Raw genomic sequence first — 91,701 nt, forward strand, 5'->3', positions numbered from 1 at the left:
CGGCGCACTGGACCTGCACAAGGGGCTGGGCCAGCTCGCCCTGAACAAGGCGGGGCTGCTGGCGGAGTTCCAGGCGCTGTCCCGTCCCGAGGGGCAGGCCATGCGCATCCTGGACACGGACGGGACCGTCCTGCGCGACTGGCGGCCAGGCCCGGACGACCGGGCCAATCCCGAGATCGACCGCGGGCAGCTTCGTGACCTGCTGCTCGGCCCCCTCGACGTTCGGTGGGGGCGAGGCGTGACAGAGGTGGTGCCGGGGACCCCGGGCGGGACACTGGTCCGTTTCGCGGACGGGCGGCAGGAGACGTTCGACCTCGTGGTCGGCGCGGACGGCGCCTGGTCCCGGGTCCGCCCCGCGGTCTCCCCCGCCACGCCGCACTACACCGGCGTCACCGCGATCGAGACCTCCCTGGACGACGTCGACACCCGCCACCCCGACCTCGCCCGGCTGGTCGGAGACGGTTCCGTGGCCGTGTACGGCGTGAACCGCTCTCTCGTCGCCCAGCGCAACAGCGGCGGCCACGTCAAGGTCTACGTTCAGACCCGCGCACCGCTGGACTGGCACACGAACCTGGATCCGGCCGACGTCGAAGCGGTGCGATCAACCCTGCTGGCCCTGTTCGACGGCTGGACCGCCCCCGTTCTCGACCTCCTCCGCCACGGCACCGCCTTCATCCCCCGCCCCCTCCACGTCCTGCCCGTGTCCCACACCTGGGACCACGTCCCCGGGGTGACGCTTCTGGGCGATGCCGCCCACCTGATGCCGCCCTTGGGGGCGGGTGCGAACCTCGCGATGCTGGAAGGCGCCGAGCTCGCCGAGTCCGTGGCCGCCGCCTCCGGAGATCTGGACGAGGTCGTCCGTGCCTTCGAGGATCAGATGTGGGAGCGGGCCGGCAGGTGGGCGAAGATCACGACGGCAGGGCTGGAACGTCTCGTGAGCCAGGACCCCACCCAGGCACTTGCCCTCTTCGACGAGGTCCAGCCGTCTTGAAGCCTCCGCCGTGGGCCCGCAACAGGCCCGTTGGCAAGGACCACTCCGCCAGCCGCCGGCCGGCTAGCTGAGCAGACCCCGCCGGTAGCCCTCACCGACGGCGGCGGCGCGGTCGCGGACGCCGAGTTTGTCGTAGATGTGCAGCAGGTGCGTCTTGATGCTGGCTTCGCTGATGAAGAGCCTGGCGGCCGCCTGGCGGTTGGAGGCGCCGTCGGCGACAAGGGCGAGGACCTGGAGCTCGCGGTCGGTGAGAGCGGCCTTGACCGGTTTGCGTACCTGGCCCATCAGGCGTCCGGTGACGGAGGGAGACAGGACCGGCTCACCGGCGGCCGCGGCGCGGACGGCGCGCAGGAGTTCGTCGGTGGGGGCGTCCTTGAGGAGGTAGCCGGTGGCGCCGGCTGCGATGGCGGGCAGGACGTCGGAGTCGGCGTCGAAGGTGGTCAGGACGAGGGTCTTGATGTGGGGGTGGGAGCGGCGCAGGGCGGCGATGGCGGTGACGCCGTCCATTTCGGGCATGCGCAGGTCCATGAGGACGATGTCGACCTCAAGCGCGGCGGCACGCTCCACACCTTCGCGGCCGTTTGCGGCTTCACCGGCGACGTGGATGTCGGGCTCGGCTTCGAAGGCGGCCCGCAGGCCGTCACGGACGATGGGGTGGTCGTCGACGATGAGGAGGCGGATCACCGGGGGGTTCCTTGGAGTGCGGGGACGGTGGCGCTGACGGCGGTGCCCTCGCCGGGCGTGCTCTCGATTTCGAGGGAGCCGCCGACGCCGCGCAGACGTTGCCGCATGCTGCTGAGGCCGAATCCTCTGCCGCCGGAGTCGCGGATGCCGGTGCCGTCATCGCGGATGTCGAGCAGGACGACGGCGCCGGCGTAGGAGAGGGTCAGGCCGGCGCGGGTGGCGCCCGCGTGCTTGGCGACGTTGGTGAGGGCCTCCTGTGCGACGCGGAAGAGGGTGACCTCGATGGCGGGGCTGAGCGGGATGCGGTCGCCTGTGACCTCGACGTGCAGGTCGACGCCGGTGGACCGCGCCCAGTTACGCGCCAGGGTGGTCATCGCCTCGGGCAGGTGGGCGTCGTCGAGTTGGTGGGGCTGGAGGGCGGCGACGGAACGGCGGGCCTCGGTGAGGCTCTCGCGGGCCAGGTCGAGGGCGAGCGCCACGTGGGTTTCCGCGTCCTCGACGCGCTGGGCGGCGCGCAGCTGGGTGATGATGCCGGTCAGGCCCTGGGCGAGGGTGTCGTGGATCTCGCGGGCCATGCGCTGGCGTTCGTCGAGGATGCCCGCCTCATGGGCCTGGGCGAGGAGTTGGGCGTGCAGGTCGGCGTTCTCCTCCAGGGCGGTCTGCAGGTCGCTGACCGCCTTCCGGTATGCGCGCTGGCGGTCCTCGATCTTGATTCCGGCGATGGAGCCGCCGCCGATGGCGACGGTCTGCACGACGATGATCGCCAGGTAGAAGGCGACGAGCTGGATGGTGGCCTGCGACCAGTCGAGCGTCGAGCCGTACAGGACGAAGGAGGTGGCCGCGACGGCGGCGAAGGTCCACTTGGAGGGAGCGAGGTGGGCGGCCAGGAAGAAGCCGGATGTGCAGTAGATGATGAAGATGGGGTCGTGGAAGGCCAGCAGTGCCGCGGTGGCCAGGACACCGAGGAAGTGCGCGGTGACCGCCACCCGTCGCCCGCGCACGGCGGCGGGCAGGAGGGTGCGGGAGCCGAGGATCCAGGCCAGGGCCAGGGCGGTGAGCGCGAGGGTGCGCAGGACACCGCCCGGGGGCTGCTCAGGGGAGGCCAGGCTGATGACCAGGGAGGTGGCGAGGGTGAGGTAAGGGACGATCTCGACGATGCGCTCGAAGCGCCGTTCCCAGACGGAAGGCGGGAAGGGATCGTTCATCCGGGGCCTACCCTCCCCTTCCGCCTGGTAGTCGACGTGGACGAGCTTAGACGCATCGGGATGAGGATGGCGTAACCGTACAGCAGCAGCCCAATCGCGATCATGAAGATGATGGTCGGCCACTGCCAGATCGGCGGGAGGTACAGGGCCAGGAACCAGACGCGCTCCTCGACACCCAGGATCTTCATGACCAGGGGGGCCAGGCCCTGCGGGAACAGGGGAAGCCAGGCGATGAGGTAGCTGATCGTGACGCCGATGCGGTGGTGGATGGGAAGGTCGGCGGTGGTGGGCTTGGCGGGTTCGGGGGGCGGGCCGTACTTCATGAGGTTGAGCAGTTCGATCCCGTGGCTCTCCAGTCTGCGGTAGGCGATCCTGCCCAGACCCCAGGCGCTGAGGACTCCTGTCAGCACGCCGGTGGCGACGCCGGCCCAGGGGTTGAGGAGGATGACACCGGCCGTGGGCAGGGCGGTGGCGGGGACCGCGAGGAGCACGAGCCAGGCGAGGCTGGTCTCGGCGGTCTCGTCGGCGCCGGTGCTGAGCGGGTTGCCGCCGCGCTTGTGCGGGTCGGTACCGGGGACGAGCGAGGTGACGGCGAGCAGGACGATGACCCCGGCGCCGCCGCCGAGCAGGGCGGGCAGCAGTCCCAGGACCCACGGCCAGGCCCAGGTCAGGCCGCTGACGAGGGCGCCTGCCAGGGAGAGAACGAGCGCGGCCGGGCCGACGATGACCAACCAGGCCAGCTGGCGGCCGCGGACGTCGGCGCGTTCGGCTCCGGGGGTCATGAGGGTGAGCCACAGGGCGGTGCCGTCGGAGCCGTACAGGTTGGCCGAGGTGGCGGCTCCCATCACGATCGCGACGAGACCCGTGAACGGGACCATGACCCAGGCGCCGATGGTCACGAGCAGCAGGGGCGTGACGACGGCGTAGGACAGGGCGGTGGCCAGGAGCTGGATGCGGACCAGGTCACGCCACCAGGCGCGCAGCTCCTTCGCGGCCGCGATCCGGGCGCCGGTCGCCATGGGAAGCGGACGCGGGGTGCCCCGGCGGGGTGGCACTCCGCCCCGCGCGGCCGAGACGACGCGGCGCGCGAGCAGGCCGGACCAGGCGGTCAGGAGGAGGGCGATCACGGCGGCGTCGGTCGCGAGGATGGCCAGGGCGAGAGGCCAGGGGGCCTCGACGGCGGCCACGCCCCATCCCGACGGCAGGGCGCGGACGAAGAGCCGCGACCACGCGGCGGTGTCGGCGCCGCCCAGCGCCGCCACCAGTGCCCAGCCGTTGCTGCACAGGGCGACGGCGGTTCCGGTCACCACGCCGACGGCTGCCGCGGTGACGCGGGATCTGACGAACAGGCCGATCAGGGCCACGATCACACGGGAGATCATCACCATCGTGACGAGCGTGCCGACCGCCGCCGCGAGGCCGATGAGCACACCTGCCGGGCCGAAGCGCCAGCCGTACACCGGCAGCGACATCAGGGCGACGAGATTGACCGCCGGTGCGGGGCCGGCGAAGGCTCCGGCGAGCAGCGCCGTCGCGATCCGGCCCGGCGGGGCCGGGAGCATGGAGAAGTACTCGGGGCGCAGGGCCTCACTGCCACCCCCGATGAAGATGGGGCCGAAGATCCAGCCGGACAGCCAGACCGCCAGCACGACCGGCAGGTGGACGGGCCACAGGACGGCGACGGCGATCGTCCCGAAGGCCAGGATCAGCCCGAGCGAGACGCCGGTGTAGAGGTTGGAGGCGTTGTCGCCGCGGAGGGAGTTGCGCATGATCGCCAGCCGCATGCGGATCATGTGCCGTGCCGACACGGCCGGGCCGGGGGTCAGGAGGTGAGCCACGTCAGCCCCTCCGTCCCTCCGGTGCGGGCGCCCACGAGGTCGACGAAGGCGTCCTCCAGGGATCCGGCGCCGCGGACGTCGGCCAGCGGCCCGGCGGCCACGACGCGGCCGTCGGAGATGACTCCCACGTGGTCGCAGAGCTGCTCGACGAGGGCCATGACGTGGCTGGAGATGATCACCGAGCCGCCGCTGTCCGCGAACCTGCGCAGGATGGCCCTGATCGTGGCCGCGGAGACGGGGTCGACGGCCTCGAAGGGCTCGTCCAGGACGAGCAGGCGGGGCGCGTGCAGGAGGGCGACGGCCAGGCCGATCTTCTTGCGCATGCCGGTGGAGTACTCGATGACCAGGGTCCGCTCGGCGGAGTCGAGTTCGAGGACCTGGAGGAGTTCGTCGGTGCGCTCGGCGACGACGGCGGGCGGCAGGCCGCGCAGCAGGCCGAGGTAGGTGAGGACTTCGCGGCCGGTGAGCCGTTCCGGCATGGCGTTGCCGTCGGGCAGCACGCCGATCAGTCCCTTGGCCCGGACGGTGTCACGCCAGACGTCGACGCCGAAGATCTCGGCGCTGCCGGAGTCGGGGCGGAGCAGGCCGACGGCCATGGCCAGGGTGGTGGTCTTGCCCGCTCCGTTGGGGCCGACCAGGCCGTAGAAGGATCCGGCGGGGACGGTGAGGTGGATGTCGTCGACGGCCAGGTGGCCACCGAAGGCTTTGCGGAGTCCGGTGGTGCGGAGGGCGGCATCCCGGTTCGTTGGCATGCCTTGAGAATCGCGCGGGGGCGGGAGCGGCGGATCGTCCGTACGGGGAGCGGGGTGGTGGATCACGGCATCAACCGATCGGTTGATACGGGCGGCCGGGGCCGTCGAACGATTCGGATTTGACCCTGACGCCGCGTCAGGCTCCACGATGAACGCATGGCCGACTACTACGACGCATTCGAGATCAGCCCTGTCCCTCCGCCCGGGCCCGACGCGACGCCACCTGAGATCTACCGGGGCATCTACGGCATGCCGATGTTCGTCACCGTGCCGACGTCGGATCTGGCCGCGTCCGTGGACTTCTGGACCCGCGGGCTCGGCTTCATCGACCTGTTCACGATTCCCGGCCAGGTCACGCACCTTCGGCGGTGGGCGTTCCAGGATGTCCTGCTTGTCCCGACCGGCGCCCCGCAGACCCCTTCGACAGTGAGCGTCAGCTTCTCCTGTGTGCTGAGCCAGCTCGACGGGATCGCGCAGGCGTGCACCACGCTGGTGCCCGGATGCACGACCGGACCACGACAGACACCGTGGAACACCGTGGATCTGGAGGTCGTCACGCCGGAGAACACCCGGGTGATCCTGACCGCGGCCCGTCTCCTCGAACTCGGCAGCGACGAGGCGCGCAACCTTGAGGCGATGGGCATCCCCCTCCCGAAGGAGGGAAATCGCGCAGGTCAGACGCGCATGACAGACTCGTCGGTGTGACCGACAGAGCGATGGGCGATGCCGCGGAGTCCGGCGGGCTGACCGTCGGGGCCGCGGCATCGCACGCGGGAGTCACCGTCCGCACCCTCCATCACTGGGACGCGATCGGGCTGGTCCGCCCGTCCGGACGGACCACAGGCGGTTACCGGCTCTACTCGGCGGCCGACGTCGCACGTGTGCACCGGGTGCTCATCTACCGCGAGCTCGGCCTGCCCCTCGACGACATCGGTGAGCTTCTCGACGCTCCGGCGGTCGACATGACCGTGCCGCTGAGACAACAGCGCGCCCAGCTCCTCGATCGCATCTCCCGTCTGCAGTCGATGGTCGACGCGGTCGATCGCATGATCGAAGCCGCGAACGCCGGCATCCTGCTCTCCGCGGAGGAACAGGTCGCGATCTTCGGGCAGCGCTGGGATCCGGCGTGGGCCGAGGGCGCGCGTGACCGGTGGGGCGAAACACCTCAATGGGCGCAGTACGCCGAGCGCGCCGCGGGCATGACCCCCGAGGACTGGCGGCGGATCGCCGACAGCGTCGCGACGCTCGAAAACGACCTGGCGGCGGCCAAGCGCGCCGGCGTCAGACCCGGCAGCGCCGAAGCCAACGCCCTGGCCGAACGGCACAGGGCGTCCATCGGCGCGTACTTCGACTGCACCCTTCCGATGCACGTCTGCCTGGGCAGGAGCCACGCCGCCGACCCTGGCTTCAGGGCCTACTACGACGCGATCGAGCCGGGCCTGACCTTCTGGCTCCGTGACATCATCGACGCCAACGCCCGCGATCGAGGCATCGACCCGGATTCGGCGACCTGGACCTGACACGTCATGCCTGCGGCGTGCCCGCCGGGCGTTCGGCGGGCGTCGTCGCGGCGGCGCCGTGCCGGTGCCGCGGGCCGAGAAGACGCAGCATGTCCAGCGCCTCGGAGCCGCCGGGTGTCGGGGTGAACACCCGCAGCCGCTGGTCCGCCGCGGGCGTCGCCAGCACCTCGCAGTCGAGCTCGATCACGCCGAGTTCGGGATGCATGATCCGGTACGGGTGCGACCTGCGCACCGCGACCTCGTGCCGGTCCCAGAGGGCCGTGAACTCGGTGCTGGCCGTACGGAGCCGTGTGACGAGCTCGCGGGACGCCACGTCGTCCCCGCGGCGGGTCACCGTGGCGCGCAGGTCGGCGACCAGTTGCCTGGCCTGTTCCTCGTGCTCCTCGGGTGCGAAGTAACCGCGCACGTCCGGCTCGGTGAACCAGCGCAGCACGATGTTGCGGTTCTCCGGGGCCACCGTGCACACGCATCCGAACAACGCCTGCGCCATGTCGTTCTGCGCCAGCAGGTCACCCAGGTCGCTCAGGACCTGGACCGGAACGCTGTCCAGCCGGTCGAGCAGGTACAGCAGGCTTGGCCGCAGGTACTCCCCCGCCCGTGCCCCCTCCGGCGGCCGGTGCCCGGCGAGCAGGTACAGATGGTCCCGCTCGTCGATGGTCAGCCGCAGCGCGCGCGTCAGCGCGGCCAGCATCTGGACCGAGGGCTGCGTGCTCCTGGCCTGCTCAAGCCGCATGTAGTAGTCGGCCGACATCCCGGCGAGCGCCGCGACCTCCTCACGGCGCAGCCCCGGCGTGCGCCGCCTCGGCCCCTCGACCAGCCCGACCTCCCCCGGGGTCAGCCGTCCCCGGGACCGGCGCAGGAAATCGGCGAGATCGTCGCGATGCATCCCCATGCCGGTAGTGATACCACCGTTCCGCCGAGGGCGGTCACACCGCCGGGAGCCCGACCGCGTTCGAGGCGTCGGCCTCGAAGTACTCGGTGGTGGCGAAGGGGCCGACGTGCTCTTCGAGGAAGCTTCTGACGCCGTCGACCGAGTCGTGGACGATGACGTTCACCGCCCTGTCGCCGTCGGCGCTCGCCACCGCCAGCGTCCATCCCGCCCCCCTGGGCAGCAGGCCGTACGCCTTCTTCAGGGAGTTCCAGAAGCCCTCGCTGTCGGAGATCGTGGAAACGGTCATGACGTGCACTGTGGCACTCTCCTTGTTCGTTCTCGGATGCACCCGGCAGTTGATGTGGAGGTACCGCGCGGCCCCGTCTTCGAAGTCGTAGATCGCGACGGTCTGCGGGTCCTCCAGCGGGTCGCCGGAAGGCATCAGGAAATGTGTCTCGCTGATCGGGAGAAGCTCGTATTCGAGCCGTTCCGGCCTGTTGAGGAGTTTCGCCTCCATGGGGTTCAGGGTGAGCCCGAGGTGGAGTCTCCCGTCTTCGGCCACCACCTCGTAGCGGGTGCCGGGCCGCCCGTAGGAGCCTTCGTACCTGGACAGGTCGAGGGCCGGGACCGGGGCGGGCTTCGGCAGGTCGGGGATCGTGACCATGCCGAGGTCGGCGAGGATCTCGTTGAACACCCTCCGGTAGAAGCTGTCGCGCGGCCCGGCGTTCGTCAGCATCGTGATGGCGATGTTCGACTCCGGCAGGATCCGCAGGCGGGCGCTCTGGCTGACCGCGCTGCCGTCGTGGGCGTAGACGGTTTGGCCGTGCCAGTCGCACACGATGAGACCGAGCGCCCATTCCGGCCCGAACATGTACGGGTCGGGTACGGCGACCCGGGATTCCGTCATCTCGCGGATGATCTCGGGTGAGACGATCCTGGTCCCGTCCGGTGCCTTTCCCTCGTTGAGGAAGACGGAGGCCATCATGAGCGTTTCCCTGGCCGTCGTGCTGATGTTGCCTCCGGGGCCGAAGGAGCGCGGCAGGTGGCCCAGCGGTGAGAGGACGGGGCCCTCGTCGAGGGACCGGATCAGATATCCGGTCGCGGCCCGGTTCCGGTCGACGTGCTCATGCCTGCTGCTCGTCGAGGTCAGCCCCAGGGGACCGAACAGGCGGTCCCTCATGATGTCGTCCCACCGCCTGCCGTCGACCACCTCCATGACGCGGGCGAGGATCGCGTAGCCGAGGGCCGCGCTGTAGCCGTGGGTGTGACCCAGGGGGTGGACCTGTGACGCGCCGGCGATGTTCTCCACCATGCGCTCGTACACGTCGTCCCCCTCCCCCGGATCTCCGTAGCTCTCCTCGATGCCGTTGGTGTGGTTGAGGAGGTGACGGGGGGTGACCCTGGCACCGACCTCGGGGTCGGCGACCCGGAAACCCGGGAGGTAGGTCCGCACCGGCTCGTCCAGGGAGACCCTTCCCTCGTCGACGAACCGCATGAAGGCGAGGGCGGTCCATGTCTTGGACACCGAGCCGCACCGGTAGACGGTGTCGGTCGTCGCGAGCTCTCCCGTGGAGACGTCCCTGACGCCGACCGCGAAGTCGGTGATCTCCCCGTCGCTGAGGACGCCGATCACGGCGCTCGGGATCCGGTACTCCGCGAGCAGTCCGGCGACGTGAGCCCGTATCCGGGGCACGTCCAACGCTCTCGTCACAAGGGGCTCCAATCTTTTCCAGATGCGGAAAGGCTACGTTGCGTTTCAAAACTCGTCAACGAATAAACCTTAACGATGCGCGTCTTCGCTGGGATTTCGTGAAAATCGTTGCAATGACATTGTTGATAAATGCAATCCATGCCGATCGTTCGTTGCAATGTATTGTTGGTGAACGCACCCGTGAACCCGAACCGACAGGGGCGAGCCGATGCCCGGAGACAGGCTGACCCACGAGGACCGCCGACGGATCGCGACCTGGCTGGCCGAGGGGCTGGGATACGCCGAGATCGCCAGACGGCTGGGCAGGCCCACCTCCACGATCAGCCGCGAGGTGGCACGCAACAGCGCGCCCGGTGGCTATCTGGCCGACCGTGCGCAGCAGGCCACCGGACAGCGGGCCCGCCGTCGCAGACCGGTCCAGGCCGCGTGTCCACCGGCCGGCGAGCGGTCGGCCGAGTCCGTGCACGGTTTCGTGGAGCGGCTCGCGGCCCCGCTGGTCGGGGTCGGCCTTCCCCGGATGGCCGCCCGCGTGTTCGCCTGCCTGCTCACCTCCGGCTCAGGAGACCTGACGTCCGCCGAACTCGTGCGCGGGCTGCGGGTCAGCCCCGCCTCGGTGTCCAAGGCCGTCGGTTACCTTGAGGCGATCGAGCTGGTCGGGCGCACCCGGGACTCGGGGCGCCGTGAACGGTACGTCGTCGACGACGACGTCTGGCTCCGGGTGTTCAGGGCCGACACCGGGGCGCACGCCGAGGTCGCGACGGAGGCTCGGCGCGGGATCGAGATCTTCGGCGCCGACACGCCCACCGGCGCCCGGCTGGGCCGGATGGCTCAGTTCTTCACCTGGATCAGCGAGCAGATGAACGGCAGTGATCTCACCGACGCCGACGTCCGTGACGCGCTGACGGTGGTCTCCGCGCTGGTGTACGCCGCCCGGCCACTCACCGTGAACGAACTCGCCGCAGCACTGGGCTGGCCCGTACGGCGGGCGGCCGGCGCCCTGGACGCGATCGGCCGCCGTCCGGTCCTCGCCGACCCGTTCGTCGTGGAACGGGCCGGGAGCGGCGCGTTCGCCGCCGCCCCCAGGCCGGACCGCCTGAGCCCGGCGCAACGCGACGCCCTGCTCGAAGGCGTGGCGGCACCTCGGAAAACGCCTCGGTAGGCTCGGGGGAATCCTGGTTCGGACACGGTGGTACGGAGGCCTTGAATGATGCGATCGGAGCGGGGTTCGAGGCGGCTGTACGGCATCATGCTCGCGCTGGCCGCGGTGGTCGCGCTCCTGGACCAGCTCACCAAGTCCTGGGCGGTCTCCGCACTGTCCGAGACCGAGCGTGTCCCCGTGTTCCCCCCGCTGATCCACTTCCGGCTGCTGTACAACCCCGGCGCCGCCTTCTCCCTGGGAGAGAACGCCACGTGGGTGTTCGCCCTGGTCGCGGCGGCCGCGGTGGGCGGCATCCTCTACACCGCCCGCCGTGTGGCCTCCCCGGGCTGGGCGCTCGTGCTGGGCGCGCTGCTCGGTGGCGCGGTGTCCCACCTGGGCGACCGGCTCCTCCGTGAGCCCGGCTTCGCCCGCGGGCACGTCGTGGACTTCATCGACTACGGCCCGTTCGTGGGCAACGTCGCCGACATCGCGCTCACCTGCGGGGGTGCCGCGCTGGTACTGCTCAGCCTTCGCGGCGTTCCCTTCGCCAAGGAGACGGGCGAAGAGCCCGCCTGACCCTCACCCGTGCCGCCGCGTCCCACCGTGGACGGCGCGCCGGTTCGCGGGACCGGGCTACGGCCCCGGCGGCGCCGGGGAGCGGATTCCGTCGAGGGCGAGCAGGAGCAGGCGGTCGGTCGCGGCGGGCGCGTCGGCGTGCCGCTCGGTCGCCGCCGAGATGGCGTTGACGAGGGTGAGCAGGTCGTCGATGGACACCTCAGGGCGTACGGCCCCCGCCAGCCGGGCCCGGGTCAGCAACTCCTCACCGGCGCCGCTGATCTTCCTGTGGCAGGTCACGTTCCGTTCCCGGTGTTCGAGCTCGTGGGCGCTCAGCAGCAGTGACGGGGCGAGCCCGCGCACGTTGGCGGCGTAGGTGCCGATGGCCCTGAGCCAGGTGACGAGCGCGGCCCCGGGGTCCGGCTCCGCGGCCAGCTCGCGAGCCTGGGAGCACAGCGTCTCGACGCGGTCGAGGAACACCGTCTCCAGCAGCGCCAGGCGGGAGGGGAAGTGCCGGTGCAGCGTCGCCGAACCGACCCCGGCCTGCCTGGCGATCTCCTCCAGCGAGGCGTCGACGCCGTCCCTGGCTATGGCGATCTGGGCCGCGGCCAGGATCCGGTCGCGGTTGCGCCGCGCGTCCGCACGCTTCGGCCGTTCTTCCCTGGTCTCCCGCACCGTGTCTCCTGCCGCTTGCCAAGTGGGGTGGTCCCCCATATCTTACCCTGAGAAGTGAAAACGGGGTGTCACCCCACTTATTGGTGGAGGCCTGTCATGCCTGATCCAGTGCTCGTCACCGGTGCGACCGGCAAGCAGGGCGGCGCGGTCGCGCGAGCCCTCCTCGCCGCGGGAACACCCGTGCGGGTCCTTCTCAGAGATCCGGAGTCCGAGCCGGCCAGGGCCGTCCTGGCGCTCGGCGCCGAACCGGTGCTCGGAGACCTCGACGATCCCGCGTCCCTGACGGCCGCGGTGACCGGTGTCCGCGGAGTGTTCTCGGTGCAGCTCCCGGACCTCACCAACCTCATGTCCGACGGCGAGGCCGTCCGTGGCCGCAACCTGGTCGAGGCCGCCAGAGCGGCCGGTGTGGCGCAGTTCGTGCACACCTCGGTCTCCGGAGCCGGAGACGAGGTCCGGGCCGTGCCCGGCTGGACGCCCGACGAGTGGAGCCGCCACTACTGGGCGAGCAAGGCCCACGTGGACGACCTCGTACGCACCGCGGGATTCCCCCGCTGGACGATCCTGAAGCCCGCGACCTTCATGGAGAACCTGCTCGGCCGGTCCTACATGTTCGGCGACTGGGCGGAACAGGGATTCGTGACGGCGTTCGCGAAGGACACGAGACTGTCACTGGTGGCGGTTCCGGACATCGGCGCGGCGGCCGCCGCCGCCTTCGCCGACCCGGCGAGGTTCACCGGCGCCGACGTCGAGCTCGCCGGCGACCTCCTGACGATGACCGAGATCGCCGAGATCCTGTCCGGGGTGCTGGGCCGTACGGTCGAGGCTCCCGTCCTGTCCGCCGAACAGGCCGTCGCGCGGGGGCTTCCGCCCATGATGGTCAACATGCAGCAACAGATGAACGTCCTCGGCCAGGCGGCCCACCCGGAGCACGCGCACGCGTTCGGGCTGACCATGACCGGCTTCGCCGCCTGGGCCCGCGACGCCTTCGGTGGGGCGCATTCGTCCTGACCCGGGGGTGATGAGGGTCTCGTCGGCACCTGAGGGCCCGCTGTATCGTCGTGATCGGGTTACACGTCTGGAGGTGATCGCGGTGCATCCGGTCTTGTGACGGCCCCATCCCGGGGCGTCGCGGAGCCGAAAGGTGACCGTATGAGCAAGACTGACAAGACCCGGCCCTGGTGGGTGCGGATGGCCGAGACACCGATGGTGACCTGCCTGCCCGTGCACGACCACCGGTTCGGGCCGTGCACGCTGCCGGATGAGATCACCGCCGACGGCGTCTCCCAGAGCGTCCGCACGACCGGCTGTTACTGGGGTGCCCCCGCCGGTCTCTGGTTCGGCCACACCGGCAGAGGCGGATACCGGGAGTGGCACTACTTCCTGCGCCAGGAGCGCCGGCGTGACCGCCGCCGGGCACGCCGCGAACTGCGCGCCTATCTCGACGACTGAAGGCCCTCCCGGCGCGGCGGAGCGGGATGCCTTCCCCCCCCGGAACCTCCAGGAGGCTGGGTATGAGCACGGGCACTCCCGAAGGACGCGCCGGCCGATGAGCCGGCCGGTGTGGCTGCTCGACGTCGACGGTGTGATCAACGTCGCCCGGCCCGGTTGGGGAGGTATCCCGCGCAGAGGGGTCGCCCACTCCGGTGGCCACGCCTATCGCATGCGCTGGGCGCCCGCTCTGATCGACCGTGTCCGCGCGTTGCACCGGACGGGCACGGTCGAGATCCGCTGGTGCAGCACCTGGTGCGCCGACGCCGATGAGGTGGAACGGTTGTTCGCCCTGCCCCGGTTGCCCCGTGCCTGGTCGGAGCACCTTTCCAGCACCGCCGCGGCGGAGGCCAAACTCGCCGCGGCACGCCAGGTCCTGGCGCGAGGGTGGCGGCTCGTCTGGACCGACGACGTCGAGATGCCCACCGGCGGTCCGGTGCATGACGAGTTGACCAAAGACGGCCGGGCCCTGTTGATCGCGCCGTCGCCCCGCGAGGGTCTGCGGCCCGACCACATGGACGCGATCGAGGGCTTCGTCGCCACTCGGGGTGCCGGCTCCGGAGGCGGGCGGCCCGGACCAGAGGGTGTCTGATAATTCGGCGTTTCGGAGCCAGAGCACGAGCGAGGCGATGGTGACGCCTGCCAGATAGCGGCTGGCCGGCTTGTCGAAGCGGGTGGCGATCGCGCGCCATTGCTTGAGTTCGCCGATGCAGCGTTCGACCAGGTTGCGCTGCTTGTGGGCCAGGGCGTCGAAGGCGTGCGGGCGGCCTCCCAGGTTGCCCCGGCGCTTGTGGTTGGCGATCTGATCGCGGCGTTCGGGGATGACCGCTTTGATGCCGCGCCGGCGTAGGTCGAGCCGGATCTTGCGGGTGGAGTGAGCCCTTGTCGCCGATCATCGTGTCCGGCCGGGTGAGGGGGCGGCCGCCGGCCGGGCGGAGGAGTCGGTGACGTTACGAGTTGACTGTGTCGGTGAGAAGCAGCAACGGATGTTCACGAGTTTCAGCAACACTCTGCGATCTTCGCGACGGCCGAATGTCGATGAGAACCGAGAACGCCTGACGCTGCGAGCTGACGTGTGTCCAGGCCGCCGCCCCCGCACCAGCTGTTGTCAGAACTCATCGACAAGAACATGTCGCCGGGGCGGGCGTTGTCGATTCTCATCGACAAACGTTGCAGCCTCTCACCGACAAAACCAACGAGTGCTTGCGGCTACTACCGCTCAGTACTCCCGAATCGAGATCAACGAACACGACTCATGACCACATGTCGGTACGCTGACCTGCCGGTTCGGCACTTAGCGCTAATACTGAAGAGCAGAGTCCCCGGCTTTCCAAGCAGTTCCTAGTCGGTTCCCACATCGGCCAGAAGCTTCGCCGTGCCCTCGGGCGCCTCCACTGGGAAGTGGTGGCTGCCCAGCTCGATGAGAACGATGTCGAGCCGGTCCCCGTAGCGGTCGATCGCTTCCTGCGTCACCAGGTCACGAATCGCGAACACGGTGATCGGCTGCTTCGTCTCGCGCAGTGCCGCGTCCATGTCCCAGCGCATGAGCCCTTCGATGGAACGCAGCCCCGCGGGCTGCCGTACGGCGACCATCTTCTCGAAATACGTTTCCTTGAGAGCCGGATCGGTCCCCGCCGGCGAGCCTCCCTCGACGAGGCCCCGCACCCCGGCGGCGAAGTCCTCCCGGAACAGGCGCAGCATCGCTTCGACCTGCTCGTCGCTCATCGCCGGGAACAGGGACAGGTAGTGCAGCGCGTCGAGCGCCACCACGCGCGAGACCGTATCGGGAAGCAGCTTGCCAACCTCGACAGCGACGGCCCCACCGAGGGAGTGCCCGGCCACGACCGCCTTGTTCACCGACTCGGCCTCCAGCACGGCCGCCACGTCGCGGGCGAACTCCTCCATCGTCCACAGCGCCCGCGTCGAGCGCGACTCGCCGTGCTCGGCAAGGTCGATCGCGAGGACACGGTGGTTCTTGGGCAGATGGTTGGTCACCGCGTCGAAGTCGCCGCGGTCGCACGCCCAGCCGTGGATGAGGGCCAGGGCCGGCCCTCCGGCCGGGCCGCTGGCCGTGTACCGGATGGTCGTATGGTCCCCTCGCTGGACCCCCAAATGCTTCTTGTTCCTGCTTGTCTCCGTCACGATGTCTCCTTATTACTTGTTACGCATTTGCTGAGTGGAGCAGGGCGGGCGCGCGTTCTCAGCCGCACGCGGCCATGACGGTGCGGCGGTTGGCCCGTAGCTGGTTCAGGCGCAGGGCGAAGGCGGAGAACGTGATCACCGCGATCGCCAGCGCGTAGATCACGGTGGCGGTCCTCAGTCCCAGGGCAGTGACAGCGATCCCGCCGAGTACGGCGGGCACGCTGTTGCCCAGATAGTTGATGGTGTTCGCCAGGGCGAAGACCGCGCTGCGCTCGTGCGGCCTGGCGATCCGGGCGAAGGTGCCGAACGTCGCCAGCACCGACGCGCCGAAGCCGAGACCCGCGACGACGGTGCCGGCGGCGGCGAGCCAGGCAAGGTTCTGCGCCACCCCGGCGAGCGAGATCAGGGTGCCCAGCCCGAGCATCGCGGACGAGGGAGCCAGCAGCCAGGAGGCGGATCGGGAGCGGAGCAGGAAGACCGCGAGTGCTCCGGTTCCGGCCAGGAGCGTCACGACGACGCCGCCGATCAGGTGGTTGTGCAGCCCCAGCAACTCGGCCGCGACGGACGGGCCGAGCGAGAGGTACATCCCGGCCAGGGCCCAGGTGGCGATCATCGCCGGCACCACCGGGACGATTTCGGCGTGCAGGTGCGCGGGCATCGCGACCCGGGGTCGCAGGGAGGCGACGGCTCCCGGCCGGCGCGGCGACGTCTCCGGGACGAAGGCGACGCCCACCGCCGCCAGCAGCATCCCGCCGAGCAGCAGCACATAGATCAGCCGGGTCGGGGAGGGGCCGAACTCCACCAGCGCGCCACTGCCGAGAGCACCGGCGGCGAGCCCGGTCAGGGGAGCCACCGAGGTGACGACGCCCGCCCGCCCCCGAGACGGCTCTAGATCCACCAGCGTGGCGCTCAGCGTTGTCGTCGCCGCCCCGGTCGCGATGCCCTGCAACACCCGAGCGGCTGACAGGACGAGTACGTTCCCTGCGACCAGGAACAGGACGAGTGCGATCACCTCCAGTGCGATCGCCGCGGCGAGCACCGGCCGGCGGCCGAGATGGTCCGACAGCGCTCCGACGACGAGCAACGAGCCGAGCAGGCCGAACACGTACAGGGCGAAGACGACCGTCAGCATCCACGCCGTGAACTGCCACTGCTGCTGGTAAATGACATAGATCGGGGACGGGGCGCTGGACGCGGCCAGAAAGAGGACGAGGACGGCGGCCACGGAGGGGAAGGCCCCCTTCCACGGCACGCGGCAGTGCGCACCGCCGACGGGCGGTGTGGGGAGGGCGGAGGACTCAACAGACATGAGCATCTCGCAGTGATCGTTGCGTTAGTAGCTTCAACGTACTACAAAAGCAGTGATCGTTGCGATTATAAAGCAGTGATCAATGCGATACTGATTGCATGCGTCCTGCGCCTTCCTCGCCTCGCGCCGAGAGCCGACCCGGCGGCCGCTCTGCCCGGGTCCGCGCCGCCGTCCATCAGGCCGTTCGCGAACTGCTCAGCGACGAAGCCGACGAACTCACGATCCCGGTGATAGCCGCCCGCGCAGGCGTGCACGCCACCACGGTCTACCGCCGCTGGGGCTCCGTCGGAGACCTGCTCGCCGACGTCGCGACCAGCCGCTTCTCCGGGGACATCGTGGTGCCGGACACCGGAAGCCTGCGCGAGGACCTCGAACGCTTCGCCTCCGACCTCGCCAGGGACCTCAGCGACCCGGACACGCTCAGCTTGGTACGAGCCATCGTCGGCACGGGCGGTGAGAACGCCGGCGTGTGCCGTGCGGAACGCCAGCGGCAGCTCGAAGCCATGCTCGAACGGGAACAGGCCCGGGGTAACGAGACCCCACCCGTCGAACGCGCCACGGACGCCCTGCTCGCCCCCCTCTACTACCGCGCCGTCTTCACCGACCAGGCCCCTACTCCCGAATGGGCACGCACCCTGGTGTCACACCTGCTGCCGGACTGACCACACCCACACCGTCACCCCCCGACCGGGCGAACATGTGCGGCAGGTCGCAGGCGCACACCGGCCTCCGGGGAGGATCGGACGACCGGATTTTGGCGCTACGCACGACGAGCACATCCGGTACAGGCGGCAACGCGCCGGACGACGCAGAACCAGTTCTCAGCGCCTGTGTCGCCGGGCCGCGGGGTCGTGCTTGATGTGGGCGGAGGTCTTCTCGCCCAGCTCCAGGTCCGACTTGGCCGGCGGCGCCTCGATCGTGCCCGTGGCCGGCCCCACTCCGGTGACCGACGCCCTTCACCTCGCACGACGCCTCCTGGGAGGCGAGGCCGCACCGCCTCCGTGAGTGACGAACCGCGGACCGCCACCGGAACGTGAGCGCGTGTCACCGTCCGGCCCGGGTGGCCTCGACCGGCTGATGGTCTACCCGATCAAGAACGAGACGTACGTCCCGGCCCCGGCCGGTGACGCCCGCTCTCATTAAATTGAACGTTTGTACTAGTTGTACTACTGTTCAATTTTATGAGAGCGAAGGGGGCGTGATGGCGGGGCAACGGTTCACGCGGGCAGGGGCGCGCCAGTGGGCGGGCCTGGGCCTGCTGGCCATGCCGACGGTGCTGCTGGGGCTGGACGTGACCGTGCTGTACCTGGTGGCGCCGAGCATGGCGGCCGATCTGTCCCCGTCGGCCACCCAGCTGCTATGGATCATGGACGCCTACGGGTTCCTCGTCGCCGGGTTCCTCGTCACCATGGGCACGCTGGGCGATCGGATCGGGCGACGCCGGTTGCTGAAGATCGGGATGATCGCCTTCGCGGCGGCCTCGGTGTTCGCCGCGTTCGCCCCCACGGCCGAACTGCTGATCCTCGCGCGCGCCCTGCTGGGGGTGGCCGGGGCGACGCTCATGCCCTCCACGCTGTCGCTGATCTCGAACATGTTCCCCGACCCACGTCAGCGCGCGGTCGCGATCGGGGTCTGGGCCACGATGTTCGCGCTCGGGATGGCCGCCGGGCCGATCGTGGGCGGAGCGCTGGTGGACTCCTTCTGGTGGGGAGCGCCGTTCCTGACGGCGGTGCCCGTCGCCCTCGTCGTCCTGGCCGGAGCACGCGCACTGCTCCCCGAGTACGCGGCCCCGGCCACCGGCCGGCCGGACCTGATCAGCGTGGGCCTGTCCCTGGCGGCGATCCTTCCGGTCGTCTACTCCGTCAAGCGCATCGCCTCCGACGGCCCCGGCGGCCCGGCCCTCGTCTGTGCCGTGGCGGGCGTTCTGGCCGGAGTCGTGTTCGTACGTCGTCAACGCCGCCTCACCGACCCCCTGCTGGACGTGACACTGTTCGGCAACCGGGCCTTCACCGTGGCGTTGAGCGTGCTGCTCATCGGCCTGGCCGGAGTCGGGGGCTCGATGTACCTGGTCACGCAGTACCTCCAGCTCGTCGTGGGGCTCACGCCCTTCGACGCGGGACTCTGGATGGGTCCACCGGCGCTGGCGATGTTCGCCGCCGCCATCGGTGCTCCCCTGGTCGCCCGGCGCTTGCGTCCCGGCTCGGTCATGGGTGCCGCCCTCGGGGTGTCCCTCGCCGGGTACGCGCTGCTCGCCACCGCGGGGCTCGACGACGAGATCCCTGTGACGGCCGGCTTCGCGTTCGTCTATCTCGGGCTGGGCGCCCTCGCCGCCCTGGGCACCGACATCGTGGTGGGTGCGGTGCCGGCGACGCGATCCGGGTCGGCGGCGTCGATGTCCGAGACGGTCCAGGAGCTCGGCATCGCCGTCGGCGTCGCCCTGCTCGGCAGCCTCACCACCGCCGTCTACCGTACTCAGGTGACGGTGCCCGAAGGCCTGGCGTCGGAGACCTCCGGTCCCCTCACCGACAGTCTGAACGCGACCGCGGCGATCACCGAGAACCTTCCGCCCGGGACCGTCGAGGCGGCCCGGCAGGCCTTCACCAGCGGACTCAACATCGCTTCCCTGGTCGCGGGGGTCGTCATCGCCGCCGCCACGGTGCTGTGCCTCAAGATGCTGCGTCACGTGCCCGCGCTCGGGGAGGCGCGGAGCCGCGACACGGACGGTTGAACGACGGCTCCACTACCCTGGGGTCGTGCCGAGGAGCAGCATGGACGACGCCACCGACGACGGCGAGCACATCGACGGACGCCGCGCGCGTGGTGAGAGACGACGCGCGGAGATCATCGAGGCCACCCTTGCCGTGGTCACTCGCGACGGCGCGGCAGGCGTCACCCATCGCACGGTCGCCAAGCAGGCCGGCACCACGACGTCCCTGAGCACCTACTACTTCGCGACCCTCGACGACCTGCTCGTCGCCGCCCTCACGAGCGTCGCCGACGCCTACACCGCCCGCATCCGCGACATCATCGACACCCCCGGCGACAAGCTCGCCGGCCTGGCCCGCCTCATCGCCGAGTCCGCCGGTTCCGGACGTGAACGCGCCCTGGCCGAACGCGAGCTGGCGACCCTGGCCGCCCGCCGCCCCCCACTGCGGCCCGTGGCACGCCGCTGGCGGGAGAACATCGCCGAACTCGCCGCCACGCTGACCGACGACCCCGCGGCCATCGCCGCCCTCGTCGCGGCCTCTGACGGGCTGTGCACCGCGATCCTCCTCGACAACGCCCCCGCCGACCCTGATCACATCCAGGCCGTCCTGCAACGAGCCGTCCGCGACTGAACCGGCCGGCCGGCGCGTCCCCGGTGAGCGGCGGCCGCGGGGCCACGCATTCATCGGCGACGCGAGGTTTTCGGCTCCGTGCTTCCGCCGGGCCGACAGGTGGAACGACCGGATTCGGCCTGTAAGAACTCCTCACGCGGGCTCGCCACTCGGGTCGCCACGGCCGGACGCGATGTGACTTTCCGCAGCGTTCGCGGCTTTTTGCGCTCTCAGAAATGGCCGATTGCGCGAAGCCGACGCCACGGACGTTCCGCGGACCGTTCGTTCAATTAATGTTCGCGAAACTCCTCCTGTGAACACGGATTCCGGGAGGTGATTCCGAAAATGCACCGAGCCGATCCGCTCTGTGGCCGGTGACACAGATCCGAGCGGAGGCCGGCGCAGGTGCGTCGAGGTACGGGCCTTTCCCGCCTCCCCTGCCACCGTCCGTGACCGGCCCCCGTCGCTCGTCGGCGGAACCGAACGCTGTTCTGCGACACGGCTTCAAAAGATATGAACAATCACCTTTGTGGAATCCCCTGCACACGCGGCGGGAAGGCCCGCCGCGAGCTTCGGGACGCCGGACGGCGTTACCCCGGTCCGCCATCAGGACTCAGCTCGATCAACCGAAAACCCCCCGCCTCGCCGGTACCTCCCCTTGACAGGATCTGGTGGGCAACATACTTTCCGCAAGAGTTCTTTAGCAGCACGCCGTGAACGTGAGAGCACATTCGAAGTCTCATCCCTCACGGACAACCGAAACATGGATTCACGCATCCGCCTGAACCAGGCGCGAGTCTTTCGGGAGGCGGAGCTGCGGCAGAGGTTCTTCGCGCACGCATTGGATCGTGAGGGCCCGGGATATATCCCGCGTTCACCTCCGGAGCAAAACCGCGCCATCCCGAAATAGCCGACGTGGAAAAGACGCTTCCCGGCTCCTCGCTGCGGGCCTGGCCGGCACCGCCGTACGTGAGATCGACGTCCACCCGCCCGACCGGAACGGAGACCGCGACATGACCAACCCGTTCGAGGAAGCCGAAGGCACCTACCTGGTCCTGGTCAACGACGGGAACCTGCACTCGCTGTGGCCCTTCGGCCCGAAGGTCCCCGCGGGCCGGCGGGTCGTGCTGGGAACCTCCCCGAGAGCCGAGTGCCTTGACCACGTCGAGGCCAACGGGCGCGGCATCCGGCCCGTGAGCGTAACCCGTGCCTGACACGGTCCACGGCCTCTCGCCGCGCCGGCACCGAGGTTCACCTCCACGGTGTCCCCGCCACCCGGCCGCCCAGATCTCGTGAAAGGACTGACGTCCCGATGGATATCAGCGTCATGTTCTTCGGGGCCGACAACGTCGGCGGCGTCGGCCATGCCACGAAGTACACCGAGATCCTGGACATCGCCAGAGCGGCCGACCGGCTGGGCTTCACCGCAGTCTGGACCCCCGAACGGCACTTCCAGCAGGTGGGCCAGGTCTTCCCCAACCCGTCGGTGCTGAGCGCGGCCCTGGCGGTGGCCACCGAGCGCATCGCGATCCGGGCGGGCAGCCTGGTGCTGCCACTGCACCACCCGCTGCGGGTCGTGGAGGACTGGGCCGTCGTCGACAACCTGTCGCGCGGCCGGATCGGCCTGTCGGTGGCCACCGGCTGGCACTCCAAGGACTTCGTGCTCGCCCCCGAGCGGTTCGCCGGGCGGCGCGAGCACGCCCTGGACGGCATCGAACTGCTGCGCCGCCTGTGGTCGGGCGAGGAGGTGGAGTTCACCGACGGCAGCGGCAGGCCGGTCGCGGTACGGCCCCAGCCCACGCCCTACTCACCCGAGCTCCCCCTGTGGCTGACGACCTCGGGCAACCCGCAGACCTGGAGGACCGCCGGGCGGCTGCGCACCAACGTACTGGCCGCGACGATCGGCCAGACCCGTGAGGAACTGGCCGGCAGGATCGCCCTCTACCGGGAGCTGCACCCAAAGGGCACGGTGACCCTGATGGCCCACACCCACGTCGCCGACGACGCGGCCCGGACGGTAGGCGAGCCGCTCAAGGCCTACCTGAAGTCCTACGTGGCGCAGACCGCCACCAACCGGCTGGACGACGGCCGGGCCGCCCGGCTCACCGAACGGGAGAGCGACGCACTGGCCGAGTTCGCCCTCCGCCGCTACCTGAACTGGGGCGGACTGCTCGGCCCGGCCGAGCGCTGCCGCGAGTTCCTCACCGACCTGAGCGACCTGGGCGTCGACGAAGTGGCCTGCTTCGTCGACTTCGGGCTCCCGGCCGAGCAGGTGCTCGCCGGGCTGGAGCGACTGTCCACGCTGATGACGGAGGCCCCATGAGTACCACGACCCGTTTCGCCGCGCTCCCGCGTGAGCAGCGCGTCACACTCCTGCGCCGCCTCGTCGAGGCAGGGCAGATCGGGGCGATCCCCGACATCGTCCCGCAACGCGACCCCTCCCGGCCGGTACGGCTCAGCCCAGGCCAGGAGGACCTGTGGGTCTACGAGGCGCTCTATTCGGAGTTGTCCGCCCTCAACCTCTGCTGCGCCTACCACTTCGACGGCCCCGTGGCCCCCGGCGACCTCGAAGCCGCCCTGACGATCGTCCAGGAGCAGCACGACATCCTGCGCATGCGCATCACCGGATCGGTCGACGAACTGCGCGCCGACTTCCCCGCCGCGGGGCCCTTCGTCCTGGAGCGGGCCGAACTACGTGGCCCCCTCCACGACGAGCTGACCGCCTACAGCCGACGGCGCTTCGACCTCAGCAGGGACCGGCTGATCCGGGGACGCTTCATCAGGGTTGACGAAAAGCGCTCGACCCTGGTCCTGGCACTGCATCACATCGTGACCGACTGGTTCTCCTTCGACATCCTGCACAGGGAGTTCACCGCCGCCTACAAGACCGTGCGCGACGGCACCCCGCCGGTACTCGGCCGCCCGGAGATCCAGTACCCCGACTTCGCCTCGTGGCAGCGCGAACTGGAGGAGGCCGGGGTACTCCAGGCCCAGCTGGGCTTCTGGCGCGACTATCTGGGCGCCCCTCCGCCCCCGCTGACCGTGGGGCCGCTCGGCGCGCCGCGCGGCCCGTTCGGCATCACGCGGCTTCCCTTCCACATCGACCTGGAGGGAGAGGCGGCGATCCGCGCGCTGGCCAGGGAGCGGGGCGCGACCGTCTACGGCGTCCTGATGACCGCCTTCGCGGTGCTCGCCCACCGGCTGAGCGGCCAGGACGACATGACGATCGGCACGCCCGTCGCCAACCGGGCGGCCAAGGGCCTGGAACGCGTCATCGGCTACGTCATGAACGAGGTTCCCACCCGCTGGCACTTCGAGCCGGAGACGACCTTCGCCGACCTGCTGAGCCGCTTCACCGCCGACTTCCCGCGCCTGCTCGACAACGCCGACGTACCCGTGGGGCGGATCGTCAGCGCGATCCGCCCCGAGCGGGTCGTCGGGCGCTCGCCGTTGTTCCAGTGGGTCTTCATGTACCTGACCCGCCAGGAGAGCGTGCGGATGTTGCAGGAGATCGCCGAGCCGGAGCGCGTGCAGACCGGCGGCGAGCACGACGTGATGGGGATCGTGCGCGACACCGAGGACGGTCTCGCGGGGGCGCTGGAGGTCCGCATCGACCTCTACGACCCCGAGGCGGTCCGCGCCTGGGCCGACGGCTTCACCGTCCTGCTGGCCGACCTGGTGCGCTCCCCTGACACGCCGATCTCCCACGCGGCGCTGCTGTCTGGAGAGACACCCGGCGCCGCCGTCCCCCGGGAGCTGCCCGCCACCTCGCCGGCGGATCTGGCGGTACGGCAGGCGGCCCTCTCACCGGACGCCGTGGCGGTCGAGTCGGAGCAGGAGGCGGTGACCTACGCCGAGCTGATCGCGCGGGCCGACCGCCTGGCCGGGGCGCTGCGCGAGTGCGGCGCCGGTCCGGAGCGGATCGTCGCACTCGTCCTCGGCCGGTCGGTGGAGCTGGTGGTGGGCATCCTCGCGGTCCAGCGCGCCGGAGCCGCCTTCCTGCCCGTCGACCCCGAATACCCGCAGGACCGGATCGCGTTCATCCTGCGGGACGCCGCGCCGGTGGCCGTCGTGGCCGACCCGGCGACGCCCTTACCGGAGACGGGCGTCTCGCGGTTGTCGCCCGGCGACTCCGGCCGGGCCCCGCTCCCGCGGGCCTTCCAACCGCTGCAGGCCGCGCACGTCTACTACACCTCAGGATCCACCGGCACCCCCAAGGGCGTCGTGGCCTCGCACACCGGGCACGCGACGCTGACCGTCTCCCTGGTCGAGCAGCTCCGGATCGACGCCTCCAGCCGGATACTGCAGCTGAGCGCCCCGACCTTCGACGTCCTGGTCGGCGAGCTGTGCATGGCCTTCGGCTCCGGCGGCACACTCGTCGTCACCAGGCCCGGCCCCCTGACGGGCCGGGAGCTGGCGGAGGTGCTCGTGGAGCGCGAGATCACCGGCACCTTCATCTCACCGACGATCCTGGCCAGTGTGCCGCCGGGCGAGTATCCGGCGCTGCGTGTGATCGCCACCATCGGCGAGGTCTGCTCCGCCGAACTGGTGCGGGCCTGGGCGAACAGCAGGCGCCGCTTCCACAACACCTACGGGCCGACCGAGGGCACGGTCCTGGCGACCCTGAGCACGGAGCAGCCCCAGGGGCTCCCGCCGATCGGCCTGCCCATGGACAACGTCGGGGCCTACGTGCTGGACGCCCGGCTGCGCCCGGTACCCGTGGGCGTGCCCGGCGAGCTCTACCTGACCGGGGACCTCCTGGTGCGCGGCTATCTCAACCGGCCCGGGCTGACCGCCGAGCGTTTCGTGGCCTGCCCGTTCGAGCCCGGCGCGCGCATGTACCGGACCGGGGACCTCGCACGTCGGCGGCCCGACGGGCAGCTGGACTTCCTCAGCCGCACCGACGACCAGATGAAGGTGTCCGGTGTACGCGTCGAACCGGGCGAGATCGAGGCGGTCCTGTCCGCCCACCCCTCGGTGAGCGGCGCCGCCGTGGCCCTGCGGGACGGACGCCTGATCGCCTACGTGGTGCCGCACGGCGAGCTCGACCAGGACGCGCTCATCGCCCACGCGGCGGCCCGGCTGCCGGTCCAGATGGTGCCCGGCGCCTTCGTCGAGCTGGCGAGCCTGCCCCTGACCCGCAGCGGCAAGCTCCACCGGGCCGCCCTGCCCGCGCCGCCGCGCCGGGCCGGGACCCGTGCCCCCGCCGGCGCCGTGGAGACCCGGCTCTGCGAGTTGTTCGCCGAGTTCCTCAAGGTCGACGACGTCGGAGCGCAGGACAGCTTCTTCGCCCTGGGCGGCGACAGCATCGCGGCCCTCCAGCTCGTCTCCCGGGCCAGGGAGGAGGCGATCGTCCTCACCCCGAAGGACGTCTTCGTCGCACGGACCCCGGCCAGGCTCGCCGCGCTCGCCGGAGCCACGAGCGAGGTGGCGACCGACTCGCCGGTCGGGCGCTTCCCCCTCACCCCGATCATGCACCGGTGGCGTGAGCACCACGGCCCGCTGCACGCCTTCGCGCTGTCAGCCCTGCTGCCGGTGCCCGACGACGCCGACGCCGAGCGCATCGGTCGAGCGCTCCAGATCTTGACCGAACGGCACGCGAGCCTGCGGACGCGGCTCGTCCGCCACTCCGGCGAGCACTGGGAACTAGAGGTCCCGGCGACCGCCGAGCCGGTGGGGTTCGGCGGGGCCGCCCTGGATCCCGAGAAGGGCAGGATGCTCCAGGCCGTCTGGCAGAAGGAGGCGGGCAAGCTTCTCCTCACCGTGCACCGCCTGGCCGCCGACGGCGTGTCCTTGCGCATCCTGGCCGCCGAGATGGCGGTGTTGCTGTCGGGCGCCGATATGCCTCCTCCGCGCGGGACCTCCGTGCAACGCTGGTCCACGCTGCTGCACGAGCAGGCGGTAAGTCCGGCGCGCCTGGCCGAGCTGTCCTTCTGGACCGGGATGGACACGGGCGAGGAGGCCAGGCTGGTGCCCGGCAGGACGAGCGGCGGCAGCCGTACCACCCTGACCAGGACCCTCGCGCCCGAGATCACCGAGGCGGTGCTCACCCGGCTGCCCACCGCCTACCGCTGCGGGCCGGACCACGTGCTGCTGGCCGCGCTGACCGCCGCGGCGGCCAGGTGGCGCGGCCACGGCAACGCCCTGCTGGTCGAACTGGAGGGCCACGGACGCGAGGAGCCGACCGGCGACGTGGACCTCTCGGCGACCGTCGGCTGGTTCACCGCGCAGTACCCGGTCCGGCTGGAGGCCGCGGAAGGGTTCTGGGACGGCGCGGCCGGCGTCACGCTGAAGCAGGTCAAGGAGCAGCTGCGGGCGGTTCCCGGCGGCGGGCTCGGCTACGGCATGTTGCGTTATCTCAACCCGGACACCGCACCGCGGCTGGCCGCCTCGCCCGGGCCCGACCTGCGCTTCAACTACCTCGGGCGCTTCTCCGGCGGCGACCTGGAACCGGTCGGCACGACCGACGTGCCGACGACCTACGCCGTGGAACTCGACGTGATCGCCGACGGACCCCACCTGGTGGCCGTCTGGTCCTACGCCGGCATGTCGGCAGAGGAGGCCGAGACCCTGGCCGACCTGTGGTTCGAAGCGCTCGGCGTGCTCGCCCGGGAACAGGGGGGCGGCTCGACCAGCTCGGACTTCCCGCTGGTCGAGCTCTCGCAGGAACAGGTCGACGCGCTGGAGGCGGTGGTGGGGTCCAGGCTGTCGGACATCCTGCCTCTCTCCCCCACCCAGGAGGGCATGCTCTACCGTGCGCTCCTGGTCGAGTCCGGGCCGGACGTCTACATGATGCAGGGCCGGTTCCGGATCGACGGGCCGGTGGACGTGGCGGCACTGCGGCGGGCGGTCGACATCCTGGTGGAACGGCACGCAGGCCTGCGCGCCTGTTTCCGGTACAAGGCGGGGCTGCGCAGGCCGGTGCAACTGGTGCCGGAACACGTGTCCGTCCCCTTCGTCGAGGTGGACGGACAGACGATGGAGGAGGTGATGGCGGCCGACCGGATCAGGCCCTTCGACGTCACCAGGCCACCGCTGCTCCGCGCCGCGCTGGTCGGCTCCGAGCTGCTGCTGACGGTCCACCACCTCCTGATCGACGGCTGGTCGAAGCCCCTCCTGGCCCGCGAGCTCATCGCGCTGTACGAGGGCGAGACGCTGCCGCCCGCCCCCCAGTTTCGCGACTACCTGGCCTGGCTCCGCGCCCAGGAGCCGGACAAGGCCACGGCCGCCTGGGAACCGGTCCTGGCGGGGCTGCCCGGTCCCACCCGCCTGCATCCGGACGCCCTCGACAGCGTGATCCCGCACACGCTCGACCTCGAACTCACCGAAGAGCTGAGCAGGAGGCTGCGCGAGCGGGCCCGCGCGGTCGACGTCACGCTCTACATCCTCGCCCAGGCCGCCTGGGCCATGGTCCTCGCCCAGATGACCGGCCAGGACGACGTCGTCTTCGGCACCATCGTCTCCGGCCGCCCGCCCGAGATCCCCGGAATCGAGTCGATGATCGGCCTGTTCATCAACGCGCTGCCGGTACGGGTCAGGCTCGGCGACAACCTCCTGGCCCGCCTGCAGGACGAGCACGCCCGGCTGGCCGCCCACCAGTACGTGCGCCTGGCCGACCTGCAACGGCTGGCCGGGCATCGCGACCTGTTCGACACCGCGCTGGGCTTCGAGAACTATCCCCGCGACGGCCTGGACCGTCCCGGGCGCCTGCGGCTGGCCGAGGTCTGGGACTCCTCGCACTACCCGCTGGCTGTCATGATCGATCCGGCTGACCGGCTGTACATACGGCTGGCCTACCGGCCCGACTGCCGTACCCGCACCGAGGCCGCGCTGATCATGGGACGCCTCGTGCATGCCTTCGAACAGCTGGCGGACGGGGCCGAGTAGGTGAACCCGCCTCCTCCCGGCGGAGTGGAACAACGCCGTCACCCCACGGTTCGCCGAGCGGAGCATGCGGGCGCCGCGGGCTGTGGCGACGGTCACCACAGCCCTCGCCCCCAACCCACGGGAGTCGCGATGCGTTACGAATTCCCCGTCTCCCCCACCCAGGCCAGGCTGCTGGTGCTGGATCGCATGCACCCGGGCACGGCCCAGTACAACGTGCCGGTCGCCTTCGCCGTCCACGGCCCCTTCGACGTCGAAGCCTTCCGCCGGGCGCTGGAGACGCTGGTCGCCAGACACGAGTCGTTGCGGACGGTCTTCCGCGTCCGCGACGGCGAGTACGTCCAAGTGGTCTGCGACTCCGCCGAACTCGCCTTCACCGACGTGGCGCGGCTCGACCTGAGAGCGGAGGCCGCCCGGCCCTTCGACGTGGAGCGAGGACCGCTGCTGCGGTGCGCGGTCCACACCGTCTCGGCGGACCTGCACCGCGTTCTGCTCGTCGCCCACCACCTGATCTGCGACGGCTGGTCCCTGCAGATCCTCCTGGACGAGCTGGCCACGGCCTACGGCGGAGCCGAACTGGAACCCCTGGAGCTGCAGTACCCCGGCTACGCCGCCTGGCGCCGTGAACACCCCGCCGAGGAGGCGGTCGCCTACTGGGCCGGCAGCCTGTCCGGCGCACCGCACACCCTGGCCCTGCCGACCGACCGGCCCCGCCCGCCGGTACAGGGCACCGCCGGTGGCGTCGAACGACTCCCCCTGCCTCCCGACACACCGCACCGCCTCGCCAAGCTTGCCCGCGACCGGGGAACCACCTCCTTCACCGTGCTCTTCGCCGCCTTCGCCGCCTTCCTCGGCCGCGTCACCGGCCAGCGGGACCTGGTGATCGGCGTACCTGTCTCCGGACGCGACCACCCCTCGGTCCAGGGCGTGGTGGGCCTGCTGACCAACACCCTGGCCGTCCGGGCCGACCTCACCGGCGACCCCACCTTCGGGGAGCTGGTCGATCGGCTGCACGACCGCCTGCTCGACGGCCGCCTGCACCACGACGCGCCCCTGGAAGCCGTCGTCGAAGCGGTGGTGTCCGAACGCCAGCTCAGTCACGACCCGCTGGTCCAGGTGATGTTCTCCTACTACGGCGACACCTCACTGACCCTGCGGCTGCCCGGCACACGGGTGGAACGCATCGAGTTGATACTGGACGAAGCCAAGTTCGACCTGCTGCTCTACGTCGAACGGTGGGACGGGGAACTCCTCGGGCATGTCGTCTACCGAAGCGACCTGTTCGACGCGGCGACCGTCGGACACTGGGCCCGGAGCCTGCGGGTGATGCTCGAAGGACTGCTGGAGCACCCCGATCTGCCGATCAGCCGGATCGGCATGCTCAACGCCGAGCAGTTCGCCCTGGCGACCCGCTTTCCGGCCGGCCCCCCGGCCCCCGCGTCCCCGCTCGTGCCGGAGCTCATCGCCGCGACAGCCGCGGAGCGGCCCGATTCCGTCGCGGTGACGTACGGCGAGGCCACCCTGACCTATCGCGAGCTCCTGCGACGGGCGGACGACCTGGCCGTCCGGCTGCGCGGGGCGGGGGTGGGACCGGAGGTCCCCGTGGGCCTGCTCCTGCCGAGATCCCTGGAGATGGCCGTCTCCGCGCTGGCCGTACTGAGAGCCGGCGGCGCCTACGTCCCGCTCGACCCCGGTCACCCACCCGCCCGCCTGGCCGCCATGGTCTCCGGCACCCGTGTCCACCTGCTCGTCACCGGCGACGGCACCCGTGCGCTCGCCCGTCAACTGGACGTGCCGGTACTCGACGAGCTCGGCCCGCTGGAGCCGCCCCCGGGCCCGCCGAAGCCGGGCAACCTCGCGTATGTCCTGTTCACCTCCGGCTCCACCGGCGCCCCCAAAGGAGTGGCCGTGGAGCACGGCGCTCTGCTCAACCTGGTGACGGCCGTACGTGGGCAGTTCCCCGTCACCCGTGACGACAGGGTCCTGCAGTACGTCAACTTCGGCTTCGACGTGGCGGTCTCCGACCTCCTCTTCACCTGGACGGCGGGCGCCGAACTGCACATCCCCCACGAATACGAACGTCTCGGTGAAGACCTGCTCGCACGTCTCCAGGACTCGCGCATCACCTACGCGTTCCTGCCCCCCGCGGCCGCGATGTCCATGCCCCCGCACGAACTGCCGGACCTGCGAACCCTGGCCGTCGGTGGCGAGACGGTCCCGCCGGAACTGGTCAGACGCTGGTGGGCACCGCACCGGCGGATCGTGAACGCCTACGGACCGAGCGAGACCACCGTCTATTCGACCCTCGCCGATCTGGAACCCGGCGAACCGGTGGTGCTCGGCCGTCCAGTCGCCGGGGTTCGCGTCTACGTGCTGGACGAACGGCTACGCCCGGTCCCGGTAGGAGTGACCGGGGAGATCTACGTGGCCGGAGCCGGGCTCGCCCGAGGCTACGCCGAACGGCCGGGACTGACAGCCGAGCGGTTCGTCGCAGCCCCGTACGGCCCGCCCGGCTCACGCATGTACCGGACCGGGGATCTGGGCCGTTACGACGCCGACGGGGTGCTGTCGTATCTGGGCCGGACCGACACCCAGGTCAAGATCCGAGGATTCCGCATCGAACTGGGCGAGATCGAGAGCCTGCTCGCGACACACCCGCTGGTCTCCGTCGCCGCCGCCCGCGTCGTCGGCGAGGACGACGGGCGACGGCTGGCCGCCTACGCCGTCGCCCCGGGAGCCGACCCCGCCGCCCTACGGGCCTGGCTGGCCGAACACCTGCCCGGCTACATGATGCCCGACACCGTCACACTCCTGGACGAGTTGCCGGTCAACCGCTCCGGCAAGGTGGACCGGACCAGGCTGCCGGAGCCGCTTGCCGTACACCGCGGTCCCACCGAACCCCATCACACCCCGTCCGGCGCGACCGAGGAACTGATCGCCGGAATCTGGAGGCGGGTACTGGGCGTGGAACACATCGGAACACACGACAACTTCTTCGACGTGGGCGGCACCTCGATCCGGCTGCTGACCGTCCTGGCGGCCCTGCACGACCAAGGCCACGACGAGCTGGCCCTGGTCGAACTGTTCCGGCATCCCACCGTCGCCACTCTCGCGGCCCGGCTCGACGGCGTCACGCGACCCCACCACGACCAGGACCGGCGACACGGCGCGGACAGGCGGGCGCGCCTGGCGGCCAGAACAAGGAGGAGATCGTGACTGATGCGGCCGTGGCCGTCATCGGAATGAGCGGCCGTTTCCCAGGTGCCTGCGACCTCGCCGCCTTCTGGGCCAACCTACGCGACGGGGTCTGTTCGATCACCGACTTCAGCGAGAAGGAGCTTCGCGACGCCGGAGTCGGCGAGGAGGAACTGCGCGACCCGGCCTACGTGCCGTCGAAGGGTTACCTCGTCGGCGCCGACCGGTTCGAAGCGGAACTGTTCGGTTTCAATCCCGCCGAGGCGGTCGCTCTCGACCCCCAGCACCGCCAGCTGCTGCAGACGGCGTGGAACGCGCTGGAGGACGCCGGCCATGACCCGCGCAGACCACCCCGGCGTACCGGCGTCTATGTGGGCGGCGGACTGAGTGAGCACATGATCGCCGCCCATGCCGACCCCGGTCTGGCCGCGCGGTACGGCGCCATGCACCTGCGTGTCCTGACCGACCGCGAGTTCCTGGCCGGATGGATCTCCTACCGCCTGGGACTGGACGGCCCCAGCCTCACCGTGCAGACGGCCTGCTCCACCTCGCTGACCGCGGTCCACCTGGCCGCGCAGGCACTGTTGCTGGGTGAATGCGACACCGCGCTCGCCGGGGGCGTCTCGATCGACTCCGTCCGCAGGCGCGGCTACCTCTACCGGCCCGGTGGCGTCTTCTCCCCCGACGGCCGGTGCCGCCCGTTCGACGAGAAGGCGGCCGGCACGGTCCCCGGCAACGGCGTCGGCCTGGTGGTGCTCAGGCGGCTGGAGGACGCCGCGGCCGACGGCGACCCGATCCGCGCGGTCATCCGTGGCTCCGCGATCACCAACGACGGCTCGGCCAAGGTCGGCTTCACCGCGCCCAGCGTCGACCGGCAGGCCGCCGCCATCGTCGAGGCGTGGGCGGCCGCGGGACTCGACCCCGCGCAGGCGCACTACCTGGAGACCCATGGCACCGCCACCGAACTGGGCGACCGCATCGAGATCGCCGCCGCCTCCACCGCCTTCGCCGAGGCCGACCGCTGTCTGATCGGCTCGGTCAAGTCCAACCTCGGCCACCTGGACACCGCCGCCGGAGTTGCGGGCCTGATCAAGACAGTGCTCATGCTGGAGAACCGGACCCTGGTGCCCTCGGCCAACGTCACCCGCCCGCACCCCGACCTCCGCCTCCAGGCCTCCCCCTTCGACCTGGTCACCGCCGCCTCTCCCTGGACGTCCTCGCGGGGGATCCGGAGGGCCGGGATCACCTCCGTCGGCATCGGCGGAACCAACGTGCACGTGGCGGTCGAGGAGTGGGCCGGGAGCCGGCCGGCCATTCGCACCCGCGCCTTCTCCGGGGTCTCCTACGGAGCCTTCTCCCTGTCCGCGCTAGTCTCGGTGCCCGCCCTGGCGAACACCGGTCACCTGCAGGACGCGGTGATCGGACTGCTGTCGGCCACGCTCGGGCTGACCAGGGCCGAGGACCTGGACAGGACCTATCTTGCCGTCGGCGGCGACTCGCTCACCGCCGTCTTCCTCGTCGGCCGCATGCGCGACGACTTCGACCTCGACGTCCCTGTCACGCTCTTTCTGGAGAAGCTGACCCTGCGCGAGATCGCGGAGCGGATCGTGCGACCGGAGGAGAACCTGCTGGCCTCTTTGCTGGACGAGCTGGAGGACTGAGCCGCGGGGCCGCGTTCGAGCGGGACGGTGTGAGGACGGGCGGAGAAGTCTCTCCGGCCCGTGACCGCGCCACGGCATGGCCGCACCCGGCAAGACGGATGTCCTGTCGGGTGCGGCCTCCGTGTTCTCACCGGCGGCAGGCTCTACCGCTGGTTTCCGTACCGCTCCTTCCGCGCGCCCGCGGCCGGAACAGGGCCGCCTTCACCGCTTGCGTCCAGCGTCACCGAACTAGCGGATGCGGTAGGCGCTGACCCAGCTGCCGATCGAGTTGTAGCCGCTGCTGTCGACGACGATCGCTCCACCGGTGCAGTCGTAGTTGTCCCACAGCTCCACCAGGCGGCTGCTCTCGGTACGGGCGGAACGGATGTTGTCGTTCCAGCCGGCGCCGACGTAGTAGCACTGACCGGGGTCTCCGTTGAGCCAGGCGTCCGGGCCCGAGAAGCCCGTGGAGGAGTAGACGTGGATGCCGGTGACCAGTAACGCCTGGCGAGCGGTATCGGTGGAGGCCTGGGCCGAACCGGTCGCCAGCACAGGCGCCAGCATGACCGCGGCACCAACGGCGCCGAGAAGCCTCAGCTTGATGGACTTCGTGCGCTGTGACATGGATAGTTCCCCTTTACTACCATTGTCCAACTATCTGATAGTTCGTTGATAACAGAGATCCGGTTGACGGATCACCCCTCGAATCCGTGTCATCTGACTGACCTTGTCGAGACACATGACTCCCGTTGACAACGCCACCCCGGGGCGATGGATCGGCCCACCGTGGTCGGGGAACTCCGGGACGGGCCCCGATCGGGTCACCTCGCGGAGACTCCGGAGGCGGGCGACGGGCTATCGCGCGTCGTGCGGGCGGGGGTGCGGGGGGCGGTGGTGTTCGACGAGGACGGTGAGCAGTCGAGTGAGCTCCTCCCGCTGGCCGGGGGTGAGGGGGGCGAGGAGTTCGCGCTGGGCGTCGGTGATGAGCGCGTCGAGGTGCTCCAGGCGGCGGCGGCCGACGGGGGTGAGGGTGATGACGTTGCGGCGGCGGTCGGCGGGGTCGGGTTCGCGGCGGACGTAGTCGGCGTCCGCCAGCTCGTTGAGGACGGCGACCATGTCACTGCGGTAGATGCCGGTGCGGCGGCTGAGCTCGGCCTGGCTGGCGGAGCCGGCCTCGGCGAGCGTGACCAGTACGGCGAAGTGCCATTTGTGAGCGCCTTCCGCGGACAGGCGTTCACCGACGAGCCGGTCGGCGACGATCGCGGTCCCGGCGAGCAGACGGCTGGGGATGGCGCGCAGCCGGGCCGGGGTCGGTTCGGGGATCGTGCCCACGGGATTCCTCCGCTTCTTGCGTTAGTGACACTAACAGTCTACCTTCGTTAGTGTCACTAACGTTTGAATCTCCCCGGAGTGAGGACCGTGATCAAGCCGTTCCGCATCGACATCCCCCAGGCCGACCTCGACGACCTGACCGACCGCCTCTCCCGAACCCGCTGGCCCAACGAGGTCGCCGACGCCGGGTGGGACTACGGCTTCCCGCTGACTCGGCTGAAGGAACTCGCCGAGTACTGGCGCACCGGGTACGACTGGCGTGCGCAGGAGGCCAGGCTCAACGAGCTTCCGCACTTCACCACCGAGATCGACGGCCAGAACATCCACTTCGTCCATGTGCGCTCGGCGAAGCCGGACGCGCTCGCGCTGATCCTCACCCATGGCTGGCCCGGCTCGTTCCTGGAGTTCCTCGACGTGATCGAGCCGCTGTCGCGCGACTTCCACCTGGTGATCCCGTCCATCCCGGGCTACGGCTTCTCCGGGCCGACCCACCGGCGCGGCTGGGACATCGTCCACGTCGCACAGGCCTGGGCCGAACTGATGCGCCGTCTCGGCTACGAGCGCTACGGCGCGCAGGGTGGCGACTTCGGTTCGGGCATCTCCCTGGCACTCGGCGCGGTGGCACCCGATCGGGTCGCCGGGGTGCACGTCAACTATCTGCCCACCCGGCCGGACCCGGACGCCGACGTCGAACTGTCGAAGACGGACGAGGCCCGGCTGGACAAGGTCCGGCAGCTGATGGCCAACCGCCCGCCGTACCAGGCACTGCAGGCCGCCACTCCGCAGACCATCGGTTACGCGCTGACCGACTCGCCCGTCGGCCAGCTGGCCTGGATCGCCGAACGCTTCGCGCAGTGGACCGACCCCCGCTCGACGATCAGTGACGAGCGGATGCTCACCGACATCTCCCTGTACTGGCTGACCGCCACCGCGGCCTCCTCGGCGCGGCTGCACCGCGAGACTCCACGGCGGACCGAGCCGTGCCCGGTGCCGGTCGGTGTGGCGGTGTTCGCACACGACATCACGCAGTCGGTAAGGCCGCTGGCCGAGAGGTTGCACGACATCAGGCACTGGTCGGAGTTCGAGCGCGGCGGCCACTTCGCCGCGATGGAGGTGCCGGAGCTCCTGGCGCAGGACATCCGGGACTTCTTCCTCACCCACGTCGAGGCCGACCAGCGAAGGCGCCCGGCCGTTGCTCTTTAGTTCGTGGAGTTACGAGGGCTTGAGAACCGGACCGGTCCCGGCCAGGCAGCCGCCGATCAGATGCGGCCGGTACTGGATCTTCTTCAACCCGCGCTTGATCGCACGCACCAGATGATCCAGGTTCGCCGCGGTGGTCCCACGGCCGGCCGCACCTGCGCCTTCCACACCGTGATCGCCTCCTCATCCCGTCCGTTCGCCCGGCGCGCCGCTGCCGGTTCGGAGCGTCGGTGCCGGAAGGCGCAGGCGTCCGTCGTGGACTTCGGCGATCTGGTCGGCGTCGGTGAGGTGGGTGCGGTCGTGGGTGACCAGGACGGTGGCGGTGGCCTGCCGGCGGGTGAGGCGGGCGATCAGGTCGAGAACCGCAGCGCCGCGTTCGTGGTCGAGGGCGCTGGTGGGTTCGTCGACCAGGAGGACGGTGGGGTCGTTCATCAGGGCGCGGGCGATGTTGACGCGCTGGCGCTGGCCGCCGGAGAGCTGGTGGGGGCGGCGGCCCGCCTGGTCGGCGAGGCCGACGGCGTCGAGGAGTTCCATCGCGCGGTCGCGTGCGGTGCGGGGTTTGCGACCGTCGATCTGGGCCATGACCTGGAGTTGTTCGGCGGCGGTCAGGGAGGGCAGCAGGTTGGGCTGCTGGAAGACGATGCCGATCTTGTGGCGGCGCAGTTCGGTCAACTCGCCGCGGGTGAGGCCGGTGGTGTTCTGGCCGTCGACGGTGACGGTGCCGGTGTCGGGGGTGATCAGGGTGGCGGCGACCGCGAGAAGGCTGGACTTGCCGGAGCCGGAAGGGCCCACCACGGCGGTCAGGCTGCCCTGGGGAACCTCCAGGCTGACCTGGTCGAGAGCGGTCAGGCGGGTCTCGCCGTCGGGGTAGGTGAGGGTGATGTCGGTCAGGTTCAGGCTCATCGGGCGCTCCCCAGGGCGGTCAGCGGGTCCACGGAGGTGATACGGCGGATGGACAGGGCGGCGCCGAGCGCGCCGAGGAGGATGATCACGGCGGCCGGGATCAGGACGGTGGCGGGGGTGAGGAGGAACGGCACAGCGGAGCCGGACACGAGGGCGCCGAGTGCGACGGCGATGCCGGTGCCGAGCAGGGTGCCTCCGGTGAGCAGGACGACGGCCTGGCCGAGAGCGTCCTTGAGCAGGTTGGCGGTGGAGGCGCCCAGTGCCTTGAGGACGGCGACGTCGCCGCTGCGCTGGATGGTCCACACGGTGAAGAAAGCGCCGATGACGAGGGCGGAGATGACGAACAGGAAGCCGCGCATCAGCTGCAGGGAGCCGTTCTCCGAGGTGTAGGAGCCGATCGCGGACAGGGAGTCCTGGATGGAGACCGTCCGGGTACCGATCCGCTGGTCGGTGGTCGCCGTGTCGGCTTCGGAGGCGGTGGTCAGGGCGATGACGGTGGCGGTCGGGCCCTGCCCACCACCGGTGGGCGGCACGGTCTTGCGCCAGACATCCAGGCTGGTCCAGACGACCGGGGTGTGACTGAAGGAGGCATCGCCCTCGACGGCGGCCACTGTCAGCCGCTGACCTGCCAGGGTGAGGGAGCCGCCGGTCTGCACGCCGAGGTCGTCGGCGGCCGCGACGGACAGTACCACCGCACTGTCGCTGATCTTGTCACCGACCGGGGCGAGGCGGGAACCGGGCTTGACGCCGAAGGCGGAGACGGCGGTGCTCTTGTCTCCGGAGGCGGCCTTGGTCGTGGTGATCCCCAGCGGTTCGGCGTTTTCGACGCCGGGTGCTGTGGACCACTGCAGCCACTGCTGCTCGGTGACGGTGGAGTTGGAGTACGACAGGTTCTGGCCGTCGCCGGGAGCCTGGAACGCGATCTTGTCTGCGGGCAGTTCCGTGATCGCGGAGATGTTCTGCTGACCCAGACCGGCCGTCAACCCGGACAACAGCCCGACCAGCAGGGTGATCAACACGATGACGGTTCCCATCAGGGCGAAGCGCCCCTTGGCGAACTTCAGGTCTCTCCAGGCGACGAACACGGCCTTGGCCTGTCCTTTCCGGTGGTGGAAGCGGGGTACGCCTCAACCGTCGCCGCCGGAGTCTCACACACGCGTCTGGCGCAGGGGGGAACTTCACGGGCCGAAGGACGGCACGCGGGTTCTAACTTTCGATGGAGGCCCCCACGGGCCTGCCTCCATAGGCTGGAGGACACTGTGAACGCCACCGCCTCCGCCCTGACCCTCACCACCCGGACCCTGGCCTGGTGCCTGCACCTGCTGATCATCGGCCTGCTCGTCCTGACCTCCGGCCGGGCACTGGCCGGCGACCATCCCCATGCCGGATGGATCGCCGCGACGGCGGGGGCGTGCGGCCTGGTGTACGCCGCCGGTGCGCTTGCGCCGCGCGTCCGGCGCACGTGGCGGGGTGCCGCCTGGTGGCTCGCGGTCGTGGGCACCGTATGGCTGGCGCTGCTGGCCTTGTCTCCCGACGCCGTGTGGGTGGCCTTCCCGCTGTACTTCCTCCAGCTTCATCTCCTGCCTCGCCGCGCCGGACCGGTCACGGTGGCCGCCACCGCGGTGGCGGCCATCGCCGGATTCTCCGCCCACCAGCACTCCTTCAGCCCTGCCATGGCCATCGGCCCCGCGCTCGGCGCTGCCGTCACCGTCGCGGGAGTACGGGGTTATCAGGCCCTGTACCGGGAGAGCGAGCGCCGCCGCAGGCTGATCGAGGAACTCACCGCCACCCGCGCCGACCTGGCCCGGGTCCAGCACACCGCCGGTGTGCTCGCCGAACGCGAACGTCTGGCCCGCGAGATCCACGACACCCTCGCCCAGGGCCTGTCCAGCATCCAGCTGTTGCTACGGGCCGCCGAGCGCGCACTGCCCCAGGCACCGCAGAACGCGGCCCGCCACGTCGGCCAGGCCAGGCAGGCCGCCGTCGACAACCTCGCCGAGGCCCGCCGTTTCGTGGCCGCCCTCACTCCGCCCACGCTGGAGGGCACCACCCTGGCCGGTGCCCTGGAACGCCTGTGCGCCACCGCGTCCGCCCGGCATCGGCTCACCGCGCGGTTCCGCCTCACCGGCGATCCCGCCCCGCTCACCACCGCGCACGAGGTCGCGCTGCTGCGAATCGCCCAGTCCGCCCTGGCCAACGTCGTGCAGCACGCCGAGGCCACCACCGCCGAGGTCACCCTCGGCTATCTGGGTGACCACGTCGCCCTCGACGTCGCCGACGACGGACGCGGCTTCGACCCCGCCCGCCTGCCCGCCCCCGACCCCGAGACCGGCGGCTTCGGACTGGCCGCCATGCGCGCCCGCGCCCAAGCCCTCGGCGGCACTCTCACCGTCGAATCCGCCCCCGGCCACGGCACCGCCCTGGCCGCCCAACTGCCTCTCACCCCACCAGCCGACACCGAGCCCGAGGCCCGCCCGTGACCGACGACACTCCCATCCGCCTGCTCGTGGCCGACGACCACCCTGTTGTACGGGCCGGGCTGCGCGCCGTGCTGGAAACCGAGCCCGGCCTCGTCATCGTCGCCGAAGCCGCCACCGCCGAGGACGCCGTCACCCGCGCCGCCGAAGGCGACATCGACGTCGTCCTGATGGACCTGCAGTTCGGCAAGGGCATGGGCGGCGCCGAAGCCACCGCCCGGATCACCGCCCGCCCGGGAGCCCCCCGCGTGCTGATCGTCACCACCTACGACTCCGACGCCGACACCCTGCCCGCCATCGAAGCCGGCGCCACCGGCTACCTCCTCAAAGACGCCCCGCCCGAAGATCTGGCCGCCGCCGTGCACACCGCAGCCGCCGGACGCACCACACTCGCGCCCACCGTCGCCGACCGGTTGATGAACCGCCTGCGTGCCCCCGGCACCACCCTGACCCGGCGCGAAACCGAAGTCCTCGCCCTGGTCGCCGACGGCCTGTCCAACCAGGCCGTCGGCACACGCCTCCATCTGACCGAGGGCACCGTCAAATCCCACCTGGCCCGTATCTACGCCAAACTCGGCGTCGACTCCCGTACCGCCGCTGTCGCCGTGGCCACCGACCTCGGCCTCATCCGCCGTTGACCCGAACACGCGCGGTTCTCGTACGGCTACGGCGGGTGGCGTGTGGCGCCGTCTGCCCAGGCCCGTACGCTGCGGCCGATCAGGCTCTGCGCGAGATGACCATGATGTACTCGCAGGGAGCGTTCGTTCGGTTGGCGAAGCCGTGGTCCGCGTCGGCCTGGAGGAACAGGGAGTCGCCGGTGTTCAGGGTCTCGCTGATCCCGCCGATCGCGACGGTGAGGGTGCCCTTGAGCACCACGAGTTGTTTCTCCGTACCCGGCGGATACGCGGGCAGCAGCCCGGTGGAGACCTGCGCGGGGAGATAGTGGACGACCATCTCGGCTCCTCCCGCACCCGGGGCCGCTGACACCATGTGCCGCTCGAAGCCGGTCTCCGGGTCACGGAAGACGGGACGATCGTTCTTGCGCATGACAATGGCCACACCGGGCGCGGCGGCGGCCGGCGCGCCGATCAGGTCCGAGAGTGACGCGTCGAGCGCGTGGGCGATCCTGGACGCGACGCCGATCGTCGGGCTCTTCTCGCCGCGTTCGACCTTGGACAGCATCGCCCGGCTGACCGACGACTGCGCGGACAGCTGCTCAAGCGTCAGGCCCGCCTCCTCGCGGCGCCGCCGCACGTTACCGCCGAACGCTCCGGCCAGGTCGTCACCGTTTCCGTCTTGCTCGACCACCGTGCTCCTCGATCGATGGGGGTACCTCGACGCCCACAGTGTATGGTTTCTTCTAAAGGAGATATTGTCTTCTATTGAAGATGCGCGATGCGCGCTCAGCACGATGGAGATTCCATGCGTTTGATCTCAAGTGGCCTGCGTTATGCCACGTTTGAATTCGGCGACCTGCAGGTGACCTCGTTGCGAGACGGGTACATCGACATGCCGCCGACACGGCTCCGCGACGAGGACGGGTGCGCTCTCGACGAGCTGCCTGCCGCCGTCCCGCTGATCGACGACAACCTGCGGCTGTCGGTCAACGCCTTCTTCGTCACCGACGGCACGCGGTCGGTTCTCGTCGACACCGGTGCGTCCAACGTTTGGCACGTCCCGGGCATGGGGTTTATCCACGACGCGCTCGACGAGGCGGGAATCGACCGCGCGCACGTCACCGACGTGGCCATCACCCACAATCACGAGGACCACGTGAGCGGCCTGATCGCGCCGGACGGTTCGGAGGCGTTCGCCAAACTTGAGCGGGTGTGGATCGGCGCGGGCGACACCTCGGTGTTCACCGGGCGGCTTGAGCCGATCCGCGACCGGGTGGTACCCGTGTCGGAGAAGGTCGCGATCAACGGCTGGGTCACCGCGATCCCGACGCCGGGCCACACGCCCGGTCACACCGTCTACGACGTCAGGAGCGGCACCGGCCACCTTCTCGTCTGGGGCGACACCGTTCACGTTCCCACGCTCCAGTTCGAGCAGCCGAACGTGACCTGGGAGTTCGACGGTGACCAGTCCCAGGCCCGCTCCGCGCGAGCGGCCCTTCTCGAACGGCTGACCCAGCCGAACCACTTCGTGGCCGGCGCCCATCTCGACTCTCCCGGCATCGCCCGCGTGACCGCCTCCGGAGACGGTTACGCGCTGGAGTACCTCGCGCCGCCGATCGGCTGATCGAGCACGTCGGCTCCGGGCCGCGTTCACGACGGTCCCCAGCCCACCCCGGTCGAGGCACACCGCGACCTCCGCAGCGGTCGTGGCGAGCCGGACGCCTCATCGGGCGTGGGCGGTGTTCTCCCCTGCCGCGCGGGCGGGGAGGACCAGGGCGATCAGGGCGCCGGTGAGGATGGGGGCACCGTGCTCGTCTCCGATGAGGGCGAGCACGACCGCGCCGGCCAGGAGCGCGGCGGCGGCGATCCTGGGCCTACGGGGCAGTCCGGAGTGGCCGCGCACCACCCAGACGGCCAGTCCGCCGAGCAGGCCGGCGATGGCGACGGACGAGCCGGCGCTGTAGTCGCCGACGGCGTAGCTGTAGACCTCCCCGGCCAGGGCGCCTCCCAGGTAGAGCAGCAACCAGCGGGCCCGGCCGTACGCCCGCTCGGCGTATGTGCCGAGGAGGAGCAGCGCGGCCCCGTTGAAGAGGATCTGGTACCAGCCTTCCGGGTTGACCAGGATGGGGCTGAGCAGCCGCCACCACTGACCGTCCAGCAGGCCGGGGCTCCTGGCCAGCAGCGCGGACAGGTCGGGAAGGAGCAGGCCCGCGGTGGTGGTCACGGCGGTCACGGCGAAGGTCGTCCAGGTCAGCCAGGGCTTGCTCATGCGTCCACCTGTTCAGCGGGGAGGGAGAGGGCGGCGGGTTCGCGCAGCCACGCGGCGAAGGGGGGCGCCATGATGGCCGCGGCGATCACGAACACGGCGTTGATCGGGGAAACGAACGAGATCACCACGCCGTTCCCGACCGTGGCCACCGGTGCCGCGACGCCGGCCAGGCCACGTGACCCATGCCGCCGGTCGGGCCGAACTCCTGGACGAACGGGCCGAGGAGCCTCCCGTACTTCCCCACCAAGGAGGCCCTGGTCCTGGCGCCGCTGGAAGAACATGTCGACGAGCCCGCCCGTGTCGTCCGTGGCCGTGCGGCCGGAGAGTCGGCGGTTCGGGCCCTGCGACGCCATTTCCTGGCGGCCCTGGCCGCTCGCGACGCGGCCACCGGTCTGAGCGACGACCCCCAGGTGCTCGCCGTGCAGAGGCTCACCCATTCCGCGCCCGCCCTCCTGCAGCACCTGCACCACTTCCTGGCGCGTGGTCAGGAGCTGCTGGCCGAGGAACTCGCCACCCAGGACGGGCGGGCGGACCCGATCGCCCGCGTCGCCGCCGCACAGATGCTCGGCACCCGCAACGCCCTGATGTCGGAGAACATCCGGCGGCTACTGGAGGGCGAGACGGCCGACGCCGTCTACCCCGACGCGGTCGTCAACGCCGAACAGGCCTTCCACCTGCTCGAACACGGCCTGGGCGACTACCGCACGCGGTAGGCCCCGCCCGGTGGGAGGCACACGAGCCCACCGGGTCCGGTCTCACCAGCCGTTGAGCACCTCGCGACCCTGCAGGATCGCGAGGTCGAGCAGGCCGGGGAAACGGGCGTCCAGGTCGTCACGGCGCAGCCGGTTCAGCCGCCGTGTCCCCTCGTCCCTCTGCCGGATCACACCCGCCTCCCGCAGGACCTTGAAGTGACCGCTCCGGGTGGACCTGCTGACCGGTACCGCGAGCGTCGTGCACATCAGCTCGCCGTCGGGCTCGACGTCGGCGAGCTGGGCGACGATGGCCAGGCGCAGAGGGTCGCTCAGGGCCGCCAGCACCGCGGTGAACCGGAGCTGGTCGGAGTCGGGGTGGACGAGTTCGGTCGCGGTACGGCTTGCCATGCCTCCAGGATAGCGACATGTTCGGCATTCTCGAACATGTGTTATGTTCGGCAAGTCCGAACATGATGGTGTGGAGGAACGGATGTCTCTCGATCAACTCACCGCCGCGAGCCATGACCGTCCGCCGCGTCGTGACCCCCGCCGGGAAAGGCGCGCCCCGCAGGACGCGGGCCCCGCAGGACGATGGAGATTCTGGGGTACGGCGTACACGTTGCTCATCCTGCTGACCGGAACGAACCTGCCGACCCCCCTGTATCGGGGCTACCAGGCGGGCTTCGGCTTCTCCCCGTTGGTCGTCACATTGATCTTCGCCACGTACGTGGCCGTGTTGATTCCCTCCCTGCTGCTGGCCGGTCCGCTGTCCGACCTGCTCGGCCGCCGCACCGTGCTGCTGTCGGCGGTGGCGCTCGCCGCGCTGGGAGCGTTGCTCTTCGCCCTGGCCACGAGCACCGGATGGCTGTTCGCCGCCCGTGCCCTGCAGGGCGTGGCGCTCGGCGTGGCCTCGGGCCCGCTGACCGCGACGCTGACGGAACTCGAACCGAACGGCGACCGCCGCAGGGCCGCGCTGGTGTCCACCGTGGCCACCGTCGGAGGGCTCGGCCTCGGCCCCGTGCTGGCCGGGCTGCTCGCCCAGTACGCCCCCGCGCCGCACGTCCTGCCGTTCGCGGTGGAGATCGCGCTGCTGGTTCCCGCGGCGGTGACGATGGCCGCGCTGCCGGTCATGGCCTCGGGCATCCGGCGCGGGCTCCACCTCCCCGAGATCCCCGCCGCGGTGCGCTCCATCTTCGGGACCAGCGGTACGGCGAGCTTCCTCGCGTTCAGCGTGATGGGACTCTCCCTCGCCCTCGTCCCCACCTATGTCGCGATCCTCTCCGGCAGCGGGAACCTGTTCCTGGCCGGTGCGGCGGTGGCGCTGATGCTGCTGTGCTCCGCGCTCGCCCAGCTTCTCGGGTACGGCAGGCAGGCCCGCGACCTGGAGCTGGCCGGCCTGCCCCTCCTGGCCACCGGACTGGTGCTGCTCGCCCTCGCCGGTGGCCTGTCCTCGCTGCCGCTGTTGCTCCTGGCGGCGGCGACCGGCGGCACCGGCCAGGGGCTCACGTTCCTCGGCGGCATCACCGCGGTCAACCAGGCGGCTCCCGCCGAACACCGCGCCGACGTGCTGTCCACCTTCTACGTGATCATCTACCTCGGCGTCGGGGTGCCGGTCATCGGGGTCGGCTTCCTCGCCACGGTCTCCGGGCTCCTCTTCGCCGTGCAGTGCTTCGCCGCCGTGGTCGCCGTGGCCTGCGTGGTGATGCTGATCGTCCTGGCCCTACGACGTCACCGCTCCCCCACCGCCGGCTGACGCGGGCCTACGGTCACCCCAGGACGAACGGGAGCCGCGCCGCCAGTTCCCCCAGATCATCCTTCTCCCCGTCGGTCGGGGCACGCCGCCCGGTGCCGACCAGCAGCGCGTCCTCGTCGGAGAACGAGGCGGGGAACGCGGCTCCGGCGATCTCCTCCAGCATCTCGCGGGTCCGGGCGAGCCCCTCGGCGGGAGGTCCCGCCACGTGCGGCAGGTGCGCCACCAGGTCGAGGTGGTGCAGCGTCCACTCCAGCACGTACGCGGAGAGGTAGTCGCCCGCGGTGAGGACCTGACCCCGGGTACCGACCCGCCGGTCCGGGTCGGCGAGCCCGGCGGCGCGGCCGGCGGCTGAGCCGACGTCGTCGAGATGGAATTTGAGCAGCTCGGGCTCCTGGTAGGCGGCGGCCAGCCGCACGATCAGCGCGTCGAGCGGGTCGTCACCGGTCGGGGGTTCCGCGGCGACGTTCCAGTAGGTCACCGCGTCGCGGGTCGGCTCCGAGTCCACGGGGGTCACGAGGGTGATCAGGACGTCCTGGGCGTCGATGACCAGGTGGCACACCAGATCCCGTACGAGCCAGCCCGCGCAGCCGGACGGCCGCGCGAAGTCCTCGTCGGGGAGGCCGGCGACCGCCGTACGTAACGCGCTCCAGGTATGAGAGAAGAGATCCACTTCGGCACGGTAAGACGACGCGGCGACGTGAGGCAACCACATATCGGACCGTCACGCGAACGCGGCGACGCCGTCACCGGTGGGTGGCGAAGAACGCGCGGATGTCGTCGGCGAGCACCTGCGGTTCCTCCTGCGCGGCGTGGTGGCCGCCCTTGGCGTACTCGTTCCAGCGCACGACGGCGCCGTGGTCGCGTTCGGCGAGCGGGCGGATCGAGGGGAAGAAGTCGTCGGCGAAGCAGGCAACGCCCAGCGGGAAGGACGACCGCTCGGCGGGCGGTCTGCGCCCGTGATAGCCGACCAGGGCCGAACTGCCCGCGCTGTCGGTCAGCCAGTGGATCGTGGCGTTGGTGAGGATGTAGTCGTCGCTCACCCCTTCGCCGAAGAGCTGCAGGTTCCAGGCCAGCTGCCCGGCCGGAGAGTCGGCGAGCGCGTGCGCGAGGGTCTGCGGCCGGGTGGCCTGAAGGGTCAGATAGGCGCTTCCCCCGGCCATGAAGCGCTCCAGGGCGGCGAGTCTCCCCTGGTCGTCCGGCCCCAGCGCGGCCCGCTCGGCCGGATCGCCGGAGGGCAGCGAGAAGACCTGGGTGACGTGCACTCCGGCGACGCGGGGCTGGTCCAGGCGTCCCAGCTCGATGGAGACCAGGGAGCCGACGTCGTTGCCGTGCGCGCCGTAGCGCTCGTATCCGAGCCTCCGCATCAGTTCCGCCCACGCCGCGGCGACCCGGCGGCGGTCCCAGCCGGGCTCCCCCGGCGCGCCGGAGAACCCGAAGCCGGGCACCGAGGGGACGACCAGGTGGAAGGCGTCGCTCAGCCGTTCGATCAGCGGCAGATACTCCACGACCGACATGGGCCAGCCGTGGGTGAGGATGAGCGGAAGGGCGTCCGGCCGGGACGAGCGGATGTGCAGGAAGTGCACGTCGAGACCGTCGATCTCGGTCGTGAACTGCGGATGGGCGTTGATCCGCCGCTCCCAGAGGCGCCAGTCGTAGCCGTCACGCCAGTACTCGACCAGCCGTCGCACACGTTCGACGGGCACGCCGAGCCCGGCACCGGGCAGGGAACGGGTGAAACGTGTCCTGACCAGGCGGTCGGTCAGCTCGTCCAGGCTCGCCTGGGGAATCTCCACACGGAAGGGGCGCGTCATGACCGGGCCGTCTCGTCCAGCACCCGGGCCAGCTCGACCGGCCTGGTGATCATCGGCCAGTGTCCGGAGTCCAGGACGACCATGTCGTGGTCCGGAAGGTCCGGCGGGTCGCCCGGGTCACCCGCGCAGACGATGTAGGTACGCGGCAGTTTCCGCACCGCGCCGAGGTCGTCCGGCGCCGGGTCCTGGAGGGTGCCGACCGGCTGGCCGACACCGCGGGCACGCAGCCACGCGAAGTCCTCGGCGGTGAGTCCGTGGTCGCCGAAGTTGGCGTCGATGATCTCGTCGCTCATCACGGAGATCCGCCCGTCCTGGACGGTCTCCATGATGGCCTCGACGGTGGAGGCGGGGATGATGTCGAACAGGCTTCTGCCCGGCTCGGGCAGGGAGGCGGCGACGTAGACCACCCGGGCGATCCGGTCGGGGATCGCGTTGGCGGCGATCGTGGCCGGGGCTCCGCTGTAGGAATGCGCCACGAGCACCACCTCCCTCAGGTCGGCGTACTCGATCGCGGCCGTGATGTCACGGGCGTGGGTGGTGAGCGTCGTGGCAGGCGAGCCCAGGTGGGCGCGGTCGCCGAAGCCGGTGAGCGTCAGCGGGTGCACCTGGTGGCCGTGTGCGGTCAGCAGCGGCGTGACCCGCTCCCAGGCCCACGCGCCGAGGAACGAACCGCCGACAAGAACGATGGTCGACACCTGGTCGACTCCTTTCGATCGATCTCCTGTGGCGCAACGCTAGGGCGGATTGTGGACGATTTCTGCCCTCATTAGGATCGGGTTCATGTCCCGTCCGGCAACCCGTGTCCTGGCGCTGTTGGAGATCCTCCAGGACCGCGGCCTGGTGCCCGCCGACGAACTGGCCCGGCGCCTGGCCGTCGACGCACGTGCCGTCCGCCGGTACGTCACGGCCCTGCGCGACATGGACATCCCCGTCGAGTCGGTCCGTGGCCGTTACGGCGGCTACCGGCTCGCGCACGGCGTGCGCCTGCCGCCCCTGATGCTCTCCGACGACGAGGCGGTGGCCGTCGCCGCCGCGCTGGTCACCGGCAGGCACGAACCGGTGGGCGAGCCGGGCCCGGCCGACCGGGTGCTGGTCAAGCTCAACCGCGTCCTGCCCGCCGCGTTACGTCGGCGTGTCACCGCGCTGGTCTCCTCGACCTCCGCGACGACGGGCCCGCTGACCCCGGACCCGCACCTGGTCCTGACGCTGGCCGCGGCCGTCCACGCGCGTCACACCGTACGGATCGAGCACACCCGCGGCGCGCGTGAGGTGGACCCCTACGGGCTCGTCGTGCACGGGCGCCGCTGGTATCTGGTCGGGCACGACCATCTGCGCGACGCCGTCCGCATGTACCGCCTGGACAGGATCGGCGCCGCCGCGGAACTGCCCGCCCGGTTCACCCCTCCCGAGGGGTTCGACCCCACCGACCACGTCATGCGGACGATGACGCTCGGGGCCTGGACCCACCGCACCGAGGTGTGGATGGACACCGACCTTGAAACCGCACGCGACCGGCTGCCCGCCCCCTTCGGCGACCTGTACCCCTGCCCGGAAGGCGGGGTTCTCCTGGTCAGCGGGGCCGAGGACCTGAAGGCCATGGCGCGCGTCCTGACCGGTCTGCCCTGGTCCTTCACCGTCAGGAACCCGCCCGCCCTGGTCACGGCGCTCACCGAGCACGTCGCCTCCCTCGCCCAGGCCGTGGCCCGCTCCCAGTCGTAGAAGGTCACGGCCCCGTACGGCACGCGCCGGTTGTCCGGTGGACGAGAGCGGCGTCGGCGAACCGCTCAGGCCGGAGTGTCAGCGGCTCTCGACGGCCATCCGCAGGCCCAGGGCGATGAGGACCGTGCCGCTGACCGCTTCCAGCCTGCGCCGGATCGCCGGGCGGCGAAACCACGCCCCGGCCCGTCCGACCACGGCCGCCAGCGCCAGGTACAGGACGATCTCGATGGCCACCTGGACCGCGGCGAGCAACGAGGTCGTGGCGAACAGCGGCCGGTCGGCGGGTACGAACTGGGGATAGAAAGCGATCATGAAGGCGGCGATCTTCGGGTTGGCCAGCATCACGACCGCCCCCTCACCGAACGCCTTCCACCAGGACGGCGACGATCCGGGCCCAGGCTCCTCCGCCACCGTCTCCCCGGCCCGCGCACCGCGCCACGCCGTACGCCAGGCCCTGAAGCCGAGGTACAGCAGGAAGCCGCCGCCCACCACGCGCAGGATCAGGTAGGCCACCTCGGAGGCGGCGACGAGGGCGGTGAGCCCGGTGGCGGCGAGCAGCGCCCACGCGTACAGGCCCGCCTCCAGGCCCAGCACCGTGGGCACCGCGCCGGAGAAGCCGTGCAGGGCCGCGCGCCGCAGAATCAGCGCCATCGCGGGCCCCGGTGAGGCGGAGATCAGCATGACGGCGAGGACGAAGGCGGGCAGCGAGGAGAGGAGGTCCATGGAGGGCATCATGATCGTCCATATATCGCCCGTTCAACGGATTTAGTGCCATATACAGGTTTCTGCCAGGACCTCGTCAACGGCCGGGAAGACGACGGCGGGAACACTCTTTACCCCCCTGGAGTGGGCGTCCTCCCCTGCGGGGAATCGTTTCATGGCGGGTTCTTTCGGAACCCGACCTGCGCCGATCAGCACCACCGCTGAGAAGGCAGAGTGCGAACGGGGGTAGGGATCATGACCGTTTCCAGCGCTCCGATGAACCTCACCCGAGCCGCCCACGTTGGGATCTCGGTCTCGGACCTGGACGCGTCGATCGCGTTCTACAGGGCCCTCACCGGACGGGAGCCCGTCGTCGCGGACGAGACCATGCACAGTGTGCCCTTCGGCGAGGCACAGGGGCTGCCCGTCGCGAAGCTGCGGTACGCCACGTTCAACCTCGACAACGTCGGCATCGACCTCATCCAGTTCCAGGACCCGGTCGGGGAGCGGACGGACGGGGCGGCGAACCGTCCGGGCTCGATGCATCTGTGCTTCAAGGTCGACGACTTCGACGCGGTGTACAGGCGTATGAAAGAGGCCGGGTACGACTTCCTCGGCGAGGACTACACGTTCATCGCGGGCGAGGTCACTCCTGACGCGGCACTCGGCACCCAGGTCGCCTACTTCAACGATCCTGACGGCACCAATCTGGAGATCATCCGGCCCAAGGGAGGTTTCTCCAACTGAGACCGCCGGTCCGGCCAGGCCGGTCCGGCCGGATCCGGGAGCGGCCGTGGATCAGCTCCTCGTCCGGGACGGGGCCAGGCGAAGGAAGGCGGCGTAGGCCAGCAGCACCAGCACGACCGCGTCGATCGTCAACGTCACCAGCGACCGCACCACCAGCCCGGCGCCCACCGTCACGATCAGCCCGGCCGCCAGCACTCCCATCGCCGCCGGCAGCGCCAGCCGTACTCCCAGGCCCGGCTGGGACACCGGTTCGCTCAACGGCCTGCGCCACAGCCACCAGCAGGCCGAGCCCAGCGCCGTCAGGGTGATCAGTGAACCGACCAGGTGCACCCCCTCGGACTCCATCAGCACCACGTCCCCGGCGGCGAGCAGCCACTCGTCCACCAGGCGGTCCCACAGCAGGTGGGTGGCGATCCCGACGGCGGCGGCCACCGGCCACCATGCCCAGCGCGCCGCCCGCCCCCGGCCGCGGCGCCCCATCCTGCGGGCCAGCGCCTGGGGCAGCAGGGCGCGGACCGGGGCGGCGCACACCGTGATCACCCCGGCCAGGATCAGCGCCATGACCAGGTCGAAGACCATCGACCCCGTCTCCACCCGGTGGGTCTGCCCGGCGTCCCGCAGCGGGGACCATGGCGCGGAGACCGGAACGAGCACGTCGGTGAGCCCGTAGGGGACGAAGTAGGGAAGGTCGGGGACCATCGCTCCTGCGGCCAGCGCCGCCGGTGGCAGGAACCGGCGCAACGGGATCGCGACAACAGGATGAATAAGGGTAAAAGGCACGAAATGGCACACTATCGGCCATGGCGGGGTGGTGTTGACAATGGTCATGAGCCCCCGGTGGGCGCCGGACCATCGGTCCGCCCGCGGGTCCGCAGGTCCCACAGCCGGACCGTGCCGTCCTCGTCACCGCTGAGCAGTACCTGGTCGCCGTTCACCGTGCCCGCCGCGAGCGCGGTCACCGCCGTCCCGGGTCGAACGGCCATCTCCGCCAGGACCGCACCGTCGGCGGGGTCCCGTAGCTGGATCGGAGCCCCGGCGACCCGGCCCGTGACAAGGACGGGTCGCCGGCCGTCCAGGGCAACGGTGAACGAGGGGAAGGAGAAGAGCCGGGCGTCCTCCTGCCGGTTCTCGACGGACGGGCCGAGCTCCTGCCGCCTTTCGAGATCCCACCGTCTCAGGCCGTAGTCGGAGCCCGTGACGAGGGTGGGCCGCCCATCGAGGGTGAGCACCTGGAACCGGTCGAAGCTCTCGGCCTCCTGCCTGGCGGGCAGGACAGCACCGGTCCTGTGACGTGTGGTGAGATCCCAGAGCTGCGCGTGGCCGGGGTCGTCCCCGTGGTTGTCGACGGCGACGACGAGGATCGGCCGGGAGCGCACCCGCGCCGACGCCAGTGCCGTGATCGCCGTGCCCGCGCCGGTGTCCAGGCTCCCGGCGGACGTGCCCGAGGCCAGGTCCCAGATCCGGACCCGGCCCCGGCGGTCGCCGGTGAACAGTGCGGGAGCCCCCCGAAGGGCGCCGAAGGCGAACGCGGAGACAGGTGCGGGAACGTGGAGCAGCTCCCTGCGGGTGTCCAGATCCCACAGGCGCCCGCCGTACCCGCCGACGGTGAAGACCACCGACCGGCCGTCCAGCTCGGCGACGGCGGCGCGGTCGCCGGGCAGCGGCCCCGCGGCGGGTTCCAGGGTGGGCAGCCACCGGACCCTGACCAGCCCGTCGGCCCCGGCGGTGACGGCCACGTCCCTGCCCCGCGACCTGCCGAAGGCCACTGTCCGGACGGCGGATCGGACAGCGGCCCGGCCTCCGGTGCTCGCCCGCGGACCGTCCTCTGGAGCATGTGTCCTGGAGGGCGTCGTGGTCACGGAGGAGCACCCGGCGAGGCCGGCGGCGCAGACCCCGGTGACCACGGCGGCGACGATCGATCGCCGGAGCGGCAGTCTGGGCATGCCCCTTTCTCCCAGACGGAGGTCCCACGGGCAACAGGACCCCGCTGACGGCCGCCAACGCCGTGCCCAGCTCCCAGAACGGCACGCAGACCGGCGCGCAGTTCTTCGCCGGGGAGAGCGCTCCCTGGACCGCCCAGACGGTCGGGGCCTGGGGGAACATCCCGACGGCGTCCGTCAACGTCACCGTGCCCGCGGGGACGACCCGGTTCGTCGACGCCCGCTTCACCGCCGAGTCTCTCTGCGTCGGCGACCCCAGCGCGTGGTGCTCCGTGCGCGTCGTCGCGGTCAACTCCGCGGGAACGACCATCGAGCTGCAGCCGGTCACGAGTACGGACTACAGGTTCGACACCCCCGGCGGCGCCGAGGAGGCGCACGCCCTTGAGCGCTTCTCCCCCTCGCTGGGCCCCGGGACCTACACCGTCCGGGTGCAGGCCCTGCGCATCACCGGCATCACCCAGTTCACCCTGGACGACTACGCGTTCGTGGTCGGCCTCGTCGAGCCCTGAGGTGTGAGGGGACGGCACCGACCATCGGTGTCCCCGCGGTCAGGTGTGCGCCGCGAGGACCGCGTGGTGGTCGGTGCCCTCCGGCCCGTCGGGATCGGTGTGCACGGTGGCCGCCCGCAACCGGGGCAACTCGTGGATGAGGTGGTGTTCGGCCTCGACCGCCACCGCGTGCGCCCGCACCAGCGACAGTTCGTGACCGACCACGATGTCGACCTCCGCGCGCAACGCGTGCCCGATCCAGCGCAGCCGTATCGAGCCGACACGCTTCACACCCGCGACCCGGGCGACGATCTGCTCGGCCTGTTCGACCAGGGAGGGATCGACCGCGTCCATCAGCCGGTGGTAGACCTCCCGGGCCGCGTCCCTCAGCACGAAGCAGATCCCCACCGTGATCAGCAGGCCGACGACCGGGTCGGCGAGCGGCCAGCCGAGCGCGGCGCCGCCCGCGCCGAGGAGGACGGCCAGGGAGGTGAAGCCGTCGGTACGGGCGTGCAGGCCGTCGGCCACCAGGGCGGCCGAGCCGATCTCACGGCCGACCCTGATCCGGTAACGGGCCACCCACTCGTTGCCGAGGAAACCGACCACGCCCGCGACGGCCACCCAGCCGAGCGCCTGGACGTTCTCGGGGACGATCAGGCGCCTGATCGCCTCATAGGCGGCCATGCCCGCCGAGGCGGCGATCAGGATCACGATGACGATCCCGGCCAGGTCCTCCGCCCGGCCATACCCGTAGGTGAACCGGCGCGTGGCCGCCCGCCGTCCCAGCGAGAAGGCGATCGCCAGCGGGACGGCGGTCAGCGCGTCGGCGACGTTGTGCAGGGTGTCGCCCAGCAGCGCCACCGACCCCGAGGCCGCCACGATCACCGCCTGGACCAGCGCGGTCACCATGAGCACGGCGAAGGAGATCGCCAGCACACGCATGCCACGGGTGCTGGACTCCAGCGCCACGTCGGTTTTGTCGGCGCTGTCGTGACTGTGCGGGACGAAGGCGTGCCTGGCGCGGGCCAGCAGTCCACGACTCCCGCCATGCCCATGCCCATGCCCGTGGCCGTGGCCGTGGCCGTGGGGATGGTGGTGCGGCTCGTGGGGGGTGGTGTGATCGCTCACGACAGCTCCAGTCTGTGCGAATCGGGGTGAGCCGGTTGGACGGCGGACCGCCCATCCCTCATTATGTGCAGATGAGCGCACGCATGCACCTATCAGGTGCGCATGACTCGCAAGAGCGTGACCAGGGCGAACGCCTGGCCGTCGCCGCCGACATCCTGTCCCTGCTGGCCGACCGCACCCGCCTGGCCCTGCTGCGGCGGCTGTCAGAAGGCGAGGCGGACGTGACGACGCTCACCGCCGCCTGCGACCTCGCCCGCCCGGCGGTCAGCCAGCACCTGGCCCGCCTTCGCCTGGCCGAGCTGGTCACCACCCGAAAGGAGGGCCGCCGCGTGATCTACGCTCTGCGTCACGGACACCTGCGGCGTCTGGTGGACGAGGCGCTCAACGCCGCCGACCACCAGCTCGGGCACCTTCCCCCACACGACTGAACGCGCCCCCGAACCACCTCTCCGCCCGGGAACCACGCCGGGCGTGAAATAGTTCAGGGCGTGGCGGATATCCGAATCGAGTGGCCGGACCCGGAGGGCCAGGAGATCGTGGAGCGTCTGTTCGCCGTGGCGGCGGCCCTGCGCGTGAACTTCGAGGAGACCGCCGCCCATGTCGGGCTCACCGTTCCGCAGGCCCAAACACTGATCCACCTCCAGGAGCCCCAGCGCATGGGAGGGGTGGCCGCACATCTGCGCTGCGAGCCGTCCCACGTGACCGCGATCGCCGACTCCCTCGAACGGAGCGGCTTCCTACGCCGGGAACCGGACCCCGAGGACCGCAGGGCCAAGCGGCTTCTTCTCACAAGCCGTGGACACCAGCTCAGGGACCGCCTCCTGGCCCGCCTGTTCGAAAACGCGCCGATCATCTCGGTACTCGACGCCGGCCAGCGGACCGAGTTGCTCTCGCTGCTGCGCACGGCCCAGTCGGCGACCGAACCCGGCACCCGGAACTGAGCCCCGGAGGGGCCCGCCTCCACGGTTCGCCCGGCACCGTCGGGCGGTGTCATCGCTGCCTGGAATCCGTTCGTCCTTGACGTGGCGAGGCCCTTTGGCCCTGGTGGGCCCCCCGTCGGCACGCGAGAAACAACTTCTGATAGAAAACAGTTCAATCATTGAAGTAATTTCCGTGAGGAGATCGCGGCCATGTTCATCGCCACCGCCGTCCTGTCCGTCCTGCTGGCCCTCGCCTTCGCCGGAGCAGGCTTCCCGAAGGCCTCCGGCAAGGAGGAGATGGCCGCCCAGCTCGGCAGACTCGGCGTGTCCGCCGGGTTCATGCGCGTCATCGGCGCGCTGGAGATCATCGGAGCCGTCGGCCTGATCGCCGGGCTGTGGGTCGGAGCCCTCGGCGTGGCGGCGGCGATCGGCCTGGCGCTCCTCATGGCCGGCGCCGTCGCCACCCACGTCAAGGCCCGTGACGCCGCCAAGGGCAGCCTGCCCTCCCTGGTCCTGCTGGTGCTCAGCGCGGTCACGGCCGCCCTTGGCCTGGCCGCCCTCTGAGTCCTCCTCCGCGCGGAGCGCCCACCCGGTCCTCGTTCTCCTCGGAAGTGCCCTCGGCGGTTCGGGGCGCGGGCCGGAGAACACCGCGGTGGCCGTCGGAACGGACGGCCAAGACCGCCTCCCGGAAGGTCTGGGGGCGTCGAAATGTAAAGCACACCTTCCATGAAGTCATGGACACTTTACTTCATGGAAGGTGTGCTTTACATTCGTTCCATGGCAAACCAGATACAGCAGGACCAGCTGACGCGCGCGGCCCGGCGCGCCGTGCTCATCGACGGCATACCCGTGTCTACTTTGGGGGTGATCGCCCTGGCCCTCGGCAGCAACCCCGACCAGAGCACCGCCCAGAAGGCCTGGTGGATCGCGACCACCATCGTGTTCACCCTCGCGATCGCCTGGGTGCTGCTGCGTGCGTTCCGGCGAGCGGACGAATACCTGCGCAGGATCCAGCTGGAGAGCATGGCCGTCGCGTTCGCCGCGGTCCTCGTGGCGCTGCAGGTGGCCACCCTGCTCGACGCCGCGGGTGTCGTACGGCTCCAGCAGCTCGCGCAGGTGATCCTTCTCGGCGGTGTGGCGACATGGCTGCTGATCGCGGACCTGCGCACCCGCCTGAACCGGTGACGGCCCACCATGAAGAACCGACTGCGCGAGCTGCGTGCGGCCCGCCGATGGAGCCAGGCCGACCTGGCCGACCGGTGCGAGGTCTCCCGGCAGGCCATCAACGCCATCGAGACCGAGCGGTACGACCCCAGCCTGCCCCTGGCCTTCACCATCGCCGACGTCTTCGGCCTGACCATCGAGGAGATCTTCCAGCCCGACCGACCGGAAGCGACGGACAACCCGCTCTGACGCCGAGTCCTTTCAAAAGGTCAGGTGGCGCGGGTTCCGCGGCTCCTCGGCGGTTTCGAGGTCGCCGGGACATCGACGCCGGGTTGGCCTTCCCACGGCTTGAGCATGTCGCATGACGACCGGGAGGGCGTTTCCGGTGCCTGTTGTCCGATGAGGTGGATGCGGTGACGGTAATCGATCGGAGAGATCTCGTAGGCGGCGCGAAAAAGACGACTGAAGTGCGCGTTGTTGGCGAATCCCCAGCGAGCGGCGATGGCGTGGACGGGCCGGAGCCGCAGAGCGGGGTCGGCCAGGTCATGGCGGCAGCGTTCCAGGCGGCATGAGCGGATCCAGGCGGCCACACTCAGCCCCTGGTCCTGAAAAAGCCGGTGCAGGTAACGAACGGAGATCTGGTGTGCCGCGGCGATGCCCGCGGGGCACAACTCCGGGTCGCTCAGATACCGCTGGATGAACGCGTGGATGCGTGCCCGCAACATCTGACGGGGCGACTCGGTCTGCGGGAAGGAGCCTGCTTCGAGGATGTGAGCGCAGGTCGCGGCGACCAGGTCCAGGGTGATCATGGACAGCCGGGTGGCGTCGGCCGCGCTGCAACTGGAGGTGTGCCGGGCCAGCCCAAGGATGTGCCGGCGCAGCAGGGCGCCGACCCCGGCCGAGCAGGGCAGGCTTCGACCGGCGAGCCGTACCAGAGAGTCGGCGGGCAAGGGCATCAGCACCTTGGGGATGTACAGGATCACGATCTCGGCACCACCGGTCATGTCGGCCAGCAGGTGGATGTGGAAGGGCTGGGTGGTGTCGTGGAACAGCAGGTCCCCCGGGCCCGCGATCACCTGCCGACTCCCCAGATCCAGCTGCTCGGCGCCGCGCAGGGGCAGCGAGAGGCAGTACGTCCCGGGGGCCGAGCGGCGGATCAGCGTGTCGGCACGCCAGACCTGCGACGGCGGGAACGAAAGCCATGACAGGTGCAACGCCCCGAGACCGATCCGGCGCACGACGGCGTGGGACGCCCCTTCGTGGTCGCCGAGGACGACCGCGGGAGGCCGTCCGCCGACCGTTTCCCGGTGCCGGACGAAACGGCCGGCGGATGGTTCGTGGTCACGGAAAACGGGCTCGGCATTCACCGTGGAATTCGTTGGCTGCCCGCCGCGCTCGTCGAGGCGCAAGAAAGCCTCCAGCTCGTTCTTCGGAAGACGTGTCTTTTCCTTTCTCGACCATAGGTAGCCGCCGGAGAGGTTGTTGCGCAGGTCAGGCCCCGGTGCGCAACAAAAAGAATCCGATCGGCGCAGGCCGCAATTCTCTGACGGGCGCACCCGAAACCACGCAGCCGATCCGGTGAAGGAACGCCACGGTTGCCGCTGTTTCTCGGCCTGAGTTAATTTGACGGCTCGGTCGACCTCTCGGCGCCGAGGCGGAGGGAGCACTGGATGGGCCGGAGTGAGACTCCCCTGGATCCCACCGCGGGGGTGGCCCAACGTTTCGCCTACGAGCTCCGTAAACTGCGGCAGGAGGCGGGTGGTCCCACCTACCGGGAAATGGCCGACCGGGCGGGATATTCGGTCAGCGTGCTGTCGCGGGCGGCGGCCGGGCAGCGGCTGGCGTCCTGGCCTGTGGTGGAGGCCTACGTACGCGCCTGTGGCGGGGACGTGGCCGGCTGGCGGACGCGCTGGCGGCAGGCGGCCGAAGAACACGCCTCCCCCGCCGCCGGTGAGGAGGAGCGGGCTGCGCCGTACCAGGGGCTGACGCACTACGACGTCGGCGACCGTGACCGCTTCTTCGGCAGGCAACGGTTGCTGGACCAGGTGACAGGAATGCTGGAGCGGCGGCGCCTGGCCGCGGTGTTCGGCCCGTCGGGCAGCGGCAAGTCCTCACTGCTACGCGCCGGCCTGATCCCCGCCGCCCGGTACGGTGCCCTGGGCGAACCTGTGCCGGCCGTCGTGACGCTCACTCCCGGTGCCCACCCGATGCGTGAGCACGCCGGCACCTTCACCGCCTTCACCGGGGGTGAGCTGGTGGTGGTCGACCAGTTCGAGGAACTGTTCACCCTGTGTTCGGACGTGGCCGAGCGGGCCGCGTTCATCGACCTGCTGCTGGCGACGGCCGGACCGGGCGGTGGGCGGGTGGTCCTCGCGGTGCGGGCCGACTTCTTCGGCCGTTGCGCCGAGCATCCCACTCTCACCGAGGCCCTACAGGGCTCGACGGTGCTGGTCGGGCCGATGAACCGGCAGGAGTTGCGGGAGGCGATCGTCAAACCGGCCGTCGCCGCCGGGCTGATCGTGGAACGCGCCCTGACCGACCGGATCATCGAGGACGTGGCGGGAGAGGCCGGTGGGCTGCCGCTGATGTCACACGCGCTGCTGGAGACCTGGCGACGCCGCCGTGGCACTCTGCTGACCCTGGAAGGCTACGAACGGGCCGGCGGGGTGCACGGGGCGATCGCCGCCACCGCCGAGCAGGTTTACACGCACCTGTCTCCCGAGCAGGCCGACCAGGCCAAGCGGGTGCTGCTGCGGCTGGTCAGCCCGGGTGAGCAGGCGGCCGACACCCGCTGCCCGGTCTCCTACGAGGACTTCGACCATGTCGCACACCCCGAAGGGGTGCTGGAACGGCTCGCCCGGGTCCGGCTGGTGACGCTGCACGACGACCACGTCGAACTGACCCACGAGGCGCTGATCACCTCCTGGCCGCGGCTGCGCGCCTGGATCGATCAGGAGCGTGAGCTGCTGCGCCTGCGGCGGCGCCTGGGTGAGGCCGCCGCCCTCTGGAACGAGCACGGCCGGGACGCCGGTGTCCTGTACCGGGGAACGCGCCTGACCGCCGCCAAGCCGTTGCTGAGCCACCCCGACGACCTCACCGTCGCCGAGCAGGCCTTCCTGCGCGCCTCCGTGCGGGCGGCGGAGTCGGCCGACCGCGCCACCGCCCGGCGCAGGCGGCTGGCGCGGCTGGCGGTGGCCGCGCTGGCCGTCCTGGCCATCGTGGCCTCGGGCGCCGCCGTGTCCGCGGTCGCCGCGGCCCGTCAGGTCGACGCCCGTGGCCGCGAGATCCTGGCCCAGCTCGTCGCCAAAAGAAGTGACGAACTGGCCGCGACGGACCCGGCCCTGTCCGGGCTGCTGGCCGCCGCCTCCTGGCGTTTCGCCTCCACCGCCGAGGCCCGCTACGACATGCTGACCATGCTGACCGGTTCCCTGGACGGAGTTCTGAGAAACCCCACCGGCGCCGTCACCACCGTGGTCTTCAGTCCCGACGGCCGCCTGCTGGCCACCGCCGGCGCCGACGGGAGCGTTCAGCTGTGGCAGTTCGCCTCCCATCAGCTCGTCTCCACCTTGTTCGTCGGCCCCGCCCGCTACGGCGCTGTCCTCACGATGGCCTTCAGCCCGGACGGCCGCCTGCTGGCCACTGCCGGCGTCGGTGAGGACGTGCGGCTGTGGGAGGTCGCCACCCGTCGCCTGGTCGGGACCCTGCCCACCAGTCACACCACCGCCGTCACCACCATGCAGTTCAGCCGGGACGGTGTCCGGCTGAACACCGCCGACGACGAGGGAGGCGTCCAGGTGTGGGACGTCGTCGCTCGCCGTCCGGTCGCCACCTTGCCCATCGCCTCTGCTCGCGGCGCCGTCATGGTGGCCTTCAGCCCCGACGGCACCACCGTTTCCGCCAGTTACCTTGATGGGGCACGCGTACAGCGCTGGGATCTGGCCACTCGCCGCATGAAGGGCCCGATGTTCGACGGCGACGTCGGAATGTCCCCTCGGGTGAGGTTCAGCGCCGACGGCGCCGTCGCCGCCACCTTCGGGATGGCGAGTCCGAGTGTGCGGTTATGGGACGCCGCCACCGGCAGCCCGGTCGGCCGTCCCCTGCCGACGGGCTACACCGGCGACCTGGCACTCAGCTCGGACGGCGCCATGCTGGCCGTCGTCGACGAAGGCGGCAGACGCATCCGGCTGTGGGACGCCCGTACCCAGAGGCCCGTCGGCGTTCCGTTGAGCGGACACACCGGCCCGATCGCGAACATCGCGTTCAGCCCGAGCGGCGGCATCCTGGCCAGCGTCAGTGATGACGGCACCATCCGGTTGTGGAACACCGCGACATTCCACGAGATCAGCGGCCTTCCATCCGGTCACACCCTCGATGTCACCGCCGTGGCCTTCAGCCCGGACAGCCGTCTGCTGGTCAGCGGTGGAACCGACAAAACCTTCCGCCTGTGGGACGTCACGACGCGCCACCTGAGCGGCTCCCCCGTGACCGGCTCCGCCAGCGGTATCGCCACACTGGCGTTCAGCCCTGACGGCCGTCTGCTGGCGACCTCCGGCAGCGACGCGAACGTTCACCTATGGGACGCCGTCACCCGCCAACCGGTCGGTGCTCTCGCCCTTGGCAACTCCGAAAGTGTGGTGAACTCGGTCGCCTTCAGCCCTGACGGTCGTCTGCTGGCGGCGGGGAACTGGCGCGGCGTCATCCGGCTGTGGGACGTGGCCTCCCATCTCCCGGTGGGCGCTCCCCTCGTGAGGGGAAGCAGGCCGGTGAACTCGGTCGCCTTCAGCCCTGACGGCCGTCTGCTGGCGGCGGGGAACTGGCGCGGCGTCATCCAGTTGTGGGACGTGGTCTCCCAGCTTCCGGTCGGTGCTCCTCTGGAGGGGCACAACGGTCCGGTGAACTCGGTCGCCTTCAGCCCCGACGGCCGTCTACTGGCCACGGGCGGGCAGGACAGGACCATCCGGCTGTGGGACATGGTCACCCGCCTCCCGGTCGGTGCTCCTCTGGAGGGGCACAACGGTCCGGTGAACTCGGTCGCCTTCAGCCCCGACGGCCGTCTACTGGCCACCGGTGGGGAGGACAGGACCATCCGGCTGTGGGACATGGCCACCCGCAGGCCGATCGGCACTCCCCTGTCCGGTCACAGCCGTGCCGTCCGCACGGTCGCCTTCAGCCCCGACGGTCGCCTGCTGGCCACCGGTGGGGAGGACAGGACCATCCGGCTGTGGAAGACGGAGCTGCCCCCGGATCCGCCCGCGGCGGTCTGCGCCGCCGTGGGGCGCTCCCTCACCCGGCAGGAATGGCAGCAGTATGTTCCCGGGGAGTCGTATCAGCAGATCTGCCCTTGACGATCCGCGGACCAAGCTCTCAGCGCGGGGCGAGGACGCAGAACTCGTTGCCCTCCGGGTCGGCGAGGACCGTCCAGGGAACGTCGCCCTGGCCCACGTCGGCGGACGTCGCGCCAAGGGCCCGAAGGCGCGCGACCAGGTCCGCCTGGTGGGCGGCGGAGGTGGTCGCGAGATCGACGTGCAGGCGGTTCTTCACCGTCTTGGGTTCCGGTACGGCGACCACGTCGATGTACAACGCGGCGGGGTCGGGATAGGCGAAGCCCACGGGTTCGACGTTGGTCACGCCGGGTCCCTCGCTGGAGACGCCCCAGCCGAGGGCCTCCGCCCAGAAGCCGCCGACCACGGAGTCATCCCGGGCGTCCATCGCAATCTGTACAAGCCTCGTCGCCATGCCGCCGATCCTACGAGGGAGAACCGGCTCAGCCGGAGTGCAGGACCCGGAGGCGACCGGGTTCCGCCGGGTCCCGGTCGACGATCTGGACCGGTGCCCAGACCCACTGCCGGACGCTGATGCCCGGAGTGCGGGAGAACCGGATCCACCCACGGGTGCCCTCGACCGCGACGTGCGGCCATGCTTCGGCGACACGTGCCCGGTCCGTGCCGTGGGACCGCAGCGCGTCGGCGAGGACGGCGATCGTGTCGTAGCCCTCGAAGGCCACGAAGGAGGGTGCTTCGGCCAGCCGTTCGCGAAGGGCCGTCTCGACGCGTGCTCCGAGCGGGCTGAGGACTTCGGGCAGGTAGCGCAGGAAGGGGATCGCGACGCCGTCGTCGCCCAGCAGCGTCGCCCACTCGGCGGACTCAGGTTGCCCGGCCGGAGCGCCGATCATGATCTCGCCGAGGCGCGGGTCACGGCGGACGGACGTGACGATCGACGCCGCCGGCTCCGGGTGACCGACCAGAAGGAGAAGGGCTGTCGCGCGGTCACGGACGAGTGCGTCGCACACGGCCGCGGGGGTGAGTGCGAGCATGTCGAGTTCGATGACGGTGCCGCCACGGGGGGCGAGGTGGTCCCGCAGGACGCGGGTCCCGGACGCCCAGTAGACACTCGGCTGGACCGCCACGGCGATCCGGCTGTGGCCCGCGCGGAGAAGGAAGTCCGCGTAGATCCGCCAGCCGTGGGACTGCGCGGGGGCCAGGCGCGCGACCCACTCCGTCGGCCGCTCGGTGAGCTCGTCGAGGACCGCCGACGAGCAGAGGAACGGCAGGCCGAGGGCGTCGGCCCTGGCTGCGGCGGCTCGGGCGACGACGCTGTGATACTCCCCCACGAGGGCGGTCACCCCCAGACCGGCCAGTTCGTCCACGGCCGCCGCGGCCTTCTGCGGATCGGCCGCGGTGTCCCTGACCACCAGTTCGAGCGGCCTTCCGGCGATGCCCCCGGCGTCGTTGACCTCGTGAACGGCCAGCTCAAGTCCGGCGATCAGGTGCCGGCCCGCCTCGACCCAGCCAGGCCGGGTCAGCGGGGCAAGAGCGCCGATCCGGATGGATGACTCGGCGGCCCGTTCCGCTCCAGATGACGACGATGACGTGTTCATGTGCTGGCGTCTCCTGTGCGGTGAGTCATTGAGCGGTTTGCCTGGATCACGGAGTGGCAAGGCCTGATCGTACGCGGCGGGGCGCGCCCGGGTGATGAGGCCACCGCCGTCGGGGCCGGAACGCGTCGGCGTCGCGTGCACCAGTGTGCGAACGTCCGTGGTCCGCGTCCGAGCGGTCGTTCCACGGCGTCGGTGAGGAAAGGTCACGGTGGACCTCACCGGCAGCGGTACAACTGACCCTGGTCGGGGTGCTAGGCTGCCGTTCGTTCGGTATTGGATCGGTGTGGGAGGGAGGTGAGGTTTGATGACCGCGGTGAAGACCGCTGCCATGGGCAGCGCCCGGACCAACCTCACGTCCCGGGCCCCGGTCTGACCCACTTCTTCCCCCAGCCTTGAGCCATCGGGTTCGCCAGGCGGGGTGACGTCCGCGTCTCGTCGGGGCCCCTTCTCCGCAAGGGTCTCTCACGTTGCCATACACGTACACCGATCCATCCGGCCTGTTCAGGTACGGGTGGACCGGCGCACTCGACCGAACCTTCACCGAGCACTACGAAGCGGGCCTCGTGCCGGCCCGGATCTCCCGGGTCGATCGCGGCCTGTGCACGGCGATCACCACGTCGGGCCCGCTGCGGGCCTCGTTCGCCGCGCCGTACCCGCCCGACCCGCTCCTGACGCCCTGCACCGGCGACTGGGCCGCGCTGCGCCCGGGCGCCGAACCGCACCTGGCGGCGCTGCTGCCGCGGCACAGCGCGATCGTGCGCTCGTCGGCGTCCAGGTCCTCCCACGGACAGGTGCTCGCCGCCAACGTCGACACGGTCGTCATCGCCCTGTCCCTGGCCACGCCCCTGGACGCGGCCAAACTGGAGCGGCTGCTCGCCCTGGCCTGGGAGAGCGGGGCGCAGCCGGTGATCGTCTTGACCAAGGCGGACCTGGCCGACGATCCCGAGGCCGTCCACGCCGAGGCCGAAGCGCTGGCACCCGGCGTGGACGTCCTGGTCACCAGCGTCGCCACCGGTCACAACATCGACGTGCTGGCCGCGCTGGTGCGCGGTACCACCGTGCTGCTCGGCCCCTCGGGCGCGGGCAAGTCCAGCCTCGGCAACACGCTGCTCGGCGAGGAGCGGCTGGCCACCGGCACGGTACGCGAGCAGGACGGCAAGGGCCGCCACACCACGGTCCGCCGCGAACTGGTTCCCCTGCCCGGCGGCGGGGTCCTCATCGACACGCCCGGCCTGCGCGGGATCAGCCTGCATGACGCCGCCGACGGCCTGGAGCAGGTCTTCGCCGAGATCGAACGCCTCGCTCGGGACTGCCGCTTCGGCGACTGCGCCCACGACACCGAACCGGGTTGCGCGGTTCAGGCCGCCATCGACGCGGGCGAGCTGGCCGGACGCCGTCTGGACAGCTACCGCAAGCTGCAACGGGAGAACGCCTGGGCGGCCGCACGTACCGATGCCCGGTTGCGCGACGAGCGCGTCAACCGGCAGAAGGCCATCACCAGTCACCTGCGCGCCACCTACAGGTTCCGGGACCAGCAGCCATGACCGGCCGCGTCCCACCGACCTCCTCGACCGTTCATCGGCCACCCGGAGGCCGCACCACCATGCCCGGAGGACCGTACGACCCGGTCGGCGACCCCACAGTGGCGGCGTTCTTCGCCCTGCACGACAACCTGGCACGTCAAGGCCCCGGCTCCGACGCGACCGCCCGCCACCTGCTGTCCCTGGCCGGGCCGCCGACGCCGCGCCCGCGCGTGCTGGACATCGGCTGCGGGCCGGGCCGCTCCTCGCTGGTGCCGGCCCAGGCCGGAGCCGAGGTCACCGCGGTCGACCTGCGTCAGCCGTACCTCGACTGGTTCGAGGAGTACCGCACGCCGCTGTCACAGCGCGCCCACGCGGCCGACCTGGCCGTACCCGGGATGCGCGAGGCGGTCGCGGCCACCCTGCAAGAGATCACCATGCGCCGCGAGCACGGCGCTGGCTACCGGTACACCGGCTATGTCCTGCATCCGCAGAAGGACAAGGAGACGAACCCGACCATGACCTCTTCCTGGACCACCCGTCCCGAGAACGCCGGCGACGTCGCCGCCATCCGCGACATCAACCTCGCCGCCTTCCCCAGCCCGCACGAGGCCGACCTTGTCGAGGCGCTGCGAGCCGACCCGCAGGCGTGGCTGCCCGGCCTGTCCTGGCTGGCCGAGACCCCCGACGGCGATCTCGCTGGATACGCGTTGCTCACCCGCTGCCACGTCGGCGACTCACCCGCCCTCACCTTGGGCCCGTGCGCCGTCAAGCCCGACCATCAGCGGCGGGGCTCCGGGTCCGCCGCCATCCGCGCCGCTCTGCGAGCCGCCCGTGAGCAGGGCGAGAACCTGGTGCTCGTGCTCGGCCACGCCGAGTACTACCCCCGCTTCGGCTTCACCCCGGCCTCCGGGTACGGAATCCGCCCGCCCTTCGACGTCGAGGACAAGTACATGATGGCGCTCGCCTTCAACCCTGAACAGCCGGTCCCGAGCGGCGTCATCCGCTACCCGGCGGCGTTCGGCGTCTGACCTCCCGCTCCTCGAACGCGGCGAACGGCCCCCAGCACCGCTGGGGGCCGTTCGCCCGTCGCGAAGGTCGGTGGAGCGGCTTCGCGGCCGAGCATCCGTGGTGCGAGATGGGGCAGGTTCACGAGATCGCCAAGCATCATCCCAGGTCAAAGGGGGTAAGCCAATCGCAGTTTGGGGGTCCGGGCCGTACGCCGCTCCAACGAAACCGCGGCCACCGCCTACCGGGAGGGCGACCATGGGTGAGGCGTTCGCCGACATGCTGCCCTACACGCTGGGCCTGATCGTCTCACCGTTCCCGGTCGTGGCCGTCATCGCGTTGCTGATCAGCGCCAACGGGCGGGCCAAGGCCCTGCTGTTCGAGATCACCTGGCTGATCATGAGCTGGGCCGTGCTGCTGGCCCTCATCGCGCTGCTGGGCGCCACCGGTGCCACCGGCCACGAGTCGCCCGCCTGGGCCGGTTGGATCAGCCTGGTCATCGGCGTCCTCCTGCTCCTGACGGCCTTCTTCGGTGTCCGCAGGGCCGTACGCCGCAAGGAGGGCAGGGACCCGAAGGTGCCCGGCTGGATCGCCGCGATGGACACGATGACCAAACCCAGGATCGCCGGAGTGGCGGCCGTGCTCATCGTGGCCAACCCGGTCAACCTCGCCTCCCTGGCCGGCGGTGCCGTCGCCGCAGGCCGGGTGCCACTGCCCGCGGGGCGGCAGGTGATCCTCGCGGCCGCGTTCGTCGTCATCGGCAGCCTCGGCGTGCTCGCCCCCTACGCCACCGCGCTCAGCAAGGACGGCCCGCAGCGACTGCGGCGGATGCGCGGCTGGCTGATCCGGCACAACGGCGCCCTGTCCCTGCTGCTGATCCTGGTGTTCGGCATGCTGTTCCTCGCCAGGGGCCTGCGCGGCCTGCTGGCCTGAGGCGTACCCGCGAGTCAGTGAGTCCGTGGAGTCCGTGGAGTCCGTGGGGTCGCGGTGAACCAGGTGCGGTCGTCGGTGAGCCACCGGCCCAGGGTCAGGTCCGCCTCGGCCAGGTCGCCGGCGAGTTCGGCTCCGTCGACGGGGTGGCGGCTGAAGGCGTGGGTCCAGGTTCGTTCGCCGACGTGGTAGTCGATGACGACGTCGACGCACGGCCCGTCCCGGTGGACCTCTCTGACCACGCGGCGGATGCCGTCGTGTTCGTGCGCGGTCGGCTGGGCCGTGTCGAACCAGTCCGGGGCGGTCCGCTGGAAGACGGCCGTGCCGTTGGGGGCGAGGTGTTCACGGCAGGTCCGCAGGAAGGCGCGGCGTTGCGCCGGGTCCGTGTTGATCATGGTGCTGGCGAGCAGGACGGCGTCGAAGACGCGTCCCAGACGCACCGTCTCGATCCGGTCCCGTACGGCGGGCAGCTCTCCCAGGCGTTCCAGCATCGCCGGGGACTCGTCGACCCCCATGACCGGGTGGCCGAGATCGGCCAGGGGCCGCAGGATCCGGCCGGTCCCGCAGCCGAGCTCCAGGATCGACGCCCCGGCGGGCAGAGCCGCGTGCACGATCTCCGCCTCCCCCATCGGCGGCAGGAGGTCGTAGAACTCAACGGCACAGCCGTCCGGGGTGATCTCCCCGGGACCGGACCCGTGGTAGGGGCTCAAGATCGTTCCCTTCTCGTCACTCGGAGCGGGCGGCCTGCGGTGAGGCGGTCGGATCATCGTCGGAGAGTTCCTGGACGGAGCGCATGTGACGCACCGGTGAGAACCACAGGATCACGGTGGGCACGAACAGTCCGACACCGGCGACGAGCACCGTCTCCCTGAGACCGATCCGGCCGCCCAGCGCCCCGCCCGCCAGCGAGCCGAGCGCCAGCGCGCCCCAGGAGATCATGCGCACGGTCGCGACGACCCGTCCGAGCAGGTGGTCGGGGGTGACGGCCTGCCGCAGACTGATGATCGTGACGTTGTAGATCGGGACCGCGAACAGTACGACGAAGTTCGCCGCCGCCGCGGTGACCAGCCCGATGCCGCCCCCGTGAACGGTCGCGAGGCCGAGCACCCCCACCCCGGGCAGCGCGGTGGACACCAGCAACGACCGCCCCGTGCCGAGGAAGCGTGTGACGGGTCCCAGGCAGAACGCGCCGCACAGCGCCCCCACGCTCCCCACCGAGATGATCAGGCTGACCCCACCGGCGCCGGTGCCGACGTCACGGATGAGGAACAGGAAGAACACGGCCGTCAGGGCGTCGAAGAAGAAGTTCCCCACGGCGCCGGCGATCATCGCCCAGCGCAGCACCGGATGGCGTAGCACCATGTCCAGGCCCTCGCGCAGCGAGGCCCGTATCGAGAGCGCCGTCCCGGACGGGGGCGGCGCCGGGCGTTCGTCCCTTTTGACGCCCAGCAGCGAAAGCGCGGACACGAGATAGCTGATCGCGTCGATGGCGACGACGACCGGCGGCCTCAGCACGCCGATCAGCAGGCCCGCGAGCCCGGGGCCCGCCACCTGGGCCAGCGATTCGGAGATCTGCAGCCTGCCGTTCGCCTCGACGAGGTGCCCACGCCCCACGAGGCCGGGAAGGAAGGCCTGGTAGGACACGTCGAAGACGACCGTCATCATGCCGATGACGAACGCCACCACGAACAGTTGCCCGATCGACAGGAAGCCGAGGCCGTACGAGACGGGGATCGAGCCCAGCAGCAGGGCCCTGAACGCGTCGGAGCCTATCAACAGCGGCCTGCGTCTCCCCCGGTCGACGAGCACGCCGATGAGCGGTGCGAACAGCAGGTACGGCAGGCGTTCGAGGAAGCCGAGGACACCGGCCTGCATCGGGGTCGCGTTCAGGACGACGACCGCGGTCAGCGGCAGCGCGACAAGGGTGATCTGCGTGCCGACCAGTGACAGTGACTGGCTCGACCACAGCAGCGCGAACGACCGGTTACGGACCACCGAGTCCGGTTTGAGACCGAGTTTCATCGTGCCGCTCCCCCATCCACTCGCTGCCCGCCTTCTCGCACGTCCCGGCACCGGATCACGGGCCGAGTTCCTCCAGCGCCTCGTCGAGCGCCGTCACGATCTGGGTCACGTCGTCCGCTGAGATCACCAGCGGGGGAATGATCATGATAGCCGGGCTTATCGCGAGTGCGGAGACGAGAACCCCCCGATCCTCCATCGCCAGCCGCAGATGGCTTGAGGCCGCCTCGTGAGCGGGCTCACCGTCCGGCCCGCGCATCTCGACGGCGTACATCAGGCCGGTGCCCCGGACCGCGTTCACATGCGGATGCCTTTCGGCCACCGCGGTGAGACCGGCGTACAGCTCCGCGCCCCGGTGCTTCACGTTCTCCAGTACGCCGTCGCCGGTCAGCGTGTCCACCACGGCGATGGAGGCGGCCAGCCCGAGGGGGTGACCGTCGTTCGTCGAGCCGATGAGGAACTTCTGGTCGTAGTCGAGACCCAGAATCCGTTCGTAGACCGCGTCCGACAGGACCACGGCCGACAGGGGCGCGTATCCGGCGCTCAGACCCTTGCCGAGGGTGAGCATGTCCGGCTGGACACCGACCTGTCCGGTGCGGGTGAACTCGCCCGTGCGACCCATCCCGGTCGTCACCTCGTCGACGATCAGATAGATCCCGTGGTCCTGGCAGAAGGCCGCGAGCGTGTGCAGGTACTCGTCGGTGAGCACGTGGCCGCCCTCACCCACCACCGGTTCGACGACGACCGCCGCCACGCGTTCCGGACCGTAGGAGGTGATGAGCCGTTCGAGGTCTCCGGCCTCGCCGGGCCGCCCCGCGGTGAACGGGCCGGGAGCGTGTTCGACGTCGGGCAGCAGGGGGCCGGACTGTTCGTGCACGTACGGCATGCCGGTGAGCGCGCCTCCGGCGGCCCCGAGGCCGTGGTAGCCGCTCCACAGGCCGAACACCGCCCTGCGGGCGGGCGCACCGTCGGCGCGGTGCAGGAAACGGGCCAGCAGCACCGCCGTCTCGACCGCCTGCGCGCCGTTGCTGCAGTATCGGATCTTGTTCATCGTGGGGGGAAGGTGCGGCACGAGGGCGTTGGCCGCCTCGACGGAGATCGCGCTGGGCCGTCCGTAACCGATCAGGTTGGCGTAGGCAAGGGTGTCGATCTGCTTCTTGACGGCCTCGCCGACGGCCTGGTGGCCGTATCCCAGCGTGACGTTCCACAGCCCGGAGCGGGCGTCGAGGAACCAGCGTCCGCCCCGGTCGCGTACCCGCACCCCCCGTCCCTCGACCAGCATGCTCTCCGGCCTGAGCGTCCGAAGGTAGGCGCCCATCGTGGGGCTGTTCCACAGCGGGTAGTCGGCAGGATCGATCAAGGCTTCACCTCTCCGATGTCCGATTCGGCCGGGGCCGTACCTCTGACGGCCTCGATCACGCTCATTCCCGGCGGACCGGTGACGACCTTCTCGAACCGCCATCCGCCGTGTTCCAGCAGCCGCCGATACTCCGTCAGCGTGCGTTCCCTGGCCCCCTCGTACAGGACCATCATGGCGACGTCGCTCCAGCTCTGCTGGGAGGCGGGGACGCCGTGTTCGGGAAGCAGGTCCTCGAACAGCAGAAGGCGGGCCTGCCTCGGCGCCCCGCTCGCGACGGCGCGGAGGATCCGGACCGCCGCGGCGTCGTCCCAGTCGTGCAGCACCCGGGCGAGCAGATACAGATCGCCCGGCGGCGGCGGGACGAACAGATCGCCGGGATGGAGCGCGTATCGGCCGGACACCCCCTGACTCTCCAGGTACGGCCCGGCCAGAGTCAGGACCTGTGGCTGGTCGACGAGGACCGCCGTCGCCCCGGGCGCCTCCTGGAGCGCCCCGGCGGTCAGGACGCCGACGCCGCCCGCGACGTCGACGATCACCCCGCTCTCCGGCCAGTCGAGCAGCGGCAGGCACGGCAGCGACAGCAACCGCGCCTGCTCCACCATCGCCCTGCCGAAGGTCGTCTGCTCCTGCGGCCGCGGGGCGAGATACTCCCAGAAGCCCGTGCCGAGGACCCCGGGCGCCGCCGCGTGGCCCGTGGTGAGGGTCTCGGTCAGCGCGTGCGCGACGTCGGAGATCCCCAGCGTCGCGAACGTCGCCTGCAACGACATCGGGTGCGAGGCGCACAGCAGCCGTCCGCGTCCGGTGAGCGACACCTCATCCGGCACCGGGTCGAACGTGACGATCCCGTGGCCGGACAGCAGGCGCAGCACACGGCGCAACGCGTCCTCGTCGGCACCGGCCTCGGCCGCCAGCCACGTGACCGGGCGGGCGCCGCCGGCGAGCAGATCGGGGACGCCGAGCCTGCTGATCGCGCACACGCAGTGCCACGCGACGCCGCTCTGGTAGATGTCGAAGAGCGCGCGGATGTCGGCGATCGGCTCGGTCGCCGTCTCCGCCGAAGGGGCGCCGTTCATCTGTCGCACGCTAGATCTCCTCGCCGTGCAGCTCCGGGACCATGGTGACCTCAAGCCGTTCCAGGCCGTTGAGGAAGTTCGACCGCTGACGCACGGCCTCTCCCGCGGGCTCGACGGCGGCGACGCGCCGCCGCAGGACGCGCAGAAGACAGCGCAGTTCGATCCGCGCCAGCGCGGCGCCGACACAGTAGTGCGGCCCGCCGCCGAAGCTCATGTGCGGGTTGGGCCTGCGGTCGATCAGGAACCGCCCGGCCTCGGGGAACACCTCCTCGTCACGGTTGCACGAGGGGAACCAGACCACGACGCGGTCTCCCTCGCGGATACGGGCGGCTCCCAGTGTCGAGTCGGTCATCGCGGTGCGCATCGCGTGCATGGCCGGGGAGGTCCACCGGAGGATCTCCTCGACCGCGCTGTCGATCAGGCCGGGATCCTCCTTCAGCCGCCGCCACGCGCCGGGATGCTCGATGAACGCCAGGAGCGCGCCCGACATCGCGTGCGGGGTCGTTTCGAGGCCGCCGTTCATCAGGCCGTCGCAGTTGAGGATGACCTCCTCGTCGGACAGGGGGCGTCCGTTCACGGTCGCCTGGGCCAGCGAGGTCACCATGTCGTCGCCCGGGGCGTTCCTGCCCTCTTCGAGCCGATCGGCGAAGTAGGCGAAGACGCCGGCGTGCGCCGCCGTCCGCGCCGAGGCCGCGGCGGGGCCGGGGTCGGTGTCGTCGAAGGCGACGGCGATGAAACGGGCGAGTTCGTCACGGTCGCCCGGCGGGACGCCCATCATCTCGAACAGGAGCCATGTCGGGATCGCGACGGCGAGGTCGCGGACGGCGTCGAACGCCTCGCCGCGTTCGAGGAGCGTCCGCACGAGATCGTCGATCATCCGTTCGAGCCCCGGCTGCAGTGCCGCGACCGCCCGGCCGTTGAACCATGTGGAGTGGGCGGCGCGGAGCGCCCGGTGCTCCGTGCCGTCGGACACCACGAGCATCCGGCCGGAGGCGGCCTTCACCGCAGCCTCGTTCCCGCCGAGCCGCATGCCGAGCGCGGAGCCGAACCTGCCCGGGTGTTTGACCACCTGGCCGCCGAGCCGGTGCGTGGTGACCGACCAGAAGCCCCCCGCGCGTTCGGACTCGCACCAGGCGATCGGATGGGTACGGCGGGCCTCCCGCCACACGTCGAGGTGCCGGTCGCCGACGTAGAGGAGCGGGTCCGCGATGTCGAGCCCCGCTCCTCCCGCCGTCCATGTGGGACTGCGTCGGCTCATTGCCCGCGCTCTCCCCGTCCGGGCTTCGCCCGGTGCCCATCGATCGGTCCGCCGGTCAGGCCAACGCCCACAAAACACGAGAATAAGCCCATAATCTACCCCGAATTCCTCTTTGGCCGCCATTCTTGTGACGTTGAAAACGCCGGAACCCGAAACGCTGGACGGCCCTGCCGAATGTCCGATGTCGCGCCGCTTCCGGCACGGAAAGACGATCCGTCGAAAGCCGGGATCCGGACTCCGTTTTTCCTTTCAGGACATGTCATTGGGCCTGCTCCGCGGAGGAAGGACGCGCAGAAGATTGCGGTTGAGGATGAGCGCGTGCTCCCTGCGGGGCAGCCCGGCGAGGACCCGGGGCCCTCGGACGACCTCCTCGACCAGGCGTCCGAGCCCGCCGGAGATGCGGTTGAGCGGCCAGTCGGTACCAAAGATGATCTTGTGGTTGAGGCCGAGGCGGAACAGGTGACGCAGATGGGCGGGCCAGCCGCCGGGCGTCGCCGCGCCCGCGAAACCCCCGATGTCCAGATAGACGTTCCTCCGGAAGGCCGCGAGATACGCCGCGACGTCCACATGCGTGACGCCGCCGTGCCCGAGGACGAAGTTCACCCGGGGGAAGTCCCGCACCGCCTGGTCCACCCGCAGCGGATGCGCCGGCGCGAAGTCGAGGCTCCCCGCGGTCGGGCCCGTGTGCACGAAGACCGGAAGCGACCGCGCCGCGCACGCCTCGTAGTAGGGGTACAGCCCGGGGTCCGAGGGCGAGTAGCCGCACGGCGGATAGAGCTTGAGCCCGTCGAACCCGTAGGTGTCGACCAGCCTCTCGAAGAGCTCCACCCCCTCGGGGCCCCGGCGCGGGTCCGCCCCGATGTACACCCAGAAGCGGTCCGGGTGGCGGAGACGGATCTCGTGGTGACGCCGTGCCATCTCCTCGATCGTGAGTGGCGAGGCCATCCTGAGGGTGAAGTCCGGCACGAGGAGTACGGCGCGGTCCACCCCGGAGTCGTCCATCTCCCGCACCAGCTGGTCCGCGTGATGGTCCTGGTGCTGGGCGACGTAGGCGTCAACGAGCCGGCCACGCCGTGGGGCGGCGCCCTCGGCCTCCAGACGGCGGTGCACGTTCGCCACGACGTCCTCGATGAACCTCATCGGGATGAAGTCGGTCGACGCCACGTGACAGTGACCGTCGTAGACCGGCACGGGCGGCGCTCCGCCCGCCCCGGCGTTCACGCGGACCTCTCCGCGGCGGCCACCCCACCGTCGTCGCCCGCCAGCCGCCGGATGGTGCCGGCCATGATGAGCCTGCGATGCGATCGCCTGACTCCGGCGAAGACGGTCGTCCCCTCCCTGAACTCCCTGGTCAGCGAGTCGAGGGACACACTCATCCGGAAGGAGGGCCAGCACGTCCCGAACAGGATCTTGTGGTTGACGCCCAGGTGGAAGAGCCGGTTGAGGTGCGCCTGCCAGCCGTCGGAGCTGAGGACGCCGGGGAACTGGCTGATGTCCAGGAAGACGTTCGGCCGGTGCAGGCACAGGTACGTCGACTCCTCGACGTGCGTGACGCCGCCGTGCCCGAGGATGAAGTTCACCCCGGGGAAGTCTCGCGCCGCCTCGTCGATCATCAGCGGCTGGCCGTGGGTGAAGTCCAGCGGGCCCCAGCCGGGACCCGTGTGGCTGAGCACGGGGACGCCCCGGTGCGCGCACACCTCGTAGTACGGGTACAGCCGGCGGTCGCTCGGGGAGTAACCGGCGGGGGGATAGAGCTTGAGCCCGGCGAAACCGTACTCGTCGAGACACCGTTCGAAGAGCGCGATCCCGTCGGGGCCCGACCGCGGATCGACCCCCCAGAACACCCTGAACCGGCCTGGATGGCGCTGCGACACCTTGTGGTGCAGTTCGGCGAGCTCCGGAGGTGACAGGATCCCGTCCGCGACGTGGGAGAAGTCGGGGGCGACGAGGAACGCCTGGTCGACGCCCGCGGCGTCCATCTCCGCGACGAGCCGATCCCCGTCGTGATCCTGGTACAGGGCGAGCAGCCGGTCGGTGACGCGTCCCAGCTTGACCGGCTGCCCGTGGGAGACCAGCCGGTGATGGACGTTGGCCGCCTGTTCTTCGAGGAACCGGCGCGGAACCGCCAGGTCCGTGGCGAGGTTGACGTGCGCGTCGACGACGGGCTCGTCCGTAGGCTGCCCCGTCATGTGGTCTGCGCCCCAGCCGGGCGGTCCGTCGGTTCCTCGAACCTCATACTCGTCTCCTCCGGCGTTCCCGCAAAGAGTCGGTGACGCCATGAGCCGGGATGGCGGGTTTCGGGACTTGTGCGAACCGTATTCCGTTTCGCGCGGAGGGTGAGGTGAATGCCGCACCACCGCATCCGGACAATTCCACATCAATGAAATTGATAGTTCGCGTCCGCAATATTTGCGATTAATCCGCATTTGACATTACAAGGTGGTCAGACTCAAAGTCAACGTTGTTATCACTTCTGTTTTCGCGTATCCGGCTGAACAGGTGATATGGCGGTGAACCGCGCCGGAGGGGGGCGCGGCGACCGGCCCGTCACGAAGCCGCCAGGCCGGCGTCACGGATCCTGGCCCCCAGGATCGGCCCCGTGACACGCGTCGCGTCGGCCTTCAGCACGTCCATGTGCCCGGCCTCGATCCGGTGTGTCTCGACCGGCCCCTTGAGCGTCTCCCGCCACGCCTCGGAGGCCAGGCCGTCGTGACCCGGCTCCGGTGAGGCGTCGAAGAACAGGACGGGGCCGTGGAAGCTCCGCGACCGGTGTTCGGCCATGGCCCGGACGTTCTCCTCGGTGATCGAGACAAGGTCCTCGATCACCTTCTCCTCCAGCGTCCCCAGGGAGCTCCCCGACTCCCGCAGCACCGTGGCGAGCTCTGCCGCCGGTGGACGGTACGGCCCGTTCCAGCCCGGTGCGGTGATCCCGCCGAAGGCGAGGTGCAGCACGTCCGCCACGCCGTCCCGCACGACGCCGTCTCCCGCGCCGCCGGGGAAGGAGTCGAAGAGCACGAGCAGGGCCACCTCCTCGCCCCGGCCTTCGAGCTCCACGGCGATCTGCTGCCCGACCACGCCGCCGAACGACCAGCCGACGATGACGCAGGGCCCGGCAGGGTGGATCTCCCGCATCTGCCGCAGCAACGCCTCCGCCAGGTCCGTGACGGACAGCGCCGAACGCCCGCCGAGAAGGCGGGGGTCCTGCAGGGCGTAGACCGGGTGGTCCGGCGGCAGATGACTGATCAGTGCCGAGTAACACCAGCCCAGGCCGTTGATCGCGGGAACCAGGAAGATCGGCGCGCGCTCTCCCCGGGGACGGTAGGCCAGCACGGCGCCGAGGTCGTCGGGCGGGCCACCCCGGGTGAGGTGCCGTTCCAGGAGCGCGACGGTCGGATGGTCGAAGATCGCACGCACCCCGAGCTCGACCCCCAGCACCTCCGCGATCCGGCTCACCAGGCGGACGGCCAGCATGGAGTGGCCTCCCAGTTCGAAGAACCCGTCGTCCGCCCCGACCGCGGGCAGCCCCAGGACCTCCGCGAAGATCCCGCTCAGGACCTCCTCCCGGGCGGTGTGCGGGCGGGACGGGACGAGGTCGCCGGCGGGACCGGGCGCGGGCAGCGCCGTACGGTCGATCTTGCCGTTCGTGGTCAGCGGCAGGGCGTCGAGCACCACCAGGGCCGACGGCACCATGTACTCCGGCACCCGTCCGGCCAGCCGGGCCCGCACCTCGGCGAGGTCCAGGCCGTTCCCGCCCACGGGGACGACGTAACCGACCAGCCTCCGCTCGTCCTCCGCCCGCTCCCCCGCGCGGGCCAGCACGACGGCCTGGTCGATCCGGGGGTCGTCCGTCAGCGCGGCCTCGATCTCCCCCGGTTCGATACGGAAGCCACGGATCTTCACCTGGTGGTCGGTCCGCCCGAGGAACTCCAGCTGCCCGTCGGACGCCCATCGCGCCAGGTCTCCCGTGCGGTACATCCGGGTGCCCGCCGGTCCGAAGGGGTCGGCGACGAACCGCTCGGCCGTCAGGCCGGGACGGTTCAGATAGCCCCGGGCGACTCCGGCCCCGGCGATGTACAGCTCGCCGGGGGTTCCGGCGGGGACGGGCCGCAGGCGCGCGTCCAGCACGTAGATCTGGGTGTTGGCCATCGGCCGCCCGATCGGCGGGTCCCCGGGACGCCCGTCCGGGCCCGTGTCGACCGGCGCGAAGGCCGAATAGACGGTCGTCTCCGTGGGGCCGTAGGCGTTGACGACACGTGCCCCGCACGCGGCCAGCTTCCGCGGCAACCGGTCTCCGCCGATCACGATGAGCAGGTCCCGGAGCGCTTCGGGGTCCGCCGTACGCACCATCTCCCACAGTCCGGGCGTGCCCGACGCGAGGCTGATCGAGTGACGGCGGATCAGCGCGCCCACCTGGTGAGGATCGCGTACGGCCTCCGCCGGGGCGACCACCACCGTCGCCCCGCTGAGCAACGGAAGGTACAGCTCCTGCCCGGCGACGTCGAAGGCGAGGTTGGTGGTCGCGAGCACCGTGTCCCCGGCCCCGAGGGGAAACCTCTCCCGCAGGTCGGAGAGGTAGTTCAGCAGTCCTCCCCTGGTGGCCGCGACGCCCTTGGGCCGCCCCGTGGAGCCGGAGGTGTAGACGAGGTAGGCGACGGTGTCGGAGGTCACCGGTGCCGGCAGGTCGGAACGGGTGAGGTTCTCCGCCGAGTGCCCGGCCATGCCGGCCACGGTGGCGTGGTCGTCGAGGACGACGCGCCGGACGGCTCCGGTCCCCTCCTGCGCGGAGTGGGTGTCGGTGAGGAGGATGAGCGGCCGGGTCTCATCCAGCATGAAGGCCACCCGGTCCGCCGGGGTGCCGGGGGCGATCGGCAGATAGGCGGCGCCGGTCTTGAGCACCGCGAGGAGGACCACCGGCGTCCACTCGGAACGGGCCAGCGCCAGCGCCACGTAGCGCTCGGGGCCCGCGCCCCGCTCCAGCAGGTACCGGGCCAGCCTGTTCGCCCGTTCGTTGAGCTCGGCGTAGCTCGTCGCGGCTCCTTCGCAGATGACCGCGGTGCGGCCGGGCGAGCGTTCCACCTGCCGTTCGATCAGCTCGACGACGTCGGCGCGCGGCAGCGCTCTGGCCGTGTCGTTCCACTGCCTGAGCAACCTGTGCCGCTCCGGCGGAGTGAGCAGCTCGATCTGGTCGATCGGCTGCCCGGGATCCGCCGCGACCGACTCCAGCAGGCGGGACAGCCGCGCCGACAGGGCGAGCGCGGTCGCCCTGTCGAACAGGTCGGCGCTGTACTCCAGCGTCCCGGTGAGTCCCAGCGGGGAGCCGTCCGCGCTGTGCCGTTCGCCCAGATAGAGGGTCAGGTCGAACTTCGCCGTGCCGCTCTCGGTCGGATGGGGAACGCTCTGGAGCCCCTCCAGGTGGAGGTTCGGCGCCTCACCCACGGCGGGCGAGAGGAACACCTGGAACAGCGGGTGCCGGGACAGCGACCGGGCAGGCTGCAGATGCTCGACCAGTTGCTCGAAGGGAAGGTCCCGGTGCTCGTACGCCGCCAGATCGGCGTCGCGCACCCGCCGCAGGAGCTCGTCGAAGGTCGGCCGCCCCGAGGTGTCGGTGCGCAGCACGAGGGTGTTCACGAAGAATCCGACCAGGTCCTCCAGGGCCTCCGCGTCGCGGCCCGCCGTCGCCACGCCGATGGGGATGTCCGTTCCACCGCCCGAACGGGTCAGCAGCACGGCCAGCGCCGCCTGTAGCACCATGAACACGGTCGCCCGATGGCGGTGCGCCAGCTCCAGCAGGTCCATGTGCGTCCAGGCGTCCGTCCGGAACGGGACCTCGCCGCCCCGGTAGGTCGCCTTGGCCGGTCGGGGGCGGTCGGCCGGGAGCGACAGCTCCTCCGGCAGCCCCGCCAGCGCGTCACGCCAGAAGGCCAGCCGGACGGAGATCCGGCTCTCCGGATCCCGCGGGTCCCCCAGCCTTTCCCGCTGCCACAGCGCGTAGTCGGCGTACTGGACCGGCAGCGGTTCCCACCCTGGTTCCCGCCCCGAGCGCCGGGCGGCGTAGGCCAGCGACAGGTCCGCGCTGAGCGGTGCCAGCGACCAGCCGTCACCCGCGATGTGGTGGACCACCATCACCAGGATCTGTTCCGCGGGGCCGGTGCGAATCACCTTCGATCGCACGGGGAGTTCGGCCGAGATGTCGAAGCGGTGGCCGAGGACTTCGGCGACCGCGGCGTCGATCTCGTCCGCCCCGCACTCGGTGAACTCCACCCTCACCCGTGCCTGATCCGCCGGGACGATCCGCTGGACGGGTTCGCCGTCCTGCTCGGCGAAGTGGGTGCGCAGGGATTCGTGCCGGGCCACCAGGTCGCGTACCGCCGCGAGGAACGCCTCGCGGTCCAGTTCGCCTCGTAGCCGCACGACCAAAGGCAGGTTGTAGGTGGCGCTCGGCCCGTCCATCCGGTGCAGGAACCACAGGCGGCGCTGGGAGTAGGAGAGAGGCAGGGCCGCCGGACGAGGGTGAACGGCCGCGGGTTCCTCCGCTCCGGGCCTCCCCGGCCTGGTTTCCGTCATGTCCGCCCCCTGTCAGTCGGTCGAATCGCGAAAGTCCGGCGAATTGCCGTTCCGGCCTCGAATGCGCGGCGCCGGAGACGCCGATGCCCGGGCCGATGCCGTCCCGGCAATTCTCAATGAAATGGCGTGCGGGCCCGGTGATTCTGTCGGCGATATTCCGGGTTCCGGTCCTGATTCGCTTGTACGGGCCGCGACGGAGCGAAGGCAGGCCATTGCCGAACGACATGGACTCACGGGTGAACGGCGAAGTATTCGCAGGTGAAGGCGGCATTCGCCCAATGACCACCGGTGGGGGAGCCCCGTCGTTCTCTCTTCACGATCCACATTTCCACCCAGAAGAAAGGCAATGATTCATTCCGCGTCCGGGTGTGCGTTCCCGGGTGCGGGGGTCGCGATTTTTCTGCGAACCGGTCTTCCATTTCGGGATCGAGTTGTTATTATTTCTGCATATGCTCACCGGAAATCGCGATAATTTCACGAGAGTGACCCGAACGCCGTAGCGGAAATTCGAGCACCGACGAGAGGAACCTCCGATGTCCAAGGAAGCGACCCTCTACTCCCCCGTCATCAAGGATGAGCGGGGAATTGTCTCCGTAGTGTTCGCCAAGGACCACCCTGGATATGACGACCCGGAGTACCAGAGGCACCGGGCGGGGATCGCCGAGGCCGCCCTGCGGTACGTTCCCGGGCAGCCCGTGCCGGACGTCGTCTACACCGAGGAGGAGCACGCGACCTGGCGCCTGGTGAACGCCGAACTCGCCGAGAAACACCGGCGGCACGCCTGCCGGGAGTTCCTCGCGGGCAAGGAACGCCTGGCGCTCCCGGACGACCGGTTGCCGCAGCTCGGCGAGGCCTCCGCCGCGATCAACGAGGCGACCGGATTCCGCTTCAGCCCGGCCGCCGGCCTGGTGGAGGTCCGTGACTTCTACGGTTCGCTGGCCGACCGCCGCTTCCAGGCGACCCAGTACATCCGGCACTTCTCCATGCCGCGTTTCTCCCCGGAACCCGACATGATCCACGAGGTGGTCGGTCACGGCAGTCATCTGTCGGCCCAACGGCTGGCCGACCTCTATGAGCTGTTCGGGAAGGCGGTTCGCCGGCTGCGCTCCAAGGAGGCCGTCGGCATGGTCTCCAGCGTCTTCTGGTTCGCCATGGAGTACGGCCTGGTCAGGGAGGACGGGGAGATCAAGGCGTGCGGAGCCAGTCTGCTCTCCTCCTGTGCCGAGCTGGAGCGCTTCCAGGAGGCCGACATCAGGCCGCTGGACGTGGCGTCCATGGCCGGTCAGGGCTATCTGGTCGAGCAGTACCAGCCCGTGCTCTTCTGCGCCGACTCCTTCGCGCACATGGAGGAGTTCCTGTCGACGTTCCTGATCACCGTCAGTGACGCGGACCCGCTCGCCACCACCTGAGAACGTCCCCGTCCCGCTCCCCGAGGATCCGGACGGTCGCGCCGTACGCGGGTGGGCACCGTCATCCCGTGCGCGCCCCGCTCCGCACCGGTGTGGAGCGGGGCGGTGGGGCACGGGATGACGGCGAGCGTCGTGGACCGTCATCCGACGCAGTGCTTGATGAGGTCGCGGATGGTGACACCTCCGCTGGAGTTGAACGATCCGAAGTCGAAGGAGGTGTCGGTCTGGTCCTCCAGGTAGGCCACGAGCGCGACCAGGGCCATGGAGTCGAGCAGCCCGGCCCCCTGAAGGTTGGTGTCCGCCTCGACGACGAGATCCGTCTCCTCGTTCCACCTGGCCACCCAGCCGACGAGGTCGTTCTCCAGGGCGGTCATGTCAAAGCCCATGCGCGGTTCCCTTCCTCTGTTCCTTCGTGCAGGACTGTTTCCCGTGCGGAACCGTCACCGGCCGTGTTCCGCGGCCCGCTCCTGCCGCCTGGCCTGCGCGGCTTCGGCGAAGTACGCCGCCGCGAGCGGCCGGCTCAGCTTCAGGTTGGCGGTCATGTAGCGGGGGTCGTTCCGCAGGGGCCGGTCGGAGAAGACCAGCGACGTGATCCGTTGATGGGACTCAAGCGACTGGTTGGTCTTGTCGATCCGCTCACGGATCGACAAGACCAACGCGTCGTCCTTCGGGTCCGCCGGGGTGACGATAGCCCCGAGCCTGCCGGTTCTCGGAGTCGGGACCACGAGCAGTTCGACGACCCCCTCGACGCCGGCGAACAGGGACTCGATCTCGGCCGGGTGCACCTTGCGGCCGCTGTCGAGGACGATCACGTCCTTCTTGCGGCCCAGCAGGGTGAGGAAGCCGTCGTCGTCCAGCGTCCCGTAGTCGCCCGTCACGATCGTCCCGTCGGGACGGTAGGTCTCGTCGGCCGCGCCTGCCGTGTCGAAGTAGCCGGTGCTGAGCGGGGCGGGGCGGTGGACCAGCAACTCGCCGTCGGGCAGGAAGGTCACGGCCTCCGGGTCGATCAGCTTGCCCACACTGCCCAGCCGGTGCTCCTCCTGCGTGTTCCAGGCGATCATTCCGGACTCGGTCATGCCGTAGGCCTCCAGCAGCCGCACCCCCTGAGCCCAGTAGGCCTCCAGGGTCTCCCGCCGGATGGGCGCCATTCCAGTGATCATGAAGCGGATTCCGCCGCCCAGGAAGTCACCGAGTGAGCCCCCGCCGGTCTTGTGGAAGAGCTGGAGCGCGGTGTCGTAGAAGACGGGCGGGGCGATCAGGAAGGTCGGCCGTTCGTCCCTGACCACACCGAATATCCGCTGGTAGGGCGCCAGAACCACGTCGGCCCCGATCCACAGGCAGCAGTAGACCGACAACCGCTGCTGGTAGTTGGACAGCGGTAGGAAGATCACATGCCGGTCATCCGCGCCGACGCCGAAACACTCGATGAAACGGCTGATGACGTACTCGGTACCCTTCCGGCTGACGTTGAGCCCCTTGAGCAGGCCCGAGGTGCCCGAGGAGAAGACGAGGCTGTGCAGGTCGCCCGGCTCGCCCCGGGGGGCGTCGGCCGGCACGACGTCCACCCCGGGCACGCCGTCCGGCCTCACCAGGGCGGGGTGGCCGGACGTCACCTCGGCGTCCGTGACGAGCAGCGCCAGTCCGTGACGGGTGACGAACTCGCCGGGGTCACCGATCACGGTCTCGTCCGCGAACGCCTTGAGCACGGCGCCGGTCATCATGGCGGCGAGGTCCCAGAGCACCCAGTCGATGCCGTTGCCCGCGCGGATGCCCACCACGTGGCCCGGCCGTACCCCGGCGGCGGTCAGCCGATCGGCGTACAGCACCGCCAGGTCGTGGAGCCGCCGGTGCGTCACCTCACGCCGGCGGCCCGTGGAGTCGATCTCCACGACGACCGCCGAGGCGTTGTCACGGTAGCGGTCGGCGAGTTCGTGAAGCCTCATTCCTGCCCTCCTTCTCCAACGTCCGTTCCAGGCTCGCGACGAGGTCGGTGAGCCGCCGGGTGACGAAGAAACCGATCCGTCCGCCGATCATGGATTCGTAGCCGCCGCTGCCGGTGTCCCACTCGATCCGGATCTCCAGCTCGCATCCGTCGTCCTCGACCGGCTGCCGGACCCGCACCGACCGTTCGAGCGAGGCCCACAGCCAGCAGGGGTCGGCCCGCAGCGCGACACCGTCCTCCAGCCGCCGCGCGCGGTCGGCCCACACGACGTGGTCGTCACCCAGGGTCCCCCGGAACTCCACCTCCGCCGACGCCGCCGTCGCGTCGGCCTCCGGGTCCGCCGCGAACGGATCGAGCAGGTACGGCCTGCCGTGGAGCAGGTCCAGAACCTGCCGGGCAGGGTGGGAGCTTCGGACCCGCAGGGTCAGCGGCGACGTCACCGCCTGTGGCCGGTCCCGCCGTCCCCGGTGGGCCGCGGCCTCGGTCAGGACGGCCTCCAGCGTCTCCAGGCCGCGTTCGAGGTCGGCCTCCGAGATCACCATCGGTGGCTGGATCCGCAGCACCCTGGTGTTGTACAGCGAGTAGGTGGAGGTCACGCCCGCCGCCAGCAGCCCGCCGAGCACCAGCCCCGCGATCGAGTCGTCGTGGAACTCAAGGCCGTGCATCATGCCCATGCCACGATGGGCCGCGACCAGTTCGGGAAAGCGTTCCACGATCCGTGCGAGCCGGTCCCCGATCACCCGGGCCTTCTCCCCGACACCGGTGAGGAACTCCTCCTCCGTCGCGATGGCGATCGACTCCAGGCCGATCCGGCAGGACAACGGGTTGCCGCCCAGGCTGGAGCCGAAGGTCGAGGGAAGTGCCCGAAGCGTCTCCCACACCGCCTCGGTCCCCAGCACGGCGGAGATCGGGAGCATGCCCCCGCCGAACGCCTTGCCGATGCAGACGATGTCCGGGACCACGCCGAACCGCTGATGGGCGAAGAAGGCACCGCATCTGCCGAAGGCGGTCTGCATCTCGTCGAGGATCAACAGGGCGCCGTTCTCGTCGCACAGGCGGCGCGCCTCCCGCAGGTAGCCGGGAGGCGGCACGATCACCCCGGCCTCCGCCTGGACCGGTTCCAGCAGGACGGCGGCGGTTTCGCCGTCGACGGCCGCCGCCAGTTGCCCGACGTCGCCGAAGTCGACCAGTTCGAACCGCTCAAGGAACGGCCCGAACAGGACCTCGTGCTCGGGTCGCGCCGAGGCGCTCAGGGTGGCGAAGGTCTTGCCGTGGAAGCAGCCGCGGGCGCTGACGAACTTGGGACGCCCGGTCGTGGCACGGGCGAGCTTGAGGGCGTTGTCGATCGTCTCGCCGCCGCCGTTGGCCAGGTAGGCGAACGGCAGCCGGCCGTCGGTGAGTTCGGAGAGGCGTTCGGTCAGGCGGATCTGCACCTCCTCGAACATGATCTTGGTGCTGTTCAGGACGCCCAGGTCGAGCTGGTCCCGCAGCGCCGCGATGAGCCGCTCGTTGGAGTAGCCGAACGACTGGTTGCCGTACTGGTCGAACAGCGCGAGAAAGGAGCGCCCGTTCTCGTCCAGCACGCTGCTGCCGGAGCCCCGCCCCTGGACTCCGCAGCCCATCACGAACGCCATCTTCGAGTAGGTGGGATGGTTGTGCGCCGCCTTGGACTCAGCGAGCACCTGACGGTGTGTCCGCAACACGGCTCCCCTTGGCGTAGTCGTCGTAGTCGTGGAAGAAGTACTGCAGGAGCCTGTTGCCGCGCCCCGCCTCGGTCCTGGCCCGCGCGGCGGCGCCCGCCAGGTCGAGTACGGCGACAAGGCTGAGCGGGGCCTCCCTGAACCTGACGTCCCGGTACGGCTCGTGCAGCGCGACGAAGCCGATCTCGGTGTAGAAACTTCGCAACCCGCCTCCGGCCTCGGCGAAGAAGTCGCCGAGGACGTGGGTCGCGCCGTGTTTCGTGACGCTGTGCACCAGCCCCCGGCGCATCAGCGACATCCCGATCTCGCGATGGCGGACCTGGGGCAGGGTCATCAGGTGGCCGAACTCGACCAACCGGCCTGCGGCTCGCAGGCCCGCGACGTCCACGACGTCCTCACACGGCAGACCGGCCACCGAATCCGGCACGATCTTGACCGTCCCGACCGCCTCCGCCCCCTGGTAGGCGACGATGTAGTCCGCGTGGGCGTCGAACCGGTCGAAGGTGTCGGCGGTGTCGGCGGCGTCGGAGAGGCGTCCCTGGTCCTGGACGTACACGGCGTCACGCAGCCGGAGCACGGCGTCCCGGTCGGCCTGTGACTGTGCCACACGGAAGGTGACAGAGCTCATTTCTGCTCCATTCAACCGGTTCGTCCGGTCAGCGAGACTGTCCGATGATCAACTTCTTGAAGTAGTCGAAATAGCCCGTGTGGAAGTGGTGGAGCCGGTCACGGATCTCGACGTGCAGGTTCGGCAGCCGCGAGATCGGCAGGTTCGGCATCACGTGATGCTCGACGTGGAAGTTGTTGCCGTTGGTGAACCACGTCATCAGCCGGTTGGACCTGACACTCCGCGTGTTGGCGAACACGTCCACGTTGAGCGTCTCGCAGCCGTGGTGCTCGGGCAGCTCGATCAGGGCGTGCACCGGAGCAGCGACGGTCAGCAGCGGCACCAGCCAGGCCCAGAGCATGAACGGCGAGCCGGTCACCACCGAGACGACGGTCAGCGTGACGAGCACGGCCAGGATCAGGAGGTGGTCGTAGCGGATACGCCGTGAGACGGTGCGGGTCTCACCGTCGAAGTCCCTGCCGAGCAGGGAACGCCCCAGGTTCACCAGGAACAACCGGTAGTGGTGGAACATGGTGAACCGCGCCGTCCAGTCCATCGCGCGCCGGAACCCGGACCCGCCCTCCGCGTCGCCGTACTGGTCTCCGTAGTCGAAGAACTCACGGTTCATCGCGGTGCCCAGATACCGATGGTGCCGCAGGTGGGCGACCCGGTAGGCGGTGAACGAGATGAGCATCGGCAGGCCGAGCAGGGTTCCCGCGATCGTGTTGGCCCGCTTGTTGCGGAAGGCCAGGTTGTGCAGGGTCTCGTGCTGAAGTTCGGCGGCGTGCGCGAACATGCAGCCGATCAGGACGACACCCGCGATCCTGGCCCACGGCGTGGGCTGCAGGGCGAGCACCAGACCGGCGGTGGTGAGGGCGCCGCACAGCAGGAGCTTGAGCGTGAAGATCGCCCCCCGGGTCTCGGTTCGCAGGTGCTTCAGCGAGGCCCGGAGTTCCGCGGCGCTTTCCGGTGCAACCGTCTCATCCGCCTGGGATTCCATCTCTCCCCCATCTCCCTCGGCCGTCAGGAGGTTTCGGTCTGTTTCCGCAACGCGTCGTCGACGAGTCCTGCCAGGCCGGCGGGCGTGGGCGCGTCGAAGAGCTCCCGCACGGTCAGCTCCACGCCGACCGTCTTGCGGATTCGGGCGAGCAGGCGGACGGCGGACAGGGAGTGCCCGCCGAGGTCGAAGAAACTGTCGTCTATCCCGGGCGGTTCTGCTCCGAGGATCGCGGCGAACAGCTCGACCATGAGCCTCTCGTGCGCGGAGACCGGAGGACGGCTCGCGACCGCCGTCACCTGCTGCGGGGGTGGCAGCGCCCTCCGGTCGAGTTTCCCGCTGGCCGTACGGGGCAGGCCGGCGATCCGCGTGATCACACTCGGGACCAGGTGGGCGGGCAGCCCGGCGGCCAGCCTGGCGCGCAGACGTTCGGGGTCCGGCTCCGCTCCGGGATCCGCCACGACGTATGCCACCAGCCTGCGGTCTCCCGGCTGGTCCCCCCACACCGTGGCGGCCGCGCCGGCGACCCCCGGGGAACGGGCCAGGGCCGCCTCGATCTCGCCGAGCTCGATCCGGAAACCCCGCACCTTGACCTGGTCGTCGTTGCGGCCGACGAACGTCAGCTCGCCGTCCGCCGTCCAGCGCACGAGGTCACCGGTGCGGTACAGCCGGGCGCCGGGACCGGCGAACGGGTCGTCTCCGAAGCGTTCGGCGGTCAGGACGTCCCGGCCGAGATAGCCGAGGGTCACCCCGGCGCCACCGACGTACAGTTCTCCGACCGCGCCCGCCGGGACGAGTTCCATGCGGTCGTCGAGCACGTAGACCCGCACGTTGCGCAACGGCCTGCCGATCGGCGGGGCGTCCGCCTGCGACGGCGACAGCCGGGTGCTCATCGCCGTCGACACCGTCGCCTCGGTCGGCCCGTATCCGTTGATCAGCGTGCAGACCGGGCTCCACCGTTCGATCACGGTCGGCGACCCGGCCTCGCCCACGATCGAAACCGTCGTGCCGCCCGGCCATTCCTGCGGCGACATGACCTCCAGGGCCGACGGCGGCAGCACCAGGTCGTTGATCCGCTTCTCGGTGACCAGCCGGGTGAGGTCCGGGCCCGGCGTCAGGCGCTCCGCGGCGGCCGAGACCAGGGTCCCGCCGTTCAGCAGGGACTGGGTCATCTCGCCGACGAAGGCGTCGAAGCTGGACGACGCGAACTGCAGGGTACGGGTCCCCGGTCCCGAACCCAGGCGGTCCACCATGGCCGCCACCAGGTTGACCACTCCCGAGTGCCTGACCACCACGCCCTTCGGCACACCCGTGGAACCGGAGGTGTAGATGACGTAGGCGGGCTGGTCCGGGGAGAAGACGGCACCGCGCTCCTCGTCGGTGAGGTTCCGTCCGGGCAGAGTCCGTACGGCCTCGGCGACCTCGGCGTGGTCCAGGAGCAGGCACCGTGCGTCCAGTTCCGCGGCGAGCCCCGCGGTGACGGAGTTCAGCACCACCAGCGCCGGTTTCGCGTCGCCCACCATGAAGGAGAGCCGGGCGGCGGGGTAGGCCGGGTCCAGCGGCAGGAAGGCGGCGCCGGTCTTCAGCACGCTCAGGGCGGTGATGTGGAGATCGGCCGAGCGCGGCAGCGCGAAGGCCACGATCTGGCCGGGCCCCGCCCCCAGGCTCAGCAGATGCCGTGCCAGCCGGTTGGCCCGCTCGTTCACCTCGGCGAAGCTCAGCACGGTGTCCTCGAACTCGATCGCCGGGGCCCGCGCGGTCCGCGCCGCCCATGCCTCGACCAGCTCGTGCACCGCGGTGGGCGGGATCTCGTGGACCGGCCCGGTCCCCCACTCGCGCAGCCGCGCCCGCTCCGCGGGGTCGACCAGCGGAACCTCGTGAACGGGCGTGCCCGGCTCCTCCAGAACCAGAGAGTCGAGGAAGAAGAGGAAACGCCGCAGGTGGGCCTCTGTCTCCTCCACGCTGTGGATCTCGGGGTGCGCGTCGACGATGAGCTCGAACGTGTCGTCCGCCGACGTCCGGTAGAAGGTCACCGACAGGTCGTCCGCGGCGGAGAGCGAGATGGTGCGCACGGTCGCGGTGGCGCCCGCGAAGTCGAGCGCGTAGTCGAAGTCCATGACGTTGACGACCTGTCCCCACAGCCTTCGTCCCGTTCCCAGCAGCCCCGTCTCCCTGGCGAGCTCCGCCGAGGGGTAACGGGAGTGCTTCAGCGTCTGCCGCAGTTCGAGCGACACCTGCCGGGCGAAGTCGGCCACGCTCGTCCCGGGGACCATCGGCACGCGCACCGGCAGGCCGTTGGTCGTCATGCCGGGTACCCGCCGCACCTGCGGGGTCATCCGCGCCATCGCCGGTATGCCGAGGACGACCTCGTCCGCGTTCGTCATCCTGCCCACGTAGGCGGCTGTGATCCCGGTGGCCAGGTCCGACCAGCTCACCCCGAAGCGGTCGGCCGCCGCCCGCAGGCCTGCGATCCTGGCCGGGCCGAGGTCGGCCCGGCGCCGGTGGGCGATCCGTACGGCGGAGGAGGACCGGCCTGCCAGCCGTACCGGATCGGGGCGGTCGGCGAACCTGGCGAGCCAGTAGGCGTGGTCTGTCTCGAAGCGCCTGGACTCCTCGTACTGCTTCTCGCTGCTGAGAAGTTCCTGGAAGGCGGGGAAGGCTCCGTCCTCGCTCGCGCGTCCCTCGGCCAGGGCGGTGTAGACCGCGGCGAGGCGGTTGTGGACGAGCGCGAGGCTCCAGCCGTCCACTACGGCGTGGTGGACCCGGCGGTAGAGGACGAAACGGTCCGCAGCGGTCCTCAGCAGGGCCGCGCCGCAGAGTCTGAGTGGGTCGATCGGCCGCCTCATGTCGGCCTGCATCCAGGCGTCCGCCTCCGCGACGGGGTCGGCCTCAGCGCTGAGGTCGAGGTAGACGAGTGGCGCGTTACCCGCGGGATCGACGTACTGCCGGTATCCGTCCTCGGTGCTCACCAGGCGCAGGCGAAGCGCCTCGGCCTCGTGCTCGACCCGCTCGTTCGCCGCCCGCATGACGGCCGGGTCCACCGGCCCGTGGATTTCCAGGCAGTCGGTGATGCAGTTGGTCGGGTCCGTCAGGTCAGACGACTGAGCCATCCATGTACGCAGCTGCGCGGAGAGCAGCGGCCATTCTTCCACCCCGTGATCGAGCAAAATTCATCCTTCCGACACAGGCCATAGACATCGAAAATGCATTAGCTGTGCGTGCGGATCCCGCGCGGGCCGACTCGGCAGACCCAGCGAACTAAATGCCGGACAACGAGATCCGGCACCTTGACGAACTGATTAACTGTATGAATTCAGATCAGTCATACATCGACATACTTCCTTCGCGTAGCAGATCGTGTCAAGGGTGCCATACGGCCCGTATGTCGCTGGTGACGATATGCTCCCCGGCTGACCAGCACGTCTTGTGCCTTCTCTTTCTCCTCATTACAGACGGTTCACAAAAATGAACCAGATGTAGCCGGACATCAGGGCGGGACGGCCACGGAGAGCAACAAATAGAAGGCAGGCCATTAAAGGATGCGGATCTTCGTTTTTCGCCTCCCGAATCCGGTGGGCGGCACGCGCATTCACACCTGTATCCGCGGCGAAGAATCCCGGGTGGCGCGACGGGCACCGTCTGCCATATTCGCCGGACATGGGAGGCGCGCCGACGCCGTTCGCGCTTTCCGCGGCCCGCCGGACGGGCCGGTGGCCGGGGTGGACGGCGGGCCGTGCCGGACCGCCGGGCACCGGTCCGGCACGGCGGCGGTCCTCGCCCCGAGCGGGCCTGTCCGATAATGCCCAAAACTGCACAAACAGCATCACCCTTGGCCGGGTCAGTACGGCAAATATCAAAGCAACCAAAACGGCGAAACCTCGCCCCATTGGGTCGTCTTGCCTGCGATAGGTTGCCAAGCATGATCACCAAGATCGATGAGTGCGAACTCACCGGGCCCTGGGAGGGGTTCCTCGCCGAAGCCGCATCGTCGGCGGACAGCAGTGGTGCGGGTGTCCTCGTGCTGTCCGGGTCGAGCGGCCGTGTCGAGCGCGAGCGGTGCAGGCTCTTCGCCCGTGCCGGTGTGACGGCGATGTCGATCCGGTGGTTCGGCGGACCGGGGCAGCCTCCCGGCATCTGTGAGCTTCCGCTGGAGACTTTTGTCGCCGCGGCCGAACTGCTGCGCGAACGCGGTGCCGGACGCGTCAGCGTCCTCGGGCTCTCCAAGGGCGCCGAGGCGGCGCTGCTCGTGTCCGCCCTCTCGGACTGCGCCGACGCCGTGATCGCGCTTGCTCCGTCGTCCGTCATCTGGGCCAACGTCGGCCCGGGGACCGACGGCAGGAACCGTCCGCTCCGCTCAAGCTGGACCTGGCGGGGACGACCGCTGCCCTTCGTCCCCTATGACGACTCCTGGACACCGGCGGAACCCGAAGGCACACTGGTCGCCCTGCTCGGCTCGTACGAACGCAGCCTCGCCACCCATGCGGACCTGGTGCCCGCCGCGGCCATCCCGGTGGAGAGGATCAGTGCGGACCTGGTGCTGATCGCCGGTGGCGCCGACCGGATGTGGCCGTCCCTGCGTTTCGCGCGTGAACTGGAGGCCCGGCGCTTGGCGGCCGGGCGCGATGTGGTGCTCGTCACGCGTGACGACGCCGGCCACCGGGTCGTCTTTCCCGGTGAGGTGGCACCACCCCCGTCCATCCACTTCGACCACGGCGGCACGTCCGAGGCCGACGCGGCGCTGGGGGCCGCCGCCTGGCCGTACGTGCTCGCGGCCGTTCGCTGAGGCCGACGGCGGAGGCGGGGCGCCCAACCGGTTCCGGGGCGTACGGTATGCGATCGGCCAAGGGGCGTGTTGCCGTCCGGAAGCGCCGGGGATGATCACATAACGTCACGGCATGCCGGTGAGAAACCCCGCGTCGTCGTCCGTCGGATTCCGCACTCTCACGTCCTGCGCGGCGGCGGTGATAGTGCTGTGGGGAGTCAGACAGCTCAGCTCGGTGATCGCCCCGGCGTTCCTGGCGCTCACCCTGACGATCGCCGTGAGCCCGCTGCGTGACAGGCTGAAGGGATGGGCGGCGGCCTTCGTCCCCCTCACGGTCATCCTGCTCGTGCTGTGCGCCCTCGGCGGAGCCGTGGTGGTCGCCGCGGCCAGGTTCGCCGGCCTCGTCCCGCAGTACGCCGACCAGTACCGGCGTCTGCTGTCGTCCGCGGGCAGGGTCCTGCACGACATCGGCGTCGACCGGTCCCAGATCAGGAAGGCGCTGAGCGGCGTCGACCCCGACCGCCTCGTCCAGGCGGCGCAGAGCCTGCTGTCCGGTCTCACCGGGACGGTCTCGGCGGTGCTGATCACCGTCCTGGTCCTGTACGGCATGAGCCTGGACGCGGCCGTCCTGCAGCGGGCGACGGGTGCTCTCACGACCGAACGCCCCGGCCTGGTGACCGCGTTGCGGGGATTCGCCCGTGACACCTGTGCCTACCTGATGGTCTGCACGGTCTTCGGACTGATCGTGGCGCTGCTCGACACGGCGGTCCTGGCACTGCTCGGTGTGCCGTTGCCGCTGCTGTGGGGCCTTCTGTCGTTCATCACGAACTACATCCCCAACGTCGGTTTCATCATCGGGCTGGCTCCCCCGGCCGTGCTGGCGTTGCTGGACTCCGGGGTGGCCACGATGCTGTGGGTGATCGCGGCCTACTGCGTGCTGAACTTCCTGATCCAGTCGGTCGTCCAACCGAAGTACGCGGGGCGGTCGGCCCGCCTGTCCACCACCGTGACCATGCTCTCCCTCCTGGTGTGGACCTGGGCTCTGGGAGCCCTCGGGGCGGTTCTGGCGGTGCCGCTCAGTTCCTTCGCCCGTGCCGTACTGCTGGACGCCGACCCCACGACCGCCTGGGCCTCCCCCTTCGTCGCGGGGCACGACGAGCGTTCGGGCGAGAAGCCCCGCTGACGGAGCTCTCGGCGGGGCCGGCGTCAGCCGTCCTGACGGAAGACGATCGCGACGCCCAGCGCGGCGTCGGCGGGCACGAACATCTCCTCAGGGCCGGTCCGGACGACCGGGATGTCGTTGCCGGACAGGAGCTTTTCGGTGACGGAGAGGTCGCGTACGGCCACCGCGTAGGCGACGAACGCGGGCAGGGCCGCCGGTCGCTCACCGGGCAGCAGGTCGGCGAGCGCCGATTCGGGCACGACGGTGACGTTCGCCCGGTCGAAACGCGTTACCCGACCGTGTCGCGCCCGGCCGAAGTAGCCTTCGTAGCGGCGCTCCACCTCGGGCAGCGCCGTTTCGGCCACACACAGCACGCACTCGACCAGCCCGGTCGCGCCGTTGGGGTGGTCGATGTGCCGCTGGTCCTGGGGAGTCTCGGCCGACACGTTCTGGGCGAACCCGAGCCTGCCTTCCTGCACGCGTCCCGGTGACAGCCGGAGGTCGGAGACCTCCAGGTAGCGGGCGGGTTCCATGCTGGTCCCCGTGGGGGTCTCGACGGGCCGCTGGATGTCGTGGACGCCACCGTGGCTGACACCGTCTGCCGCCAGTCGCGCGGCCACGTGGTCAATGTCGGGTGTGTCGGCGATCACGATGTGCACGCCCTGGAAGCGCTGCAGCAGGGACGCGATGCCGTCGGCGGTGGCCCGGATGGCGGCCCTCAGCCCCGCCACCCTGTCCTCGGGCACCCGCAAGGGGATGGCGCGCGCGTCGCCGGGCATGCGGCCGGTGCCGTCGATGACGGCCACCAGCTCGACGAAACCACGTGGGAAGTACACGTGGGTGTTGGCCACCCCGAACGGCTCCGCGGGGCCTCCCGGCGTGGCCGGCATGACCGGGTAGGCGGGGGCGGCCACGGCGAAGCCGAGCCGCCGGTAGCGCTCCATCGCCTGGTCCAGGTCGTGCACGATGTGGCCGACGTGGTGCAGGCCGTTGATGTCATGGCCCATGGCGAGACCTCCGGGTCTTTCTGTCCGATCATTTTGATAGTCAATTATTTTTTGAGAGTACACCATCATTTGTTAGCGCGATAGAATCTTCTACGTGGCTGAGATCGGACTGCGCGAACGTAAGAAGGCCAGAACCAGGGAGACGATCCTGCGTGAGGCGTTCAGGCTCTTCCGGGAGCGTGGCTACACCGTCACCACCGTCGAGCAGATAGCCGAAGCGGCCGAGATCTCCCCGGCCACCTTCTTCCGCTACTTCCCGACGAAGGAGGACCTGGTCACGCTCGACCGCTTCCCCCCTCTCGTCGAGGCGCTGGCCTCCCAACCGCCAGGTGCTCCGGTCACCGTGCTACGCGGCGCGTTCCGCACGGCGTTCGCCGCCCTGTCCGCCGAGGAGATCGCCGCGGGGCACGCGAGGGAGGTGTTCGCGGCCACCGTGCCCGAACTGCTGGTGGCCAACCTGCGGAGAAGTCCCCACCTGATCGGCGAAGTCTGCTCCATCGTGGCGGAGAAGGCCGGATGCGCCGGGGACGATCCGCGGATCCGGAACGCGGTCGGCGCCGCCTTCGGCGTGGTGGCGATGGTCTGGGTGCAGTGGGCGCGGAATTCCGGCCTTGACGGCCCGGCCGAGATCGACACGGCGCTGGCACATCTGGAGTCGGGCCTGACCCTGTGAACCGGATGCCCTAGTACTACAACAACATTTCGTTGTTGATTAAGTGTCGTCGCTGG

80 protein-coding genes and 2 pseudogenes are annotated in these 91,701 nt (G+C 70.4%); 39 read left to right on the forward strand and 43 right to left on the reverse strand.

Going from position 1 to position 91,701, the window contains the following annotated elements; translation table 11 throughout:
• The coding region (locus ACFOYY_RS41655; RefSeq protein ID WP_386197068.1) for an FAD-dependent oxidoreductase at nucleotides 1–991 on the forward strand (991 nt) is incomplete at its 5' end.
• Between the two features lie 63 nt (nucleotides 992–1,054).
• Here the strand turns inward: ACFOYY_RS41655 and ACFOYY_RS41660 are convergent.
• From ACFOYY_RS41660 to ACFOYY_RS41675, 4 genes are read right to left on the reverse strand one after another with little or no spacing between them, the layout of a single operon-like run.
• Nucleotides 1,055–1,675, reverse strand: coding sequence for a response regulator transcription factor (locus tag ACFOYY_RS41660; protein WP_352012290.1), 621 nt, complete (start codon nucleotides 1,673–1,675; stop codon nucleotides 1,055–1,057).
• A complete protein-coding gene (locus ACFOYY_RS41665) occupies nucleotides 1,672–2,880 on the reverse strand; it encodes a sensor histidine kinase (protein WP_386197069.1) in 1,209 nt (402 codons plus the stop codon). Before ACFOYY_RS41665 ends, ACFOYY_RS41660 begins: the two co-directional genes overlap by 4 nt.
• Nucleotides 2,877–4,718: a hypothetical protein gene (locus tag ACFOYY_RS41670; RefSeq protein ID WP_386197070.1), complete on the reverse strand. Its 1,842-nt coding sequence runs from the start codon at nucleotides 4,716–4,718 to the stop codon at nucleotides 2,877–2,879. Before ACFOYY_RS41670 ends, ACFOYY_RS41665 begins: the two co-directional genes overlap by 4 nt.
• Nucleotides 4,703–5,470 carry an ABC transporter ATP-binding protein gene (locus tag ACFOYY_RS41675; protein ID WP_352012287.1) on the reverse strand — a complete coding sequence of 256 codons (768 nt, stop codon included), beginning with the start codon at nucleotides 5,468–5,470 and terminating at the stop codon, nucleotides 4,703–4,705. The genes ACFOYY_RS41670 and ACFOYY_RS41675 overlap by 16 nt, the downstream gene beginning before the upstream one ends.
• Before the next feature lie 156 nt (nucleotides 5,471–5,626).
• Here ACFOYY_RS41675 and ACFOYY_RS41680 point away from each other — a divergent pair, with 156 nt between their 5' ends.
• Nucleotides 5,627–6,175, forward strand: a complete 549-nt coding sequence (locus ACFOYY_RS41680) for a VOC family protein (protein WP_386197071.1) — start codon at nucleotides 5,627–5,629, stop codon at nucleotides 6,173–6,175.
• A complete protein-coding gene (locus ACFOYY_RS41685) occupies nucleotides 6,172–6,990 on the forward strand; it encodes a MerR family transcriptional regulator (RefSeq protein WP_386197072.1) in 819 nt (272 codons plus the stop codon). The genes ACFOYY_RS41680 and ACFOYY_RS41685 overlap by 4 nt, the downstream gene beginning before the upstream one ends.
• A gap of 4 nt (nucleotides 6,991–6,994) precedes the next feature.
• Here ACFOYY_RS41685 and ACFOYY_RS41690 read toward each other — a convergent pair whose 3' ends face one another.
• Together ACFOYY_RS41690 and ACFOYY_RS41695 are read right to left on the reverse strand one after the other, a co-directional pair.
• Nucleotides 6,995–7,882: a helix-turn-helix transcriptional regulator gene (locus ACFOYY_RS41690; protein WP_362782754.1), complete on the reverse strand. Its 888-nt coding sequence runs from the start codon at nucleotides 7,880–7,882 to the stop codon at nucleotides 6,995–6,997.
• A gap of 34 nt (nucleotides 7,883–7,916) precedes the next feature.
• Nucleotides 7,917–9,572 carry a serine hydrolase gene (locus tag ACFOYY_RS41695; RefSeq protein ID WP_386197073.1) on the reverse strand — a complete coding sequence of 552 codons (1,656 nt, stop codon included), beginning with the start codon at nucleotides 9,570–9,572 and terminating at the stop codon, nucleotides 7,917–7,919.
• 208 nt (nucleotides 9,573–9,780) lie between these two features.
• Between ACFOYY_RS41695 and ACFOYY_RS41700 the strand changes: the two genes are divergently transcribed.
• Nucleotides 9,781–10,731, forward strand: coding sequence for a helix-turn-helix domain-containing protein (locus tag ACFOYY_RS41700; RefSeq protein WP_386197074.1), 951 nt, complete (start codon nucleotides 9,781–9,783; stop codon nucleotides 10,729–10,731).
• A gap of 45 nt (nucleotides 10,732–10,776) precedes the next feature.
• Complete coding sequence (locus ACFOYY_RS41705) at nucleotides 10,777–11,286, forward strand: signal peptidase II (RefSeq protein ID WP_386197075.1); 510 nt, start codon at nucleotides 10,777–10,779, stop codon at nucleotides 11,284–11,286.
• A gap of 57 nt (nucleotides 11,287–11,343) precedes the next feature.
• On the opposite strand, the gene ACFOYY_RS41710 is transcribed toward ACFOYY_RS41705, so the two are convergent.
• The gene (locus ACFOYY_RS41710; protein WP_386197076.1) at nucleotides 11,344–11,940 is read right to left on the reverse strand and encodes a TetR/AcrR family transcriptional regulator; all 597 of its coding nucleotides are present in this window, start codon (nucleotides 11,938–11,940) and stop codon (nucleotides 11,344–11,346) included.
• A gap of 96 nt (nucleotides 11,941–12,036) precedes the next feature.
• Here ACFOYY_RS41710 and ACFOYY_RS41715 point away from each other — a divergent pair, with 96 nt between their 5' ends.
• The 4 genes from ACFOYY_RS41715 to ACFOYY_RS41730 all read left to right on the forward strand — a co-directional run bounded on the left by ACFOYY_RS41715 (nucleotide 12,037) and on the right by ACFOYY_RS41730 (nucleotide 14,278).
• Nucleotides 12,037–12,948 (forward strand): NmrA/HSCARG family protein, encoded by a 912-nt coding sequence (locus tag ACFOYY_RS41715; protein WP_386197077.1) that lies wholly within the window; start codon nucleotides 12,037–12,039, stop codon nucleotides 12,946–12,948.
• A gap of 141 nt (nucleotides 12,949–13,089) precedes the next feature.
• Entirely contained in the window at nucleotides 13,090–13,389 is a 300-nt protein-coding gene (locus ACFOYY_RS41720) for a hypothetical protein (RefSeq protein ID WP_352012278.1), read from the forward strand.
• Between the two features lie 97 nt (nucleotides 13,390–13,486).
• Complete coding sequence (locus ACFOYY_RS41725; protein ID WP_386197078.1) at nucleotides 13,487–14,020, forward strand: hypothetical protein; 534 nt, start codon at nucleotides 13,487–13,489, stop codon at nucleotides 14,018–14,020.
• Between the two features lie 99 nt (nucleotides 14,021–14,119).
• Nucleotides 14,120–14,278, forward strand: a complete 159-nt coding sequence (locus tag ACFOYY_RS41730) for a hypothetical protein (RefSeq protein WP_386197079.1) — start codon at nucleotides 14,120–14,122, stop codon at nucleotides 14,276–14,278.
• Between the two features lie 491 nt (nucleotides 14,279–14,769).
• Here the strand turns inward: ACFOYY_RS41730 and ACFOYY_RS41735 are convergent, their stop codons facing one another.
• Both ACFOYY_RS41735 and ACFOYY_RS41740 read right to left on the reverse strand, forming a co-directional pair.
• Entirely contained in the window at nucleotides 14,770–15,570 is an 801-nt protein-coding gene (locus tag ACFOYY_RS41735; protein ID WP_362785751.1) for an alpha/beta fold hydrolase, read from the reverse strand.
• Nucleotides 15,571–15,628: 58 nt separating this feature from the next.
• Nucleotides 15,629–16,879, reverse strand: a complete 1,251-nt coding sequence (locus ACFOYY_RS41740) for an MFS transporter (protein WP_386197080.1) — start codon at nucleotides 16,877–16,879, stop codon at nucleotides 15,629–15,631.
• Nucleotides 16,880–16,977: 98 nt separating this feature from the next.
• On the opposite strand from ACFOYY_RS41740, the gene ACFOYY_RS41745 reads away from it, so the two are divergent.
• From ACFOYY_RS41745 to ACFOYY_RS41780, 8 genes are all read left to right on the forward strand, one after another.
• Complete coding sequence (locus tag ACFOYY_RS41745; RefSeq protein WP_352012274.1) at nucleotides 16,978–17,541, forward strand: TetR/AcrR family transcriptional regulator; 564 nt, start codon at nucleotides 16,978–16,980, stop codon at nucleotides 17,539–17,541.
• 539 nt (nucleotides 17,542–18,080) lie between these two features.
• A complete protein-coding gene (locus ACFOYY_RS41750) occupies nucleotides 18,081–19,607 on the forward strand; it encodes an MFS transporter (RefSeq protein WP_386197081.1) in 1,527 nt (508 codons plus the stop codon).
• Nucleotides 19,608–19,647: 40 nt separating this feature from the next.
• Nucleotides 19,648–20,217, forward strand: coding sequence for a TetR/AcrR family transcriptional regulator (locus ACFOYY_RS41755; protein WP_352012426.1), 570 nt, complete (start codon nucleotides 19,648–19,650; stop codon nucleotides 20,215–20,217).
• Nucleotides 20,218–21,209: 992 nt separating this feature from the next.
• Nucleotides 21,210–21,410 (forward strand): MbtH family protein, encoded by a 201-nt coding sequence (locus tag ACFOYY_RS41760; RefSeq protein ID WP_386197082.1) that lies wholly within the window; start codon nucleotides 21,210–21,212, stop codon nucleotides 21,408–21,410.
• 98 nt (nucleotides 21,411–21,508) lie between these two features.
• The gene (locus tag ACFOYY_RS41765; RefSeq protein ID WP_386197083.1) at nucleotides 21,509–22,519 is read left to right on the forward strand and encodes a MupA/Atu3671 family FMN-dependent luciferase-like monooxygenase; all 1,011 of its coding nucleotides are present in this window, start codon (nucleotides 21,509–21,511) and stop codon (nucleotides 22,517–22,519) included.
• Entirely contained in the window at nucleotides 22,516–28,083 is a 5,568-nt protein-coding gene (locus ACFOYY_RS41770) for an amino acid adenylation domain-containing protein (RefSeq protein ID WP_386197084.1), read from the forward strand. The genes ACFOYY_RS41765 and ACFOYY_RS41770 overlap by 4 nt, the downstream gene beginning before the upstream one ends.
• Nucleotides 28,084–28,212: 129 nt before the next feature.
• The gene (locus ACFOYY_RS41775; protein ID WP_386197085.1) at nucleotides 28,213–31,296 is read left to right on the forward strand and encodes a non-ribosomal peptide synthetase; all 3,084 of its coding nucleotides are present in this window, start codon (nucleotides 28,213–28,215) and stop codon (nucleotides 31,294–31,296) included.
• Entirely contained in the window at nucleotides 31,293–32,936 is a 1,644-nt protein-coding gene (locus tag ACFOYY_RS41780; RefSeq protein ID WP_386197086.1) for a beta-ketoacyl synthase N-terminal-like domain-containing protein, read from the forward strand. Before ACFOYY_RS41775 ends, ACFOYY_RS41780 begins: the two co-directional genes overlap by 4 nt.
• 228 nt (nucleotides 32,937–33,164) lie before the next feature.
• Here the strand turns inward: ACFOYY_RS41780 and ACFOYY_RS41785 are convergent, their stop codons facing one another.
• The gene (locus tag ACFOYY_RS41785; RefSeq protein WP_352012267.1) at nucleotides 33,165–33,539 is read right to left on the reverse strand and encodes a peptidase inhibitor family I36 protein; all 375 of its coding nucleotides are present in this window, start codon (nucleotides 33,537–33,539) and stop codon (nucleotides 33,165–33,167) included.
• A gap of 231 nt (nucleotides 33,540–33,770) precedes the next feature.
• Complete coding sequence (locus tag ACFOYY_RS41790; protein WP_386197087.1) at nucleotides 33,771–34,247, reverse strand: MarR family winged helix-turn-helix transcriptional regulator; 477 nt, start codon at nucleotides 34,245–34,247, stop codon at nucleotides 33,771–33,773.
• An 87-nt stretch (nucleotides 34,248–34,334) separates the two neighbouring features.
• On the opposite strand from ACFOYY_RS41790, the gene ACFOYY_RS41795 reads away from it, so the two are divergent.
• Nucleotides 34,335–35,450 (forward strand): epoxide hydrolase family protein, encoded by a 1,116-nt coding sequence (locus tag ACFOYY_RS41795; RefSeq protein ID WP_386197122.1) that lies wholly within the window; start codon nucleotides 34,335–34,337, stop codon nucleotides 35,448–35,450.
• Between the two features lie 9 nt (nucleotides 35,451–35,459).
• Here the strand turns inward: ACFOYY_RS41795 and ACFOYY_RS42535 are convergent.
• The 3 genes and pseudogenes from ACFOYY_RS42535 to ACFOYY_RS41805 form a co-directional block, all read right to left on the reverse strand.
• Nucleotides 35,460–35,579 (reverse strand): annotated as a pseudogene (locus ACFOYY_RS42535) (IS630 family transposase); the annotation flags it as partial.
• Between the two features lie 51 nt (nucleotides 35,580–35,630).
• Nucleotides 35,631–36,350, reverse strand: coding sequence for an ABC transporter ATP-binding protein (locus ACFOYY_RS41800; protein ID WP_386197088.1), 720 nt, complete (start codon nucleotides 36,348–36,350; stop codon nucleotides 35,631–35,633).
• Entirely contained in the window at nucleotides 36,347–37,435 is a 1,089-nt protein-coding gene (locus ACFOYY_RS41805) for an ABC transporter permease (protein ID WP_386197089.1), read from the reverse strand. The genes ACFOYY_RS41800 and ACFOYY_RS41805 overlap by 4 nt, the downstream gene beginning before the upstream one ends.
• 174 nt (nucleotides 37,436–37,609) lie before the next feature.
• Between ACFOYY_RS41805 and ACFOYY_RS41810 the strand changes: the two genes are divergently transcribed.
• Together ACFOYY_RS41810 and ACFOYY_RS41815 are read left to right on the forward strand one after the other, a co-directional pair.
• The gene (locus ACFOYY_RS41810; RefSeq protein WP_386197090.1) at nucleotides 37,610–38,830 is read left to right on the forward strand and encodes a sensor histidine kinase; all 1,221 of its coding nucleotides are present in this window, start codon (nucleotides 37,610–37,612) and stop codon (nucleotides 38,828–38,830) included.
• Nucleotides 38,827–39,465: a response regulator transcription factor gene (locus ACFOYY_RS41815; protein WP_352012261.1), complete on the forward strand. Its 639-nt coding sequence runs from the start codon at nucleotides 38,827–38,829 to the stop codon at nucleotides 39,463–39,465. The genes ACFOYY_RS41810 and ACFOYY_RS41815 overlap by 4 nt, the downstream gene beginning before the upstream one ends.
• Nucleotides 39,466–39,544: 79 nt before the next feature.
• On the opposite strand, the gene ACFOYY_RS41820 is transcribed toward ACFOYY_RS41815, so the two are convergent.
• Entirely contained in the window at nucleotides 39,545–40,135 is a 591-nt protein-coding gene (locus ACFOYY_RS41820) for a helix-turn-helix domain-containing protein (RefSeq protein ID WP_352012260.1), read from the reverse strand.
• A 114-nt stretch (nucleotides 40,136–40,249) separates the two neighbouring features.
• Here ACFOYY_RS41820 and ACFOYY_RS41825 point away from each other — a divergent pair, with 114 nt between their 5' ends.
• Nucleotides 40,250–41,068 carry an MBL fold metallo-hydrolase gene (locus tag ACFOYY_RS41825; protein WP_352012259.1) on the forward strand — a complete coding sequence of 273 codons (819 nt, stop codon included), beginning with the start codon at nucleotides 40,250–40,252 and terminating at the stop codon, nucleotides 41,066–41,068.
• Between the two features lie 99 nt (nucleotides 41,069–41,167).
• On the opposite strand, the gene ACFOYY_RS41830 is transcribed toward ACFOYY_RS41825, so the two are convergent.
• Nucleotides 41,168–41,713, reverse strand: coding sequence for a rhomboid family intramembrane serine protease (locus ACFOYY_RS41830; protein ID WP_386197091.1), 546 nt, complete (start codon nucleotides 41,711–41,713; stop codon nucleotides 41,168–41,170).
• Nucleotides 41,710–41,838, reverse strand: a complete 129-nt coding sequence (locus ACFOYY_RS41835; RefSeq protein ID WP_386197092.1) for a hypothetical protein — start codon at nucleotides 41,836–41,838, stop codon at nucleotides 41,710–41,712. The genes ACFOYY_RS41830 and ACFOYY_RS41835 overlap by 4 nt, the downstream gene beginning before the upstream one ends.
• A gap of 57 nt (nucleotides 41,839–41,895) precedes the next feature.
• Between ACFOYY_RS41835 and ACFOYY_RS41840 the strand changes: the two genes are divergently transcribed.
• On the forward strand, nucleotides 41,896–42,426 hold the full coding sequence (locus tag ACFOYY_RS41840; RefSeq protein ID WP_386197093.1) for a TetR/AcrR family transcriptional regulator: 531 nt from the start codon (nucleotides 41,896–41,898) through the stop codon (nucleotides 42,424–42,426).
• Nucleotides 42,427–42,468: 42 nt separating this feature from the next.
• On the opposite strand, the gene ACFOYY_RS41845 is transcribed toward ACFOYY_RS41840, so the two are convergent.
• Complete coding sequence (locus ACFOYY_RS41845; RefSeq protein WP_352012256.1) at nucleotides 42,469–42,813, reverse strand: ArsR/SmtB family transcription factor; 345 nt, start codon at nucleotides 42,811–42,813, stop codon at nucleotides 42,469–42,471.
• Between the two features lie 82 nt (nucleotides 42,814–42,895).
• Here ACFOYY_RS41845 and ACFOYY_RS41850 point away from each other — a divergent pair, with 82 nt between their 5' ends.
• A complete protein-coding gene (locus ACFOYY_RS41850; protein WP_386197094.1) occupies nucleotides 42,896–44,158 on the forward strand; it encodes an MFS transporter in 1,263 nt (420 codons plus the stop codon).
• 13 nt (nucleotides 44,159–44,171) lie between these two features.
• On the opposite strand, the gene ACFOYY_RS41855 is transcribed toward ACFOYY_RS41850, so the two are convergent.
• From ACFOYY_RS41855 to ACFOYY_RS41865, 3 genes are all read right to left on the reverse strand, one after another.
• Complete coding sequence (locus ACFOYY_RS41855) at nucleotides 44,172–44,828, reverse strand: maleylpyruvate isomerase N-terminal domain-containing protein (protein WP_386197095.1); 657 nt, start codon at nucleotides 44,826–44,828, stop codon at nucleotides 44,172–44,174.
• Between the two features lie 73 nt (nucleotides 44,829–44,901).
• Entirely contained in the window at nucleotides 44,902–45,969 is a 1,068-nt protein-coding gene (locus tag ACFOYY_RS41860) for an epoxide hydrolase family protein (RefSeq protein WP_386197096.1), read from the reverse strand.
• A complete protein-coding gene (locus tag ACFOYY_RS41865; RefSeq protein ID WP_352012252.1) occupies nucleotides 45,966–46,664 on the reverse strand; it encodes an alpha/beta fold hydrolase in 699 nt (232 codons plus the stop codon). The genes ACFOYY_RS41860 and ACFOYY_RS41865 overlap by 4 nt, the downstream gene beginning before the upstream one ends.
• 85 nt (nucleotides 46,665–46,749) lie before the next feature.
• On the opposite strand from ACFOYY_RS41865, the gene ACFOYY_RS41870 reads away from it, so the two are divergent.
• Nucleotides 46,750–47,688 (forward strand): helix-turn-helix transcriptional regulator, encoded by a 939-nt coding sequence (locus tag ACFOYY_RS41870; protein WP_386197097.1) that lies wholly within the window; start codon nucleotides 46,750–46,752, stop codon nucleotides 47,686–47,688.
• Between the two features lie 78 nt (nucleotides 47,689–47,766).
• Here the strand turns inward: ACFOYY_RS41870 and ACFOYY_RS41875 are convergent, their stop codons facing one another.
• Nucleotides 47,767–48,411, reverse strand: a complete 645-nt coding sequence (locus ACFOYY_RS41875; RefSeq protein ID WP_352012250.1) for a LysE family translocator — start codon at nucleotides 48,409–48,411, stop codon at nucleotides 47,767–47,769.
• A 234-nt stretch (nucleotides 48,412–48,645) separates the two neighbouring features.
• Here ACFOYY_RS41875 and ACFOYY_RS41880 point away from each other — a divergent pair, with 234 nt between their 5' ends.
• The gene (locus tag ACFOYY_RS41880; RefSeq protein ID WP_386197098.1) at nucleotides 48,646–49,137 is read left to right on the forward strand and encodes a VOC family protein; all 492 of its coding nucleotides are present in this window, start codon (nucleotides 48,646–48,648) and stop codon (nucleotides 49,135–49,137) included.
• A gap of 51 nt (nucleotides 49,138–49,188) precedes the next feature.
• Here ACFOYY_RS41880 and ACFOYY_RS41885 read toward each other — a convergent pair whose 3' ends face one another.
• Nucleotides 49,189–49,917, reverse strand: coding sequence for a DUF4184 family protein (locus ACFOYY_RS41885; protein ID WP_386197099.1), 729 nt, complete (start codon nucleotides 49,915–49,917; stop codon nucleotides 49,189–49,191).
• Between the two features lie 44 nt (nucleotides 49,918–49,961).
• Nucleotides 49,962–51,080, reverse strand: a complete 1,119-nt coding sequence (locus ACFOYY_RS41890) for a WD40 repeat domain-containing protein (protein WP_386197100.1) — start codon at nucleotides 51,078–51,080, stop codon at nucleotides 49,962–49,964.
• A gap of 62 nt (nucleotides 51,081–51,142) precedes the next feature.
• Here ACFOYY_RS41890 and ACFOYY_RS41895 point away from each other — a divergent pair, with 62 nt between their 5' ends.
• Nucleotides 51,143–51,586 (forward strand): hypothetical protein, encoded by a 444-nt coding sequence (locus ACFOYY_RS41895; RefSeq protein ID WP_386197101.1) that lies wholly within the window; start codon nucleotides 51,143–51,145, stop codon nucleotides 51,584–51,586.
• Nucleotides 51,587–51,625: 39 nt separating this feature from the next.
• Here ACFOYY_RS41895 and ACFOYY_RS41900 read toward each other — a convergent pair whose 3' ends face one another.
• Nucleotides 51,626–52,693, reverse strand: a complete 1,068-nt coding sequence (locus ACFOYY_RS41900; RefSeq protein ID WP_386197102.1) for a cation diffusion facilitator family transporter — start codon at nucleotides 52,691–52,693, stop codon at nucleotides 51,626–51,628.
• 71 nt (nucleotides 52,694–52,764) lie between these two features.
• On the opposite strand from ACFOYY_RS41900, the gene ACFOYY_RS41905 reads away from it, so the two are divergent.
• From ACFOYY_RS41905 to ACFOYY_RS41925, 5 genes are all read left to right on the forward strand, one after another.
• A complete protein-coding gene (locus tag ACFOYY_RS41905; RefSeq protein WP_352012244.1) occupies nucleotides 52,765–53,121 on the forward strand; it encodes an ArsR/SmtB family transcription factor in 357 nt (118 codons plus the stop codon).
• A gap of 60 nt (nucleotides 53,122–53,181) precedes the next feature.
• Complete coding sequence (locus ACFOYY_RS41910) at nucleotides 53,182–53,634, forward strand: MarR family winged helix-turn-helix transcriptional regulator (RefSeq protein WP_386197103.1); 453 nt, start codon at nucleotides 53,182–53,184, stop codon at nucleotides 53,632–53,634.
• Nucleotides 53,635–53,823: 189 nt separating this feature from the next.
• Nucleotides 53,824–54,177 (forward strand): DoxX family protein, encoded by a 354-nt coding sequence (locus tag ACFOYY_RS41915; RefSeq protein WP_352012242.1) that lies wholly within the window; start codon nucleotides 53,824–53,826, stop codon nucleotides 54,175–54,177.
• A gap of 213 nt (nucleotides 54,178–54,390) precedes the next feature.
• Nucleotides 54,391–54,798, forward strand: coding sequence for a hypothetical protein (locus ACFOYY_RS41920; protein ID WP_352012241.1), 408 nt, complete (start codon nucleotides 54,391–54,393; stop codon nucleotides 54,796–54,798).
• A gap of 9 nt (nucleotides 54,799–54,807) precedes the next feature.
• Nucleotides 54,808–55,026 (forward strand): helix-turn-helix transcriptional regulator, encoded by a 219-nt coding sequence (locus ACFOYY_RS41925; RefSeq protein ID WP_352012240.1) that lies wholly within the window; start codon nucleotides 54,808–54,810, stop codon nucleotides 55,024–55,026.
• Between the two features lie 20 nt (nucleotides 55,027–55,046).
• On the opposite strand, the gene ACFOYY_RS41930 is transcribed toward ACFOYY_RS41925, so the two are convergent.
• Nucleotides 55,047–56,144: a helix-turn-helix domain-containing protein gene (locus ACFOYY_RS41930; protein WP_386197104.1), complete on the reverse strand. Its 1,098-nt coding sequence runs from the start codon at nucleotides 56,142–56,144 to the stop codon at nucleotides 55,047–55,049.
• Nucleotides 56,145–56,447: 303 nt separating this feature from the next.
• Here ACFOYY_RS41930 and ACFOYY_RS41935 point away from each other — a divergent pair, with 303 nt between their 5' ends.
• Nucleotides 56,448–60,122 carry an nSTAND1 domain-containing NTPase gene (locus ACFOYY_RS41935; protein ID WP_386197105.1) on the forward strand — a complete coding sequence of 1,225 codons (3,675 nt, stop codon included), beginning with the start codon at nucleotides 56,448–56,450 and terminating at the stop codon, nucleotides 60,120–60,122.
• A gap of 22 nt (nucleotides 60,123–60,144) precedes the next feature.
• Here the strand turns inward: ACFOYY_RS41935 and ACFOYY_RS41940 are convergent.
• Both ACFOYY_RS41940 and ACFOYY_RS41945 read right to left on the reverse strand, forming a co-directional pair.
• Nucleotides 60,145–60,486, reverse strand: a pseudogene (locus tag ACFOYY_RS41940) (VOC family protein); the annotation flags it as partial.
• A gap of 55 nt (nucleotides 60,487–60,541) precedes the next feature.
• Nucleotides 60,542–61,654, reverse strand: coding sequence for an ABC transporter substrate-binding protein (locus ACFOYY_RS41945; protein WP_386197106.1), 1,113 nt, complete (start codon nucleotides 61,652–61,654; stop codon nucleotides 60,542–60,544).
• A gap of 467 nt (nucleotides 61,655–62,121) precedes the next feature.
• On the opposite strand from ACFOYY_RS41945, the gene rsgA reads away from it, so the two are divergent.
• The 3 genes from rsgA (at nucleotide 62,122) to ACFOYY_RS41960 (ending at nucleotide 65,115) form a co-directional block, all read left to right on the forward strand.
• Nucleotides 62,122–63,198, forward strand: coding sequence for a ribosome small subunit-dependent GTPase A (rsgA, locus tag ACFOYY_RS41950; RefSeq protein WP_352012235.1), 1,077 nt, complete (start codon nucleotides 62,122–62,124; stop codon nucleotides 63,196–63,198).
• A gap of 494 nt (nucleotides 63,199–63,692) precedes the next feature.
• Nucleotides 63,693–64,205, forward strand: coding sequence for a GNAT family N-acetyltransferase (locus tag ACFOYY_RS41955; protein ID WP_386197123.1), 513 nt, complete (start codon nucleotides 63,693–63,695; stop codon nucleotides 64,203–64,205).
• A gap of 235 nt (nucleotides 64,206–64,440) precedes the next feature.
• Nucleotides 64,441–65,115, forward strand: coding sequence for a GAP family protein (locus ACFOYY_RS41960; RefSeq protein WP_386197107.1), 675 nt, complete (start codon nucleotides 64,441–64,443; stop codon nucleotides 65,113–65,115).
• Nucleotides 65,116–65,129: 14 nt separating this feature from the next.
• On the opposite strand, the gene ACFOYY_RS41965 is transcribed toward ACFOYY_RS41960, so the two are convergent.
• The 8 genes from ACFOYY_RS41965 to ACFOYY_RS42000 all read right to left on the reverse strand — a co-directional run bounded on the left by ACFOYY_RS41965 (nucleotide 65,130) and on the right by ACFOYY_RS42000 (nucleotide 77,386).
• A complete protein-coding gene (locus tag ACFOYY_RS41965; protein WP_386197108.1) occupies nucleotides 65,130–65,822 on the reverse strand; it encodes a class I SAM-dependent methyltransferase in 693 nt (230 codons plus the stop codon).
• A gap of 16 nt (nucleotides 65,823–65,838) precedes the next feature.
• Nucleotides 65,839–67,134, reverse strand: coding sequence for an MFS transporter (locus ACFOYY_RS41970; protein WP_386197109.1), 1,296 nt, complete (start codon nucleotides 67,132–67,134; stop codon nucleotides 65,839–65,841).
• 55 nt (nucleotides 67,135–67,189) lie between these two features.
• The gene (locus tag ACFOYY_RS41975) at nucleotides 67,190–68,491 is read right to left on the reverse strand and encodes an aminotransferase family protein (protein WP_386197110.1); all 1,302 of its coding nucleotides are present in this window, start codon (nucleotides 68,489–68,491) and stop codon (nucleotides 67,190–67,192) included.
• Nucleotides 68,488–69,564, reverse strand: a complete 1,077-nt coding sequence (locus ACFOYY_RS41980) for a methyltransferase (RefSeq protein ID WP_386197124.1) — start codon at nucleotides 69,562–69,564, stop codon at nucleotides 68,488–68,490. Before ACFOYY_RS41980 ends, ACFOYY_RS41975 begins: the two co-directional genes overlap by 4 nt.
• 10 nt (nucleotides 69,565–69,574) lie before the next feature.
• Complete coding sequence (locus ACFOYY_RS41985; RefSeq protein ID WP_386197111.1) at nucleotides 69,575–70,822, reverse strand: cytochrome P450; 1,248 nt, start codon at nucleotides 70,820–70,822, stop codon at nucleotides 69,575–69,577.
• A 249-nt stretch (nucleotides 70,823–71,071) separates the two neighbouring features.
• Nucleotides 71,072–72,043, reverse strand: coding sequence for an amidohydrolase family protein (locus ACFOYY_RS41990; RefSeq protein ID WP_386197112.1), 972 nt, complete (start codon nucleotides 72,041–72,043; stop codon nucleotides 71,072–71,074).
• Nucleotides 72,040–73,011 carry an amidohydrolase family protein gene (locus ACFOYY_RS41995; protein ID WP_352012227.1) on the reverse strand — a complete coding sequence of 324 codons (972 nt, stop codon included), beginning with the start codon at nucleotides 73,009–73,011 and terminating at the stop codon, nucleotides 72,040–72,042. Before ACFOYY_RS41995 ends, ACFOYY_RS41990 begins: the two co-directional genes overlap by 4 nt.
• Before the next feature lie 358 nt (nucleotides 73,012–73,369).
• Nucleotides 73,370–77,386, reverse strand: a complete 4,017-nt coding sequence (locus ACFOYY_RS42000) for a non-ribosomal peptide synthetase (RefSeq protein ID WP_386197113.1) — start codon at nucleotides 77,384–77,386, stop codon at nucleotides 73,370–73,372.
• Nucleotides 77,387–77,919: 533 nt separating this feature from the next.
• On the opposite strand from ACFOYY_RS42000, the gene ACFOYY_RS42005 reads away from it, so the two are divergent.
• Complete coding sequence (locus ACFOYY_RS42005; RefSeq protein ID WP_352012225.1) at nucleotides 77,920–78,795, forward strand: phenylalanine 4-monooxygenase; 876 nt, start codon at nucleotides 77,920–77,922, stop codon at nucleotides 78,793–78,795.
• 140 nt (nucleotides 78,796–78,935) lie between these two features.
• Here the strand turns inward: ACFOYY_RS42005 and ACFOYY_RS42010 are convergent, their stop codons facing one another.
• From ACFOYY_RS42010 to ACFOYY_RS42035, 6 genes are read right to left on the reverse strand one after another with little or no spacing between them, the layout of a single operon-like run.
• Entirely contained in the window at nucleotides 78,936–79,181 is a 246-nt protein-coding gene (locus tag ACFOYY_RS42010) for an acyl carrier protein (RefSeq protein ID WP_352012224.1), read from the reverse strand.
• A 54-nt stretch (nucleotides 79,182–79,235) separates the two neighbouring features.
• On the reverse strand, nucleotides 79,236–80,738 hold the full coding sequence (locus ACFOYY_RS42015; protein WP_386197114.1) for an AMP-binding protein: 1,503 nt from the start codon (nucleotides 80,736–80,738) through the stop codon (nucleotides 79,236–79,238).
• Complete coding sequence (locus ACFOYY_RS42020; RefSeq protein WP_386197115.1) at nucleotides 80,704–82,437, reverse strand: aspartate aminotransferase family protein; 1,734 nt, start codon at nucleotides 82,435–82,437, stop codon at nucleotides 80,704–80,706. Before ACFOYY_RS42020 ends, ACFOYY_RS42015 begins: the two co-directional genes overlap by 35 nt.
• Complete coding sequence (locus ACFOYY_RS42025) at nucleotides 82,409–83,065, reverse strand: N-acyl amino acid synthase FeeM domain-containing protein (protein ID WP_386197116.1); 657 nt, start codon at nucleotides 83,063–83,065, stop codon at nucleotides 82,409–82,411. Before ACFOYY_RS42025 ends, ACFOYY_RS42020 begins: the two co-directional genes overlap by 29 nt.
• A 28-nt stretch (nucleotides 83,066–83,093) precedes the next feature.
• Complete coding sequence (locus ACFOYY_RS42030) at nucleotides 83,094–84,044, reverse strand: fatty acid desaturase family protein (RefSeq protein WP_386197117.1); 951 nt, start codon at nucleotides 84,042–84,044, stop codon at nucleotides 83,094–83,096.
• A 23-nt stretch (nucleotides 84,045–84,067) separates the two neighbouring features.
• On the reverse strand, nucleotides 84,068–87,193 hold the full coding sequence (locus ACFOYY_RS42035; protein WP_362784226.1) for an amino acid adenylation domain-containing protein: 3,126 nt from the start codon (nucleotides 87,191–87,193) through the stop codon (nucleotides 84,068–84,070).
• A 767-nt stretch (nucleotides 87,194–87,960) separates the two neighbouring features.
• Between ACFOYY_RS42035 and ACFOYY_RS42040 the strand changes: the two genes are divergently transcribed.
• Nucleotides 87,961–88,824 carry an acyl-CoA thioester hydrolase/BAAT C-terminal domain-containing protein gene (locus ACFOYY_RS42040; protein WP_386197118.1) on the forward strand — a complete coding sequence of 288 codons (864 nt, stop codon included), beginning with the start codon at nucleotides 87,961–87,963 and terminating at the stop codon, nucleotides 88,822–88,824.
• Nucleotides 88,825–88,936: 112 nt separating this feature from the next.
• On the forward strand, nucleotides 88,937–89,986 hold the full coding sequence (locus tag ACFOYY_RS42045; RefSeq protein WP_386197119.1) for an AI-2E family transporter: 1,050 nt from the start codon (nucleotides 88,937–88,939) through the stop codon (nucleotides 89,984–89,986).
• A gap of 23 nt (nucleotides 89,987–90,009) precedes the next feature.
• Here the strand turns inward: ACFOYY_RS42045 and ACFOYY_RS42050 are convergent, their stop codons facing one another.
• Complete coding sequence (locus ACFOYY_RS42050) at nucleotides 90,010–90,972, reverse strand: VOC family protein (protein WP_386197120.1); 963 nt, start codon at nucleotides 90,970–90,972, stop codon at nucleotides 90,010–90,012.
• A 94-nt stretch (nucleotides 90,973–91,066) separates the two neighbouring features.
• On the opposite strand from ACFOYY_RS42050, the gene ACFOYY_RS42055 reads away from it, so the two are divergent.
• Nucleotides 91,067–91,645, forward strand: coding sequence for a TetR family transcriptional regulator (locus ACFOYY_RS42055; RefSeq protein WP_352012215.1), 579 nt, complete (start codon nucleotides 91,067–91,069; stop codon nucleotides 91,643–91,645).
• The last annotated feature ends 56 nt before the right edge of the window (nucleotides 91,646–91,701 follow it).

Origin of the sequence: Streptosporangium jomthongense (genome assembly GCF_042650425.1) — a bacterium.
Classification (GTDB): domain Bacteria; phylum Actinomycetota; class Actinomycetes; order Streptosporangiales; family Streptosporangiaceae; genus Streptosporangium.

Excerpts from the sequence above, each read along its gene's own strand:
- ACFOYY_RS41665 (WP_386197069.1), bottom strand. The coding sequence starts at position 2,880 with ATGAACGATCCCTTCCCGCCTTCCGTCTGGGAACGGCGCTTCGAGCGC.
- ACFOYY_RS41675 (WP_352012287.1), bottom strand. The coding sequence starts at position 5,470 with ATGCCAACGAACCGGGATGCCGCCCTCCGCACCACCGGACTCCGCAAA.
- ACFOYY_RS41680 (WP_386197071.1), top strand. The coding sequence starts at position 5,627 with ATGGCCGACTACTACGACGCATTCGAGATCAGCCCTGTCCCTCCGCCC.
- ACFOYY_RS41690 (WP_362782754.1), bottom strand. The coding sequence starts at position 7,882 with ATGGGGATGCATCGCGACGATCTCGCCGATTTCCTGCGCCGGTCCCGG.
- ACFOYY_RS41700 (WP_386197074.1), top strand. The coding sequence starts at position 9,781 with ATGCCCGGAGACAGGCTGACCCACGAGGACCGCCGACGGATCGCGACC.
- ACFOYY_RS41705 (WP_386197075.1), top strand. The coding sequence starts at position 10,777 with ATGATGCGATCGGAGCGGGGTTCGAGGCGGCTGTACGGCATCATGCTC.
- ACFOYY_RS41715 (WP_386197077.1), top strand. The coding sequence starts at position 12,037 with ATGCCTGATCCAGTGCTCGTCACCGGTGCGACCGGCAAGCAGGGCGGC.
- ACFOYY_RS41720 (WP_352012278.1), top strand. The coding sequence starts at position 13,090 with ATGAGCAAGACTGACAAGACCCGGCCCTGGTGGGTGCGGATGGCCGAG.
- ACFOYY_RS41725 (WP_386197078.1), top strand. The coding sequence starts at position 13,487 with ATGAGCCGGCCGGTGTGGCTGCTCGACGTCGACGGTGTGATCAACGTC.
- ACFOYY_RS41740 (WP_386197080.1), bottom strand. The coding sequence starts at position 16,879 with ATGTCTGTTGAGTCCTCCGCCCTCCCCACACCGCCCGTCGGCGGTGCG.
- ACFOYY_RS41745 (WP_352012274.1), top strand. The coding sequence starts at position 16,978 with ATGCGTCCTGCGCCTTCCTCGCCTCGCGCCGAGAGCCGACCCGGCGGC.
- ACFOYY_RS41750 (WP_386197081.1), top strand. The coding sequence starts at position 18,081 with ATGGCGGGGCAACGGTTCACGCGGGCAGGGGCGCGCCAGTGGGCGGGC.
- ACFOYY_RS41755 (WP_352012426.1), top strand. The coding sequence starts at position 19,648 with ATGGACGACGCCACCGACGACGGCGAGCACATCGACGGACGCCGCGCG.
- ACFOYY_RS41760 (WP_386197082.1), top strand. The coding sequence starts at position 21,210 with ATGACCAACCCGTTCGAGGAAGCCGAAGGCACCTACCTGGTCCTGGTC.
- ACFOYY_RS41765 (WP_386197083.1), top strand. The coding sequence starts at position 21,509 with ATGGATATCAGCGTCATGTTCTTCGGGGCCGACAACGTCGGCGGCGTC.
- ACFOYY_RS41770 (WP_386197084.1), top strand. The coding sequence starts at position 22,516 with ATGAGTACCACGACCCGTTTCGCCGCGCTCCCGCGTGAGCAGCGCGTC.
- ACFOYY_RS41775 (WP_386197085.1), top strand. The coding sequence starts at position 28,213 with ATGCGTTACGAATTCCCCGTCTCCCCCACCCAGGCCAGGCTGCTGGTG.
- ACFOYY_RS41785 (WP_352012267.1), bottom strand. The coding sequence starts at position 33,539 with ATGTCACAGCGCACGAAGTCCATCAAGCTGAGGCTTCTCGGCGCCGTT.
- ACFOYY_RS41800 (WP_386197088.1), bottom strand. The coding sequence starts at position 36,350 with ATGAGCCTGAACCTGACCGACATCACCCTCACCTACCCCGACGGCGAG.
- ACFOYY_RS41825 (WP_352012259.1), top strand. The coding sequence starts at position 40,250 with ATGCGTTTGATCTCAAGTGGCCTGCGTTATGCCACGTTTGAATTCGGC.
- ACFOYY_RS41830 (WP_386197091.1), bottom strand. The coding sequence starts at position 41,713 with ATGAGCAAGCCCTGGCTGACCTGGACGACCTTCGCCGTGACCGCCGTG.
- ACFOYY_RS41840 (WP_386197093.1), top strand. The coding sequence starts at position 41,896 with ATGCCGCCGGTCGGGCCGAACTCCTGGACGAACGGGCCGAGGAGCCTC.
- ACFOYY_RS41845 (WP_352012256.1), bottom strand. The coding sequence starts at position 42,813 with ATGGCAAGCCGTACCGCGACCGAACTCGTCCACCCCGACTCCGACCAG.
- ACFOYY_RS41850 (WP_386197094.1), top strand. The coding sequence starts at position 42,896 with ATGTCTCTCGATCAACTCACCGCCGCGAGCCATGACCGTCCGCCGCGT.
- ACFOYY_RS41860 (WP_386197096.1), bottom strand. The coding sequence starts at position 45,969 with ATGACGCGCCCCTTCCGTGTGGAGATTCCCCAGGCGAGCCTGGACGAG.
- ACFOYY_RS41870 (WP_386197097.1), top strand. The coding sequence starts at position 46,750 with ATGTCCCGTCCGGCAACCCGTGTCCTGGCGCTGTTGGAGATCCTCCAG.
- ACFOYY_RS41875 (WP_352012250.1), bottom strand. The coding sequence starts at position 48,411 with ATGGACCTCCTCTCCTCGCTGCCCGCCTTCGTCCTCGCCGTCATGCTG.
- ACFOYY_RS41880 (WP_386197098.1), top strand. The coding sequence starts at position 48,646 with ATGACCGTTTCCAGCGCTCCGATGAACCTCACCCGAGCCGCCCACGTT.
- ACFOYY_RS41890 (WP_386197100.1), bottom strand. The coding sequence starts at position 51,080 with ATGCCCAGACTGCCGCTCCGGCGATCGATCGTCGCCGCCGTGGTCACC.
- ACFOYY_RS41905 (WP_352012244.1), top strand. The coding sequence starts at position 52,765 with ATGAGCGCACGCATGCACCTATCAGGTGCGCATGACTCGCAAGAGCGT.
- ACFOYY_RS41915 (WP_352012242.1), top strand. The coding sequence starts at position 53,824 with ATGTTCATCGCCACCGCCGTCCTGTCCGTCCTGCTGGCCCTCGCCTTC.
- ACFOYY_RS41920 (WP_352012241.1), top strand. The coding sequence starts at position 54,391 with ATGGCAAACCAGATACAGCAGGACCAGCTGACGCGCGCGGCCCGGCGC.
- ACFOYY_RS41925 (WP_352012240.1), top strand. The coding sequence starts at position 54,808 with ATGAAGAACCGACTGCGCGAGCTGCGTGCGGCCCGCCGATGGAGCCAG.
- ACFOYY_RS41935 (WP_386197105.1), top strand. The coding sequence starts at position 56,448 with ATGGGCCGGAGTGAGACTCCCCTGGATCCCACCGCGGGGGTGGCCCAA.
- ACFOYY_RS41945 (WP_386197106.1), bottom strand. The coding sequence starts at position 61,654 with ATGAACACGTCATCGTCGTCATCTGGAGCGGAACGGGCCGCCGAGTCA.
- ACFOYY_RS41955 (WP_386197123.1), top strand. The coding sequence starts at position 63,693 with ATGACCTCTTCCTGGACCACCCGTCCCGAGAACGCCGGCGACGTCGCC.
- ACFOYY_RS41960 (WP_386197107.1), top strand. The coding sequence starts at position 64,441 with ATGGGTGAGGCGTTCGCCGACATGCTGCCCTACACGCTGGGCCTGATC.
- ACFOYY_RS41970 (WP_386197109.1), bottom strand. The coding sequence starts at position 67,134 with ATGAAACTCGGTCTCAAACCGGACTCGGTGGTCCGTAACCGGTCGTTC.
- ACFOYY_RS41980 (WP_386197124.1), bottom strand. The coding sequence starts at position 69,564 with ATGAACGGCGCCCCTTCGGCGGAGACGGCGACCGAGCCGATCGCCGAC.
- ACFOYY_RS41985 (WP_386197111.1), bottom strand. The coding sequence starts at position 70,822 with ATGAGCCGACGCAGTCCCACATGGACGGCGGGAGGAGCGGGGCTCGAC.
- ACFOYY_RS41995 (WP_352012227.1), bottom strand. The coding sequence starts at position 73,011 with ATGACGGGGCAGCCTACGGACGAGCCCGTCGTCGACGCGCACGTCAAC.
- ACFOYY_RS42000 (WP_386197113.1), bottom strand. The coding sequence starts at position 77,386 with ATGACGGAAACCAGGCCGGGGAGGCCCGGAGCGGAGGAACCCGCGGCC.
- ACFOYY_RS42005 (WP_352012225.1), top strand. The coding sequence starts at position 77,920 with ATGTCCAAGGAAGCGACCCTCTACTCCCCCGTCATCAAGGATGAGCGG.
- ACFOYY_RS42010 (WP_352012224.1), bottom strand. The coding sequence starts at position 79,181 with ATGGGCTTTGACATGACCGCCCTGGAGAACGACCTCGTCGGCTGGGTG.
- ACFOYY_RS42015 (WP_386197114.1), bottom strand. The coding sequence starts at position 80,738 with ATGAGGCTTCACGAACTCGCCGACCGCTACCGTGACAACGCCTCGGCG.
- ACFOYY_RS42025 (WP_386197116.1), bottom strand. The coding sequence starts at position 83,065 with ATGAGCTCTGTCACCTTCCGTGTGGCACAGTCACAGGCCGACCGGGAC.
- ACFOYY_RS42030 (WP_386197117.1), bottom strand. The coding sequence starts at position 84,044 with ATGGAATCCCAGGCGGATGAGACGGTTGCACCGGAAAGCGCCGCGGAA.
- ACFOYY_RS42040 (WP_386197118.1), top strand. The coding sequence starts at position 87,961 with ATGATCACCAAGATCGATGAGTGCGAACTCACCGGGCCCTGGGAGGGG.
- ACFOYY_RS42045 (WP_386197119.1), top strand. The coding sequence starts at position 88,937 with ATGCCGGTGAGAAACCCCGCGTCGTCGTCCGTCGGATTCCGCACTCTC.
- ACFOYY_RS42050 (WP_386197120.1), bottom strand. The coding sequence starts at position 90,972 with ATGGGCCATGACATCAACGGCCTGCACCACGTCGGCCACATCGTGCAC.